We start from the raw sequence: 113342 nt of genomic DNA, 5'->3' as shown, positions 1-113342 counted from the left end.
GAACGACACATCGGCTGCTTGCGCCGATACCACTTGCCCCAAGGTAAAAGCGGCAGCCGCCGCCAAGCCCAGCAGTTTCTTCATGAGAAACATCCTTCTTCCTGATGCTGTTATTAGTCCGCCTCATGTCAGGCAAAGCGGTAGAAAGCGGCAGTGGAACGATAGTTCAGCTGTTTTTCACGTTTTTTTTCACAACGCAAAGCTTTGCACATCGCCGCACTTATGCCACAGCACAGGTAGGATTTTTCTTAGGATTTCTGGATCAGCGCTGGTCCAGAAGCGGGTATCGCCGGCCGGGCCTTCGGCCAGCAGATCATTTGCCCCCAGCAGCCGCTGCAGTTGGCGTGCTACGGCAGCGCCCGTATCGATGACAGCCACATCCGCCGGCACCATGCCGGCCAGCAACGGGCGAAGGAAAGGGTAATGGGTGCAGCCGAGGATCAGCGTATCGCAACCTGCAGCCAGCAGTGGCTGCACGTACCCCCACAGCATCTGGCGCAACACCGGGCTGGTCAGGTCACCGGTCTCGATCAATTCGACCAGCCCCGGGCAAGGCTGGGTAATCACCTGCACATCATTGGCGAAGCGGTCGAGCAAGGCTGCGAACTTGGCACTCTGCAAGGTACCAGTGGTTGCCAGTACACCGACCACGCCCGAACGGGTAGCAGCCGCAGCAGGCTTCACGGCCGGTTCCATGCCCACCAAAGGCCAGGTTGGGTACAACTCGCGCAGGTCTGCTACCGCCGCCACGGTGGCGGTATTGCAGGCCAGCACCATGGCCTTGGCGCCTTGCTCATGGAAGAACCCGGCAATGTGTCGGCAGCGCTGGCGGATATAATCCGGCGACTTCTCGCCGTAAGGCACATGGCCGCAATCGGCCACATACAGCAGCGTCTCGTTGGGCAGCAGGCGCTGGATCTCGGCGAGCACCGACAAGCCGCCGACCCCCGAGTCCATCACGCCGACCGGCGCCGAGCGCTCAGCCATCGCGCTTGCCACAGACAGCACAAGCCGGATCGCGCTTGACGCGCAGCTCGCGGATACGGGTGCCGAGTGCATCGATCAACAGCAGGCGGCCGACCAGCGGCTCGCCGAAGCCGGCCAGCAGCTTCATGGCCTCCAACGCCTGCAGGCTACCCACCAGCCCCACCAGCGGGCCGATGACACCGGCTTCGCTGCAGGTCAGTTCGGCTTCGCTGCCGTGCCCGTACAAGCAGTGGTAGCAAGGGCTGTAGTCACGGCGTGGGTCGAACACCGACAGTTGCCCTTCCAGGCGGATTGCCGCCCCGCTGACCAACGGCTTGCCGGCGGCGACACAGGCCGCATTGACCGCCTCACGGGTAGAGAAGTTGTCGGAGCAGTCCAGCACCAGGTCGACCGCCGCCACGGCGGCCGCAAGCGAATCCTCGTCCAGGGCCTGACGGTGAGCGACCAGGGCGATTTCCGGGTTGATCGCCTGCAGGCGCTGCAAGGCCGAATCGACCTTGGTCATGCCGACGCTGGCACTGTCATGGATCACCTGACGCTGCAGGTTGGTCAGGTCGACGGTGTCGAAGTCCGCCAGGTGCAGCTCCCCCACCCCCGCGGCGGCCAGGTACAGGGCAACCGGGGAGCCCAGGCCACCGAGCCCTACGATCAGCGCCTTGCTCTTCTTAAGCCGCAGCTGGCCGTCGATGTCGATCTGAGCCAGCAATACCTGGCGGCTATAACGCAGCAATTCCTGATCAGTCAGCATGGCAAGCGCCCCAAGGTAATGCGTTCATGGCCGCCCAGGTCCGTGCGGCTGGCCACCTCGACAAAGCCTTGTTCAGCCAGCAAGGCACGTACTGCAGCGGCCTGATCGTAGCCGTGCTCCAGCAGCAGCCAGCCTCCCGGCAAAAGGTGCGCGGGGGCTTGCGCGGCGATCACGCGCAGGTCGTCCAGGCCATCGGCACCGGCCACCAGCGCGCTGCTGGGCTCAAAGCGCACATCCCCGGCCACCAGGTGCGGGTCTTCGGCAGCGATGTAGGGCGGGTTGCTGACAATCAGGTCAAAACGCTCGCCGGCCAGACTGTCGAACCAATGGCTTATCCGCACCTGCGCGTTGTCCAGCCCCAGGCGCAGGCGGTTGCGCTCGGCCAGGGCTGCAGCCTCCTCCACCCGGTCCACCGCCGTGACCTGCCAGGCCGGGCGGTCGCTGGCCAGCGCCAGCGCGATGGCACCGGTACCGGTCCCCAGGTCCAGCACCTTGGCTGGCGCAGCGGGTTGCAGTTCAAGGGCCGTCTCGACCAGCAGCTCGGTATCGGGCCGCGGGATAAGGGTATGCGGCGCCACTTCCAGGTCGATCTTCCAGAAGCCCTGCTGCCCAAGGATATAGGCCACAGGCTCACCGCCACGACGGCGCTGCAGGTAGCCGGCATAGGTCTCGGCATCTTCACTGCTGACGATACGCTCAGGCCAGGTGTGCAGGTAACTGCGCGACTTGCCGATGGCAGCAGCCAGCAGCAGTTCGGCATCCAACCGCTCAGAAGGCGATTCGGGCAACTGCGCGTTGCGCAGCAGGCTGGCGATGATAGTCATCAGTCCCCCAGGGCGGCCAGTTGATCGGCCTGATATTCGGCCAGCAGCGGTTCGATCACCGCCTCTACGCCACCGCTGAGGATGTCGTCCAGGGAATACAAGGTCAGGTTGATGCGGTGATCGGTCACCCTGCCCTGTGGATAATTGTAGGTGCGGATGCGTTCGGAACGGTCACCGGAGCCCACCAGTAGCTTGCGCTCACTGGCAATAGCGTTCTGCGCGGCGCTGGTCTGCATGTCGTTCAGCTTGGCCGACAGCCAGGACATGGCGCGGGCGCGGTTCTTGTGCTGCGAGCGCTCTTCCTGGCACTCGACCACGATACCGGTGGGCAAGTGGGTAATACGGATCGCCGAGTCGGTCTTGTTGACGTGCTGGCCGCCAGCACCGGAGGCACGGTAAGTGTCCACGCGCAGGTCGGCCGGGTTGATTTCGATGGCTGCCTGCTCGTCCGGCTCGGGCAGCACCGCGACCGTGCACGCGGAGGTATGGACACGGCCTTGGGATTCAGTCTCGGGCACACGCTGGACGCGGTGTGCGCCGGACTCGAACTTGAGTTTGCCGTAGACGTTCTCACCCTCGACGCGGGCGATGATTTCCTTGTAGCCGCCGTGCTCGCCTTCGTTTTCGGACAAGATCTCCAGCCGCCAGCCGCGTTTCTCGGCGTAGCGCGAATACATGCGGAACAGGTCGCCGGAGAAGATTGCCGCCTCGTCGCCACCGGTACCGGCGCGGATTTCGAGGAACACGTTGCGGCCGTCGTTGGGGTCCTTGGGCAGCAGCATACGCTGCAGCTGCGACTCCAGCGTCAGCAGTTGTTCCTTGGCTTCACGCACTTCTTCCACGGCCATTTCACGCAGGTCCGGGTCACTGTCCTTGAGCAGCGCCTGGGCACCCTCAAGGTCGCCCTGGACTTTGCACCACTCTTTATAAGCAGCGTAGACCGGCTCGACTTCGGCGTATTCGCGGGAATACGCGCGAAAGCGCGTCTGGTCGGAAATGACCTCGGCATCACCGAGCAGTGCGGTGAGTTCTTCGAAGCGGTCCTGGAGAATATCCAGTTTGTTCAGCAGCGACGCTTTCATTGCGGGGATTTGTCCGTCGAGCCCTCGTTGAGGGCAAAGAGTTCCTGGGCCATGGCCAGCGCATCGACGCGCCCCTCGGCCGAGAGCTTTTTCAACTGCACGCTGGGGGCATGCAGGAGTTTGTTGGTCAGGCCCCGGGCCAATTGGGCCAGCACGTCTTCGGGGTTGCCGCCGTTGGCCAGCAGGCGCTGGGCCTTTTGCAGTTCTTCGTCGCGAAGGCGCTCGCTTTGCTGCCGGTAGGCCTTGAGTACATCCACCGCCGCCAGTTCACGCAGGCGCAGCATGAAGTCCTCTGCCCCAACGGTAACCAGCTCTTCGGCGGCCTGGGCTGCGCCCTGGCGGCTCTTGAGGTTTTCCGCCACCACGTCGTGCAGGTCGTCGACGGTGTACAGGTAGACATCGTCCAACTCGCCTACTTCGGTTTCGATGTCGCGTGGTACGGCGATGTCGACCATGAAGATGGGCTTGTGCCGGCGCTGTTTCAGTGCGCTTTCGACCGCGCCCTTGCCCAGGATCGGCAGCTGGCTGGCGGTGGAGCTGATGACGATGTCGCTGTTGGCCAGTTCCTGGGGGATGTCTGCCAGCAGCACCGCATGCGCGCCGAACTGTTCGGCCAGGATGCTGGCTCGCTCCAGGGTACGGTTGGCCACCACGATTCGGCGTACGCCCTGCTCGTGCAAGTGGCGGGCGACCAGGGTGATGGTTTCGCCGGCGCCGATCAGCAAGGCCTGGCTACGGCCCAGGTCGGCGAAGATCTGCTTGGCCAGGCTGACCGCGGCAAACGCCACCGACACCGGGTTTTCGCCGATGGCGGTGTCGGTACGCACCTGCTTGGCGGCACTGAAGGTGGCCTGGAACAGGCGACCGAGCAACGGCCCGACGGTACCGGCTTCGCGGGCCACGGCGTAGGCGGACTTCATCTGGCCGAGGATCTGTGGTTCGCCGAGTACCAGCGAGTCCAGCCCCGAGGCCACGCGCATCATGTGCTTCACGGCATCGTGCTCTTCGTGCACGTAGGCACTGGCACGCAGCTCGTCGAGGCTGAGGCGGTGATAGTCGGCCAGCCATTGCAGCACGGCGTCGGCGGACAGGTGGTCCTGCTCTATATAAAGCTCGCTGCGGTTGCAGGTCGACAGGATCGCCGCTTCGCGGCTGGATGTCAGTCGGCAGAGCTGCTGCAGGGCGTCTACCAGCTGCTCTGGGGTAAACGCCACGCGCTCGCGTACGTCTACCGAGGCAGTCTTATGGTTGATACCAAGTGCAAGAAAGGCCATGCAAGGTCGCTGGTTGTGACGGGAAGCCGATAATTGTCCTCTTTCGCAGGTTTTAGGACAACCACCGTTCGCTATTGTCGTGATAGCCCTGGCCGACCGGGCCCCAAGGCAGCTCTGTCCACAGCCCTCTCGGCAGAGCGCCGCAGCCGATGCAAGCACGAATCCTGTAGGAGCGGGCTTGCCCGCGAAGAGGCCAGGGCAGGCAAAGCGATTATCTCCGGTCCCCCCCCGCGCCGCGCTCCTCGACCTGCGCGCTGGTAATGTGACAAATTTCCTACAAAAAACACCTATTAATTAAACTTAGCGATACACCCTTGGCAAAGTTATCCACAACCTTGTAGTCCATTTCCTAAAGTCAGCCCCCCTCTATTGCCTTGCCCAATATCCGTGCCTAGCCTTGCCAATCACTGACCGGGTCAAGTTCCCCATCAGCATCACCCCTGAAAATGATTGCCAAGGAGAGATAAGCATGGCATTTGACGCTTATATAAAAATCGACGACATCGCGGGCGAAGCTCTGGATGAAAAGCACAGCAAATGGATTGAAGTCACCGGTTATGACTTCGGTGTAAGCCAAAGCACTTCCGCCACTGCCAGCTCGGCAGGGGGCGCCACTTCGGGGCGCGCCGAGGTGAGCCACTTCACTTTTACCAAGTTTCTCGACAGCGCCAGTTGCAAGCTCATGGAGGCCAGCTGCGCAGGGCAGCATCTCAAGGAGGTCAAACTCGCACTGTGCCGCGCGGGCGGCGACAAGCTCAAGTATTACGAGATTATTCTCGAAGAAGTGATCATTGCAGACTACACACAGAGTGCTGCCGATGGCGTGCCTGTCGAGGTAGTTCGCCTCGATTACGGAAGGATCAAGACCACCTACACCTTACAGAAGCGTATCGACGGTTCGGGCGGCGGCAATATTGCCGGCGGTTGGGACCGGATCGGCAACAAGAAATACGCGTGAGGAAATTGCCATGACCGAAGCTCGCGCGTTCATCAACCCCAAAATGCAGAACTACCACACACTCAAGGCTGGCCTTGCCCTGAGCGGGCATTCGGCCAGCAAGTTCGATGTACTGAACTCACACATTTACAACAGTGTGGTCAGAAGCGGCGAACTGGTCATTGTCGGTGACTGGTCCACGCCTTCATGTACTAGCCAGGAGGCGTATCTGATGGCAAAGGCTGCCGCTACGCACATGGGGCTAATGCGCAGCGGGCAAGGTGCCGACGAGTTCTTTCTTGAGAACTTCGAGTTGCTGAAGAGCCTGCTCGCCCATGCATCCATGGGTGCAGGCGTGGTCAGCGATGGGTGGAGCAGATACCTGAAGGCCACTCAAGACACGTTGCTGGAAATTGAGAAACTGTATCAGGAGCACATGAGTTCTGGGACGTTCAAAGCGCGCGATCAGTTCTATGCCAAGCGAGCGGCGCTATTTGGGAGGCTGGATGAGCAGTTGAGCAAAATGGCCGCGTTCGGTACGAGCCTGCGAAACCAAGGGTCGATTAAAAGAACCCTTGGCATCTCCACGAAAAGCTATTTGCATACAGGAGAAATTGCAGGGTATGCGGATAAGGTTGCCGGAGTGGGCAAGGCTGCCAACCTGATAAAAAAAGGTACCTATTTAGGCATATCGCTAGAGGTTGCGTCTATTGGATTAGATATTCAGAAGGCATGCACATTAGGGCGGCAAGACGCTTGCAGGAAAGCAGCATATATTGAAGGCGCTTCATTAGCCGGAAGTCTAGGAGGAGCCGCGGGTGGCGCGTATCTGGGTAGCTATGCTATTGAGCAACTTTGTATAGCGATTGGTGTTCCTACAAGAGGCCTCGGCACACTCGCGTGTGCAGTCATTGGGGGGGCGACTGGAGGCATGCTAGTAGGTGATGTCGGCAAAACACAGGGAGCAAGGCTCGGAGAACTTTTGTACGAGGTCTCAGGTGAATGACAAGCACTTTATGGATAATCATCTCTTTTCTTGTTCTGATCTCGCTGCTTTTCAGTGTTTCCGCACTGACCTATATCGCATATCGGCACGTTGAAAGCTTCGAGACGCTTTTGACAAATTGCAAATTCGTACAAGGAAACCGCTCAGCGTACTCTACGGCAGGCGTTTTCGGCAAAACGATGAGACTTTGCATGATAGCAGGAATGCTGTCGACCCCGAATTTTTACCTGCGCCGTAATCTGGCAGATATCTCTGACATAAAAAATTTCCCCCAGAGAACCAAGCGCCTGATCCTCTTTTTCTGGTACCACCTCATGCTCTCAGTGTCATCATTAATCATCTTCGAATGCGTCACAAGATACCTCGAACGAGGCTAGTTCAAAGTGCAAAAGAGGCGAACATCCCCATACCCTCTCGCGGAACAGGCATTCTGAGCCCGAGCCGCACTGCAACGAACCCATGCCTTAGCCTGTTGTCCCACACCTGCACCACCCAGGCTGTAAACCACGACCTTCGCAGGTGGGTTTGCCCCCGCGCTTGTGTCATCATGCTCCGACCGCCGGTGAGTCCTCCTATAAGCCTTTCTATGAACAAACCATACGCATTGCTGCTTGCCTTCGCCCTGCTCCAGGGCTGCCAGAGCCTGGCCCCGCAAAAAGCCGAGCCTCCCGTCGCCGAAGCCGGCAAGGGCGAGGCGGAAAAGCCCGTGGTGTATGGCTCGTTCAAGCAGGACACACTCTATAGCCTGTTGGTAGCCGAGCTGGCCGGCCAGCGCAACCGCTTCGACATCGCCCTGGCCAACTACACCGACCAGGCGGCAAAAACCCAGGACCCTGGGGTTTCCGAGCGCGCCTACCGCATTGCCGAATACCTCGGTGCTGACGAGCCGTCGCTGGACAATGCATTAGTCTGGGCCCGTAACGACCCGCAGAACCTCGACGCCCAACGTGCCGCCGCCATCCAACTGGCCCGCGCTGGCCGCTATGACGACTCCATGGCCTACATGGAAAAGGTTCTACAGGGCCAGGGCGACACCCACTTCGACTTCCTCGCCCTGTCTGCGGCCGAAACCGACCAGAGCACCCGCGACGGCCTGCTGCAAAGCTTCGAGCGCCTGCTGGTGAAATACCCTGACAACGGCCAACTGGTATTCGGCAAGGCCTTGTTGCTGAACCAGGACGGCAAGGCCGAAGAAGCCCTGGAGCTGCTCGAATCGCACCCGGCTCAAAACGGCGAAATTGCCCCGATCCTCCTGCGCGCTCGCCTGTTGCAGGCCCTGGACCGTGGTCCGGAGGCTCTGCCACTGCTGCGCGGCGCAATCCGCGACAACCCGGACGACAAACGCCTGCGCCTGACCTACGCCCGCACCCTGGTCGAACAGGACCGCATCGCCGATGCCAAGGGCGAGTTCCTCAGCCTGGTCCAGCAATACCCCGATGATGACGAACTGCGCTACTCGTTGGCCTTGGTGTGTCTGGAGAACAAAGACTGGGATGAAGCCGAAGGCTACCTGCAGGAATTGATCGAGCGTGAGAGCAACGTCGACGCCGCACACCTGAACCTGGGCCGCATCCGCGAGGAGCGCCACGACCCTGCTGGCGCCCTGCGTGAGTACGCCCTGGTCGGCCCTGGCCCCGACTACTTGCCGGCACAACTGCGCCAGGCCGACATCCTGATCGCCAACGGCCGCAGCAGCGAGGCCTCGCGCCTGCTTGCCGAAGCCCGCGAAGCCCAGCCAGACTACGCCATCCAGCTGTACCTGATCGAATCGGAAAGCTACAGCAACAACAACAAGGACGCCCAGGCCAGCCAGGTGCTGCAGCAAGCCATCCAGCGCTACCCGGACGACCTCAACCTGCTGTACACCCGCGCCATGCTGGCCGAAAAGCGCGACGACCTGGCGCAAATGGAGAAAGACCTGCGCGCCATCATCGCCCGCGAGCCAGAAAACGCCATGGCCCTGAACGCCCTGGGCTACACCCTGGCCGACCGCACCACTCGCTATACCGAAGCCAAGGCACTGATCGACAAAGCCCACCAGCTGACCCCGGACGACCCGGCAGTGCTCGATAGCCTGGGCTGGGTCAGCTACCGCCTGGGCAACCTCGACGCAGCGGAAACCTACCTGCGCCAGGCCTTTGCCAGCTTCCCCGACCACGAAGTGGCCGCTCACCTGGGCGAAGTGCTGTGGGCCAATGGCAAGCGCCGTGAAGCCCGCCAGGTCTGGGCGAAGGGCTTCGAAGCCCAGGCCGACAGCCCCATCCTGCGCAAGACCATTTTGCGCCTGACCGGATCCGAGACTCTTTAACGCCATGTTCCTGCGCCATTGCATCACCTTCACCCTTATCGCCCTGCTGGCCGGCTGTGCCGGCTTCGGTAGCCGAGAAGCCCTGCAGGGTCACGGCGACCCGCAGCAGTGGCGCGCCCATAAAGAACAGCTGAGCAGCCTCGATGGCTGGCAGATCAACGGCAAGGTCGGCATCCGCGCCCCGCGCGACTCCGGCAGCGGCACCCTGTTCTGGCTGCAACGCCAGGACTACTACGACATTCGCCTGGCCGGCCCGCTGGGCCGTGGCGCCGCACGCCTGACCGGGCGCCCAGGTGGCGTGGTGCTCGAAGTGGCCAACCAGGGCCGCTACGAGGCCACAAGCCCCGAAGCCCTGCTTGAAGAACAACTGGGCTGGCAGCTGCCAGTCTCGCACCTGGTCTGGTGGGTGCGCGGCCTGCCTGCCCCCGACAGCAAGAGCAAGCTGACCCTGGATGGTGACAGCCGCCTGGCCAGCCTCGATCAGGATGGCTGGCAGGTACAGTACCTGAGCTACACCGAACAAAACGGTTACTGGCTGCCCGAGCGCCTGAAACTGCACGGCAAGGACCTGGACGTGACCCTGGTGGTCAAGGACTGGCAACCGCGCCAGCTGGGGCACTGACCCTATGCACACGCTCACCCTGCCCGCCCCGGCCAAGCTCAACCTGTGGTTGCACATCATCGGCCGCCGCGCCGACGGTTACCACGAGCTGGAAACGGTGTTCCAGTTCCTCGACCACGGCGACGAACTGAGCTTCGCCCTGCGTGAAGACGGCGTGATCCGCCTGCACACCGAGATCGAGGCCGTCCCCCACGACAGCAACCTGATCGTGCGCGCCGCGCGCAAGCTGCAAGAACAATCAGGCACCGCACTCGGTGCCGATATCTGGCTGACCAAGGTGCTGCCCATGGGCGGCGGCATCGGCGGCGGCAGCTCGGATGCCGCCACCACCCTGCTGGCCCTCGCCCACCTGTGGCAACTGGATTGGGACGAAGACCGCCTGGCCGCACTGGGCCTGAGCCTGGGCGCCGACGTGCCGGTGTTCGTACGCGGCCATGCGGCGTTCGCCCAAGGTGTGGGCGAGCAACTGACACCGGTCGACCCGATCGAGCCCTGGTATGTCGTACTGGTGCCGCAAGTGTCTGTCAGCACAGTAGAAATTTTTTCACATCCACAGTTGACACGTGATTCACTCCCCCTTAAGATGCGCCCCGTTCCCGAGGGAAACAGTCGAAATGACTGCCAACCGGTGGTAGAGCAGAATTACCCAGAAGTTCGCAATGCGTTGAATTCACTGGGGAAATTCACTGAGGCTCGGCTAACCGGCACTGGAAGTTGTGTGTTTGGGGCCTTCCCAAGCAAAGCCGAAGCTGATAAAGTTCTGGCCCTTCTTTCAGCGACCCAAACAGGGTTTGTGGCGAAAGGAAGCAATATTTCGATGTTGCATCGCAAGCTGCAAAGTCTGGTCAAGAAGTCGAGCGCATAAGCGTTCGCAGCAACAGATACAGGGGCGTCGCCAAGCGGTAAGGCAGCAGGTTTTGATCCTGCCATGCGTTGGTTCGAATCCAGCCGCCCCTGCCATTTTCCTTATACTCATCCAGGTATACCCTCAGCCTTCAGGTACTGCGCGTGTCCAAGATGATGGTCTTTACGGGGAACGCTAACCCCGATCTGGCTCGGCGTGTCGTACGTCAGCTGCATATCCCTCTCGGTGACGTCTCTGTCGGTAAATTCTCCGACGGCGAGATCAGCACTGAGATCAATGAAAATGTTCGCGGTAAAGACGTTTTCATTATTCAGCCGACCTGTGCCCCGACCAACGATAATCTGATGGAACTGGTAGTGATGGCCGACGCCTTCCGCCGCTCCTCAGCCTCCCGAATCACCGCCGTGATTCCTTACTTCGGATATGCCCGCCAGGACCGCCGTCCGCGTTCGGCACGTGTAGCCATCAGCGCCAAAGTCGTCGCTGACATGCTCACTGTCGTAGGTATCGACCGTGTACTCACCGTCGACCTGCACGCTGACCAGATCCAAGGCTTCTTCGATATCCCCGTCGACAACATCTACGGCTCGCCCGTACTGGTCGACGACATCGAAGACCAGCGTTTCGAGAACCTGATGATCGTCTCCCCGGACATCGGTGGTGTCGTGCGCGCACGCGCTGTCGCCAAGTCCCTGGGCGTCGACCTGGGTATCATCGACAAACGCCGCGAAAAGGCTAACCACTCCGAGGTTATGCACATCATCGGCGACGTCGAAGGGCGCACTTGCATCCTGGTAGACGACATGGTCGACACCGCCGGCACCCTGTGCCACGCGGCCAAAGCCCTGAAAGAGCACGGCGCTGCCAAGGTTTACGCCTACTGCACGCACCCTGTCCTGTCGGGCCGCGCGATCGAGAACATCGAGAAGTCGGTACTGGACGAGCTGGTGGTGACCAACACCGTACCGCTGTCCGCCGCTGCTCAAGCCTGTGACCGTATCCGCCAGCTGGATATCGCACCGGTTGTCGCTGAAGCGGTACGCCGCATCAGCAACGAAGAATCGATCAGCGCGATGTTCCGCTAAGCGGGACACGTGTTGATGTGAAGCGCCCCGCCCCAACCTGTGTTGGGGCGGGGCTTTTTTGCCATCCCCGTCTGGCGCTGGTCGCAAACGCCATACGGGAGGCTATTTTGGAGAAACAAAATGACTGACTTCATCCTGAACGCCCAAGCGCGTACTGACCTGGGGAAAGGTGCGAGCCGCCGCCTGCGTCACGCCGCCAGCATCCCTGCCGTTGTTTACGGTGGCGATAAAGAAGCCCAATCCCTGACCATCGTGGCCAAGGAAATCGCCAAACTGTTCGAAAACGAAGCTGCCTACAGCCACGTTATCGAACTGAACGTCGACGGCGCCAAGCAGAACGTCGTGGTCAAGGCCATGCAGCGCCACCCAGCCAAAGGCTTCATCATGCACGCCGACTTCGTTCGCGTCGTTGCTGGCCAGAAGCTGACTGCCAAGGTTCCGGTTCACTTCATCGGTGAAGAAGCCCCGGTCAAGAAAGGCGGCGAGATCTCGCACGTTGTTTCCGAGATCGAAGTTTCCTGCGAAGCCAAAGACCTGCCTGAGTTCATCGAAGTTGACCTGGCCAACGCCGAAGTCGGCACCATCATCCACCTGTCGGACCTGAAAGCTCCGAAAGGCGTAGAGTTCGTCGCTCTGGCCCACGGTGATGACAAAGCTGTTGCCAACGTTCACGCTCCACGCGTTGCTCCAGAAGCAGAAGGCGCTGCCGAGTAATCCACTCGCACGCCGGCGTTGATCGGGTTACAGTGCCGCGCGCACTGTAACCCACCAACTCCAAGGAAGAGCCCCTGACGTGACCGCCATCCAGTTGATCGTTGGCCTGGGTAACCCCGGCCCCGAATACGAACAGACCCGGCATAACGCAGGGGCTCTTTTCGTTGAACGCATTGCCAGCGCCCAGCGAGTTTCGCTGACTGCTGACAAAAAATATTTCGGCCTGACGGCTAAATTCAGCCATCAGGGCAACGACGTTCGTTTGTTGATCCCTACCACCTACATGAACCGCAGCGGTCAGTCCGTGGCGGCCTTGGCCAATTTCTTCCGCATCAAGCCGGAAGCGATCCTGGTGGCACACGACGAACTCGACCTGCCCCCAGGCGTTGCCAAGCTCAAGCGCGGCGGCGGCCATGGTGGGCATAACGGCCTGCGCGACATCATCGCGCAGCTCGGTAACCAGAACGACTTCCACCGCCTGCGGCTTGGCATCGGCCACCCGGGTGACGCCAAACTGGTATCCAACTTCGTCCTGGGCCGCGCGCCGCGCGCCGAGCAGGAGAAGCTCGACGCCAGCATCGATTTTGCCCTCGGCGTGCTGCCGGACGTGCTTGCCGGCGATTTCGCCAAGGCGATGCGCGAGCTGCACAGCCAGAAGGCCTGATTTCCTTTAGAGAGGGGAATACCCATGGGTTTCAATTGCGGCATCGTCGGCCTGCCCAACGTCGGCAAGTCCACCCTGTTCAACGCCCTGACCAAGTCTGGCATCGCGGCGGAGAACTTCCCTTTCTGCACCATCGAGCCAAACAGCGGCATCGTGCCTATGCCCGACGCTCGTTTGGCTGCGCTGGCTGAAATCGTCAAGCCAAACCGCATCCTGCCGACCACCATGGAATTCGTCGACATCGCCGGCCTGGTTGCCGGTGCGTCGAAAGGCGAAGGCCTGGGCAACAAGTTCCTCGCCAACATCCGCGAGACCGACGCCATTGCCCACGTGGTGCGCTGCTTCGAAGACGAGAACGTGATCCACGTTTCCAACAGCGTCGACCCCAAGCGTGACATCGAGATCATCGACCTCGAACTGATCTTCGCCGACCTCGACAGCTGCGAAAAGCAGCTGCAGAAAGTAGCCCGCAACGCCAAAGGCGGCGACAAGGAAGCCTTGGCGCAGAAGGCAATACTGGAAAAGCTGATCCCGCACTTCACCGAAGGCAAGCCTGCACGCAGCCTGATGAAGCACATGGCTGACGACGAAAAAGCTGTCATTCGTGGCTTCCACCTGCTGACCAGCAAGCCGGTGATGTACATCGCCAACGTGGCCGAAGACGGCTTCGACAACAACCCGCACCTGGACGTGGTCAAGGCCATCGCCGAGGAAGAAGGCGCGGTAGTGGTGCCGGTGTGCAACAAGATCGAGGCAGAAATCGCCGAGCTGGAAGACGGTGAAGAGAAGGACATGTTCCTCGAGGCCCTGGGCCTGGAAGAGCCTGGCCTGAACCGCGTGATCCGCGCCGGTTACGAGCTGCTGAACCTGCAGACCTACTTCACTGCCGGCGTGCAGGAAGTACGTGCCTGGACCGTACGCGTAGGTGCCACCGCACCACAAGCCGCAGGCGTGATCCACACCGACTTCGAAAAAGGCTTCATCCGCGCTGAAGTGGTGGCCTATGATGACTTCATCCAGTTCAAGGGTGAAAGCGGTGCCAAGGAAGCCGGTAAATGGCGCTTGGAAGGCAAGGACTACATCGTCAAAGACGGCGACGTGATGCACTTCCGCTTCAACGTCTAAGCGGTAGCCTGCTGCAACCACGAACCCCTTGAGGCCTACGCTTCAAGGGGTTTTGTTTTTCCAGCAGGTAGCAACGGCCAAGGAACGTGACTTGATCTCGCGCATGTGAACCGAGATCACAAATGATGTGCCCCTTCACCGGATATTCATCCCGCATCGTATCCCCCACAGTAGAGCCCGTTGACGCACACCTCACGCGTCTGCCGGGCAACAATCATAAATGCCAGCCCGGCCGCCTCCCCCGCCCCCACAAGAACCAGAACTCCGGCGAAGGCACCTTATCGTCTTGCGATTCTCGAATCCGGAGTACTGAACATGAGCAGATCCAGCACCGGGCTGCATCCCGGCATCCTCACCCTGGCGATCACCGCCTTCGCAATTGGCGTCGCCGAATTCATCATCGTCGGTATTCTGCCGTCGATCTCGACCGCCTTCGCGATCTCCCTCGCTAGCGCCGGCAGCCTGGTTGGGCTGTATGCCCTGGCCTTGGCCATCGGCACACCGTTCATCGTCATCGGCCTGGGCCGCTTCCCGAAAAAAACCGTGCTGATGATGCTGATCGGCGTGTTCCTGCTGGGGAACCTGGTCTCGGCCTTAGCGCCGAATTATCCGATCTTGTTGTTGGGGCGAATCATCACCGCGCTGGCGCACGGCAGCTTCTTCGCCATCGGCGCTACCGTAGCGGCTGGCTTGGCACGTGAAGGCCAGGCCAGCAAGGCGATCGCAGTGATGTTCGCCGGCCTGACCCTGGCGATGGTCATTGGTGTGCCGCTGGGCAGCTACCTTGGCAACGCCCTCGGTTGGCGCCTGCCGTTCTATGCGGTGGCGTTGCTGGCCCTGCTTGCGCTGCTGGCCACCGCAGTTTGGCTACCACGACAACCGGCCAGCAAGGCCGGCAATGCCCTGGGGCAGTTGGCTGCACTGCGCAGCCCGGCGATCTGGGCAATGATGTCGGTCACTGTCCTTGGCTTCGGTGCAAGCTTCTCGGCATTCACCTTCATCACGCCAATCCTGACAGACATCACCGGGTTCTCGGCCAGCAGCGCCAGCGTGCTGCTGCTGGTGTTCGGTGTGGCAACCATGATCGGCAACCTGCTGGGTGGCCGGCTGTCCGATAGCCTGGGCTGGGAACGTACCTTGCGGCTGCTGTTCGGCGTATTGGCGCTGACACTGGTGGCCCTGGCACTGTCGCTACCGTACAAAGTCTTGATGGTGATCACCGTGTTCGTCTGGGGCATCGTTGCCTTCGGCATGACTCCAGCGTTTCAGACCGGCATGTTGTCCACTGCCCGCTTGCATACGCCAAAGGCGGTGGACTTCGCTTCGGGATTGAACATCTCGGCATTCAACCTGGGCATCACCCTGGGCGAACGGGCAGGTAGCGTGCTAGTGGAAAACGGCCAACTGGCGCTCACCCCCTGGGCTGGTGTGGCTGCCGCCTTACTGGTGAACCTGCCGCTGGCCTGGTTGCTGTGGCGCCGGAAAGTGACCATGGCGGCTTGATAGTCGGCGATAACTGACGTCAAAGTATGCTGCGAATAGTTCCACCCTCCACCCGCATCGCCATCCCATTGAGAGCGGGCGATGCGGCCAGGTGCACCACACTGCGGGCCACCTCCTCCGGCTCGATCATGCGACGGATCAACGAGGTAGGCTCGGTCTGGTCGAAGTAATCAGCCACCACCTGCTGGGCGCTGATGCCTTTTTCCTCCGCGATCTCGGCATGGTAACGGCGCACCGCCTCAGTGCTGGTAGGCCCCGGCAGGATGCTGTTGACCCGCACCGCAGTTCCCTTGGTCAGTTCGGCCAAGGCACGGGATACGCCTAACAGGCAAGACTTCATGGCACCGTAGTGGACCATCCACGGCTGCGGCTTGACACCCGACTCACTGCTGATGAACACCACCGAGCCCTCGCCCGCGGCCAGCATCTCGGCCAGCACCAGGCGAGTCATGCGCACCGCCGTCATGACGTTCACGTCGAAATAGCGAAACCACTGCGCGTCGTCCGTCTCGAAGAAGTCGCGCACCTCGAAGATGCCGACACAGTTGATCAAGTAATCGATGGGGCCGTTGTGCCGCGCCTGCTCGACAAGGCGCTCGGCAATACCCGGTTGGGTCAGATCGCCGGCCAGACCGCTGCAGCGAGGGCCGAGGGCTTCGCAAGCTTCGGCAACCATTGCCTCAGTCAACCCACTGACTACCACATGAGCGCCCTCGTCCAGGAAGCACTGGGCAATGGCCTTGCCGATACCCGTGGCGCCGCCGGTGATCAGGACATTCTTGCCGACCAGTTGGTAATCCATGATGCCGTACCTTTTGTAGTTGTTCTTGCCAGGAATCTATTACGAATCGGCGTGACAGCCGTATTCACTTCCCGTGCAAACACCATTCAGCAAATGTTGATACGAATCGACGTCACAAGAGTTGTGCGTGGCTAGCGGCTGGTCGCGCCTTCGGCAAGTTCTTACCGTAGGCCTGCAACACAGATGCTTACCTCCACTCATCAATAAGAAAGGTCCACGATGAAAATCTTCATTACCGGCGCTTCAGGCTACATCGGTGGCTCGGTAGCCAAGTACCTGGCAGACGCCGGGCACGAGGTCACCGGCCTGATCCGTGATCCTGCCAAACGCGATGCCCTGCAAGCCTTGGGCATCACCCCAGTACTGGGCACCCTGGATGACACCTACATCCTCACCCAGCAAGCCCAGGCCGCCGACGCCGTGGTGCACACCGCCGATTCCGACCACCGGGCCAGCGTCGAGACCTTCATCAACGCCCTTCGTGGCAGCGGTAAACCGTTCATCCACACTTCTGGCTCCAGCGTGGTCGGCGACGACGCGCGCGGTGCCTACGAGCGGGAGGCAATCTTCACCGACGAGACGCCGTTCGAGCCGATGGACATCCGTCGTGACCGTGTGGCGATCAACCAACGCGTGCGCAATGCCGGCGTGGAGCTGGGCATCCGCGCCATTGTGTTCTGCCCGACCATGATCTACGGCGATGCACTGGGCCTACCGACCGCCAGCGACCAGTTGCCCAAGCTGCTGGCCAAGTCGCGCCAGTTCAGCGCTGGTGCTTACCTAGGCGAGGGCGTACACCGGTGGTCCAACGTACACATTGAGGACCTTGCCGAGTTGTATCGACTGGCCTTGGAAAAGGCACCTTCGGCGTCGTTGTTCTTTGCCGAGAACGGCGAGGCTTCGTTCATCGAGATCGCGACTTCCATCAGCCACGCACTAGGTTACGAAGGGCGTATCGAGAGCTGGCCGGCGGACGAGGCGATTGCCGAGCTAGGTGACTGGGCCCGCTTTGCGATTGGCTCAAACAGCCGCGTACGGGCGGTAAATGCGCGACAGTTGCTGGGCTGGCAGCCCAAGCGTGAGTCAATTCACCAGTGGCTGCGCACGACCAGCGTGCATTGGTAAGACAACCGGTTTAGTCAGCCCCCCACTTACAGGCAAACCGGATCGCGATCGGGCGAGTGCGGGCCCCCCCCCACACCCGCCCCACTACTGCCTCACTTCCACCAATACTCCACCTGCACCCCGAAGTTACTGCCATGCAGCGCATTGCCGAAAGCACCGCTTTCAGACAGCGCCGAGCCCGCCGCACTCTCATTGGCGGCGCGCTGAGCGGCATGGTTCCAGCGTGCATGGGTGTAGTAAAGGCGTACCTCCGGTCGCTGCCAGAAGCCCGGCCCTGCCGGTGACCACGTGGGCGCGACGGTGATCTTGGTCAGCTTGCGTGTGCCGCCGGGGGCATCGATCTGGTCGCGGCCAAGCTCCGTGATCAGCTTGAAATGGTCGCCGAATGCGTACACTGGGCGCACGCCCAGCGACAGCCAGTCCTGGTCATTTCCATCAGGGCGACGGTCCTTCTGGTAGACCACCTGGAACTGCCCACCGAAACGCGGCGTCAGTTGCCAGTCGAAGTACTCCACTGCACGCCAGCTCTGGTTGCCGTTGTCCAGGGTAGGGTCACCGGTGTATCCCAAGGCTGTGCCGGGGCCACGGCCGTATTGCAGGGCGAAGGTGTTCAACCCGCCGAAAATGCCCCGCTGCTTGTGCTGCGCCGCCACTGACCACCCGCTGTGAGCACCGCGGCTGTCGGGCCGTTGCAGATAACTCACGCCGAACTCCAGCTCTCCCCCCGAGTTGCTCTTGAAGCCACCGACATTGAAATCGTGGCGGTTGATGTAGGGCTCCTGAAACAGGTTGTCCTTGCGCGAGAACACATAGCTGTACCTAAGGTCGCCAATGGCCACTTCGTCAACGCCAAAGCCTGTGGCGCTCTGGTTCCAGTAGAAATAGTCGGAGATGTGAATGTCGTTACGTCGGTAGTAGCGCCGGCCGGCCCAGAACGCGCCACCATTGAGTACCGGCATGTCGCGCCACTGGGCGTACATCTGCACCATTCGAGAATAGCCGTGCTCGCCTGTAAACCGTGGAGTGTGGCCATAGCCTGCGAACAGCTGGGCCATACCCACCACACTCAAAGTCGAGCCGTCGCCAGGCTTGATCAGGTCTTGAGCCAATTGCAGTTCGGCGAGCTGTTCACACTCGTTGCCCAAGCGGTACTTCGAGGGTGAGCCGGGAAGCTGAAAGCAGCTCTGGCTGCCGCCGCTGGAGGCGCCGCCGGCAACGGTTCGGAGGTAGCCCGTGAACTCCAGGGCATAAGCCGGCAGTACGAGGGTAGCCAGGGACGCCCCGGCAAGGGTGGTGAGGAACTTCAGTTTCATGGTGGTGCTCCGCTTTGTTGTTTTTTTGTTGCGGGCGATCAGTTTTCTGCGGGCGACAGCCGTCCACGGCAAGGGCGTCAGACACGCGCTCACCCGCCGCGCGATCGCGGCGAAAAAAGGTTTATTGGGGTTCTGTTGAAGTTGTCAGTCGCAGGAAAGGCTCAGCAGGCCAACCCTGCCGAGTGTGCCCAACACACCCCTACAGACGTCGAGATGGTCGCCGTAGGAGCGTGCTGGCACTGCAGTGGGTGAACTGCAGCTGCAGGTTAGTCGATCAACTCTCTCGCCACGCTCTCGATGCCTTCGGCATCCAGCTTGTAGTGACGATAGAGGTGGGTAGGCGGCGCGATCAGGCTGTACTCGTCATAGATGCCATGACGGCGGATGCGCGTGCCAATGCCAGCCTCGGCGATCACCTCGCACACAGCGCCCCCCAGGCCACCGATGATGTTGTGCTCCTCGACGGTAAGGATCGCCCGGCTTTGGCGCGCCACGCGCAAAACAGCCTCCACATCCAGCGGTTTGACCGTGGTCATGTCCAGTACCCCCACCGAACGCCCCTGGGCATTGAGCGCCTTGGCCGCCTGCAGTGCCGGGTGCACAGTCGAGCCTGTGGCGATGATGGTCAGCTCGTCACCGGTAAGCAACGTGGTGGCCTTACCAAACTCGAACACAGGTTCTTCTTCGTACACCACCGGGTCACGCCCGCGCTGGATGCGGAAGTAGATCGGCTGCGGGTGATTGGCCGAGGCCTTGATCGCGGCCTTGAGCTGGTTGGCATCGGCCGGTGCGACGATGGTGATGTCAGCAATCGCGCGCATGATCGCCAGGTCTTCGGTGGCATGGTGCGAGGTTCCATAGAAGCCCAGGGATATCCCGGCGTGGTGGCCAATCAGGCGCACCGGTAGCGCCGAGTAAGCGACATCCATGCGGATCTGCTCGCAGCACAAAAGCGGCAAGAACGAAGCAAAGGTGGCCACGAACGGCTTCATGCCGACCGCAGCCATACCGGCGGCGCACGACACCATGTTCTGCTCGGAGATACCGAACTGCACGAAGCGCTCCGGATGAAACTGAGCGAATTTGGCCAGGCCGTTGGAGTATTGAAGGTCCGCAGTACCAGCGACCACCGGTTCGCCCTGCTCGACCAACGCCAGCAAAGCATCGGACAACGCATCCAGGCCAGGCGTTTGGGTATTGAGGGCACGGTACTGCCAGGAGTTGGGGGACAGGGGGGCAGTATTCATGATCAGATCACCTTGCTCTTGATTTCGTCGATGGCGCGTTGCGCGTCTTCAGGGTCCAGGTAGCCCAGGTGCCAGCCAGGTTCCGTCTCCATATACGAGACGCCTTTACCTTTGAGGGTCTGGGCAATGATGCACACTGGCTTCTCACGGCCCTTTTCAGCCTTGATGCGCCGCAACAGAGGGGTCAGCGCGGCCAGGTCGTGGCCATCGACGTCGTAGACCTCCCAGCCGAACGCACGCCATTTGTCAGCCAGTGGCTCGACACCAATCACATCGTCAACGCTGCCATCGAGCTGGAAACCGTTGCGATCGACGATCGCCACCAGGTTGCCTACCTTGTGATGCGAGGCGGCCATGGCCGCTTCCCACACCTGGCCCTCCTGCATTTCACCGTCGCCGACCATGACAAACGTAGTGAAGTCCTGGCCGAGCATGCGCCCGGCCATCGCCATGCCCAAACCGCCCGACAGCGCATGGCCGATGGAGCCTGAGGAGAAGTCCACGCCGGGCACCTTGCGCATGTCCGGGTGGTCACCCAGCGGGTTGCCCAGGCGGGTGTAGCCGTCGAGGATCTCCTTGTCGAAGAAGCCCCACTCCACCAGCACCGGGAACAGGCCCACGGCGGCGTGGCCCTTGCCCATCATGAATCGGTCGCGCAGCGGCCACTTGGGCTCGCCATGCCGCAGGGACATCACGTCGTAGTAAAGCGCGGCGAACAGCTCAGCCGCGGAAAACACCGAAGTGTAATGGCCAACCTTGGCAATCTCGATGAGGCGGATGGTTTCCAGGCGGATGAACTGCGCCTTTTCACGCAGGCGCGCCAGCTCGCTGGGCGTGAGCGCGTATTCGTCGGTGTTGCTCGGATCAACTGCTAGGGTCATGTTGCACCTTGGATCGGTAAACGTTCTGAAGGCATCAGTCAGGCGCTGACGGCCATGGCTGCATCGAGACGCGGCTGCATGTAACGGCTCAGTCGTGGCATCACTTCACGGGCGGTCAATTCCATCGAACGGCGCCACAAGGCCTCGTCATCCCATTCGTGGAAAGTGGTCATCAGGGTGCCGAACGGGCCGGTCCGCTCACTGAAGGCGACCAATTGCTCGACCACGCTGTCGGCATCCCCGTAAATCACCATCTCGCGGATGCAGTGATCGACCGTGACCTCGGCGTCAGTCATGTCAGGGCGGGTCTTGAAGATCTGCATGTAGTTGTTGCTGGCGAGGTTATCGATCATGTACTCGAAGTAACGCCGCAGGGTGCAGTTCGGATCAGCCAGGTAATCCTCGGCCTGGGCCTTGGAGTCTGCGACGAATACCGAGCGCGCCACGCGCCAGTTGCGCGGGTCGGCCTGGTGGCCGGCCTCCTCGGCACCCTTGAGGTAAGCCTGCCAGTGCGACGCTACCGTGGCGGTCGGGTTGAAGTTCGCGGACATCAGGTCCCAGTCCTTGCTGCCGGCCAGTTTCGCAGTGCTGGAGAACGGGCTCATGGCGGTCGTGGCAGGGCGCGGGAACGGATGCTGGAACGGCTTGGGCATGTAGCCGATCTCCAGCTCATGATTGACCGTATTCACCAGCGACACATCGAAGTACTCGCCAGAGAACTGGTAGGGTGCATTGCTGCTCCAGATCTTGCGGATCATCTCGTAGCACTCGACCATCATCCGGCCACGGTCCTTGCCGTTACTGCCATACACTTCAAAGTCGGAGGCCAACCCCCCTGGGCCGATACCCATGATGAAGCGGCCGCGGCTCATGTGGTCGAACATGGCAGCATCGGCGGCAATGCGCGCCGGGTGGTGGTGCGGCAAGTTGAGCACACCGGTGCACAGCTTGATGCGCTGAGTCAGCGGGATCAGTGCGGACATGAACTGCAGGGCGTTGGTAATCGGCTCGGTGCGCTGCGAGGTGTGCTCGCCGATCCACATTTCGTCGTAGCCGACCTGATCGGCGTGGACGACACAGGCTATGTCCTGGTCGTACATTTCATGGTAGTCCCAGCCCTTGTGGTGCAGAGGCTGCATGAACATCGCGAGTTTCATGATGGTTCTCCTTTATCAGGCGATAGCGTGCCCAGGCACCCACACAGGCGCCTTGGCGGTAGGGCGAGGGCGTCAGCTGCCGTGCAGCAGCCAGCCGCCGTCGACCGTGATGTCGGTGCCGGTGAGGTACGAGGCCAGGGGCGAAGCCAGGAACAACGCTACGTTGGCGATTTCGTATGGCTCCCCGGGGCGGCCCAGAGGGATGTTTTCCAGCACACGGTTGTGCTGGTGCTGGCGGAACAATTCAGGTTCCAGGTTGCCCGGTGTCGCGGTCAGCCCGGGCGAGATCGAGTTGACCCGGATGCAATGACGGCTCAGGTCCTTGGCCAAGCTGCGAGTCATGGCCAGGATCGCGCCCTTGCTGGTGTCGTAGGTCACATGGTTGGCCATTGGTCGATGACCGCACACCGACGACAGGTTGATGATGCTGCCGCCCTCCCCGTGTCGGCGGATCTGCGCCTGGGCGCACTGGGCGCCGAAAAATGCGGCGCGGGTGTTGATTGCCTGCATGCGATCCCAAAAGCCCTCGTCCACCTCGTCGATGGCCTTGAGTGGGTAGATGCCAGCGTTGTTCACCCAGATGCGCAGCCTGCCCTGCCCACTCGCTTCGGTCGCTAGCCGTTCGATCTGCGCACGGCAGCTGACATCGGTAGCGACGAAGTGCACGGCCAAGCCTTCGTCCATCAGCTCATCGGTGCGCTCGCGGGCCAGGCTGCCGATCACCACGCGCGCACCGGCCTGGGCCAGGCGCCGGGAAATGTCCAGGCCGATGCCAGAGCTGCCTCCGGTGACCACTGCCACTTGGCCGTCCAGGTCCAGCAGGCTCTCGAACGGCGTCTCGGGAAGGTGCTGGTATTCGATAGCGTCCATCGGCACTCCTCAGGCAGTCGCCAAGGCCATGATCTGCTGCGGTGCGACTTGCTCACCGTCGAGAATGCCCTGGCAAGTGCCACGGGCCATGACCATCACACGGTGGGAAAGGCCAATCACCTCGTCCAGGTCCGAGCTCACCACCACCACGGCCGCGCCACTGGCGGCGAGGTCGGCGATCAACTGGTAGATCGCGGCGCGGGCCCCCATGTCTATGCCACGGGTCGGCTCGTCGAGGATGATCACCTTGGGCTGCCGCGCGATCCATTTGGCGATCACCACCTTCTGCTGGTTGCCGCCGGAAAGCTTGTCCAGGGGCTTGTCCGGATCGCCCTTGACGCCGAGGGAGGCGATGCGCTCGCTGGCGAAAGCATCGATTCTGCCCCGCGTCAGCAACCCTCGAATGCCGAGGCGGTCAAGGTTGCAATACGCCAGGTTCTCGGCAATCGAATGGTCCAACACCACGCCTTCGGCCTTGCGGTCCTCGGGCACCAGCACGACGCCGGCATCGATCGAACCGCGCACACCGTCCAGACGCAGGACCTGGCCGTCGACTGTCACCTCGCCACTGGCTACCGGGTCGACCCCGGCAATGGCCCGGATAACCTCGCTACGCCCGGCGCCGACCATACCGGCGATACCGAACACTTCACCAGCACGCACCGAGAACGAGATGTTCTGGAAGCGCTTGCTGCGGCAAGTCAGGTGACGCACCGTCAACACCTCTCGGGCACGGGGCGCTGCGATCACTGGGAACAACCGCTCGATCGAACGCCCGACCATCTGTGCCACCAACAGGTCCACCTCGACATCCGCTTGAGCGTGATGGGCCACCAGGTGGCCGTCACGCATCACCACGATGCGGTCGGCAATGCGGCCGATTTCTTCCATTCGGTGGCTGATGTAGATGAACGACACACCTTCACGCTTGAGCACCTCGATCTGCTCGAAGAGCCGTTCAGTCTCCTCTGTGCCCAGCGCCGCGGTGGGCTCATCAAGGATCAGCAGCCGTGAGTTGAGGGTCAGGGCCTTGGCGATTTCCACCAACTGCTGAGCGGCAATGCTCAGCTCACGCACCAGTGTGTCCGGCGAAATGTCCAGGCCCAGGCGCTCAAGCTGCACCTGTGCCTCGCGGCGCATACGCTGGCGATCAACTACGCCACTGCGGGTCGGCAGATGGCCAAGGAAGATGTTCTCCGCCACGCTCAGCTCAGGCAGCAACTGAATTTCCTGGTGGATCATGATCACACCCAAGGCGATGGCATCCTTCGGGCAGGTCGGCGCATAGGGCTGTCCCTCGAGGGTCATGCGGCCACGGCTCGGGCACAGGGCGCCGGCGATGATCGACGACAGCGTGGACTTGCCAGCGCCGTTTTCGCCGAGTAGCGCCACCACTTCACCGCGGCCGATCTCCAGGCTGATACTCTCCAACACACCGACACCATTGAATGACATCCCCAACTGGTCGGCGCGGAAGAAGGGCGCGTGCGTGCTTGCCATTTTCATGCTCGGCGTCCTCTCATGGGTGGCGGGTGATGAACGTCTCGACGTTCTCGCGGGTGGTGACGAAGGCGGGCAGCGCCTGATTTTTCTCCACCGGCACGCCAGCCTTGAGGGCTAGCGCAGTGCGCAGGGCGACACGGCCCATCTCCACAGCTTGCTGAGTGATGGTCATGTCCATCTTGCCGTCACGCACCGCCTCCAGCGCAGGACGCAGGCCGTCGTAGCCGAAAATCCACACCTTGTGCTGTACGTTGGCCACGCGTAAGGCCTGGGCGGCGCCCAAGGCCGGGGCATCTGAGCGGCCAACGAAGACATCGATCTGCGGATGCTTCTGCAACATGTCCTGGGCCACCTTGAAGCCGCTGTCCTGCAGCCAGTCGGTGGGTTTGCGATCGACGATCACCATTCCCGGGGTCTTGGCCAGTTCGACGTCGAAACCATCGGCGCGGGTCTTCTCGGTGGTGTCGCCAAGGGTCCCTTGGAGCAGGCCGATCTGCGCCTTGCCACCGGTCAGTTTCACCACCTGACGCGCCAGCTCGGCGGCGGCGGCGATGTTGTCAGTGGAGATGTAGGCGTCACACTCGACGTTCTTCGGGAAGTTATCGACGCACACCACCGGTACTCCCTGCTGCTTGGCCAGGCGCACTGGCACAGCCGAGGCGGCGGACCCGGTGGCGGTGTACAGCAGCACGTCGATACCTTTACTCAGCAAGTCCTGAATCTGGCTGACCTGACGCGCGGCGTCGGCCTGCGCGTCAACGACCAAGACCTCCTCGATGCCATCCTTCGCGGCCTGCTCCAGCACGCCGTCACGCACCATCAGGTAGAACTCCCATTGCAGGCTTGGGATCGACATACCCACTTTCAGCGGTTTGCCTTCAGCACTGGCCAGGGCAGGCAGCAGCATCAAGGCAAGAAAAACGCGCACACGTGAAGAGAAAACGTTCATTTACACGCCTCCAGAATTGTTCTGATTGTCAAAGGCTGATGTGGGAATTACGCGGGCTTTCGCTTCATGGCATCGAGCATCACGGCAGCGGCGATGACCGCGCCAATGATCACTTGCTGGACGAAGGGCGAGATGCCGGCCAGGTTCAAACCGTTGCGCAGTACGCCGATGATCAGGACACCCACCAAGGTGCCGACCACGCTGCCAGCGCCGCCCTTGAGGCTGCCGCCGCCGATCACCACAGCAGCGATCACATCCAGTTCGTAGCCGACCCCGGCGCCAGCACCGGCGGTGTCAAGGCGCGAAGTGAGGATGACCCCACCCAGCGCGGCGGTGATGCCGCAGATCACGTAAACGATGGCGGTATGGGTCTTGACCCGGATGCCCGACAGCTTGGCGACCTTGGCGCTACCGCCGATGGCATAGAGGCTGCGCCCGGCCACGGTGAAGCGCAGCACGAACCAGAACAGCAGGGCCAGAACCACGAAACAGGCCACAGTCAGCGACACCACACCGGCGTATCGGATGATGGAAAGGTTGCCGAACCATTCTGGAAAGCCGCTGATCTGCGTTCCGTCCGTAACCATGTAGGCCAGGCCACGGGCAACGGACATCATGGCCAGAGTGGCGATGAATGAAGGCAATCCGGCACGCACCACCAGTACTGCCGTGACACCACCGCAGGCCGCGCCAGTAAGCAATGCCGCGCCGATCGCCAAGCCCATGGGCAGGCCGATGACGTGCTCGGCCCAGCTCATGACCATGATCGACACGGCCAGCACCGCCCCGACTGACAGGTCGATTCCACCAATCAGGATAACCAGTGTCATGCCCAAGGCCATGATGCCCAGCACGGTCACTTGATCGAGGATATTGAGGAGGTTGCTCAAGGTGAGAAATGCGTCGGTGGTCAGGCTGAGCACCACGCACAGAAGGACCAGACCGAGCAACGGGCCGGTGATGCCCGACGCCTGCGCGTTGAGCTTGAATGAAGGCGGAATCAGGCGCACCTTGGAACTGAAGCCATACATACGAACACCACTTCTTGTATTTATTTGAGGGGTACGAGCACTAATTGCAGTCAGGCTGCCAGTTCCCTGAAGCGCCCACCCATGTACACGAGTGGCGACTCCAGCGACTGGGTCATGACGTTCACGACATTGCCAATGAAGATGGTGTGGGAGCCGTATTCCACCGCCTGGACGACTTCGCAGAAGATCGAAGCCTGGGCGTCGGCCAGGTAGCGCAGGCCATTGACGCCCACAGCCCAGTCGCCATCGACGAAGCGCCGGTCTCGCAACTCAGGCTTGCTGAAGATGGCACACAGGGCCTCATGCTCTTTCTGCAGCATGTTCACGCAGAACAGGCCGGACCGTTTGATGATGGGTGACGCACTGGAATTACGGTTGACGCAGACCAGCGCGGATGCGGGGTCCATCGAAACCGAGGAGAACGCGGTGGCGGCCAGGCCGTGCGGGCAGCAGTGCTCGTCGACCGTGGTGACCAAGGTGACCGATGAGGCGAAACGCCCCATGGCGCTGCGAAACAGATCGGCGACATCCTGATTGCCGTGGGTGGTTTGATTCGATGCAACAGACATCATTCAACTCCTCTTAGCGTTGAGCCTGTTGCCATGTTAAGGAGCGTTTCTACCCGACAAGTATTCGATTTTCCCGGAATGACTTTTCAGCGCATTCGAAAGGCCACCCCCTGTATTAGCCGCCTTCAAGCCATTACATTGCCTAGCTTTAAGCAAACGTGAAAAATGATGCCCTGGCACGCAATGACGACAACGAGGTGACACCATGGCAGACAGGCTCCAGGACCTACGGCTGTTCAGGCTGGTGGTACAAAGCGGTTCATTGTCGATGGCTGGGCGTCAGCTTGGCCTTTCGCCAGCAGCCATGAGCGGTCGCCTTAAGGCAATGGAGGAGTTCTATGGTCTGCGCCTGCTAAAGCGCAATACACGTGGGTTGAGCCCCACCGCCGAAGGGTTGTACCTGTTCGAAGCGGCGCAGAAAATCCTGGAGGACGTGGAGGCTCTCGACGGCGTCATCCGTGGCGGTAGCGCACAACTGCGCGGTACGATCGGCGTCACCTGCCCCACCGATCTGGGCCGCCAGTGGGTCAGCCAATTGGTCGATGCGTTCGTCGAGGAGCACCCCCACGTCACCGTGCGGTTGTTCTTCACCGACCGCTTGCTGGACTTCGTCGAATCCGGCTCGGACATCGCGATCCGCTATGGCAATCTGCCTGACAGCACCCTGGTGGCGCGTTCGCTGGGAGGTGACCGCCGCATTGTCTGCTGCTCACCAGATTACCTGGCGCGCCACGGTACGCCGCTGTGCCCGGAACAGTTGCTGGAGCACAACTGCCTGATTCATCTACAAGCGGATTTCCCCCAGGACAAGTGGCGTTTCACGCGTGACGGGGAAACGTTTTCGGTGCAAGTCCGGGGTAATCGCCTGGTCAACGATGGTTTCACCCTGCGCCAATGGGCGCTGCAAGGGCTGGGGATCGCCTGGAAGTCTGTCTGGGAGGTTGCCGAAGATATTCACGAACAGCGGCTGGTGCCGTTGCTGGAGGATTTCAGCTGCCCAGCGACCGGCTTCCACCTGCTGACCGAGGGCGGTAAGAAACTGCCCCAGCGGGTACGGGCATTCGTCGATTTCGCAGTGCGTTACTTCAACGAACTGGAAACACCTGCGCGCCACCTGCTCAGGCCCGCGGGACATTGAAGGCTCAAGAGGTCTGCAACCGCGAGGAGGCCAGCAGCGACCAGCCTACATCCATGGCAACCTCGCCATGTCTCGGAACACCGGCCCGAGCGCTTCCAGCATCCTGCCGTAAACCTGCCGTCGCTGCTGGTACAACCCGTGCTTCGATTGGCCCGGCAGCGTGACCCCATTCACCGCCTCCGTCACCCGCCCAGCAGCCTGCTTCAGGTCGGTGAAAACCCCAGCTCCGTGGCCGGCCAACAGCGCCGCCCCTCGGGCCGCGGCCTCGAATACCCCGTGACGACGATAGGCCAACCCTAGCACGTCGGCCTTGACCTGGTTGAACACCTCGCTCGAGGCCCCTCCGCCTACCACCAGCACACCGCCTTCGACGGGCCTCAAGCCGGTGCCCCGTATGGCCTCCAGAAAAACGGCGTACTCAAAGGCGGTAGCCTCGACCATCGCCCGCTGCATGTCGGCCAGACCGTGCTGCCAGGTCAGGCCAACAAAGGCACCGCGCATATCCGCAAACAACGGTAAATGACGGCCGCCCATATGCGGTACGAACAACAGCGGTGGCACCTGTGCGCGTTCTCGCAATGCCGCGCTGACATCCTGAGGCGGGCGGGCTTCAGCCCGCAGCGACTCCAACCAGTCACAGCACAACCCGCCACCACCAACGTAGCCAGCGCTGTAATAGAGGCCCGGTATGCAGTGGCGCAGGGTCAGCAATGTGTGGTGCTGGTCGTCCACGCTGAAGTCGTCACGTACCGCGCAAAACACAGAGCCGGTACCCGCAATGTCCACGAGCTGCCCTGGCACTGACACGCCAGCACCCAGCAAGGTCGCGGCGACATCGCCGCACCCGGCGAACACCGGCGTACCCTGAAGAAGACCAAGCGCCTGTGCTATGTCGCGGGTCAAACCACCGACGCGCTCCCAGGGTTCGATGACGCGCGGCAGGTGCGCAGGGTCGAGCGCCAACGCCCGGACCAAATCAAGGTTCCAGCCACCGGAGGCAACATCGGCAAAACAGTTGAACCCCAGGCAAGTGGTATCCATGAACGCCGCTTGCCCAGGCAGCCCACACAGCCGTCCAGCCACCACAGCAGAAGGCACCGTCAACTTGCACAAGCGCTGGTAGAGATCTGGCTGTTGCTGGCGGATCTGCAGCCACCTGGCTCCATGGCTGGCGATCAGTTGGCTGCCCGAACGCGCCACGATCTCCCGCTCATGCGACCGCAACAAGGCCACGCTTGAGGCACAGGACAGGTCGAGCCAGGCATCGCAGGAAGTCGCGGGGTCACCCATGGCATCCACCGCACAGAGTCCAGCCATCTGCCCACACAATGCGATCCCGGATACCTGCGCCGGGCTCGCCCGGGCGTCGTCAAGTGCTTGCCGGATGGCCGCCAGCGGTGCATCGAGAAACCCCTCCCGCGCCATGCCTTGCCCGGGCCTCTGCGCCATCGGCACATCGCCCACGCGTGCGACACCACGCAAAGTGCCCTGGGCATCGAGGGCCACGGCTCGGGTGCTGGAGGTACCCAGATCGACACCCATGAGAATCGCCTGGCTGCTCACATTGCGTACCTCGACCAACGTGACCGGCGCGCGGCCACGGTCATTGAACGTGTACGTGCTCGACGAGAAAATCCAGCACCGCGCGAACCCGCAGCGGTACATAGCCGTCCTGGCCGACGAACACTGCATGAACTTCTTCCAGGTCGCCTGGGTTGTACGCCTCCATCACCGGCACCAGACGCCCCTCGGCGATGTCCTCACGCACCCGGAACGCCGCCAACCTCGCCAACCCTGTGCCACTGAGCGCCAAGCGGCGCAAGGCTTCGCCATCACTGGCCTGAACGTTGCCTGCCGTAACCACTTTGATCACCTGCCCCCCGTCCTGCAAAGGCCAGCCATTGAAGGCTCGCGCATAGTTGGCCGTCAGCAGGTTGTGGCACTGCAGCGCTGCGGGACAGTCTGGAACACCATGAAGCTGAAGATAGCCGGGCGCGCCCACGATCACCATGCGCGTTTGGCCAAGCTTGCGAGCGACCAGGTTGGAGCTTTTCATGGGGCCTGCTCGTACAGCGATATCGGTGCGCTGGCCGACTACGTCGATCACCTCGTCGGTCAGCACCAGATCGAGCTTCACTTCTGGCAAGTGCTTGATGAGCAGTGGGACCAGCGGCAACAGGTAGTGATAACCGAAGGCCATGTTGGCATTGATGCGCACCCGTCCTCGTGGCGCATCCTGGGAGGCAACGTTGCGCTCCAATTCGTCCAGATCGGCCAGTAGCCCCACGCCACGCTCGTAGTAAGCGCGACCTTCATGGGTCAGGCTCAGCTGGCGGGTCGAGCGGTTGAACAGTCGTGACCCCAGCCGCCCTTCCAGGCGTGCGACAAGCTTGCTCACCGCCGAGGGCGTTATCCGCAGGTCTCGCGCCGCTGCCGAGAAGCTTCCAGCCTGGACGACACGCACGAACACCTCCAGTTCACCGGAGCGGTTGATGTCAAGTCGGGCCATTGCTGATCCTTGGGCACAAATAGGAAAGATTAGCGTGCGGTATGGGGGCTGGGCAGACGGCAACGGGTAAAAACTGTTTTTAGAATCACTGACAAGTGAGGCTGCTCCCCTCACAAGGAGCCCAGCGACATTCACGACCTCAATTCACAATTGATTTGAATTATCCGGGTCTACTGCACAAGCTGGAGCTGCCATAGGCTGGCCGCCATTTCTTGTCTTGCGAACCCCAGCCATGAATTCTACTTTGCAGAAACTTACTACTGGAGGCCTGAGCATTGGCCTCGAACTGCCGTTGGACAACGATTGGAACAGCGTGCGCGAGCAGTCTCGGCAGCGGGCAGGGACACCGTTCGGGATACCGGATCTCGCCCACCACGCACGCTTGGCTACCCTCGCTGACCGCCTGGGATTCCGCGCACTTTGGGTACGCGACGTGCCCTTGTACGATCCAAAGTTCGGCGATGCCGCACAGGTATTCGAGGTATTCACCTACCTAGGTTTCCTGGCCGGTGTGACCCGCAACATCCTGCTCGGCACCGCCGCAGTGGTATTACCGATCCGCGAACCGTTGCTGACCATGAAGGCGGCTGCCAGCGCCGACCTGCTAAGTGGCGGACGCTTGCTACTGGGAGTGGCCAGTGGTGATCGACCCGTGGAGTACCCGCTGTTCGGCCGCGACTTCGATAACCGTGGCGAGGTGTTTCGAAAGCAAATCACCCAGTTGCGCGAGTGGCGCAGTGCCGATCTACCGGCTGGCGTCGAAGTACTCCCAAGGCCGCACCAGCCTATACCGCTCCTCGTGGCGGGCCTGGCACAACAGAGCCCGGCCTGGGTCGGCGAGCACTTGGACGGCTGGCTGGCCTACCCTGGCACCCCCACCGAACACGTACATCGCGCAGGCGTGTGGCGTGAGGTGGCGGGAGACAAGCCATACGTGTCATTCATTCACCTGGACCTGGATGAAAGCCCCGAAGCGCCGCTGGAGCGTCACCGCTTCGGCTGCAAGGTGGGGCGCAAGGGGTTGATTGCCGAACTCGAAGCCATGCGCGCGGCGGGCGTGGCGCATATTGGTCTCCATTTGCGGCACAACCGGCGCCCCTTGGACGAGACACTGGAGGAGTTGGGAACATTCGTGCTACCGCATTTCCATGGGTAGCCACTTGTTCAATCTGGAGCCAAGCCCGCTCGTCAAGCCTGTGCTGACGTACCCATTCTCTTGTGATCGCCTGCAGAATGCACGATCGACCACCAAATCAGTATTGCGCCTATCAAAGCCATTGGAAGGCTAAGGTACTGACCTGTGCTGAACAGTTGGTGGGCTTCGTAGGCGGCCTGCGGCTCCTTGAAAAACTCGAGGATCAAGCGTGCCGAAAACACCAGGGTCAAAAACACGCCAAACAGCAGGCCATGGGGAGTGCGGTGCTTGAATTTTTGGTAACAACCCAGCAAAGCCAAGAACGTCAGCAGATAGGCTAGCGCTTCGTAGAGTTGAACGGGATGGCGTGGCACGGCATCAACGGACTGAAATACGACGCCCCAATCTGAATAAGTAGGCTTGCCCAGAATCTCAGAATTCAGAAAATTGCCGATTCGTACAAGCGCTGCTCCCAATGCTGCGGGAAGGCTTGCCCGGTCGATCAGCCAGAGGAAGGGCATGTCCGATTTCACTGATCGAGATCCAAGCCACAGTCCAATCAGTACACCGATCATTCCACCGTGGCTAGCTAGGCCTCCTTCCCAAACACGAAGGATCGCCCACGGATTGGCGAGATAGTAATCAGGGTCGTAAAACAAGCAATGGACAAGTCGTGCACCCACGATGGCACCGACCAGCGCGCAGTAAAACAACCGCTCTGCGTAATCTGGGTTGATGCCCTCAGCATTGAAGATGCCTCTGAGTATTCTTTGTGCCCCCAGGAATGCGCCGACGAAAAGTACCCCGTACCAGCGGATAGAGAAGGGCCCCAAAGTCACCAGGACAGGGTCAAAGCTCCAGTGGATCAACATGTGTGTAGCCTCCAACCGTGTTGGTCGTTTTCTTCATCTGTGCGGGCATGGAACTGGGTAGGCCTGTCACTTGGCGCGCCCAGGGGGCTTAAAATTTTGGCAAGGCTGAGGCGTTTGGATTAAGAGCAGGTTATGGGCTCACCTAGGCCGCCAAGGCTGCCGCTTGCCTTGGCTCTCAGGGTGGGCAAGGTCGCTGCCGAGATGGCACTTCGCACGATCAGCGCCCTGGCTCTGTTGTCAAAGACCGCTGCGACCGATAGATGCGCCACCGTCAACGTAAATTGTCTGCCCAGTAATGAAGGCACTGCTCTCCCCAAGCAGGAAGGCCACTGCCGAAGCGACTTCTTGTGGCTGCCCGAGCCGCCCCATCGGCACCGCGGCGATATAGGCAGCTTCGCCTGCGCTGCCCAGCGGATTGCCGCCGCGGAACAGTTCGGTCTCGATCGGCCCTGGAGCGACCGCATTGACCGTAATTCCGGTCTGCGCCAGTTCCAGCGCCCAACTGCGAGTGAAGCTGACCAACGCTGCCTTGGCAGCCGCGTAGGAAGTGCGCTGGCGAATACCGAGCACGGTCAGGCTGGAGATATTCACTACGCGCCCCCAACCGCGCTTGCGCATCCCTGGCAGCAACGCTTGGGTCGCCTGCAACGCAGGGTGCAAGTTAACCCGCATAACTTCATCGAAGCTTGCCAAGTCAATTTCGCCCAGCATCTGCGGACGGACCAAACCGACGTTGTTCACTACGCCGTCGAACGCGTAGTGCTTGGTCAGCTCCGCCAGCATCGCAAACAAACGCATTGAGTCGCTCAGGTCCGCGGCGATCAGTTCGCCGGGGAAGCTGGTATCCCCTGCTTGGCGAGCAATACCAACGATCTGATGGCCCTGTTCCACCAGTTGTTCGGAAATTGCCCGGCCGATGCCCTTGCTGGCTCCGGTAATCAAAAAGGTACGTTGCGTCATGGCATGCCCCTGTTGATCAGTGTTTCTGCAGACGATGCAAAACAGCCTGGGCCACCTGCGTCGCTGATGCCGGGTTCTGCCCGGTTATCAATTCACGGTCGATGACAACATTAGGCGTCCAGGGCGACTGGTTGCTCTGATACTGCCCGCCCGCGCGCTCCAGGGCGGTCTGCGGATAGAACTTCATCTGCCCCCCGCCGAGCAGGCCCTTGGCCTGTTCTTCCTCCTGGTTGCTGATGACCGTCATGCGGTAGCCAGAATAGATCCAGTCGTCGGGCATCGCTGTCCGGCTCCCGCTCTCCAGTGCCTGGATCAACTTGCGCGGCTGGTCCAGCGCGGAGAGCAGAGCAATGGGACCGTGGCAGAGCAACGCGGTGGTTTTGCCCTCGGCGTGAAATGCACGAAGCAGACGACCTAGGGCCGGGTCGGCGAGTAGGTCTTGCATCGGGGCATGGCCGCCAGGCACGTAGACTGCATCGAACGTCCCATAGCCAATCTGCTCCACACGGGCCAGGCTTATCACCGGCGAATGCTCCGCAGAAGTGAGCTGCAACTGGTCCAGCAGCGCCTGGTATTGCTCCAATTGCTTCGGATCGTTACCGAAGTACTGGGCGCTGGCCGAGCTGCGGTCCAGAGTAGGCGCACGGCCGAGGGGAGTGGCGAAGGTCACTTGGTGGCCTGCGTCGAGCAGCATTTTGGTCGGCTCCAGCAGCTCGTTGAGGTAGAAGCCGGTGGCGAAGGCCTTACCATCGCGCAGGCCTAGGTGGCTCTCGTCGGACAGCACCACCAGCACGTTAGCCGCGTGGGCGCCCAAGCTCACGCTGCCAATGACAGCAGCCAGGATCAGTCGTCGGTAAGTCCCCATCGCATTTTCTCCCATTCATGCACAAGCCGGATGCCGTGCCCTGATGGACACTTTATTGATGATCAACCAGGCGATAAATTGGGGGCGTGGGAAAGCAGTTTTGCTCTGGAGAACAAGATGGCGCGACGGTTTGGTCACCTAGGGGATGTCGAGGCGCTGCTGGAGGTAGTAGAGCGTGGCTCGCTCAGCGCGGCAGCGGTGGCCCTCGCCACCACACCCTCCGTGGTTAGTCGGGCGATTTCACGGCTTGAGGCACACCTAGGGGTGCAGTTGCTACGCCGCACCACGCGTCGATTGAGCGTCACTGACAGTGGCCTGGAATACATCGAGCAGGCCCGCACTGCGTTTCAACAGATCGCCAGCGCGGAGCGAGCACTGAGCGGCCAAGGCGAGGTGCAGGGCCGTGTGCGCCTGAGCGCGCCGACCACCTATGGGCATCACCGGTTGCCGGCCATGCTGGCAACCTTCGCGCTGCGTTATCCGAAAGTACAGGTCGAGTTGAGCATCACCAATCGTAATGTCGACTTGGTGGCCGAAGGGTATGACCTGGCCATTCGTCTTGGCGTCTTGCCGGATAGCGCCCTGGTGGCGCGTCGGTTGGAGGAAGCTCGGCTTTGCCTGGTGGCGGCGCCGGCCTACATCTCGCGTGCCGGCAGGCCGCAATCCATAGCAGATTTGGCCGGACACAACTGCCTGCCTTTCGTAATGCCCAGCAACGGCCGGCCAGGCGTTTGGCAGTTCCGCCAAGGTGAGGAGGAAATATGCTTCATACCGCAGGGAAATCCGGTGGTGGCGGACGATGTGCTGGGTTGCATCTCACTGGCCGATCAGGGTGTCGGGATCTGTCAGACTTACGAGTTCATCGTCGCCGAACGCTTGCAGCAGGGCCGGCTGGAGCGTTTGTTGGAGGACTACGAAGGTGCCCGACGGCCTTTCTCGATCATTTATCCGCCGCATCGCCAACTGTCGGCGGCCAGCCGGGCATTAATCGATTTTCTGATAGCGACGGCTGTGGATGAAGGCGCAACCTGAGGTTGGATTTGTGTCCAACATCAGGCGCGCAATTCAGGGGGGTGTTTGCGGCGAGCTTCAGAAATCCCCACGCAAGGTCAGCATGTAGCTACGCGGCGCGCCGTAAGTAGTGCCGCGGGTCCAGTAACCGGTCGAGTCGAAATACTTGCGGTCCAGCAGGTTCTCCACGTCCACGCCCACCGTCCAGTGCTGGTCGAGCTTGTACGCCGCCCGTGCATCGAACACCGCCCGGCCGCTGTTGCTCACGCCATTGTAAGCGTCGTAGTAATGGGACTGGGCCGACACACCACCGCCGACACTGAGGCGGTTCCACTCACCCGGCAGGGTGTAGTTGGTGTTCACCCGCAGCAGATGCTTGGGCGTTTGTGCCGAGATCGGCCCGCCAGTCTCCGACTGCGTGGTGTTGAAGGTATAACCCGCCGCCACCTGCAAGCCCGGCAGCAACTCACCGCTGGCCTCTGCCTCGAAGCCCTTGCTGCGGCTGATGCCATCGCTGTTCACGTAACAACGGCCTGCAACGTCTGTGGGACAGTTGCCATCATTGGCATAGTCGCGAGCGGCGACGTCCTCCTGTTCGATATAGAACAGCGCAAAGGACAGGTTCAGACGCTTGTCGAACAACTCGCCCTTGATGCCGGTTTCGTAGTTGGAACCGATAGCGGGGTCAAGCATCTTGCCACCCGCACTGCGGTAACTGGCCTGGGGCATGAAGATATCGGCATAGCTGGCGTACAGAGACCAGTTGTTGTTCAGGTCGTAGATGGCACCAACGAAAGGCGTGAACTCGTGCTTCTGTTCATTGGTGCTTTTCAGCCCGCCACTCCAGGCCTCGGTCTTGTACCAACTCAGGCGCCCGCCCAGCACCAGGCTGAGGTCCTCGGTCATGTGCAGGCGGGCATTGAGGTAGGTGCCGTAACGGGTATCGAAGGTGTCTTCCTTGTAGTCCCATCCCTGTCGCGAAGGTTCTGGGACAATGCTGTGGTCCGGGTCGAACACATTGAGCGGGATGGGGCTGTCGAGCTTTACAGTGGCGTCCTTGTCATTCATCTTGCGCCGGGACCAGTTGGCCCCCAGCGACAGCTGATGGCTCAGGCCAAACGCTTCGAACTCGCCGTCCAGGTGGCCGTCCACCGCGTTGGCGGTGACATCGAACTTGTGAAAGCTGGTGTCGTTGATTATCGGCCCAGTGGGGCTGCCGTACTCCAGCGTGTCCTCTGCGCTCCATTCGATGGCGCTGCGGTTGTAACTGCTTTCGGAGTGCGACAGCGCCAGCTTGCCGCTCCAGTTGTCGGTGAAACGGTGATTGAGGTCGGCGAACACTTCGTCGGTGCGGGTCTGCAGCGTGGCCCAGTCCTGGCCCAGGAAGGTGGAACGCTTGAGGTGCGGGTTGCTGCCATCCGGGTTGTTCGGCAAGCCCAGCACGCTGTAGCCGTCAATGCGCGAAGTCTGCCGGCGCAAACCCAAAGCAATGGTAGTGGCGTCGCTCAGGTCGCCTTCGACTATGCCGTACAGCAACGGCCGCTTGGACTTGCTGACATCGGTGAAGTAACCACGGTCCTCGTAGGACGCCACCACGCGGCCGCGCAGAGAACCTTGCGGGTTCAGCCTGCCACTGGCGTCCAGGTCCAGCCGGTAATTGTCCCAGGAGCCGGCACGGGTGGTCACGGAGAAACGTGGCTCCGACGTCGGGCGCTTACGCACCAGGTTGACCGCACCGCCTGGGTTGCCCGCCCCTACCAACAGGCCCGAGGCGCCTCGCAGTACCTCGACACGGTCGAACACCGCCATGTCGGGGATCATCCAGCCGGTGTAGGCGTAGGCCTGCCCGGCCACGCCGTCGACCATGTAACTGTCGTCGGTGATGTCGAAACCCCGGGAGCTGAAGTGATGGTTGCCGTAGCCACGGTTGGCGCGGGTAATGCCTGTGGTCTGGGCCATCACCTGGTCCAGTGAGACCAGGTTCTTGTCGTCCATCAGTTTGCGCGTAACCACGGTCACCGACTGCGGTGTACGGCGCAGCGACTGAGGGGTCTTGCCGATCGTCACGGCGCCGGTGGTGTACGAGCCAGAACCCTCGGTGGTTTCGCCCAGCCCCACGCTGTTGATGTTGGTAGCACCCAGTTCCAGCGCGCCCTTGGCGTCCACCGTCGGCACCACACTGAAGGTGCCGCTGCCAGTGACGATCAGTTGCAGGCCGCTGCCCACCAGCGCCTGCTGCACGGCTTGCAAGGCACTCATCTCACCCTGGATCGCGGGGGCCTGCTTGCCGACGACCAGAGCCGGGTCCAGCGACATCACCTGCCCACCTTGGCGGGCGATGGTGTTGAGGGTTTGCGCCAGGCTGGCGGCCGGCAGGTCGAAACGCTGCAGCTGTTGCTGCGCAGATCCTTGCGCCTGGACGACGGCCGTTGGTGCGGTTGCCAGCACGATGGCAAGGGCGAGGGGCCAAGGTTTGAACACGTGGATACTCCTGAATTTTTGCTGTTGTCAGGAGAGAGGTGGGACGAGCAAGAAAAACCGGACACGAATGATAAAAATTTTCATTCGAAAGCAGCCCGCTCAGCGCGCTTCGATCAAGGTCAGCCAGGCACCGTAGCGTTTCACGCTGATCGGCATCGTCTCTTCAAGGGCAGCCAAGGTGCGCTCGCTGTCATCCAGCGGGAACACCCCCTGTACCCGCAGGTTGCGCACCTGCGGGCTGACACGGACGAACCCCGGGCGATACGGGCGCAAGGCATCGATAACCAACGCCAGGGGCTCGTCCAGCACACTGAGGTGACCTTGCACCCAGTCGGCGCGGTAGGCCTGCCCCGCCGTCAGTGGCTCGATGCGCTGCGCATGCAACAACGCTGCCTGACCCTCTGCCAAGTCCAGCTCGGTGCCATTGGGCAACGAAGCGCGCACGGCGTGCTCCAGCACCACCACGCGGGTGGCGTCGGCCAGTTGCTCGACCAGAAAACGCGTACCCAGTGCGCGCACATCACCTTGCTCGCTACGCACGATGAACGGACGGCTCGGGTCTGCAGCCACCTGCACCACCAGCCCTCCCCTGCGCAAGCGCACCAGCCGACGGCTGCCGGAGAAGGCGAGGTCGACCGCACTGTCGGCATTCAATGTCAGCCGGCTGCCATCAGCCAACGTCAGGCTGCGACGTTCGCCGGTGCCTGTACGCAAATCGGCCGTCAATGCCTGGCCGGTATCGCTGCTGGCGGCGAACCACAAACTGCCACCCAGCACAGAAAGCCCGGCCATTGCCCGCAACACATCGCGCCGACCGACTTCCGGCTGCAGCAAGGTATCGCGCAAAGCGCCAGGAGCTCGGCGCACAACCTCGAAGTGCTCGCCCAAGCCACGTTGCAATTGCTCCCAGGCATGGACGTTGGCCGGGTCATCACCCAGCCACTGCTGAAAAAGCGCCTGTTGCCGGGCATCGTCTCGCCCGGAGCGCAGGCGCACCATCCACGCGACTGCCTGTTCGGCGGCAGGGTTCAATACGCGCCGGCTCATGCTTGCGCCCCGCTCAGGTAACACTGGCGCAAGGCCTGGGTCATGTAGCGGCCAACCGTACGTTCGGATACGCCCAGGCGCCGACCAATTTCCGCATAGGCCAGGCCATCGAGCTGGCTCATGAGAAACGCCTTCTTCACCACCAGCGGCAGCCCTGCCAGGCTGCGGTCGATGGCGTGCAGGGCTTCCAGCAGCAGGTGGGTTTCTTCCGGCGAGGGCGCCAGCGTTTCAGGCAGCAGCATCAGCCGCTCCAGGTAGGCCTGCTCCAGGCGTCGGCGGCGATGGCGGTCGGAAATCAGTCGCCTGGCAATGGTCGAGAGGTAGGCGCGCGGCTGCTCGATGGCCGCTGGGTCGACCCGTGCGGCAAGCAGCTGGCAGAAGGTTTCGGCAGCCGTGTCCTCGGCGTCTGGGCGGTTGCTCAGTTGCCGTTGCACATGCCGCAGCAACCAGCGGTGGTGATCGCTGAAAAACAAACCCAGCTTGCTGGTGTGGGATGCGGACACGGGCAGGACCAAAAGCTAATGAGAATTTATCGCATTTTATAGGCGAGACGCGGGAAGCGCTACCCGGCGCCAACACCTATTCTGTGATTGAGCCCCCCTCCTTCTCCAGAGCCCGCACCATGCCCGACACCACACGCTTCGACTGGCAACGCTGGATGCCCGGCCTGGTCACCCTGCTCCACTACAAAGCGGCCTGGTTACCCAAGGACATCGCCGCCGGCCTGGTGCTCACCACCATGCTGGTACCCGTGGGCATCGCCTACGCCGAAGCGTCCGGCGTCCCCGGTATCTATGGGCTGTACGCCACCATCATCCCGCTGCTGGCCTATGCCCTGTTCGGCCCCAGCCGCATCCTGGTGCTGGGGCCGGACTCGGCGCTGGCCGCGCCGATCCTGGCAGTGGTGGTGCAGTACGCTGCCAGCGACCCGCAGCGGGCGATCGCAATCGCCAGCATGATGGCGCTGGTCGCCGGGGCGTTCTGTGTGGTTGCCGGGTTGCTGCGCCTGGGCTTTATCACCGAGCTGCTGTCCAAGCCGATCCGCTACGGCTACATGAACGGCATCGCCCTCACCGTATTGATCAGCCAGTTGCCCAAGCTGTTCGGCCTCAAAGTCGACAGTGAGGGGCCCTTGCGCGACCTTTGGCACTTGGGCCAGGCGCTGTTCGCCGGCCAGGGGCACTGGCCAAGCTTCGTCGTGGGCGCCGGTAGCCTGGCGCTGATCCTGCTGCTCAAACCGTTCAAGCGCCTGCCAGGCATCTTGATCGCCGTGGTGTTGGCGACGCTGGCAGTAAGCCTGTTCAATCTCGACCAAATGGGCGTCAAGGTACTCGGGCAATTGCCCCAGGGCCTGCCCAGCTTCGTCTTCCCCTGGGTAACCGACATCGACCTGGTCGAAGTGATACTGGGCGGGGTTGCCGTGGCGCTGGTGTCGTTCGCCGACACCAGCGTACTGTCACGCTCTTATGCCGCACGCCTGAAAATGCCGGTAAACCCCAACCAGGAGATGTTCGGCCTGGGCGTGGCCAACCTGGCTTCGGGGCTGTTCCAAGGCATCCCGATCAGCAGCAGTTCGTCACGCACACCGGTGGCCGAAGCCGCCGGCTCGCAGACCCAGCTCACCGGCATCATCGGCGCGCTGGCAGTAACCCTGTTGCTGCTGGTAGCGCCCAATCTGATGCAGCACCTGCCCAACAGCGCGCTGGCTGCGGTGGTCATTGCCGCTGCGCTGGGGCTGTTCGAGTTCGCCGACCTCAAGCGTATTTTCCGCATGCAGCAGTGGGAATTCTGGCTGTCGATCACCTGCTTTGTCGGTGTGGCGGTGTTCGGCGCCATTCCCGGTATCTGCATTGCCGTGGCGGTGTCGGTGATCGAGTTCCTGTGGGACGGCTGGCGGCCGCACCACGCGGTGCTCGGGCGTGCCGATGGGCTGCGTGGTTACCATGACGTGCAGCGTTATCCACAGGCCCGGCGTATTCCGGGGCTGGTGCTGCTGCGCTGGGACGCGCCGCTGTTCTTTGCCAATGCCGAGCAGTTCCAGAGCACAGTGATGGCGGCGGTGGACGCGTCGCCGACGCCGGTGCAGCGGCTGATAATTGCGGCGGAACCGGTGACCAGTATCGACATCACCTCGGCGGACATGCTGGCCGAGCTGGACCGAGCGCTGGAGGCACGGGGGGTGGAGTTGCAGTTTGCCGAAATGAAGGACCCGGTGAAGGACAAGATGCGGCGATTCGGGTTGTTCGAGCATATGGGAGAGAGGGCTTTTCACCCTACAGTGGGCGCGGCAGTGGATGCCTATCTGGAAGAGAGTGGGGTCGATTGGCAGCCCTGACAGAGGAACTAAACAGCCCGTACCCGAAGCCGAAACCGGTCAATCCAGATAAGCATGGCACTGGCATACACCGACACCGCCAGAAACAGTGCCATGCGCACGGCAAAGGCGCGGTAAACGTCCTGCCCGCCGGCACTGTCCTGCACCGACTGCCCTAACAGGATCAGCATTGTCGTCAGGCAGCTCACCCAATAAGCCGGGCTCTGCCGGTTCGACACGGCCTGGTACAGCCGTCGCGCCTGCCAGAGCGCGAACAGCAGTACCCACAGGAAGAACATCCACAGGTGCACGTACAGGCTCAACGCCCCCCACAACACTATCGCCAACACCCCAGCAAGCAAGGTTGAACCGATCAGCTCTCGGCTGGCGTGCCGCGCACGGGTTTCGCCGGCCTGCTGCCCAACGCTCACGGCTTTCATGATCAGTGGCATGTACTGGTCCGGCGCGATCAACGCCAGGAGAAAGGCCGGCATCACGATCAGTGTGGCCCGCAGCGCCACCCAGCTGACATGCTCGCTGGCCAGCAGCGCCGCCGCCGGTTGTGCCGGCGCATCGGCTGGCTCGGGAAACAGCACATGCGCCACTGTCGTGCCCAGCACCGCCAGCAGCATGCCCTTGGCCAGCGCTTCGACTACCGAAAGCGCCAATGTGAAATCGCTGGTGCCGGCAGCAGCAATCATGGTCAGGCCGACCACCAGCAGGTTGGCCAGCAGGCCGTTGCCCCCCTTCAACGCATAGCGCAATGTCAGGAAAACCCCCACCCCCACCAGCAACACGCCAGCCGTTGGGGCATGGCGCAACAGCGGAATAAGCAGCAGACCGCTGCCGCAACTTAGCAGCACCAGCAGCGCCAGGGCCGGCGCCGCACGCAGGGGCAGTGGCTGACTGCGCATGGCGAGCAGCAATACTGCAAACACAGGTGCCAGGATCGGCACCGGCAAGCCGATACCAAAGCTCACTGCCAGGCACAGTGCCACGCCCCAGGCCAGGCGCAGGGCGCGCAGGCGGCGCAGCTCAATAGGCATATGACAGCCAGCTCATCAGCCACATGAACAACCGGCCCAGCAGGTTCAGGGGGTTGCCTTCGCCGGGCAAGGCCATGACCTCGGCCTGGCCACCGACCCGCAGCACGGTCTTGTCCTGAAGCTGGTCGCGCTCCAGCTCGACGATCACCGGGAAGCGCTGCGCCGAACGCAGCCACTCGCGGCTGTTCTGCACGGTCGGCAGCGTACCCGGCGCTGCAGGCTGGCCCACGCTCACACCGTAGCCAATGCTGCGTATACGCCCCTTCAACACAGTGCCGGGCAGCGCGTCGAGCACCACCAGCACCGGCGTGTCGGGGCGCAGCCGACCGAGGTTGTTCTCGGTCATGTCGGCACTTATCCACACGTCATGAATACTGATCAGGGTCATCATCGGGCTGCCCGCCCCGACATAGTGGCCAACGTCGGTGCGCAAGTCGGTGATCAACCCGTTCGCATCAGCGCGTACCACGGTACGGGCAAGGTCCAGGCGGGCCTTTTCCACGTTGGCCGCTGCACTGCGCAGCTGGGCATTGTCCTCCTGTGCACCGCCCTGCTGTTCACGGGCGCGCACCACTTCAGCACGGGCCGCCGCCACTTGGCTTATGGCCTGGTCACGGGTGGCCTGTGCGCCTTCCAGGCGGCGCACCGATACCGTGCCGGGGTCTTCGTCAATCAGCCGCTTGAGGCGTTCTGCGTCCTGCCGCGCCTTGCGCTCATTGGCCTGGGCCGCCACGAGCGCAGCCTGAGCGGAGTCGATGCCAGCGGTACTGGCGCCGATCTGCCGGCGCACGGTATCGAGATCGGCTTCGGCGCGGGCCAAGGCAATGCGGTACTGTTCTTGGTCGAGTTCGAACAGCACATCGCCCTGGCGCACTTCCTGGTTGTTGCCGACGGCCACACGCTTGATCTGCCCGGCCACTTCGGCGGCCACCGGCACCACGTAGGCCTGCAGGCGTGCCTGCTGGGTGTATGGCGTGAAGCGGTCCGCCAGCAGGTACCAAAGCAGGCTCACGGCAATTAGCAACAGCACCCAGCGCATACCGCGATCAGGGGCTGACGGGGGCGGCGCTGGCCTGGTGTCGCTCATTCGGTTTCACCTTGTGCATGTGCGCTGGAGGCTGGCACGTCGAGCAGCTCGCCCCAGTCGGTGCGTTGCTGCATGTGCTGGCGGGTGGCCGGGTCGATCGGCGCGCGGCGGGTGTCCCAGCCTCCGCCCAGGGCCTTGTACAACGTCACCAGGCTGCTGACCGCGTTGCCACGGCTGACCAGGTAACCATCCTGTTGCTGCAACAGCAGTTGCTGGGCATCGAGCACCCGCTGGAAGTCGGCGAAGCCTTCGCGGTACTGCGAGCTGGCCAGGGTCAGCGAGCGTTGCGCCGCCTGGGAAGCCTGGTCGCGAATGGTTGCACTTTGCAGCGAGCGCACCAGACCGCTGGCAGCGTCGTCGGCTTCACGGGCGGCTTCGCGCACACCCTGTTGGTACAGCTCGATCAGTTGCTGCAAGCGGGCATCTTCCACCCGCACGGCATTTTTGCGCCGGCCGTAGTCGAACGGGTTCCAGATCAGGCTCGGCCCTGCCGCCAGGTCGAAAGTGTTGGGCAGGTGACTGGCCGAAAGAAAGGTCCAGCCGATACTGCCAAGCAGGCTCAGTTGTGGATAAAGATCGGCCTCGGCCACCCCGACCAGCGCCGACTGCGCCGCCACTGCCTGCTCGGCGGCGCGAATGTCTGGCCGGCGCTGCAGCAGGTTGGCAGGCACGTCCTGCAATATTGCGCGCTCTGGCAGCGGCAGCTGGCCATGACCGGCCTGCAACTGCGGCAGCGGCCCGGGCGGGCGGCCCAGCAATGAGCACAACACATTGCGCAGGGCGTTGAGCTGATTCTCGAATTCAGGGATGGTGGCCAGGGTCGCCAGGTATTGAGTACGCGCCTGCTGCCAGTCGAGTTCGTCATGTTCGCCGTGGCGGAAAAGCCGCTCGGTGATCTCCAGGCTACGCGCCTGGCGCTTGGCGTTCTCTTGCGCGATATCCAGCCGCGCCTCGGCGGTACGCAGGGCAAAGTAAGTGTCGGCCACTTGCGCACGCAGCAGCAACATGGCGTCGGCGTAGTTGGCCTGGGAGGCGAAGTAGAGGGCATCTGCGCTTTCGATGGCGCGACTGAAGCGGCCCCAGAAGTCGATCTCCCAGCCAATGTCGAAGCCGACGCTGGATTGCCAGAACACCGAATCACGGGCGGTGGCAGTACCGGACTGGTTCTGCTTCAGGTACAGGCTCTGCGCGCTCAGTTGCTGCAGCTGTGGATAACGCCCGGTCTGCACGATGGCCAATTGCGCACGAGCTTCAGCGATACGCAGGCCAGCCACGCGCAGGTTGGTGTTGTTGGCGTCGGCCTCGGCAATCAGCGCGTCCAGCATCGGGTCGGCAAACACCGCCCACCACTGGCGCAGGTCAGGGGTGGTGGCGCTACGCCCTGCCTGTTCCAGCATGGGTGTGCTCCAGCCGTCCAGCCACGGGGCCTGGGGCTTTTCGAAATCGGGGCCGACCTGGGTGCAACCAGCCAGCAGCATCAGCAACCCCAGGCCATAGCAGCAGTTGGGCATGGCTCAGGCGGCGGGGGGTGCCGGTTGCTCCGGCACCTGCAGCGCAACCCATTGCCAGAACAACACGTAGGTCACGCCTAGGATTACCGGGCCAATGAACAACCCGATGATGCCTTTGACCACCATGCCGCCCAGTGCCCCAATCAGCACCACCGGCATCGGCACATCGACCCCGCGCCCCAGCAGCATCGGTTTGAGCACGTTATCGGCAAGGCCGGCGACGAAGGTGTAGACGGCAAAAACGATGGCCGCCACCGTGAAGCCTTCGGTGTTGAATACATAAATGATTACCGGCACCGTGACCAACGTGGCCGGGGCTTGGGCAATCCCAAGCATGAGGATGACGATGGCCAGCATCCCTGCCCCTGGTACGCCTTTGATGACGAAACCGACACCGATCAACAGCATTTGGATGAACGCAATGCCGATCACGCCTTGCGCCACCGCGCGAATGGTAGCGGTGCACAGCGTGGCCAAGGGCTTACCGCGCTCTTCGCCCGAAACCCGCATGGCAATACGCTGCGCTGCGACTTCACCGCGTTCACCGAAGGCCATGATGACCCCGGAAATGATGATCGCGCCGATGAACAGCAGGAAGGCCCCACCGGCACTGGCCGCAGCGCCCAGTACCGTAAGCCCGGCACCCTTGATCTGGGGCATCCACTGATTCAGTACACTGGCCATGTTTTCGGAGGCCGCCAACCACAGCGCATGCACCTTCGGCCCGATCAGTGGCCAATTCGCCACGGAGTCAGGTGGGACCGGCACGCTCCAGGCACCGCTCTTGAGCAAGGTCACCAGGCTGTCCACCGATTCACCAATGGACATCACGACCAGGTAGATCGGCACCAACAGCACCACCAGTACCAGCAGCACCACCAGCGTCGCCGCATAGCCTTGCTTGAGCCCAGTGCGGCGCTGGATACGGCAATGCAACGGGTACAACGTGACCGCCAGGATCACCGCCCACAGCATCAATTCCAGGAACGGTTGGAATACCTGGAAGGAGAAGATCACCAAGGCTGCCACCAGGCCGGCCTTGATGAGTACATCGAGCAAGCCCCGCGACAGGGCGCTGTCCAGCTTGAAACTCGACTGCATGATCCACCTCCCGACATTCAATGCACCAGCCAGGCGCAATTCACTGGCCCGTTTCAGGGGATACCTGCACGGGGCTGTCGTCGCGTAGCTGCCGCGCCAAGGCCATCATTACCAAGGGCACCACGGCCATCGACAAGGTGATGGCCAGTACCAGCAGGTCGTGCACCTGCTGGGTGAGGACCTGATGGTCCAGCGCCAGCTTGAACACCACGAAGGCGAACTCGCCCCCCGAGGCCAGCACTACGCCCAGGCAGAGCGCCTGTGCCTTGTTGAGCCCACCGAGCGTGCGCCCCAGGCCATACAACAAGGGCAGCTTGATGGCGACCAGCAGCAAGGTGAGCCCCAACACCATCAGCGGCATGCCGAACAGCAGGCGCAGGTCGGCACTCATGCCCACGCCAACGAAGAACAGCCCCAGCAGCAGGCCTTTGATTGGCTCGATCTGGGTTTCCAGTTCGTGGCGAAAGGGCGACTCGGCCATCAGCACGCCGGCCAGAAAGGCCCCCAGCGCCATCGAAACACCCACGTGCTCCATCAACCAGGCGGTGCCCAGCACCACCAGCAAAGCCGTGGCGGTCGACAGCTCAGGCAGACCCGACCCCACCGTCCACTTGAATACCGGGGTCAACAGATAACGGCCAAAAACAATCAGCACACCAATGCCAACAGCCACGGCCAGCAACGGCCAGGCACCTTCGTCGGCGGTGCTGACATCACCACCGAGCAACGGCACCACAGCAATCAGGGGAATGGCGGCAATGTCCTGGAACAGCAGAATGGCCACGGCCAGACGGCCGTGAGGCTTGCCCAGGTCCTTGCGTTCGGCCAGTACCTGCAAGCCAAAGGCGGTGGACGACAGCGCCAGGCCCAGGCCCAGCACGATCGCAGCGGCCCTGGATTGGTCGAACACCCCATACGCCAGCAGCCCAAGCAGCACGGCGGTAAGCCCCACCTGCAAGCTGCCGACGCCAAACAGCGCCCGGCGCATGGTCCACAGACGCCGTGGGGACAGCTCCAGGCCAATCACGAACAGCAACATGACCACGCCCATTTCCGACAGCCGCGCCACGTTGTCCGGGTTGCCGAGCAGCCCAAGCACCGACGGGCCAATCAGGATACCCGCCAACAGATAACCCGGTACCGCCCCCATTTTCAGACGTTGCGCCAGCGGTACCAGAAGCACCACGGCCAACAGGAACACCACCGTCGCCTGCAGCAGGCTGCCGTCATGAGGCATGAGCTCGTACCTTCGCAGCTTCCCGTAGGAAGGGGTTCAGAAGCGTTCTTCGACGACCTTGAACGGGTAGGCCACAGCCTTGTACTTGCCGATCTTGCCGCGTTTGGGCAGCTTCACCAGCTGCTCGCGGGTGATGTCTTTGTAGGGAATACGGCTGAGCAGATGGCTGATGATGTTCAGCCGAGCGCGACGTTTGTCGTTGGAGTGCGCCATGAACCACGGCGCCCAAGCGGTATCCGAGGCCTGGAACATGTCGTCACGCGCCTGGGTATAGTCATCCCAGCGGGTGTACGACTTGAGGTCCATCGGCGACAGCTTCCACAGTTTGCGGCCGTCGGTGATGCGATCCTGCAAGCGCCGGGTTTGCTCTTCGGCGCTGACTTCAAGCCAGTACTTGATGAGGATGATCCCCGACTCGACCATGACCTTTTCAAACACCGGCACACCGGACAGGAACTTATCCACTTGCTCATCGGAGCAGAAGCCCATTACCCGCTCCACCCCTGCGCGGTTGTACCAACTGCGATCGAAGATCACCACTTCGCCTGCCGCAGGCAAGTGGCCCAGGTAGCGCTGCAGGTACATCTGGGATTTTTCCCGTTCGGTCGGCGCCGGCAGCGCCACCACACGAAACACCCGCGGGCTGACGCGCTCGGTAATGGCCTTGATGGTGCCGCCCTTGCCGGCGCCATCGCGGCCTTCGAAGACAATGCATACCTTCAAGCCCTTGGCCACCACCCACTCCTGCAGCTTCACCAGCTCTACATGCAGGTTCCTGAGCGCTTTTTCGTAGGCCTTGCCGCCCAGTTTTTCTGGCTGTTCCTGGGTGGGTTTCTTCCTGGACGGCTTCGACATGACACTCTCCTGAAGGCGAATGAAGAGTCAGTATGGTCGATTCATGACGGTTTGCCGCTTCGCTTGCAGATTGATGCGGGGGCTGCCGTGCAGCCCCGCCGGGTGGCGCTATTTGGCCAGCTTGTTGTAACTGGTCATCAAGTTGCGGTAGTCGGGGATATGGTTGGAGAACAGGGTACCCAGCCCCTCGATGTCATTGCGCCAGTCACGGTGCAGCTCGCAGGCCACGCCGAACCAGGTCATCAGCTGCGCCCCCGCAGCCTCCATGCGCCGCCAGGCCGAATCTCGGGTCAGTTCGTTGAAGGTGCCTGATGCATCGGTGACAACGAATACTTCGAAGCCCTCCTCCAGTGCCGACAAGGCCGGGAAGGCCACACACACTTCAGTGACGACACCGGCGATCAGCAACTGCTTCTTGCCGGTGGCTTTGACTGCTTTGACGAAGTCTTCGTTGTCCCAGGCGTTGATGTTGCCGGGGCGTGCAATGTAGGGGGCGTTGGGGAACTGCTCTTTCAGTTCCGGCACCAGCGGGCCGTTGGGGCCGGTCTCGAAGCTGGTGGTAAGGATGGTCGGCAGCTTGAAGTACTTGGCCAGGTCCGAGAGGGCCAGCACATTGTTCTTGAAGCGGTCGGGGTCGATGTCCCTTACCAGCGAGAGCAGGCCGGTCTGGTGGTCGACCAGCAGCACGGCGGCGTTGTTCTTGTCCAGACGCTTGTATTGGAAGCTCACGGTGGATCTCCTTGCTTCAGCGGGTTGGGAGTATCAGCGTAGGCAAGGATGAAGGGTGGGAGCGACCGTCAGTCGGTTCGCTTGTTCTGTGCCTGCCCAGTTTTAGTATTCCCGGCGCTTGCGAAACGCCCAGCGCCCAACCAGCACGGTGAAGGTCGCCACCAGGGCAACCAGCACCCAGAAGCCATGGGGGTTTTCCGCCAGCGGCACGCCACCCACGTTCATGCCGAAGAAGCCCGCGATGATGTTGATCGGCAGCGCCAGCACCGTTACCACGGTCAGGGTGAACAAAGTGCGGTTGGTCTGTTCGTTGACCTTGGCGGCGATTTCTTCCTGCAGCAGCTTGATCCGCTCGCCCAGGGCGGTGAGGTCGCTGATCACCAGGGTGAACTCTTCAGTGGCGGCACGCAGTTGGCGTATGTCCTGTTCCTTCAGCCACTCCGGCGGGCGGTTGAGCAAGCGCAACAGCGCCCCCGGCTCCAGCGCCAGCAGGCGCTGCAAGCGCACCAGAACCCGGCGCATGCTGCCCAGCTCGGCACGGTTGTCGCTTAGGCGCTGGGACAGCAACTGGTCTTCGATGCGATCGACGCTGGTGGTGGTTTCACGCACGATCTGGGTCAGCACATCGCCCTGGTCACGCAGCAGGTGGACCAACAGTTCGATGGACGAATGAAAACGCTCACCCTGCTTGACCGACGAACGCAGCTTGTCCACCGAGTGCAACGGCTGCAGTCGCGCACTCACCAGCAACTGGCTGCTGGCACAGGCCCACAGCGTGGAAATGTCCGACGACACCAGGCCGAAGTTGAACACCACATCGTTGACCACTGCCAGCAGTGCTGAGTCGGCGTGCTCGATGCGGGTCGAGCGGGAACCTTCGCGCAGCGTTTCGAAGAAAGCGTCGGGCAACTGCAGGTGGGTGCGCAGCCAGCGCTCGCAGGCTGCGTGGGCCAGGTTCAGGTGCACCCAGAGAAACTCACCGGGCTCCAGCGGCTGGCCGAGCGTGTGCAACAACTGCGTCGAATCGATTTCGCGCCCTGGCTGGCCGGGGCGGAAAGCGAAGGCGTAGAGCAAGCCGAACAGGTCGTGGTCCTGTGGCAGGTGCAGCGCGGGATGGCCCATTCGAACTCGCAATGAGGCACGGGGAGATGGCAGAAATGTTGCTGAATATTCGTTGCAGCCAGATGACAGCAACCTTCAGCGGCACTGCCCGCTCCCACAGGGTCGGTGTCTACCAGCGATAGGTGGCCGTGCCCAGCACTGTGCGACCATTGCCGTAGATACAGCGGGTAGCGTCATAGCATCCCGCCACATACTCTTTGTCGGCCAGGTTGCTGGCGTTTACCGCAAACCGCCACGGCCCGGTTTCGTAATGCACGGCGGCATCGAGCAAGGTATAGGCCGGCACGTTCAGCGAGTTGTCCGGTGCCCCCGGATTGCGACCGGTGTAGCGCACCCCTGCGCCGAAACCCAGGCCCTTGAGCAAGCCATCGTGCAAGGTGTAGTCAGCCCATACCGAGGCCAGGTTGCGCGGTGTCGGGATGCTGATGGGCGTCTTGCCATCGGTCTCATCGTTGGCCTTGGTCACCTTCACGTCCTGGTAGGTATAGGTGGCGATCAAGTTGAGCTCATTGCTCAGGCTGGCCACCCCTTCCAACTCGATGCCACGCGAGCGCACCTGCCCCGTCTGTACTTTGTCATTGGGGTTGCCTGGCGCAGTGGTCAGCACGTTGTCCTGGGTAATCTCGAAGACAGCGGCAGTCAGCGAGCTGTTCGAGCCCGGTGGCTGGTACTTGATACCCGCTTCGTATTGCTTGGCTTCGGTGGGCTCGAATGGCTGATTGTTGGCATCGGTGCCAGGGTTTGGCGTGAAACCTTCGCTGTAGCTCAGGTAGGGTGCCAGGCCGTTGTCGGCCAGATACACCAGGCCAACCCGGCCACTGAACGCCTCGTCACGGGTATGTATTTCGGGATCGGAACCGGCATCGGTCCAGTTTCGGGTTTGCGATGTGGCCCAGTCATAGCGACCACCCAGGGTCAGTACCCAATGGTCGTCGAAGTGCAATTGGTCTTGCAGGTACAACCCGGTTTGTCGGCTGGTCTGATGGCTGTAGCTCCAGGTGTCCGGAGTGAACTGGCTTGGGTCGACCGGGCCATAGTCCGTGCCGCCATACAGGTCGACAGGGGTGGTCAGGACGTAGGCCTGCGGGTCAGAGGTTTGCTGACGCTGCCAATCCACACCGATCAGCAGGGTATGGCGGATGTCGCCAGTACTGAAGTCGGCCTGGGCCTGGTTATCCACAGCCCAGCGGCTGTACTTGGGGTTCTCGATGCCGGCGTAGCGTAACAGTGTGCGCTCGTCACCACCTTCCATGCCGTAGTAGGCGGTAGTGCCAACACCAAAGACCATGTTGTCATTCAGGTCCAGATGCGAATAACGCAGGTTCTGGCGCAGCTGCCAGACGTCGTTCAGGCGCGTTTCGAATTCGTAGCCGAGGCTGTACTGGGTCTTCTCGTACTTTGAGAAGTGCTTGTCGCCGGTGAAGGTATCGCGACCGATCTTGCCGTAGGGCGAGTGGGACAAAGTACCAACTGCCGGCAGGAAGTTGTCCTGGGCGTTGGAATCGTCCGCCAGGTAATTGCCCATTACGGTCAGCCGGGTCTCTTCCGACGGCTGCCAGGTCAGGGCGGCGGAGAGTGCCTGGCGCTTGTCCTCCCAAGGGGTGTCGCGAATGTTGGCTTCATGGCCGATGGCCGTTATGCGGTAGCTCCAAACGCCCTCGTCATCCAACGCGCCGGTGCTGTCGAAGCCCAGCTGTCGGCGCGCGTCAGTGCCGTACTGGGCCTGGATTTCGTGGCTGCTGACCGTGCTCGGGCGCTTGGATACCTGGTTGATCACCCCACCGGGGTCGCCCTGCCCATACAAGACGCCTGCCGGACCACGCAGCACTTCGACACGTTCGAGCATGTAGGGGTCGACCATCCAGCTGGCCAGGTTGATGGTGGTCGGCAGTTGCAGGCCGTCTAGATAGGTCGTCGGCGAGAAGCCGCGTACGACCGTGTACCAGTCGGAGCGGTTGTTGGCGCCGTAGGAAGACACGCCCGGGGTGTAACGCAGGGCCTCATTGACCGACTGCACGCCTTGAGCCTCCATGCGTTCACGGGTTACCACCGAAATTGACTGCGGGGTCTCATGGATAGGCGTGTCGGTCTTGGTTGCAGTGACACTGCGCTTGGCCACGTAGCTGCCCACCGGCCCCAGCGGGTTCTCTTCGCCCAGGGCGGAAATGGTCTGTGCCTGCAAGGTGACCGCCCCTTGGCTCGTCGCACATACCAGGCGCCAGCTGCCATCGCTGCTGGCTTCGGCGGCCAAGTCAGTGTTGCCGAGCAGGGAAGCGAAGCCTACGTCGATCGGGTAATCACCTGACAGGCCGCGGCTGCTCAGGCCACGTGTGAGTGCCGGGTCGAAACTCAGCAGCACGCCGGCCTGGCGGGCATAGGCGTTGAGGGCACCTTCCAGGCTACCGGCCGGGACCTCGACGTGGTGGCTTGGCGCAGCCTGCGCCAGGCTGCCGATGGGCAGGCTGACACTCAGGCCCAGCAGGGCGATACGCAGAGCGCGGGCAAGCGGGGTGTGCGGGGACGACGCCATGGGGTTTCCTTGTGGTCATGAGCGGAATTGCAAGGAGGCCGAGCCACGGCGAAAAAACTGCAAAAAAAAGAAAATAGTTTCTGTGAGATGTGCATGAACGTTTTCGCGGGCATGCCCGCGAAGGGGCTCACGCGCTTTGTCAGGCCGGCTCCAGGGTCACCCACCAGCGGGTCAAGTACCGCGTTCGCACAGGCAAAGTACGGCCCAATGCCGCCAGCGCCCGGTCCGGCTCGTCCAGCGGAAACACCCCGGAAATCAGCAAGTCCGCTACCGCAGGGTCACAGCGCAACACCCCGTTGCGATAACGCCCGAGCTCGGCACACAGGCGGGCCAAAGGCCACTGCCGAACGACCAGATACCCGTCGCGCCAAGCCAGTGCGTCACGGTCCAATGGCTGGGTCGCAAATACCCTTTGCCGGTTGAAACGCACCTGCTCCCCCGCGCGTATAACGGCTGCAGATTGCAGCAAGGTACCCGGCCGCACCGCAACGGCCCCCTCCTCCACGGCCAGCAACGCACTCTCGTCATTCAGCCGCACCGAGAAACCGGTCCCGAGTGCCTGCAAGGTCCCCAAGGGGGTTTCAACCCAGAATGGCCGTTCGGCCCCTTGCTTGCCGGTCTGGATCATCACCTCGCCAGCCAGCAGATTTATACGCCGCTGCTGGCTGTCGAATGCCAGGTCCAACGCGCTACCACTGTTCATCTGCAGCCAGCCGCCATCCGGCAGTTGCAGGCGCCTGCGCTCACCCATGGCAGTGCGCTGCCCTGCCAGCCAGGGCGAGCCGCGCATCCCCAGGCTGGCACTACCGACCACGGCTGAGCCGCCCAATAGCAACGCCAGCCCTTTGAGTACCGTGCGTCGATCGCGGTAACGCAGGGCCTGGCTTGCCTGGGGTGGCGGCATCGCCCCCAGGCGCCCGTCGAACACCGCCAGCCGTTGCCAGGCCTGCTCATGGCTTGGGTGCAAACCGCGCCAACGCTGGCAGGCTTCCAGTTCTTCGACCTGGGCCAGCCCCGAGGCCAGGCGCACGCGCCAGCCGATGGCCTGCGCCACCACTTGCTCAGTCGGTTCCGATGCGCTCACGAATACAGCACCCGGTAGCAATGGCCGAACGCCTGGGTCATGTACTGCTGCACCGAACTGAGCGAGAGGCCCAGCTGTTCGGCAATTTGTGGATAAGTCAGCCCGTCCAGCTGCGACAGCAGGAACGCGCTACGCACCTTGGGCTTCAGCCCATCGAGCATTCGGTCGATTTCCACCAGAGTTTCCAGCACCAGCACCCGCGCTTCGGCTGGCGGAGCTTCCGGCTCAGGCAGCGCCGCGAGGCTGTCGAGCCAGGCCCGTTCCAGGCTCAGCCGGCGGTAATGGTCCACCACCAGCCCCTTGGCGACGGTGGCCAGAAATGCACGTGGCTCGCGCAGGCCATTCAAGGTGTCACGCCCCAGCAGGCGAAGGAACGTGTCCTGGGCCAGGTCGGCAGCCTGGTGCTGGCACTCCAGGCGCTTGAACAGCCAACCACGCAGCCAGGAGTGATGGCCACGGTAAAGCTCGCCGACTTGAGCGTTGTGGGGCAGCGACGACACGGGAGTACCTCGAGGCAGGGTTACGCGAGGGTGTTAATGGGAAGCAGTATTATTTACAAGTGCGCGCATTTCAAGAGACTTGCCCATGGCCATCACTTCACAAATTCCTGAACTGATTATTTGCCGTCAGCGATTTGTCCCCTCGCCAACCACCACCAGAATCGCTTCACCATAATCACAAAAACCGTGAGGCCACTCCCGTGGACCAGACACTCCAGGTGCGCCAAGCCGCCGCCGACCTCGTCGCCGCGTTCGCCAGCAACGACACCGCCCGCTATTTCGCCTGTTTCAGCGAAGACGCCACATTCCTGTTCCACACCTTGCCGCAGCCGCTGCTGTCGCGCCGCGCCTACGAAGACCTTTGGGCCCAGTGGCAGGCCGAAGGCTTTGCCGTGCTCGCCTGCGAGTCGAGCAACGCCCAGGTAAGCCTGCAAGGTGACGTGGCGATCTTCATGCACGATGTGGCCACGCATATCCGTATCGCCGGTGAAGACCACCGCTTGAGCGAACGCGAGACAATTGTCTTTCGCCGCCAGGCCGACCAGTGGTTGGCCTGTCACGAGCACCTGTCGGTCGTAACGCCGGCCTGATCACCTTTACGCGGCACTGCCGCCCTGCCATCGCACCCACAAGAAGGCCCGCGCACTGCGCAGGCTACAACAACCGCGCTGGAGCACCACCATGAGCCACTCGACCGGTATCGAGACCAACGGCGTCGAACAGATCCCCGCCGATCAACGCGACGCCTCCCCACTGGACCTGTTCCGCCTGATCTTCGGCGGTGCCAATACCTTCGCTACCGCCGTGCTGGGCAGTTTCCCGGTGCTGTTCGGGCTGTCGTTCCAGGCGGGTGTGTGGGCCATTCTGCTTGGCGTTGGCGTCGGTGCACTGATCCTCGCACCGATGGGGTTGTTCGGCGCGCTCAACGGCACCAACAACGCCGTTTCGTCAGGCGCGCACTTTGGCGTGCACGGGCGTATCGTCGGCTCGTTCCTGTCACTGCTCACGGCGGTGGCGTTCTTCTCGCTGTCGGTTTGGAGCTCGGGGGATGCCCTGGTCGGCGGAGCCAAGCGCCTGGCCGGCCTGCCGGAAACCGACCTGACCCTGGGCCTGGCCTACGGCTTGTTCGCGGTGCTGGTACTGGTGGTATGCATCTTCGGCTTCCGCTTCATGTTGTGGGTCAACAAGATTGCCGTGTGGGCTTCAAGCCTGCTGTTCCTGTTGGGCATCGTCGCCTTTGCCGGCCCGTTCGATGCGGGTTATGCAGGCAGTGTCAACCTTGGCCAGGCAGGCTTCTGGGCGGCGTTCGTCGGCGCAGCGATCCTGGCCATGAGCAACCCGGTGTCGTTCGGCGCCTTCCTGGGCGACTGGTCGCGCTACATCCCGCGTGAGACGCCCAAGGCGCGCATCATGCTGGCAGTGATCGCGGCACAGGGCGCAACGCTGATTCCGTTCCTGTTCGGCCTGTGTACTGCCACCCTGGTTGCCACCCAGGCACCGGACTACATCGCCGCCAACAACTATGTGGGCGGCCTGCTGGCGGTAGCGCCAAGTTGGTTCTTCCTGCCGGTGTGCCTGATTGCGGTGATCGGCGGCATGTCCACCGGCACCACCGCGCTGTATGGCACGGGCCTGGACATGTCCAGCGTGTTCCCCCGCTTGCTCAGCCGTGCCGGCGCCACGCTGCTGATCGGCGTGCTGGCAATCGGCTTCATCTTCGTTGGCCGCTTCACCTTCAACCTGGTGCAGAGCGTGTCGACCTTTGCCGTGCTGATCATTACCTGCACAAGCCCGTGGATGGTGATCATGATCCTTGGCCTGATTACTCGCCGCGGCTTCTACCACGCCGATGACCTGCAGGTGTTCACCCGCGGCCAGCGTGGTGGCCACTACTGGTTCCTGCACGGCTGGAACTGGCGCGGCATGGGGGCGTGGATCCCCAGCGCGGCGGTCGGCCTGTGCTTCGTCAACCTGCCGGGGCAGTTCGTCGGCCCGCTGGGCGACCTGGCCGGTGGCATCGACCTGAGCCTGCCGGTCACCCTGGGGCTGGCTGGCGTGCTGTACCTGCTGCTGCTCAACCTGTTCCCTGAACCTGCTGGCGTGTATGGCCCCCAGGGCCCGCGTTGGGTGCGCTGCAAAAGCACCGCGCGCACGCCTGTGACCACTGCCGAAATGGCCTGACTGGAAACCGACCATGACCACTTCCCACTATATCGCCGGCCGTTGGGTCGAAGGCCAGGGCAGCGACTGCATCAGCGTCAACGACCCTGCGCTGGGGCAACCGTTCGCCGAACTGATGGCCGCCAGCGTGGCCCAGGTCGATCAGGCCGTAGCCGCTGCCCGCAGCGCTCTGCCCGCCTGGAAAAACACCAGCGCCAGCGAACGCGCAACCTTCCTGCGTGGCTTTGCCGAACAGCTCGGGCAGCGCCGTGAAGCGCTGATCACCTTGCAGATGCGCAACAACGGCAAACCCCGTCACGAGGCCGAAATCGACCTGGATGACGCCATCGCCACCTTCGGCTACTACGCCGAACTGGCCGAGCAACTGCCGTCGAAAAACCGTGACGTGCCGCTGGCCGCACCCGGTTTTACCGCCCGTACCCGCCTGGAGCCGGTGGGCGTGGTCGGCCTGATCGTGCCGTGGAACTTCCCGCTGGTCACCAGTGCCTGGAAGCTCGCCCCGGCCCTGGCTGCCGGCTGCACCGTGGTGCTCAAACCGTCGGAGGTCACCCCGCTGATCGAGCAGGCCTACGGCCAGCTCGCCGACGCCCTGGGCCTGCCGGCCGGCGTGCTGAACATTGTCAACGGCAAGGCCGAGACTGGCGCCGCGCTCAGCAACCATAACGGCCTGGACAAGCTGTCGTTCACCGGCAGCAACAGCGTCGGCAGCCAGGTAATGCGTAGCGCGTCGGCGCAGTGCCGGCCGGTGACACTGGAGCTGGGCGGCAAGTCAGCCATCGTGGTGTTCGACGATTGCGACATCGACCAGGCAGTGGAGTGGATTGTTGCCGGCATCAGCTGGAACGCCGGGCAGATGTGTTCGGCCACTTCACGGCTGCTGGTCCAGGACGGCATTGCCGATGCGCTGTTGCCGCGCTTGCAGGCGGCACTGGAAAACCTTCGGGTGGGCAACCCATTGACCGAAGAGGTCGACATGGGCCCGCTGACCAGCCAGGCGCAGTGGCTGAAGGTGGCCAGCTACTTTGCCACGGCGCGGGAAGAAGGTTTGCAGTGCCTGGCCGGCGGCAAGGCTTTGGACCGTGATGGCTGGTTCGTCAGCCCCACGCTGTATGCCGACGTGCCGAAAGACAGCCGCCTGTGGACCGAGGAAATATTTGGCCCAGTGCTGTGCGCACGGCGCTTTGCGACAGAAGAACAGGCGATTGCCGAAGCCAACGACAGCCGCTTCGGGCTGGTAGCCACCGTCTGCTCCGCTAACCTGGAGCGTGCCGAGCGCGTGGCCGATGCGCTGGAGGTTGGCCACGTATGGATCAACTCTGTGCAGGCAGTGTTCGTCGAAACCTCGTGGGGCGGTACCAAGGGCAGCGGGATCGGCCGCGAGCTGGGGCCTTGGGGGTTGTCGGCGTACCAATCGGTCAAGCATGTGACGCGCTGCCTCGGCTAACATCGCAAGGCGCCGCTCCCCCAGCAAGTGTGCAGCCCTTCAGCATGCGCGGTACCTGTGGGAGCGGCCTTGTGCCGCGATAGGGCTGCAGAGCAGCCCCCGGCATTCACACCGATTCGTCAGCGGGGCGCACACCCTCTTGCACCAGTACCATGCTCTGTGGCGAAGACAGGGGAATACCTTCGTCACGCAGGCGCCCAAGAATGGTGAACAGCAGGTCGCTGCGGGTGCCTGACACCTGCCGCGGCCCGGCCACGTAGCCGCTGACGCCAATCACCATGCCACTGGTCGTCAGGTCCTTGAACGACACCGAAGAAGCCGGCGCATCCAGAATCGCCTCATGCTCGTGGTAGGCCGCCAGCAGCAGCTCACGCACCTGGTTGGCATCGGTCTCCAGCGGCAGTGTCAAGGTAATGCTGACCACACCCAGCGCATTGCCCATGGTCACGTTGCGCACGTTCTGCGAGATGAACTGCGAGTTGGGCACGATCACCGTTGAACGGTCTGACATCTGGATTTCGGTGGCGCGCACGTTGATGCGGCGGATATCGCCCTCGACACCCGCCAGGCTCACCCAATCACCCACCTTCACCGGGCGCTCGGTCAACAGGATCAGGCCGGAGATAAAGTTCTGCACAATCTGCTGCAGGCCGAAACCGATACCGACCGACAGCGCACTGACCACCCAGGTCAGGCTGGTGAGATTGATGCGCAAGGTCGACATCACCAGCATGGCCAGGAACAGGAAACCCAGGTAACCCACCAGGGTCACCAGCGAGGCCCGCATGCCGGCGTCCATGTCGGTTTCCGGCAGCAGGCGATCGCTCAGCCAGCGCTTGACCACACGGATGGCGAACAGGCCACCCAAGAAAATCGCCAGGGCCAGCAGGATGTCCTGCGGCACGATATTCAGGTTGCCGAGCAGCTTGCCGCCGGTGCCGTCCCAATCGCCCAGGCTCAGCAGCAGTTCGCTGGGGCTGGTGCCCGATGGCATCAACACCAGCAACAGCGCCAGGAACAGCACGATGGTGCGGCCGATGCCAGCCAGGATGGTGCTGGCTTGCGCCTGGTGACGAGGTGCCAGGCCCAGGGTCGAGGCCAGCGCCAGGCCTCCGGGCTGGCGTGGCGACAGCAGGGTTTCGCACAGGTCGCCGAAGAAGGTGGTCAGCAAGTAGGCACAAGTGACCACCAGGCTGACCCACAGCAACTTGGCAGTGAGGAAATAGGCAAGCGTCAGGTAGCCGGTGAGCAGTGCCAGCAGGATCAACGCCAGCCAGATGACCATCACGAACGGGATCAGCCCAGCCAGGCCCGTCGGGCGCTCCAGTTCATGCTTGCGCAGGGTGTGGCGATAACGCAGCAACGCGCCGGCAAAGATGAACGCCACTACCAGTGCGGTCAGCCCGTTGACGGCCACCGTCAGCGCCAGGCTGGCGCCGATCACACTGTTCATGCGCTCCATGGTCATCATGACCATCAGGGCCAATGCCAGTACCTTCGGGAACCAGCCCAGCGCGCTGGCAACTTCGTCATGGATCGGCGGCAGCCGCCAGGACGGCCGCTGCAGCATCAGCATGGCGCGGCCCAGGCCGGTAATGAAGGCACTGAACACGACCAGGGCGAGAATGTGGTTGGTCAGGCTGGCGATATCCGAACCCAACTCTGCACTGCTTTCCAGCCCCCAGCGCAGCAACGAAACAGAACCGGCGATGGTACCCAAGGTTGCCAGGCTGACACCAAGGGCCAAAGCGCTGCGGCGCAGGCGCCCTTCGGGCAGCCAGCCGACCATGGCACTGGCCAGCAAGCGCTCGAGCACGCGGCGCACCAAGGTCCATACCAGAATCGCCGCCACCAGGCTGGTAATGAACAGCCAGCGGTGATCGGCGCTGAAGGCGCTGTTGATGGCATCGGCTGCCTCGCCGCGCAGGTCGCGCAGGCGCGCCACGTCGTCCTGGGTGGGGCGGATGATGCTCTGCCAGAACGCCGGGCTCAGTGGCGAAGCGGCACGGCTGGTGATCTGCGAGTTGAACTGGCTGCGGCGCAGGTTGACGATTTGCGTGGACAGGTCGCGGGCCGACTGGGTCAGCTTGATGGCCTGGTCCTGCTGGGCTACCAGCGCCTTTTTCTCAGCCTCCAGCGCTTTGCGCTGCTGGGTCAGAGTGAGTGCCTCGTCCGGCTGGGCCGGGCCGATGACCTTCAGCTTGTCGTCGAGTTTTCCCACATCGGCAGTGCGCTGTGCACTCAATGCATCGGCCTGACGCTGAACCTGCATGGCTGCAAGACGCAGTTGCGACAGCAGGTCGTCGTTGGCCTCGCTGGTGACGCCCTGACGGATCTGGTCCAGGCGGTCGTTCAGCTGTTCAAGGCTGGCGTTTTCGTCCAGTGCTGGCGCTTCGGCAGCCGCCAAATTGGACAATGGCGTGGCCGGGGCCGACCACGCCGGGCTGGCGAGCACCAGCATAAAGGCCAGCAGGGCCATCAGGCCTGGGCAACTACGGGCAAGGCTGACACGCCTCATCGAATATTCCTCTTTACAATTCGATTTGGCGGGGGATTCTACGCGGCTTCTGGCAATCAGGAGAGTGCCGTCTCTCGCTTCAGCAATTGCTCTTTGCGCTCCACGCCCCAGCGGTAGCCGCTGATGTCGCCATCCCGGCGCACCACGCGGTGGCAGGGGATGGCCACGGCAATGGGGTTGGCCGCGCAGGCCATGGCCACTGCACGCACGGCCTTGGGCGCGCCAATGCGCTCGGCAATGTCGGTGTAGCTGACCCGGCTGCCGGCCGGCACCTCGCGCAGGGCCTGCCACACTCGCTCCTGAAACGCGGTGCCTTGCACATCCAGCGGCAGGGCCAGGCCCAGCGCCGGGGCCTCGACGAAACCGATCACTTCGGCGACCAGCCGTTCGTAGGCGCTGTCACCGCCTATCAGGTGAGCCTTGGGGAACTGGTCCTGCAAGGCGTTCAACAAGGCTTCGGGGTCGTCACCCAGCAGGATCGCGCATATGCCCTTGTCGCTCTGGGCCACCAGAATCGCGCCCAGCGAGCACTGCCCCAAGGCAAAATGGAGGGTAGCCCCGGCACCGCCGGCGCGGTACTGCCGTGGGCGCATGCCCAGGCGCTGGTCGGCGCTTTCGTAGAAGCGGCTGTTGGAGTTGTAGCCGGCGTCGTAGATGGCATCGGTGACCGAGCGCTGGCCGTCTTCCAGGTGCGCGCGCAAGCGACGGGCGCGGAAGGCCGTGGCGTAGGCTTTGGGGGTAACGCCGGTTTCGGCCTTGAACAGCCGGTGCAGGTGGAAGGGGCTGACGGCCAGTTGCGCACTGAGCTGGTCGAGGCTGGGCGCGGGGTCGCTGGTTTCGATCAGCCGGCAGGCGCGGGTGACCAGCTGGCGATGGCGGGCGGTGCTGGCCTTGCCGATACAGCGTTTGCAGGCGCGATAGCCCGCGGCTTCGGCAGCAGCGGGGGTGTCGTAGAAATCGACGTTCGTGCGTTTGGCCAGGCGTGATTTACAGCCAGGGTGGCAGTACACACCAGTGGTGCGTACGGCGTACACGAAGTGGCCTGTGGCGGTGGCGTCGCGGGACTCGACAGCTTGCCAGCGTTGGTCGGGGGTGGTGTAGAGGGTCATGGTTCAGCATCCAGATAAGTTGTCGCCTGTACTGGCCCGCGAAAGGGCCGCAACGGGCAATGCAATAGCCTCAGGCACGCCACAGATACCAGGCCGCCACCGTACGAAACGGCCGCCAAGCGCCCCCCAGCGAGCGCATCTGCGCCGGTGTCGGCGCCTTCTCCAGCCCCTTGAGCCGCCGGTACCCTTCACGCACACCAAAATCGTCCACTGGCAAAATGTCCGATCGCTCAAGGCTATAGATCAGCAGCATCTCGACCGTCCATCGCCCTACCCCACGCAGCGCCACCAGGCGTTCGATCAAGGCCTCGTCGGCCATGGCCAACGCCTGCTCCCGCGTCGGCACCAAGCCCTCCAGACTGGCTTGAGCGATACCCTGGATCGTCGCCAACTTGCTCGCCGAGAAGCCGCAGGCCCGCAAGGTTTGCGGGGTAACCGCCAGCAACTGCTCTGGCTGCGGGAAGGCATTCGCCGGAAACAGAGCCAGCAACCGCCCCAGGATCGCTTCCGCCGCACGCGCGTGCAGCTGCTGATAGGCAATCGCCCGCACCAACGCTTCGTAAGGCTCACGTCCCGAGGTGGCCTGGTGCAGACAAGGCCCGGTCGCCGCAATGTGCCGCGACCAGTCCGGGTCAAGTGACGCCAGGTGTGCGGTGGCCTCGCGGTAGGCCTCGGGGGAAAGGTCGGCCAGAATCATGGCAACTCCGTCAAGTCGATTGCAGGTCCAGCTTAGCGCAGCCGCTCATCGGGCAAACGCCGGTTCTTGCGCGGCTAATTCCTGGCATACCATTGCTCCGCGCCATTCTCCCCGCATAGAATTGAGAACTATTCACAATCGCACACATCACGGGACCGGGCCTTCGCTACGATGCAGTTCAACGACACGCTCAAACCGACCGAGGTCGCTCTGCTCTACCAGTCCCACCATGCCTGGCTGCGCAGCTGGTTGCGCAGCCGGGTCGGCTGTAGCGAACACGCCGCAGACCTGGCGCAGGATACCTTCGTGCGCGTGTTGCGCGCCCGCCAGGTGTCGCCGCTGAAGGAGCCGCGCGCCTACCTCAGCAGCATCGCCCGTGGCTTGATGATCGACCAGTTCCGCCGCCGCGCGCTGGAACGGGCTTACCAGGAAAGCCTGGCTAACCTGCCCGAAGCAGAGGTGCCCAGCGAAGAGGACAGGCTGGTCATCCTCGATAGCCTGGAACGCCTCGACCGCGCCTTGCACCAGTTGAAGCCGCGCGTGCGCCAGGCGTTCCTGCTGGCACAGCTCGACGGTTTGAGCATCGTGCAGGTCGCCCAACGCCTGGAGGTGTCCAGGGCCACCGTCGAGCGCGATCTGGCCAAGGCCCTGGGTGTCTGCTATCGGTTGCGCTATGCCGATGCCTGATGATACGCCGGCACAGGTGCAGGTCGATCAGGCCATCGACTGGTTGGTGAAACTGCGCTTCGACAGCCCCAGCGCGCGTACCGAGCAGCAGTTTCAGCAGTGGCTGGGCAGCCACCCGCACAACCCCTTGGCCTGGCAGCGGGTCAGTCATCTGGGCGACGAGCTGGCCGGGCTGCCCAAGGACCTGAGCCGGCGCACCCTGGAGGGTAGCCAGCGCCAACGCGTCAGCCGCCGGGACCACCTGAAGTTGCTGGGGCTGTTGGCCGTAGGCGGCAGCCTGGGCTGGGCCGCACGCGAACCGCTGGGCCTGCCACAACTGCTGGCCGACAGCAGCACCGCCACGGGTGAACGGCGCCAGTGGCAAAGTACTGACGGTAGCCGTATCCAGCTCAACACTGCCAGCGCCATCGACCTGCACTTCAGCGCGCAGCAACGCCAGCTGGAGCTGATACGGGGCGAAATCAGCCTGGACAGCAACCCGAATGACAACCGCCCGTTCCACATCGACACCCGTATCGGTCCGCTGACCACCGTCGATGGCCAACTGTTGCTGCGTGAAAACAGCCAGGGCCTGCTGCTGTCGGTGCGTCGAGGTGAAGTCACGCTGTTCCCTGCCTCGGCCTCACCGAGGCAGGTGCTGCCAGGTGAAACCTTGCAAGTCGGGACCAACGGCAGCATCCAGGCGTTGGCGCTGCACAGCGACCCTTGGGGCTGGACTGACGGGGTACTCAGCGTGCAACAAATGCCACTTGCCGAATTTGTCAGCGAACTCGGCCGCTACCGCCCGGGCCTGTTGCGCTGCGCTCCAGAGGTGGCGGGCCTGAAGGTCTCAGGCACCTATCAGTTGGCCGACACCGAGCAAATCCTGCAGTTGCTCAGCCGCAGCCTGCCGGTGCGGGTCGACTACAGGACCCGCTACTGGGTAAGCATCGGCGCGGCGTGAGGGGCATTATTCCGCCACAGCCCGCATCCGCCCTGCACGCCGATACGACTGCCTGGCAAAGCACACGAACAGCCCGGCCATCAGTGCCAGCGCCATGGGCAGGCCATGCGGCGCGACGTTCATGGCTGCCCCACTGACCAACGGCCCCACCAGGCTGCCCACGCCCCACAACAAGCCCACGCTGGCATTGGCTGTCACCAGGTCCTGGCCCTTGAAGCGCTGCCCGATCAGCACCAGCGCCAGGGTATAGATGCCCCCTGCCACCGCGCCCAGCACCACCAGCAGCGGCCACAGCAGCCAGGTCAGGTTCAGCAGCCAAGGCAAGCCGATGCCGATCGCCATCGCCACCAGCCCGCACGCGAGGTGCAGCCCGGTGCGCTCGACCCGGTCGGCCAACCAGCCCAACGGCAGCTGGAACAGCATGTCGCCGGCAAACACCACTGTCACCATCAACGCCGCCACGCCAACGGCAAAACCATGACTGGTGGCGTAAACCGGTAGCAGCGACAGCACCACGGCATCGAAGAACGAGAAGAATAGCACGGCCATGCACAACGCCGGCGCCACACGGAAAAACCCGGCTAGGCCGAAGCTCTTTTCGCCCTCTTCGTGTTCGACATGGTCGTTGGGCACGGTCAGCACGATGCACAGCAACGCCAGCCCATAGCAGACCGTGACGACACCCGTTATCCAGGGGCTGTTTGCGCCCAGCACTGCCAGCATGGCTGGGCCAAGCACCTGAAAACCGGTGAAGCTGGTGGCGTACAGGGCCATGATCTTGCCGCGGTTGTGCTCTGGGCACAGTTCGTTGACCCACGACTCGCCGAGGATGATGGCGATCCCCATGCCAAGCCCCAGCCCCAGGCGTAGCAGCGCCAGCAGCCACAGCGAGCCGAACGCCGATTCAAGCAAGGCAATGCTGACCGTGCACAGGCTGAAACACAGCAGATAGATGGTGCGCCGGGTGAGATGACGGCAACAGGCGTCGACCAGAAACGCCGAGAGCATCATGCCTGCGGCAGGGATGGCCGAGATGATGCCGATTTCCAGGGTGCTTGCCCCCGCCTCATGCAGGCGCAACGACACCAGCGGCAAGCTGGCCCCCAGGCTGAAACCCACAACCGAAACGGCGAACAACAGGCCCGCCAGTAAACGCATGTTCATGTACCACTCCTTGCAAACCGAAAAGACGTGCAGACACAGGCGCGCACGCCGGGGCGGCGAGCGACGCAAAAGCGCAGATCAGTTCAGGCGAGGTGTGGCGAAAAGGTGAAGGCAAACAGCACGCTGCGGCGGCGCTTGAGTACCGTGTCGCTCGGCCATGCACGACGCAGGGCCTGGAAGGCAGGCTGGCGGGCGCTGGGCAGGGATTGGGTACGGCACATTGCTTTGGCTACTACGCAGGTGGTTGGAAAAAAGAGGCGGCACTCTAGGCCAAGGGTGCCCAATCGTCAATCGTCGGGGCTGCTTTGCAGCCCCGCTTGCATCAGCGCTTACCGGTGCTCGGCAACAACACCGCCAGTAGCCCGAACAATGGCAGGAACGAGCACAGCCCGTACACATACTCGATACCGCGCAGGTCTGCCACATACCCCAACAGCGCCGCGCCAATGCCGCCAAAGCCGAACATCAAGCCGAAGAAGATCCCGGCAATCATGCCCACACTGCCCGGTACCAGTTCCTGCGCATACACCACGATGGCCGAGAACGCCGACGCCAGGATAAAACCGATCACCACGCTCAGTACCGTGGTCCAGAACAGGTCGGCATACGGCAGCGCCAAGGTGAACGGCGCCACGCCCAGGATCGAGAACCAGATCACCGCCTTGCGCCCGATACGGTCACCGATCGGCCCGCCAAAGAAGGTGCCCGCTGCTACCGCGCCGAGGAACAGGAACAGGTGCAGCTGCGAGCTGGCCACCGATACACCGAACTTCTCGATCAGGTAGAAGGTGAAGTAGCTCGTGAAGCTGGCCATGTAGAAGTACTTGGAGAACACCAACAGGCCCAGCACGATCAGCGCCGCGATCACCCGATTGCGCGAAATGCCGTGGGTGGCTTGCACCGCCTTGCGCGCCTTGGCCTGGTTGAGGTGCTCCTTGTACCAGCCGCGCAGCATCAGGGTGACACCGAGGAAGAATAGCCCCGCCAGGCCGAACCAGGCCACGTGGGTCTGACCGAACGGAATGACGATGGCCGCCGCCAGCAGCGGGCCCAGTGCTGAACCGGTGTTGCCGCCCACTTGGAAAGTCGACTGGGCCAGGCCGAAACGCCCACCCGAAGCCAACCGCGCGATACGCGAGGTTTCCGGGTGGAAGGTCGACGAGCCGATGCCCACCAGCGCCGACGCCAGCAAGATCATCGGGAAACTGCCGACGAAGGCCAGCATCACGATGCCCACCAGTGTGCACAGGGTGCCTAGGGGCAGCAGGTTGGGCGTCGGTCGGCGGTCGGTGAAGAAGCCGACCCAGGGCTGCAACAGCGAGGCGGTGATCTGGAATGTCAGGGTGATCATGCCAATCTGGGCGAAGCTCAGGTCGTAGTTGGCCTTGAGCATGGGGTAGATCGCCGGCAGTACCGACTGGATCAGGTCGTTAATCAAGTGCGCCAAGGCACAGAAACCGATGATGCGCATCACCAGCGGTGTGGCCTGGTTGGCCGTTGCAGCGGTGGATGCGGTGGAGGCACTACTGGTGGCCATTTGCCTAAATCTCCGTCCTCAGGTTTGGGATCCGATTATCGGGAAACAAATAGATACATAGCTACCTTTTTTATCCCTCTGTCGCAACGTACTTGAAAATGGTTCTCAATATAATTAGCATCCTTGGCTCATTATCCCTGTCATCGTTGGGCGAAACGGCCCCTATCGTGAGCAGACCGAACCCATGAGCCCGATGCCCGCCAAGCAACTGCAGCCCGACCCACAGCAGGAAGCGCTGGAGTGGTTTTCGTTGCTGCGCCAGCCCGGTTGCGACGACACCCAGCGCCAGGCATTCGCGGCCTGGTGCCAAGCCCCTGAGAACGCACACGCCTATGCCGAGCTGGAAACGTTCTGGCAACAACTGCAACCACCCCCCGCTCGCCCTCGCCCACGGCAAGTCGCTGTGCAGCGCAGCCACCTGGGCAAATGGTTGGCGGTTGTATTCCTGCTTGGTTTGGGCGCCGCAGCCTACCTGTACTGGCCGCTGATGCAACGCCTGGCCAGTGAGCTGCACACCGATGTGGGCGAGCGCCGCAGCACGCGCCTGGCAGATGGCACGACATTGAACCTGGACAGCGCCAGCGCGATGAACGTCGACCTGCGCGGGCGCACCCGCCTGCTGCACCTGGTGCAGGGCCAGGTGTTCATGGAAGTGATGCTCGACGGGCGAGCCATGGAGGTAGAAGTCGGCAACGCCCGCATCCAGGTGTACGGCACCCGCCTGCAGGTAGCCCGCCATGCCGGGCGTGACGAACTCGTGGTACTCAGTGGCAAGGCCATGGTCACCCAGGGCGGTGAGCAGCGCATGGTCTCGGCGGGTGAGCGGGTGACCTTCGATGGCATGCGCATCGACCCGGTGCAGAAGGCCGACCTGAAGACCGCCGACAGCTGGCGCAGCGGTCGCCTGAAAGCCACCGACATGCCTTTGGGGCAAGTGCTGGAACGCCTTGCCGGTTACCAAGGGCAGCGTCTGTGGATGATGGATGAACAAGTGGCGCATCGACGCGTGAGCGGCGATTTCAATCTCGACCGGCCTGGCGAAAGCCTGCAATCCCTGGCTGACGCCCAGCATCTGCAACTGCAGGGCGTGCTGGGACACTGGCTTGTGGTGCGCTGAAACAGGGGCTGGCTGCTAAGTTTTTGAAAGCGTGCAAATTTTTTTTGAAATGAGTGTTGACAGGGGGGCCGTTCAAGAGAATAATGCGCGCCATCGGCTACATAGCTCAGTTGGTTAGAGCATAGCATTCATAATGCTGGGGTCCGGGGTTCAAGTCCCTGTGTAGCCACCAAACAAGACGAAGGGCTTACCGCAAGGTAAGCCCTTTTTCTTTGCCTACGAAAAAGTTGTCGCCTGGCGATAGGCTGGCCCCTGCTGCAGCTACAGCGCCAATGACAGCGCCAATACCACGGCCACGATCAAGGCCAGTGCCTTCAGCCCCCGGCTCGAAAGGCGCTGCTGATTGCAGCTCAGTTGCGCGCTGCATGCAGGCGCCTGCTTGAGCACTTGCATGGGGCCCAGAGTTTCATGCATGCGCTGGAATGCTTCCAGATGCTCACTGTCCTGCGCTAACCAGGCACGGAACGCCTCACGGTCGCGCCCACTCGGCTGGCCCTCCAGACGCACCAGCCATTCGGCAGCTTCGTGAAGGATTTCCGGGCTCACAGACAGGCCTCAGCGGCGGCAGATGGGGTTGGTATCATCGCGAAGCTTCGCAAATGGGAATGATTCTATTCTAAATGGCCATCACCCCAACATGCAATCATCCCCGCTCAACGGATACCGGCCACCGCCACTGCCAGGCCAAGCCCGATCAACGCCAGCCCAATGACGCGGTCCACCAGCACCTGACGGTCGATCATTGCCTTGCGCAATGCTGTGCTGGAGAAAAACACTGCGACCAGGCTGAACCAAAGCCAATGGGCAAAGGACATGAATGCGCCGTAGGCGAATGCCTGCTTCAATGGGCTACCAGGTTGCACCACCTGGGTGAAGGCGCTGATGACGAATAACATGGTCTTGGGGTTGAGGGCGTTGGTCAGAAAGCCGGTGCGCAGCGCTTGCACCATGCTGGCGGCCGATTGACCGCCCCCCTCAAGGCTGATGCGTTGAGTATTGGTAAGCGATTTGTAGCCCAGGTAAACCAGATAGCCCGCGCCCAGTACTTTCATGCCCAGGAACAGCGCCGGGCTCTGGCTGATAACCACGGCAATGCCCAAGACCGTATACAGCACGTGCACTTGTACCCCCAGGGCGATACCCATTGCGGCGGCCAGCCCGGCCTTGCGGCCCTGTGCATAACTGCTGCGAGTGACCATGGCGAAGTCGGCGCCAGGACTGATGACGGCGAGCAGGGTAAACAAGGCGACGGCAATTAGTTCGGTCATGCTGAGGGGCTCTCGATAGGCGATGAAAATGCGCAGACCGCGTTATTATCGAGTGCTTATAGAAGAGTAAAAATCGATTTAAAGTGCTGTAAATCTGATAGTTTTCCTCACAGACAAGCAAAACGTTAACCTGTGCAAACGCTTGCACAGGCCAGCAGGAAGACCATGAAACTGCCGCCATTAAATGCCTTGCGTTACTTCGACATCGCCGCCCAAACCGAGAACTTCGTGCGCGCCGCCGAACACTTGCACGTCACTCACGGCGCGGTCAGCCGCCAGGTACGCCTGCTTGAAGAAAGCCTTGGCGTCGAGCTGTTCGAGCGCCGTAACCGGGCCATTTTCCTCACCCCCGCCGGCCGAGCCCTGCAAGGCACTACCCAGGCAATATTCGAACAACTCGAAGGCGCCGTGCAGCGCTTGCAACAACAGGCCCGCGACAATGTGCTGGTGCTGTCCTGCGAGCCGACCATCGCCATGCGTTGGCTGATCCCACGCCTGCCCCGCTTCCATGCTGCACACCCCGACCTGCAGTTGCACCTGGTGGCCGCAGGCGGGCCGCTGGACTTCGCCCGCAGCGGTGTCGACCTGGCAATCCGCCGCGACGACTTCCACTGGGGCAACCAGCTGTACAACCAGAAAATCTGTGACGAATGGATCGGCCCGGTGCGCCACCCCGGCGCCCCCATTCAACTGGACGGCCAGCGCTTGCTGCACAGCACCACCCGCCCCGCTGCATGGCCCACCTGGCTGCGCCTGAGCGGCCAGCAGGCACTGCACAACGAACGCAGCGACTACGAGCACTTCTACCTGTCTATCCAGGCCGCCAGCGCCGGCCTGGGCCTGGCCATGGCCTCAGCCCTGATGGTGGGCGACGAACTCGACAGCGGGCAGTTGCAGGCCCCCTACGGTTTTGTGCGCGACGGCTCGGCCTATCACCTGCTTAGCCCACTGCCCCTGGACGACAACAGCAAACGCCAGCGCTTCGCCGAGTGGGTAATGGACGAATGCCGGCGCTCTCTGGCTCATTTGGGCTTGTTGCAGAACGACGACCCCGCACTGCCATCGCCACCCCAGGTGCGATAACCGGCGGTATCCACGTGAATGCGGCCTGAAGGATAGCGCCCCAGGCCCATGTTCCAGGCCTGCCCGTGCTGCTGCCAGAAACGGCACAGCGGGTAGGGGTCGGCCCAGGCTGGCAGCAAGATATCGACGGCGAAAGCGCGCATATGCGCACTGTTCGCTGCCCCGCCGGCGCAGGCGTTCAGTCGCGGCTCACGGTAAGCCGAAACCACCTCGAACTGGCGCAGGATGCCTTGGTCATCGAGTGTCTTGATCAACGCAAGGGTGGTGCGCACAGCCGGCCAATTGCCGGCGGGTGGCACGGCGAAAGGCGACGCTCGGCACAGCTTCCAGTCCGAGGCCGACCGCAGCAACTGATGGATAGGCACTACCCCATATAGACGGGCATCGACCAGCATTTCACGAAAGGGCCGAGTTTGATGGTCACCAGCCCACTGGGCGAACATCCACACGTCGCGCTCATCGGCGTGAGCAGCCCCGGCAATCAACAGGCCTGCTACAAGAAGCAGTTTTTTCATCCTTAAGCCATCCGTGCTTGGAGAACAAAGAAAACCACGCTGTGGCTGCTATCGATTAAGCCAGGTCAATCCTCAAGCAGCGTGCAGGCCATCACCAGGGCATCTTCACGGCCACCAGCAATCGGATAATAGTCACGGCGTCGGCCGATTTCGTTGAAACCGTAACGTTCGTATAGACGATAAGCCGACTGGTTGCTGGCGCGTACTTCCAGGAAACATTCGCGACCATTGAGCTGGTAGGCCCGGGCCATCAGGTGCTCGAGCAGGCGCAGGCCCATGCCGCAACCCTGGTTTTCCGGCTTTACGGTGATATTGAGCAGGTGGGCTTCGTCGATGATCACGTTGATTACGCCATGGCCCACTTGCTGCTGGCCGTCGAACATCAGCCAGACCTCGTACGACTTGAGCGCATCCTGAAAGATTCCGCGGGTCCAGGGATGACTGAACGCGGCATATTCGATCTTAAGCACGGCATCCAGATCCGCCTCGGTCATCGGGCGGAAACTGATCGAGTCACTCATTCAACGCTCTTCCAGCGCGCCATCAGCTGGCGCATGGCTTTCCAGACGTCCGCCTTGCGTTGCGGCTCGTCCATCAACAGTTCAAGGCCCGGCAGCGCCCAGGCGTCGCCCAGGCCGTCCAGCTTAAGGGGTTGGTAATAGGCCTCGGCATCGGCATTGGCGGCAAAGCGCAGTGCCGGCAAGCCAATCAGCCACAGACAGGTGCTCGGGGCGTCTTCTAGGCGGGCCTGGACAAAACCCTGGACGAAATCGCGCGCGGCCTCCGGGCCCTGGTCCATGTTGCCGCGCACCAGCAGCGGCCAGCGCACAGGCTCGCCGATGATCTGCGGGGCGTCGGGCAGGCCGGCGGCACGCAGCATGTCCTTGAGCAGCAGGTAGGACGGGTCGCGGCTCTGGAACGGCTGGCCTGTGGCCAACTCCACCAGCAATAGGCAACTGCCGGTGCGCAGCAACTGCAACGAGAAGCGTGGAGGTGGCACGGGCGCCGGGCGGGGTGCCGCCGGCTGCTCTTCGGCCTCGACCGGCTTGGCGGCGGGTTTGGGCGCGCTGTTCGGGCGCGGGATCTCGATTTTCGGCCGTTCGCCGGAACGGGCCTGGGGTGTGGCGGGAGCGTCATTTGCAGCCGGTGCCGGCCTGATTTCGAAATCGACATCCTCGACCGTCGCCACCGGCAACAACAGCTCCGGCCGCGACGGTGCGGCGAACGGCAGTTCGGCGCGCGGCAACCAGTGCACCACTTGCATGGCGGAAAGGTAGGCGCGGCGACGGGGTTCGGTGAGCAAGGGATGGGTATCCGAGGGGTGAAGACAATTGGGCATTCTAACGTGTACGCCTTGGTTTTTGCAGCGCCTATCAGACCGAGCGCCGCCCGTGCGGCGCTCGCGCTCAAAAACGCCCCAAAAACAACGCCATACACCTACTAGCCATAAGGTTATCCCTCATTACAGACCAAGGGGTGAAAACCTCCCCCCGGGATGCAGTACAATCGCCCCCTTTTTCTTGGCAACGAGTCGAAGCCAATGATCGAACCCAAGCGCGTCCTGCGCGCCCTAGCCGAACACTGGGCCCTGATCGAGCCGCTGTGCGAGCGTTTCGACCAGGGCACCCTGAGCCTGGTCGAGTTGCGCCAGCATGTGGCCCGCCAGCAGCTCGAAAGCACCCCGCAGGACATCACCCAGCTACTCGACGTGTGGATCCGCCTGGATATCCTGGTCCCGGTCGCCAAGAGCCCGAACCGCTTCGAGCTCAACGCGCAGATCCACGACTTCCTCGCCTACCTGCGCCGCGAACACCGGCTGGGTCTGTGCCTGGAAATCGAAGCCTACTTGCGCCACCTGGAACGCCTGGCCGGGCACATCCAGGATGCCTTCGACAATCGCGACAGCGACGACCTGGCGCGCCAGCTGCGCCTGCTCGACATGCGCGTGCGCGATGTGCTGAAAAAGCTCGACAACGACGAGCAGGCGCTGGTGGCCGTGGCCGAACGGGCCAAGACCAGCAACCGCCAGATTCCGCTGCGCCAGCGGTATGCCGAAGTACTCGCCACCTGGGACGAATACGTCGAGCCGATGATCCAGCTGGTCAACGCCGACGGCGCCTTCGAGCAGGGCGTGCGCAAGGTCGAGACCGTGCTGTTGAAGCTGCTGGGCGAACAGGCGCGCCTGGGCCACCTGGTCGATGACGACATGCTGCTGCGCACCCATGCGCGCATCCTCGAAATGCAGACCAGCGCCCAGCTGACCCTGCGCCACGCCCGCGAGCTGCTACTGCCACTGCGCGAAGAAGCACGCCGGCACAATGCCGTGACCCGTGGCGCCGCACTGGCCCTGTCGGTGATCCGGCGCAAGGGCATCGATGCCGTGCCGCAAGCGGCCATGCCGATGTTCACCCGCCCGCAAAGCACCTTCCTTGGCAGTGCCAGCCAGGTCGAGGCCTACGTCTACGCCCTGGCCCGCTTCGAACCCAAGCCAGCGCGCTTCCCCAAGGCCCACAAGACCCAGTCCGGTGCCCTGCCCCGCGCCCCGCGCACGGTGAAAGAAATGGCCGAACGCTGCGAACAAGCCCTGCCGCTGCCTGACCTGATGGTCTGGCTGCTTGAGCAGGAGCCCGAGGGTGCTACGGACGAGTTGCTGTACTGGTTCTCGCGCCTGTCGCGGGAAAAACGCTTCAAGCGCGAACGCCTCGACCGCCGCGAGTACACCACCCAGGAACACCTGGTCAGCCTGCGCTCGTTCGCCCTGACCTCCAGCCGCGAAGACGCCGCCAGCGCGCCTACCGAATCCAACGCGAGCCCAGCCCATGCATCTTGATCTTTCCGAACTGTCCCAGCTCGCGCCGATCTTCCGCGAGCTGTTCAAAGGCTTCCACGTCAGCCGCCGCGACCCCGAGTTGTATGCGCAGCTGTCGAATTTCCAGGACCAGTACCGCACCCTGTTCAAGGCCCTGGGCTTCGAACTGGTGTGCGACACCCGTGGCTTCTACTACTTCGTCCCGGACATGACCGCCGCCCAGGTCAACAAGACCGCGCAGCGCCTGTCGCTGTTCACCTTCATCCTGGTCGAACACCTTGCCGACCAGGGCCGTGACCCGATGGCCGTACTCGACGGCGGCAGCATTGGCCGCGACGAACTGCCCTCGCTGCTGGACAAGTACCGCGACCTGTTCCTGCAAGCCGAAGTGCAGACAGTGGACGAGCTGGAAGAAAAGATCCTGCGGCGCATGACCCAGCTCGGCTTCGCCCACGAGGAAGGTGGTATCTACCGCTTCCTGCCGCCCATGCACCGCTTCCTCGATGTGTGCCTTTCGGTGCAGCAAGACCGCGACCTAGCCGCCACCCTGCACAGCGACCTGCCGCTGCCGCCCCCGGTACTGGTCGAGGAAGAAAGCGCCGAAGAACTCAACCGTACCGACGACCCGCTCGACCTCACGCCCTTCGAGGGCGAGGAAAGCGAAGAGGACGCGCTGGCCCGGGCCATCCGCGAAGAGCAACAGGAGATTGACGCATGAGCCAGGAACGCTACGGCATCCGCCGCTTCGCATTGCTCAACACCGCCGGCTACAGCCTTGGCCTGTTCCCGCTGGAGCACCCGCTGTCGGTGTACGGCGCCAACAACCTGGGTAAATCGGCGTCGATCAACGCCCTGCAATTCCCTATCCTGGCGCGCATGTCGGACATGAGCTTCGGCAAGTACAGCCTCGAGCAGTCGCGCCGCTTCTACTTTGCCAGCGACACCTCGTACATTCTCTGCGAACTGAGCCTGCCCCACGGCCCGCACGTGATCGGCGTGGTCGGGCGCGGCCCGGGTGGCGGTTTCGGCCACCAGTTCTTCGCCTACAAAGGCGAACTGGACCTGGCCCACTACCAGAAAAACGACACCTGCCTACGCCAGAAAGAGCTGTTCACCAACCTCGAGCGCCTTGGCATCAAGGCTTATGAAGTGAAGCCGGACGAACTGCGCCGGTTGCTGGTTGGCGGCCACACCTCGGTGCCGCTGGACCTGACCATGATCCCGCTGCGCTCCACCAGCGAGCAAAGCCTGAAAACCTTCCGCGCGCTGTTCATCAACCTGCTGCACATGCGCGAAATCACCGCGGCCAAGCTCAAGCAGCTGTTCCTCGACGCGTTCGAGCACAGCCTGCGTTCAGGCAGCGTCGACTACATCGCGGCGTGCGAAGAGGCCTTCCGCGACGTACGCCGCATGGAGCAGGACTACAACGCCCTGGTTGCTGCCGGCCCACTGGTCGAGGCCCTGGCTGGTGGTGTTGCCCAGCGCGACATCCTGCGCGGCAAGCTGCACCGCATTTCGCCTGTGCTCGACACCCTGCTGGGCACCTGGCAAGAATACGCCATGGCGCGCAAGGAAGAGCTGGTCATCCAGTCCGAGCACTACCGTGGCGAGCAGGACCGCCTGCAGAACGATCAGCGCGGCGGTACCCAGGAACTGATGCGCCTGGAACGTGAAATCACCGGTATCCAGCGCTGGCTGGGCGAGCTGTCGGTGCTCAAGCACCGCTTCGCCCTGGTCGATGACGTCAAGGTGCTGGAGCAGCAGTTGCTGGCGGCCAAGGACGCCCACGACGAACTGGCCGGCGCCCTGGCCCAGTCGCGGCAGTTCAGTGCCGAAGACCTGGACGAGCGCGTACGCGACCTGGAAAAACGCCTGAAGCAGGTCAAGCAGCAGCTGGACCACGCCGACAACAACAGCTACGCCCGCCTGCGCGAAGAGTTCTCGCAGCAGGACGTCGACCGCCTGATGCGCCTGTTCAACGGCGCACTGTTCAGCCTGCCGCTGGGCGACCGTGGCATCGAGCTGGACGACAGCGACCTGTGGGTGAAAACGCTGGAAGCGGTGCTGGATGGCTTCAAGGGCGAACGTTTCGAAGCCCCGGGCCTGGCCATCGACTTGACCCACATCGACCCGCCGGCACTGCAAGCCCTGGCGGACCGCGCCGCCCTGCGCGACCAGAAAGAGCGCCTGGAAAAAGAGCTGAAGCAGCTCAAGACCCAGCAAGCCGTGGCCGCCGACCGCTCCGCCTCCAAAGCGCAGACCGAAACCCTGTACCAGGAAGTGCTGGATGCGCAGAAAGCGCTGGAGGACTTCCGCCGCAGCCAAACCCTGGCCGCCGAAGAGCCCGAGAAGCTGGAACAGCTGTCGCAACTGGAAGCCGCCCAGGACGAACTCAAGCGCTCCAGCGATGCCTTCACCGAGCGTGTCCAGCAGCTGTCGGCCAAGCTGCAGCTGGTCGGTAGGCAGCTTGGTGACCTGGAGTCCAAGCAGCGCACCCTGGAAGACGCCCTGCGTCGTCGCCAACTGCTACCGGCCGACCTGCCCTATGGCACGCCGTTCATGGAAGCCATCGACGACTCGATGGACAACCTGCTGCCGCTGCTCAACGACTACCAGGACAGCTGGCAAGGCCTGCAACGTGTGGATAACCAGATCGAGGCGCTGTACGCCCAGGTGCGTCTGAAAGGCGTGGCCAAGTTCGACAGCGAAGACGACATGGAACGCCGCCTGCAGTTGCTGGTGAACGCTTATGCGCACCGAACCGACGAGGCCCTGACCCTGGCCAAGGCCCGCCGCGCTGCAGTCACCGACATCGCCCGTACCCTGCGCAACATCCGCAGCGACTACGACAGCCTCGAGCACCAGCTGGCCTTGTTCAACCGCGAGATCAACAAGCGCCAGGTGTCCAACCTGGAAAGCTTCCGCGTGGTACTGGCGCCGAACAAGGAAGCGCTCAAGCACATCGACCAGATCATCCACAGTGCCGGCCAGTACGAAGAAGGCGAAACCCTGTCGGTGTTCGACCTGACCCAAAGTGCCGATCAGGACAACAAGAACGAAGAGGCCAAGGAATACCTGGCACGCCTGGTGGCAGCCAACCACAACCAGTTGGGCCTCAAGGACCTGTTCGAGCTGGCGTTCGAGATCACCAAGGTCAACGGCCAGCCGATCATCCACGCCGACATCGACGGCGCAGCGTCCAACGGCACCACCATGACCATCAAGGCGCTGACCAACATGTACCTGTTGCTGCACCTGATGGACCGCGACCTGGCCGGTCGCATTCGCCTGCCGTACTACCTGGACGAAGCGGCGGACATCGACGAACGCAACCAGGCGGCACTGCTGGAAACCAGCCTGCAGCTGGGCTTCGTGCCGATTCTGGCGAGCGTGAAGCCGCAGGTATCGGCACGCGTGGCGATCGACCTGGAAGGTGGCAGCGGGCCAAACGGCATCTACATCGACGAGGCGGACTGGAAGTTCATCAGCCGGCTGGATGAAGTGAAGGCGGTTGTGCGTGAGGATCAGGCCGAGGAATTGGCCTGATATCGGTGTGATGGGGCCGCTCCTACAGGGATATGTGCTCCCCTGTAGGAGCGGCCTTGTGTCGCGAAAGGAGGCCGAAGGCCTCCCGGCAATCTACCAGGCTATCAATGAGCCCAAGGCAAGATCGGTATCGCGGTCACCGCATTCTGCGGGCTGCCTTCGATCATGCGGTCGCTGTACACCAGGTACACCAGCGTATTGCGCTTCTTGTCCAAAAAGCGCACCACCTGCATGGTCTTGAACACCAGCGAGGTGCGTTCCTTGAACACTTCCTCGCCATCCTTCAACTCACCCTTGAAGTTGATCGGCCCGACCTGACGGCAGGCAATCGACGCCTCCGCACGGTCTTCCGCCAGCCCCAAGCCACCCTTCATGCCGCCAGTCTTGGCCCGTGACAGGTAGCAGGTCACGCCCTCGACCTTGGGATCGTCAAACGCTTCGACCACAATGCGGTCGTTCGGCCCAAGGAACTTGAAGACCGTGGACACCTGGCCGACTTCCTCGGCCCCGGCCAGCATTGGCAGTGCCAGCGCTGCCACGGCAATCACCCGCTTGAACAGGCTCATACCAGCACCAGATTGTCGCGGTGTACCAGCTCAGGCTCGGCGCTGTAGCCAAGAATCGACTCGATCGCGTCCGAGGGCTGGCCAATGATCTTCTGCGCCTCCAGGGCGCTGTAGTTGGCAAGGCCGCGGGCCACCTCGATACCGTCCGGGCCAACACACACCACCATCTCGCCACGGCGGAAGCTGCCCTGCACGGTCTTCACGCCGACCGGCAACAGGCTCTTGTTGGCCTGGCGCAGTGCCTGCACGGCACCGGCATCCAGCACCAGGGTGCCACGGGTCTGCAGGTGGCCTGCCAGCCATTGTTTGCGCGCAGCGAGCATGCCGCGCTCGGGCGACAGCAAGGTACCCAGGCGCTCGCCCGCCTTGAGGCGATCCAGCACGCGCTCGATGCGGCCACCGATGATGATGGTGTGGGCACCGGAACGGGCAGCCAGGCGCGCTGCGCGCAGCTTGGTCTGCATGCCGCCACGACCCAGGGCACCACCGGTACCACCGGCCACGGCATCCAACGACGGGTCGTCGGCACGGGCTTCGTAAATCAGTTGGGCTTGCGGGTTGTTACGCGGGTCGGCGTCGAACATACCATCGCGGTCGGTGAGGATCACCAGCAGGTCGGCCTCGACCAAGTTGGCTACCAGCGCCGCCAGGGTGTCGTTGTCACCGAAGCGGATTTCGTCGGTGACCACGGTGTCGTTTTCGTTGATTACCGGCACCACACCCAGGTCGACCAAAGTGCGCAAGGTGCTGCGGGCGTTCAGGTAACGCTTGCGGTCGGACAGGTCGTCATGGGTCAAGAGGATCTGCGCGGTGTGCTTGCCGTGTTCGCCAAAGCTCGACTCCCAGGCCTGCACCAGGCGCATCTGGCCGAGCGAGGCCGCCGCCTGCAGCTCGTTCATCGCGCTCGGTCGCGTAGTCCAGCCCAGCTGGCTCATGCCGGCAGCAACGGCCCCGGAGGAGACCAGTACCAACTCCACGCCTGCCTCACGCAGCGCGACCATCTGCTCGACCCAAACGGCCATGGCGCCGCGGTCGAGGCCCTTGCCATCGGCGGTCAGCAGAGCACTGCCAATCTTCACGACCCAGCGCTTGGCGCCCGTCACCTTGCTTCGCATCTTCTTCCAACCTATGTCGAATCTGTAGATACCGTGGATACAAAAACGCCGCTCCAGAGAGCGGCGTTTAGTGTACTGCAACCGATCAGTCGCGCACGTAAATGATTTCCGGGCCGTCTTCGTCGTCCTCGAAATCATCGTCCCAACCGTCATCGTCGCCGATGTCGTGCACGCTCTTGACGCCGGTGCGACGCAGGGTACGGGCGTCGTCCAGGGCCTGCAGCTGGGCACGGGCTTCGTCTTCGATGCGCTGGTCGAGGTCGGCCAGCTCTTCGGCGTAGGCCGGGTCGTTGGCCAGGCGATCGGCGCGGTCTTCGAGGTAGCGCATCAGGTCATGGCTGAGCTTGTCGGTACCCTGCTTGGAGATAGCCGAGATCACGTAGACCGGGCCTTCCCACTCGAGGCGATCAATCACTTCCTGAACACGTTCATCACGCTCGTCGTCCATGACCATGTCCGACTTGTTCAGTACCAGCCAACGCTCACGCTCGGCCAGCGACGGGCTGAAGCGGGTCAGCTCGTTGACGATGACTTCGGCGGCATCGGCCGGGCTGCTTTCATCCAGCGGCGCGATATCCACCAGGTGCAGCAGTACGCGAGTACGCGCCAGGTGCTTGAGGAAGCGGATACCCAGGCCGGCACCCTCGGAAGCGCCTTCGATCAGGCCGGGGATGTCGGCGATGACGAAGCTCTTCCAGCGGTCGACGCTGACCACGCCCAGGTTTGGCACCAGGGTGGTGAACGGGTAGTCGGCCACTTTCGGCTTGGCGGCCGAGACCGAGCGAATGAAGGTACTCTTGCCGGCGTTCGGCAGGCCCAGCAGGCCGACGTCGGCCAACACCTTCATTTCCATCTTCAAGTCACGCTGGTCACCCGGTTTGCCTGGGGTGGTCTGGCGCGGCGCACGGTTGGTGCTGGACTTGAAGCGGGTGTTGCCCAGGCCGTGCCAGCCGCCTTGTGCAACCATCAGCTTCTGGCCAGGGGTCACCAGGTCACCGATCACTTCCTGGGTCGAGGCGTCAATCACGGTGGTGCCGACCGGCACGCGCAGGAACAGGTCTTCACCCTTCTTGCCGGTGCAGTCGGTGCTGCCGCCGTTGGAGCCGCGCTGGGCTTCGTGGTGACGGGTGTAGCGGTAGTCGACCAGGGTGTTCAGGTTTTCGTCGGCAACCATGTACACCGAGCCACCATCACCGCCGTCACCGCCGTTGGGGCCACCGTTCTCGATGAATTTCTCGCGACGGAAGCTCATGCAACCGTTGCCGCCGTCACCGGCTTTGACCCGAATCGATACTTCGTCAACAAACTTCATTAAAACCGCCTCTCGTCGGCAGACGAGCTGAATGACTCAAAACATGAGGCTCTTGCAAAAATGAGCGCGGCGGCCCCGTACGACCGTAGAAACCAACGCCGGCAACCCAGACAAACAGCTTTGCAAGAGGCTCACCACAAACGAAAAAGCCCCGTCGCATGACGGGGCTTCTGGAGCGACGTCGCGATTAAGCGGCGACGATGCTCACGTAACGGCGCATGAACTCGCCTTTCTTCTCGAACTTGATCACGCCTTCGATCTTGGCGAACAAGGTGTGGTCCTTGCCCATGCCAACGCCGTAGCCAGCGTGGAATTCGGTGCCGCGCTGACGGACGATGATGTTGCCTGGCTTGATAACCTGGCCGCCATACATCTTCACGCCAAGGCGTTTAGATTCTGAGTCGCGACCGTTACGAGTACTACCACCAGCCTTCTTGTGAGCCATGGTTCAATTCTCCAAATAAATTCAGGGGATCTAGGGGATTAAGCCTGGATGCCGGTGATTTTGATCTCGGTGAACCACTGGCGGTGGCCCATACGCTTCATGTGGTGCTTACGACGACGGAACTTGATGATGCGAACCTTGTCGTGGCGGCCTTGCGAAACGACTTCGGCCACTACTTTAGCGCCAGCAACAACTGGAGCACCGATGGTGACTTCTTCACCGTTGGCGACCAGCAGAACGCGATCGAAGGTCACGGATTCGCCAGTGGCGACTTCCAGTTTTTCGATCTTGAGGAATTCACCTTCAGCGACTTTGTACTGCTTGCCGCCGGTAACGATTACTGCGTAAGACATGGTATTTCTCCGATAATCCTGCTCACCCAGCGCTTTATATGATGAGTATTGGCTGGCATGGCTGCACAGGGCTGGAACGGCCCGGCGCAATTGCGTAAGGCAGGTGCTGCCCAGGAAGTTAGGGTGCGCGATTGTACGCAACCGCGGTTTTGCTTGCAAGTACCGCCCCCGGCCAGCTGGCACCGCGCCTTGACACACCGGGACCCGCGACCTAGCATGCCGCGCAACCTCACTGGAGCAGCCGATGCAACCCCAAACCTTCTACCGCGCGGTGGCTGATGATTTCAGCGCCGTCGACGAGATCATCAAGAAGCAGCTGACCTCGCGCGTGCCGCTGGTATCGAAGATCGGCGACTATATCACGTCGGCCGGTGGCAAGCGCCTGCGTCCCCTGCTGGTACTGCTGTGTGGCAAGGCCCTGGGCCGTGAAGGCGACGACCTGCGTCTGCTGGCCGCCACCATTGAATTCCTGCACACCGCCACCCTGCTGCACGACGACGTGGTCGACATGTCCGGCATGCGCCGTGGCCGCTCCACCGCCAATGCCCTGTGGGGCAATGCGCCGAGCGTATTGGTGGGTGACTTCCTTTATTCGCGCTCGTTCGAAATGATGGTCGAACTGGGCTCGATGCCGGTCATGCAGATCCTCTCCAAGGCCACCCGGGTGATTGCCGAGGGTGAAGTGCTGCAGCTGTCGCGGGTACGCGACGCCAGCACCACCGAGGAGGTCTACATGGAGGTGATTCGCGGCAAGACCGCGATGCTGTTCGAAGCCTCGACCCACAGCGCCGCAGCGCTGGCCGAAGCCACTGATGAGCAGCGCGAAGCCCTGCGCACCTTCGGCGACCACCTGGGCGTGGCCTTCCAACTGGTCGACGACCTGCTGGACTACAAGGGTGACTCGCAAACCCTGGGCAAGAACGTCGGTGACGACCTGGCCGAAGGCAAGCCTACCCTGCCGCTGATCTACACCATGCGCGAAGGCACTGCCGAGCAGGCCGCACTGGTTCGCCAGGCGATCCAGAAGGGTGGCCTGGAGGATCTGGAGCAGATTCGCGTGGCGGTCGAAGAGTCCGGCGCACTGAAGTACACCGCAGAGCTGGCGCGTGATTATGTGAAGCGTGCCATTGCATGCCTCGAAGTACTACCAGCCAGCGAATACCGGGATGCGCTGGTTGAGCTGAGCGAGTTTGCGGTCGCGCGTACTCACTGACAGACAGAGTCGTCTTCATTCGCGGGCAAGCCCGCTCCTACAAGGACTGCGCCGCCTGTAGGAGCGTGCTTGCCCGCGATGCTTTTGTCCGGACATAACCACTTCTGGAAAAATACCTTTTACAATGTGGGCTTTTAACCGCCCGTCTGTTTGTTTGAGGATCCGAAGTGAGCACTCTGCCACCCTGCCCAAAATGCAACTCCGAATACACCTATGAGGATGGCACTCAGCTGATCTGCCCTGAATGCGCCCACGAGTGGTCGGCCAGCGGCGATGCCGAGGCCATCGACGAGGTGGTGAAAAAGGACTCGGTCGGCAACATCCTGCAGGACGGCGACACCGTCACCGTGATCAAGGACCTCAAGGTCAAAGGTTCGTCCCTGGTGGTCAAGGTTGGCACCAAGGTCAAAAACATCCGCCTGTGTGACGGCGACCACGATATCGACTGCAAAATCGACGGTATCGGCGCCATGAAGCTGAAGTCCGAATTCGTGCGCAAAGTCTGATTACACAAAAATCCGCCAATTGGCGCTTGCTATTTTGATAATAAGAATTATTCTCATTGGAACCGCTTTCCAAGGAGAATAGCCATGACTTATCTGATCGACGCCTGGCTGGACCGCCCTCACCCCTACCTGCGCATTCTTCATCGGGAAACCGGCGAAGTGTGTGCGGTGCTTGAACAAGATGCACTTGACGAATTGCGTGACCAGGGCGACCTGGACATGAGCGGGTTGAATTCGAGTGAACCTGGGGTACTGAAGGAATTGGTGCGGAACTTGTTTCTGTTCTGCTATGCGCGGGCATTGCGCCCGATGGGGACAGATTGGAATTGAGGCCAGCAGGGCTGGCCTCTTCGCGAGCAAGCCCGCTCCCACAGCGACCGCGCAAGGTTTGAGTTCTGCGCAATACCTGGAGGAGCGGGCTTGCCCGCGAATGGGCCGCAATGCGGCCCCGAGGGGCATTACAGAACGTCGAGCAACTCGACGTCGAACACCAGTACGCTGTGCGGCGGGATGCTGCCAACGCCTTGGGCACCGTAAGCCAGCTCGCTCGGCACGTACAGGCGCCATTTGCTGCCAGCGTTCATCAGCTGCAGGGCTTCGGTCCAGCCAGCGATCACACCACCAACCGGGAATTCAGCCGGCTGGCCGCGCTCGTAGGAGCTGTCGAACACGGTGCCGTCGATCAGGGTGCCGTGGTAGTGCGTACGCACGTTGCTTTCGCGGGTCGGCTTGGCGCCTTCACCTGCGGTCAGTACTTCGAACTGCAGGCCCGAAGCCAGGGTGGTGATGCCATCACGCTTGGCGTTTTCGGCCAGGAATTCCTTGCCAGCGCCAGCAGCGGCTTCAGCCTTGGCGGCCGCTTCGGCTTGCATGATGTCACGGATCACTTTGAAGCTGGCCGACAGGTCGGCTTCGCTGACGCGGCTGTCGGCGCCGTTGAAGGCGTCGGTCAGGCCGGCCAGGATGGCTTCCAGGCTGACGCCTGGTGGCGGGTTGTCGCGCAGCTGGCCGCCCAGCTGACGGCCGATACCGTAGCTGACGCGCGTTTCGTCGGTGGACAGATTGAGTTCGGACATTGTCGTGCTCCACTGCAGGGCGCAGTGCAGCCGCGCCCTTGATGAAAAGGGCGAGCAGCCTAGCACACTGGGGCGCGGCGAGCAGCTACCAGGCCGAGCGCTGGGAGATCGGCACCTTCAGGTCTTCTTCCGGGTGCGTACCCATGCCGCACATTTCGTCCTGCACCGACCAATGCACCAGGTTCATCGAGACCATGGGGATGGTTTGCAGCAACTTGCGCGCATCTTCCACCGAGTGCACGCGCAAGCGTTCACCACGGGTATCGGACAGAGGGTGAGCGTGGCCTTTGACCCGGGCCTCGAGCAGGTAGTCACCGCCTTCGATGGCGATCAGGTTCAGTTCGTCGACATGGCCAGCCCTGGCCTCGGTGTTGAGCTGATGCAGGTTCATGAGAGCACCTCGCGATGAGAACCACGCATGAGTGCTCATTTTTTCTACAGGCCAGCCGAAAGCACAAGCCAGAAACAACACCGCCCGTCCGTTTTGCAACGGACGGGCGGTGAATGCAGCAACCTGGCTTAGTGCTTGGTCAGCTTGTCCAGGTAGCCCATGCAAAACGCCGAGATCACGAAGGTCATGTGGATGATCACGTACCACATCAGGTAATCGGTGGAGATGTTCTGCGCATCCATGAACACCCGCAGCAGGTGAATCGACGAAATCGCCACGATCGATGCGGCAACTTTCATCTTCAGCGACGAAGAGTCCATCTTGCCGAGCCAGTTGAGCTTTTCCTTGCTTTCGTCGATGTCCAGTTGCGAAACGAAGTTCTCGTACCCGGAGATCATCACCATGACCAGCAGGCCACCCACCAGCGACATGTCGATCAGCGACAAGATCACCAGGATCAGGTCGGCTTCGCTCAGGGCGAAGACGTTGGGCAGGACATGGACCACTTCCTGGAAGAATTTCAGTGCCAGGGCCAGCAAGCCAAGGGACAGGCCGAAGTAGATCGGGGCGAGCAGCCAGCGCGAGGCATACATCGCGTTTTCGAGGATACGTTCCATGAAGTTCAGGACTCATCAGGTGACTAAAAATCGACGGCGAGTATAGCCAGCCACCTGTTACAGCAAAAGCCCGGTGAACGGGGGGCTGTTTTACAGCCCCGGCAATCGTTCAGGTCTCTGGATGAAACTGGTAATCCCCAAGATTACGGCACCGCTCGCCATTGATCCGCCGTAACTGCGCCTGCAAATGCAAACACCAGATCTGCGGGTCTTCGGCCACCTGGTACCCATGCAAGGTCAGGCTGTCGACGATGGCATTGAGCACTGATTCGGCCACCAGCGGCCCATGAAACGGCCCCTGCGCCTTGATCGCGGAAGGTTGTTCACCGGCCATGCCGGCGGCGAACAGCAACGTCCACATGCCGTTGTCCCCGGCCAGTGGGCGGATGCTGCATTCGATGCGGGTCACCAGGCCCAGGCACTGGCGTGTGAGGCTGAGGTTGCGCATGGCCGCGTCCCCTCCAAAAAGCCTTGTTCAGCCTGAACCTCAGGCTGTTTCCATCCTGAACCTGATACCGTCCTTAAGTTCCAGCATAGAAGAACAGTACAGAAAGATGGAAAACCGGCGCTGAACGGTAGCACATCGCCGCCAGCGCCAGTTTATTGACTCAAGCCGGTTTGGCCTTGGCAATCACCTCTTCCAGGTGTTCCTTTTCTGCCTTCTCGATTTCTTCTTCGCTGATCATCTCGGCAATTTCACGCAGGCGCTCCACCACCCGAGCATTGACGCTGCCCTCGGTGAACAGCCCCTTGTCGTCGAGCACCCCGGCCTCCTCGCCCACCAGCAGGCTCAGCGCCTCATCAGCCTGGCTGACCGCATAGACGTGGAACATGCCGTTCTCCACGGCCTGCAGCACGCGCTCATCAAGCATCAGGGTGGCAACGTTGGCACGCGGAATGATCACCCCCTGCTCGCCCGTCAGGCCTCGCGCCTCGCAGAGGCGGAAGAAGCCCTCGATCTTCTCGTTGACCCCGCCCACTGCCTGCACTTCACCAAACTGGTTGATGGAACCAGTGATAGCGAAACACTGCTTGAGCGGCGTGCGCGACAAGGCTGAAATCAGCGTGCAGGCTTCGCCCAGCGAGGCGCTGTCACCGTCCACGTAGCCGTAGGACTGTTCCAGGGCGATGCTCGCGGAAATCGCCAGCGGGAATTCCTGGGCATAGCGGCTGCCCAGATAACCGGTAAGGATCATCACGCCTTTGGAGTGGATCGGCTGGCCAAGGTTGACCTCACGCTCGATGTCGACAATGCCGCTGCCGCCTGGGTACACAGTGGCCGAAATACGTGCCGGCATACCGAACGCCGAGTCGCCCACCTCCAGCACCGTGAGGCCGTTGCACTTGCCGATTGCAGCACCTTCGGTATCGATGAGGATGATGCCGGCGAGCATGTCGTCCAGCACCCGCTGCGACACACGCCCGGTGCGGGTGGCCTTGGCCTTGAGCGCACGCTCGATGTGGCCGGCGTCGGTCATTTCGTCACTGGCCAGCTGGCGAATGAAATCAGCCTCGCTCACCAACTGGAACAGGTCGCCGATACGCGCCGACAGGCGCGACTGGTTTTCAGCCAGGCGAGCGCTGTAGGTGGCCAGGCGCGCCACGGCGTCGCTGGTCAGCGGCGCCATGCCCTCTTCGTTGGTGCGGGTGCGCAACAGCTGGGCGAACTGCTCCAGGTTCTCGTCGACCATCGGCATGTCTTCGTCGAAGTCCACCAGCACGCGGAACATCTCCTGGAAGTCCGGGTCGTGGTCCTGCAGCGCGTAGTACAGCTGGCGCGAGCCGATGATCACCAGTTTGACGTTGAGCGGAATCATCTGCGGCTGCAGGCTGACCGTGGCGACACGGCCCAGTTCACCGATCGGCGACTCCATCTTCAGCTTGCGCGACTGCAGTGCACGCTTGAGCGCATCCCAAACGAACGGCTCGCCCAGCATCTTCTCGGCTTCAAGAATCAAGAAGCCACCGTTGGCACGGTGCAGCGCGCCTGGGCGCAGTTGGCGATAGGAGGTGTACAGCGCGCCTTGGTCGGTGCTGTATTCGATACGGCCGAACAGGTTGTCATAGGTCGGATGCGGCTCGAACACCACCGGCGCGCCGCCGGCTGCGTGATGGCCCACCACCAGGCTGGGCGCGTACTGCTCTTCGAGCAGCTTGCGGGCCACGGCGTCGGTCTTGCTGTCATCCACCAGTTGCTCGACCACGGTACGCAGCAGGTTCAACTGCACCGATTGCAGGTATGCGCAGACCGCCGCGTTCTCGGCGTACTTTTCCGACAGCGGCGCCAACAGCGGCTGCAGCGCCAGGGTGATGGTTTCTTCGTTCAGATGGCGCAGTTGGTTGTTCGACTCGCGCTTCCACTGCGGCAAGCTGGCCAGCTCTTCGTTCAGCTGTTCCTCGAGCAAGGCAATGTCTTCGTGGAACTGCTCGCGTACCGCTTCCGGCAACTGGGCGAACTCGGCTTCATCCAGCGCCTTGCCATCGGCCATCGGCGTGAAGGCGACGTTGCTGGCATCGCGATACAAGGCCACGTCTTTTTCCAGCGATGCGCGCTCTATCACGTCCAGGGCGCGGTCATAGCGCTGGTTGAAGGCACGGTCGATAGCACCCTTCTTCTGCTGATAGGACGGGTGTTCGAAAACGGCAGGGAACGTGGACAGCAGGTTGTCGATCAACCCGCCCATGTCGCTGATGAACTCGGCGGCGCTCCCGGACGGCAGCTCCAGTGCCCGTGGCTCACGGGTGTCGTCGAAGTGGTTGACGTAGACCCAGTCGGCCGGGGTCTGCTGGCGCTTGCCCTCGGCCTTGAGGTAGCGCTTTACGAACGAGAAGCGCCCGGTACCGGGCTCACCCATTACATACACGTTGTAACCAGGGCGCGGCATGGCCACGCCAAACTGCAGGGCCTCGACAGCACGCTCCTGGCCCAGGACTCCGCGAAACGGCTCCAGATCGTCGGTATTGGTAAAGGCAAACTGCTCGGGGGAGAAACGCCGGGTCAGGGCTTCAGGCGCGAGACGCAGGCGCGCAGCGACAGGATCGGGCATTGGGTTTCCTTACTTCGGCGGGCAGATGACCAGCATTCTGGCGCTGCCCCAGCGCGCCTTGCAAGGCTCTACGGGACTTTAATATCGCGGCAGGTCTTAGCCCGTGCAGGTCATGTAACAGCAAATTTTTCGCAATCAACAACGCAACCTTTAGATCGTGCCTAAACTCCAAGCTGCGCGGGTGGGTGAAAAGCTTTCCCGACCTGGCAACCGAGTTGCCAGAAACCCTGACCCTTGGTTAAGACAAAGAGAACAAATGCTATGAAACGGATTCTTCTGGGTACTCTGTTCACCGTGGTCTCGCTGAACGCCATGGCCGAAGCGCCTGGCGGCCCGAACTGCGGCTGGGGCAACATGCTGTTCGAAGGCCAGCGCGGCACGCCGGCACACTTCCTGGCTTCCACCACCAACGGCACCTCCGGTAACGCCACCTTCGGCATGACCTCCGGCACCAACGGCTGCTCGACCAAGGCTTCGCTGACCTACGGCGGCAAGTCCTGGTTCGCCATGAACGGCATGATGAACGAGCTGTCCGAAGACATGGCCATGGGCCAGGGCGAAGCACTGACCACCTATGCCGTCGTCCTTGGTGTGGCCCCGGAAGACCGCGGCTACTTCAACTCGGTCACCCACCAGCACTTCAACCAAATCTTCAGCAGCGCCGACGTCACTGCCGAAACGGTTCACAGCAACACCCTGGCCGTTCTGAAAAGCGACCCACGCCTGGCCAAATACGCCACCGAGGCCTAAGCACAGCTGCTCCCGCCCCACCCGGGGCGGGTTTCGCCTTTTTCGGCATCGTTTAGAAGTAGTTGCCCGATATGCTCAAACGCCTCGCTGCCCTGGCGCTGTGTGCCTGCGCCCCCGTACAAGCCGCGCCCGTGCTGGATCAAGGCCGTCTCCAGCAACTGGCCAATACCCCTTACTGGCTCGCCATTGGTCACTACGAAACCGCCAAGCTCGGCGGCTGGCGCAGTTATGTGGACGATGATGCGTTCTTCCTCGCCGAGGACGGTGCGCATCACCCCGACCAGGAGCTGAAGGCCACGGTCGACGCGCTGTATGCCCCGGCCAGCCTCGGCGACAAGCACGCCCAATGCGTATTCCCGGCGCGTACCCGCTGGCTGCGCGAACAACTCGACCTGCAAGGCTTGCCGCAACCGGACTGCCAGGAATTCAAGACCTGGTACCAGTCGATCGACCCGCACAGCGCCGCGCTGATCTTCCCGGCAGCTTACCTGAACAGCCCGTCGTCGATGTTCGGCCACACGCTGCTGCGCATCGACCAGTCCACCACCCGCAGCGACGACACCACCCTGCTGAGCTACGCGATCAATTTCGGTGCCTACATCGAAGGCAGCGACAACAGCATCCTGTACGCCTGGAAAGGCCTGATGGGGGGCTACCCAGGGCTGTTCGCGCTGATGCCCTACCAGGAAAAACTCTCCGAATACCGCAGCCTGGAAAACCGCGACCTGTGGGAGTACCAGCTGGACCTGACACCCGAGGAAACCGGGCGCATGGTCGAGCACGTGTGGGAGCTGAAGCAGATCCAGTTCGACTACTTCTTCTTCGATGAAAACTGCTCGTATCGCCTACTGGAGCTGCTGCAAGTGGCCCGGCCGAGCCTGGACCTGACATCACAGTTTCCGCTAACCGCCATTCCCACCGACACCGTGAAAGCCGTGAAGCAGTCCGGCCTGGTCGCCAGTGAGACTTACCGCCCCTCTCGCGAGCGCGAGTTGCTGGCCCGTGCCGAGCCGCTTGACCACAACGAAAAACGCCAGGTACTGGCGGCAAGCGCCGACACCGCGCAGCTGCAAAGCGCCGAATTCAAAGCCCTGCCCCGCGAACGCCAGGCGCTGGTGCAAGATGCGGCGTATCGCCTGGAGCGGTACCGGGCCAATGGCCAGGAACGCGACCCCGGCCAGGCAAAACGCAGCTTCGAGCTGCTGCGTGCAATCAACGGCAACCCACCGCCGCCCCTGCAAATCGAACGCCCCGGCCTGCCCGAGGATGGTCATGACTCGCGCACCTGGCAGTTGGGCGTGGGCACCCGTGAAGACCGTGCCTACGCCGAATACGGCCTGCGCATGGCCTACCACGACCTGAATGACAACGCCTATGGCTTCCCGCTGGGCGCGCAGATCGAAATTTTGCAACTGAAGGTGCGCCAGTACGAAGGCAACGATTGGCAGGTACAACGGCTGGACCTGGCCACCATTCGCTCACTGACGCCACGCAACGAGCTGCTCAAGCCCTGGTCATGGCAGGTGGCTGGTGGGCTGGAGCGGGTGCCGGGCAAGCACGATGACGAGGTGCTGGTGAGCCATGTGAATGGCGGCGCCGGTGGCACCTGGCAGCTGGCCGACGGTTTGTTGGGCTTTGCCCTGGGCACGGTGCGGGTCGAGCATCACAATGACTTCGCCCAGTTCATCGCCCCAGCGGCGGGGTTCAATGGCGGGCTGCTGTGGCGCAACGGCTTGGGCAACATGACGCTCGAGGCCAAGGGCGACTACTTCACCAATGGCGAAGTGCGGCGCAGCGTGAGCCTGAACCAGCAATGGGAAATCAGCCAGAACCTTGGGCTGCGGTTGAGTGCTTCGCGCGAATTCAGCCATTTGGCTACCGCGCAGAACGAGGTGATGCTGGAACTGAAGTGGTATCACTACTAGCGGGTCGGGCCTGCGCGCTTTTTGTAGGAGCGGCCTTGTGTCGCGATCGGGCCGCAGAGCGGCCCCAGCAATATTTGCATCATCGCTGAAATCCCGGGGCCGCTTTGCGGCCCGATCGCGACACAAGGCCGCTCCTACAGACAGCGCGTCAGGCTGAAAGCTGAGTATCCCAACCAACTCTTTGACACTGTTTTGACACCTCCCCGACAAATCGCCACCTAGACTTTCCACCATCAACGGGAGGGTCTGGTGGTTATGTCGCGGTACTGGTTCGGCGTGTGCATTGCGTTGTTGCTGTCAGGTTGCGAAACCACCCACGAGCAGATGGTCAACCATGGTTATCCCCCGGCCTATGCCGATGGCTTTCAGGACGGCTGCAGCAGCGGTCGCCAGGCGGCCGGGCTGATGGTGGGCGGGTTCAACAAAAACGTGCCGCGCTACCTGCACGAGCGCCAGTACGAAACCGGCTGGGACGACGGCTTCCGCCAGTGCCACGCCATGCAGAACAGTGAAGAACAGCGCGAGTACCACGAGCGCTTCTGGGACCAGCGCGACCGCGAGTGGGAGCAGGAAAAGGACCGTGGTGCCGCCAAGGCCTATCGCCACGACTGAGTCGCAAACGGACATCCCTTGAAACCGGCAGCCTGCCATGATGGTCTCCTGCACAAGGAGCCCCCGCATGAGCCGAGCATTCGTCAACGAAGACCAGGCCGCCGCCCAGGCCGACCAGCCGGTCGAGCGACGCATCAGCGAACAGCCCAACTACGTCACTGCCAGCGGACTGCAGCAGTTACAGGCGCGCGTGGCCGAGCTGAATGCCTTGCGCAGTGAACTGCTGGCACAAGGTGAGCGTGGCGACAAGCAGCGGCTGGCCGATACCGAGCGCGACCTGCGCTATTTCAGCGCGCGGGTACAGAGTGCCCAAGTGGTGCCGGCGGCGGCTTCTCGCAGCAAGGTGCAGATTGGTAGCCGGGTGCGGTTCGTGGATGCGCAGGACCAGGAGCATGTGATGCGACTGGTAGGCGAGGATGAAGCGGATGCTGGGCGTGGATTGATTAACTGGGGGTCGCCGTTGGGGCGGGCTTTGCTGGGTGCGGGGCCTGGGGATGAAGTGGTTTGGCGGCGGCCGGTGGGGGATCAGGTGATCGAGATACTTGAAATTGAGGGTGAAAGCTGAGGGCCCTGGGGGCTGCTTTGCAGCCCTTTCGCGACACAAGGCCGCTCCTACAAGATTGCGCGATCATTCAGGTTGTCGCGGTCCCCTGTAGGAGCGGCCTTGTGTCGCGAAAGGGCCGCAAAGCGGCCCCCAGCAGCCTCAGATCAGACGACGCCCTGAGCCAGCATCGCATCGGCCACTTTCACAAAGCCTGCGATGTTCGCACCTTTGACGTAGTTGATACGGCCATCGGCTTCTTCACCGTAGTGCACGCATGCATGGTGAATCGACTGCATGATGTTGTGCAGCTTGCTGTCCACTTCACCGGCAGTCCACAGCAGGCGCATGGCGTTCTGCGACATTTCCAGGCCCGATACGGCCACGCCACCGGCGTTGGAGGCCTTGCCCGGGGCGTACAGGATGCCGGCGTCCAGGAAGATATCCACAGCTTCCAGGGTGGTCGGCATGTTGGCGCCTTCAGCCACGCAGATGCAGCCGTTACGCAGCAGCGTGCGGGCGTCCTCGGCGCCCAGTTCGTTCTGCGTGGCGCACGGCAGGGCGATGTCGCACGGCAGGCTCCATGGGGTCTGGCCTTTGCGGAACTCCAGGCCGAACTGCCCGGCCAGCTCGCTGATGCGGCCGCGCTTGACGTTCTTCAGCTCCATCAAGGCGTCCCACTGGGCATCGGTCAAGCCGGCTTCAGCGTACAAGGTGCCTTCGGAGTCAGACAGCGAAATCACCTTGCCGCCCAGGTCCATGACCTTGCGCGCGGCATACTGGGCAACGTTGCCCGAACCGGACACCGCCACGCGGCGACCGTCGATACGCTTGTCCTGGCGTTTGAGCATTTCTTCGGCGAAGTACACGCAGCCATAGCCGGTGGCTTCCGGACGGATCAGGCTGCCGCCGTAGGTCATGCCTTTGCCGGTCAACACCGAGGTGAACTGGTTGGCCAGGCGTTTGTACTGGCCGAACATGAAGCCGATTTCGCGGGCCCCCACACCGATGTCACCGGCCGGTACGTCGCAGTCGGCGCCGATGTGGCGGTACAGCTCGCTCATGAAGGCCTGGCAGAAGCGCATCACTTCAGCGTCGCTCTTGCCTTTAGGGTCGAAGTCCGAGCCGCCCTTGCCGCCGCCCATGGGCAGCGAGGTCAGGGAGTTCTTGAACACTTGCTCGAAGGCCAGGAACTTCAGCACGCTGAGGTTAACCGACGGGTGGAAACGCAGCCCGCCCTTGTACGGGCCAATGGCGCTGCTCATCTGGATGCGGTAACCGCGATTGACCTGCACCTTGCCCTGGTCATCGACCCAGGACACGCGAAACAGTACAGCGCGCTCGGGCTCGACCATGCGCTCGAGGATGCCGGATTGCAGGTAGTGAGGGTTGGCCTCAAGGAATGGCCACAGGGTGCGCAGCACCTCTTCCACCGCCTGGTGGAATTCCGGTTGGCCAGGGTCACGCTGTTGCAGGCGTGCAAGGAAATTGTCGACAGATTCGATCATGGTAGACATCTCACCGAAGGTTTTGGACTTATTGGTTTTTTCAGGAATGTACCAAGAAGCAATCGCACCGGAATAGGGCGAGATGTCGTTTTTTTGAAATTATTTGGTGCGTTTTATATAAATGTATACAAAATAACCGCCCAGCACCCTGCTTCTGCCTGTGCGGCGGGCACAAAAATGGGGCCACCATGGGCCCCATTCCTGTGCATCAAAAAACCGGCTTACTGAGCCAGCTTCTTGTGCCGTACACGGTGCGGCTGGGCAGCGGCATCGCCCAGGCGCTTCTTGCGGTCAGCTTCGTACTCGGTGTAGTTACCTTCGAAGAACACCACGTTCGAGTCGTCTTCGTACGCCAGGATGTGGGTAGCCACACGGTCCAGGAACCAACGGTCGTGGGAAATCACGATCGCGGCGCCCGGGAAGTCCAGCAGGGCCTCTTCCAGCGAACGCAGGGTTTCGACGTCGAGGTCGTTGGACGGTTCGTCGAGCAGCAGGACGTTACCGCCCTCCTTCAGGGTCAGCGCCAGGTGCAGGCGGCCACGCTCACCACCGGACAGGTCCTTGACGAATTTTTGCTGGTCGCCACCTTTGAAGTTGAAGCGGCCAACGTAGGTACGCGAAGGGATCTCGTAGTTGCCGATGCGGATCTGGTCGGAGCCGTCGGAGATCTGCTGGAACACGGTCTTGGCGCCGTCCAGGTCCTCGCGGCTCTGGTCCACACAGGCCAGTTGCACGGTTTCACCGATCTCGATGCTGCCCGAGTCTGGCTGCTCCTTGCCCATCAGCATGCGGAACAGCGTCGACTTACCGGCACCGTTACCACCGATCACGCCGACGATGGCACCCTTGGGCATGGCGAACGACAGGTTGTCGATCAGCACGCGGTCACCGTAGCCCTTGGTGACGTTCTTGAACTCGATGACCTTGTCACCCAGGCGCGGACCGGCCGGGATGTAGATCTCGTTGGTTTCGCTGCGTTTCTGGAATTCCTGCGACTGCATTTCTTCGAAGCGCTGCAGACGGGCCTTGGACTTGGACTGGCGGGCCTTGGCGCCTTTGCGCACCCACTCCAGTTCCTCTTTCATGGCCTTCTCGTGGGCGCTCTGCTGCTTGGATTCCTGCGCCAGACGGTCCGACTTGGCTTCCAGCCAGCCCGAGTAGTTGCCTTCGTACGGGATACCGGCGCCGCGGTCCAGTTCCAGGATCCAGCCGGCGACGTTGTCGAGGAAATAACGGTCGTGGGTAATGGCTACCACGGTGCCAGGGAAGTCGTGCAGGAAGCGCTCAAGCCAGGCCACCGAGTCGGCGTCCAGGTGGTTGGTTGGTTCGTCGAGCAGCAGCATGTCGGGGGCCGACAGCAGCAGGCGGCACAGGGCCACACGGCGCTTCTCACCACCAGACAGGTGTTCGATGCGCGCATCCCAGGCCGGCAGGCGCAGGGCATCGGCGGCGACGTCCAGTTGGCGCTCCAGGTTGTGACCGTCGGCGGCCTGCAGGATGGCTTCCAGCTTGGCCTGCTCGGCGGCCAGCTTGTCGAAGTCGGCATCCGGGTCGGCGTAGGCGGCGTAGACCTCGTCCAGGCGCGCCTGGGCGTCCTTGATCACGCTGACCGCTTCCTCGACCACTTCACGCACGGTCTTGGTCGGGTCCAGTTGCGGTTCCTGGGGCAGGTAACCCACGTTGATGTCGGGCATCGGACGGGCTTCGCCGTCGAATTCCTTGTCGACGCCCGCCATGATCCGCAGCAGGGTCGATTTACCGGCGCCGTTCAGGCCGAGCACGCCAATCTTGGCGCCCGGGAAGAACGACAGGGAAATGTTCTTGAGAATTTCCCGCTTCGGCGGCACGACCTTGCTCAGCCGATGCATGGTGTAGACGTATTGAGCCAAAACCAAGCCCTCTAATCAGATAGGTAAAGACATCGACGATCGCCCCGGCAGCATGGCCTGGGGGATGTGTTGGGTGTCATTGAACAAAGTCGACCATTCTACGCCAACGCGCAGCGTTGCATAGGAGGGACCGCCAGTGGGGGGTGGGATCGGTGTGATCCTTGGGGGGGTCTATTGCCTGTTCCGGCCTCTTCGCGGCTAAAGCCGCTCCCACAGGAATATCACTGCCTTCAAGGGCAATACAGCACCTGTGGGAGCGGCTTTAGCCGCGAAAGGGCCGCCGCAGTGGCCGAAGAGGGCTCAGACGTGACGCTGCTTGGCCTTGCCACGCGGCAAACGGCAACGGTCGCTCTGCTCAGCCAGGCGAGAGGCCCAGGCGGACTTCACGCTGAAGCCTGCGCTGAGGGTAGGCTGCTGCTCGGCGCCCTTGGCCACATTAGCCGGCTTGGCGGCCGCAGGCGCCGTACTGACAAGCTTGGCAGCAGGCTTGGCCGCAGCCACGGCAACGGCCGGCGCAGCTGCCACCTTGGCGGTCTTGCGCAGTTCAGCCAGCGATGGGGCCTTGCTCTTGGCGGTGGCAGCCGCGTCTGGTTTGACCAGCGAACGCTGGCACGATTTGCAGGATACGTCCTCGGTCACGGCAGTGCTGACAAGGGTCTGACTGCTGCGCCCACAGGCGGAATCGAGGCCATTGGAGGAAAAGTGAGTAACCAAAACCGAACATCTCCGATGCGTTGTCATGTGAAGCGGGCGCTATTCTCGCACAGGTTGCAGGGGCTTGCCGAACCACCGGGCAGGCACCATCGGTCAACATGGCTGGCACTTTGCCATAATCCTAGGCATGCTAGCCGGTTTCGGGTGTCCGGCCTTATAGTGCGCCACCGCGTCGCAACAACCAGGCACCGGCATACACCGTGCATGATCCTTCCCTGCCATCGCCAGCCCAATCGCAGGATCAACGCTTGACCAACCTTACTCATCCGTCGTCATTGCGTACCGCGCAACAAGCGCCCGCCGTTACCCTGCGCGGGTCGATCAAGGGTGCGCTGGCACTGTTGGCCCTGATTCTGCTGGGCCTGCTGCTGTGGCAACTATTCGCCCAGTTCAACCATACCCAGGCCGACCTGCGCAAACAGAGCCTGGACGCCACCGCGGAACTGGCCGATCACCTGAGCTTGAACATGGCGTTCAAGGCGCAGCAGGCAGTGAATGTGGTGCAGCCCTATGTCAATGCACCGACACCCGCTGCCCTGCCGAGCCTGGTGGACACCCTGCGCGAGCGCCTGCCTGCCTTGCAAAGCGTGGCCTGGCTGGACAGTGCCGGGCAACTGCGCGTCGACAGCCTGGCCGGCAGCCCGGACCGCCAGTTGCTTGACGAACTGCTGACACTGAACCAGGGGCGCCCGTACTTCTTCACCAATTCGGCCGACAACCGCACCCTGTATCTGTTGCTGCGCCAGGCCGCCGAACAGGACCGTGGCTACTGGTTGCTGCGCCTTTCACCGGACTACTACCGCGAGCTCACCCTCCACCTCGATGGTGGCGGCCACCCGCTGTGGCTGCTGGAGAACAGCCGCAGTGGCGAGGTGCTGCAGCGCCACGCCCCAACCGATACCAGCAACGCGCCGCTGCAAAGCGTGATGCTGGCCTTCATCGACAACAGTACCTGGCAGTTGCGCGGCCTGTTCGACGCCGAGCTGGCCCAGCAAAAGTTATTGCCGGCGCTGATCGGCAAATGCCTGCTGGTGCTGTTTTGCGCCCTGCTGCCGGTGCTGGCGCTGATCAACATGCGCCGCCGCCAGCGCGCGCTGCAGGAAGACCGCCGGCGCTATCAGGAAATTTTCGAAGGCACCGGCGTGGCCCTGTGCGTGCTCGATTTGTCCAGCCTGCCCAGCCAGCTCGACCGCTACCACCTGCGCAACCGCGCTGCGCTCAAGCACAGCCTGGCGCTGGACCCGAACCTGCGCCGCTCGCTACTGCTGGAGCTGAAGATCACCGAGGTCAACCAGGTGGCGCGCCAACTGCTGAACATCGAGTGCCACGAAGGCGCATGGCAGCGGCTGATCGACGGCACCGGCGATGGCCGCGACAGCGTCGGCATGCAGCTGATCGACGCACTGATCGAGCAACGCCAGCTGCTTGAGCTGGAAGTGCGCCTGCCGGCACCGCTGGGCGGCGAACTGCACCTGTGGTTGATGGCGCGCCTGCCGCAGCAGCGCCGCGACTACCAGGCAGTGATCCTCAGCATCAGCGACATCACCAGCCGCAAACAGGTCGAGCTGTCGCTGCTGGAGCGCGAAGGCTTCTGGTCGGACGTGGTGCGCACCGTACCCGACCAGTTGTACGTGCAGGATGTGCTGAGCCAGCGGATGATCTTCAGCAACCGTCACCTCGGCCAGACCCTGGGCTACGACCGTACCGAGCTGGCACAGATGGGCGACCGCTTCTGGGAACTGCTGCTGCACCCCGAGGATGCCGCGCACTACCAGGCCCTGCGCCAGCAACAGCGCGACAGCGGCCATGACCAACCGCTGCACTGCCAGTTGCGCTTCCGCCACCGCGACGGCGGCTGGCGCTGCTACGACATTCGCGAGCAGGTGCTGACCCGCGATGCCGAAGGCCTGGTGACGCGCATCATCGGCGTGGGCAAGGATGTGACCGTGCAGATCGAGGCCAGCCAGTCGCTACGTGACAGCGAGCAGCGCTACCGCATGCTCGCCGAAAGCATCAGCGACGTGATCTTCTCCACCGACAGCCTGCTCAAGCTCAACTATGTCAGCCCCTCGGTACAGAGCGTGCTGGGCTACCAGGCCGACTGGATATTCGCCAACGGCTGGCAGTCGATCATCGCCAACCCGGCCCAGCTCACCGGTATCTACAGCCTGATGGAGCGCGTCAGCAAAGCCATGGGCGACCCATCGCAACTGGCGCAACTGCGCAGCCAGCTACCGACCCAGCTGTTCCTGTTCGACTGCCTGCGTGCCGATGGCCGCAAGATCCCCATCGAGCTGCGTCTGGTGCTGGTGTGGGACGATGACCAGCGCTTTGAGGGCGTGCTTGGGGTGGGCCGCGACATCAGCCAGCAACGCCGTGCCGAAAAAGACCTGCGCATGGCCGCAACGGTATTCGAACACTCCACGTCGGCGATCCTCATCACCGACCCGGCCGGCTACATCGTCCAGGCCAACGAGGCGTTCAGCCGCGTCAGTGGGTACGCCGTCAGTGAAGTGCTCGACCAGTTGCCGGGCATGCTCACCGTCGACGAACAGCAGGAGGGCCACCTGCGCTATGTGGTCAAGCAACTGCACCAGCGCGGCAGTTGGGAAGGCGAGGTGTGGCTCAAGCGCCGTGACGGCGACCACTACCCGGCCTGGGTGGGCATCACGGCGGTACTGGACGACGAAGGCGACCTGGCCAGCTACGTGTGCTTCTTCACCGACATCAGCGAGCGCAAAGCCAGCGAACAGCGCATCCACCGCCTGGCCTACTACGACGCCCTCACCCACCTGCCCAACCGCACGCTGTTCCAGGACCGTTTGTACAACGCCCTGCAACAGGCCGAGCGGCAGAAGGCCTGGGTGGTGCTGATGTTCCTCGACCTCGACCGCTTCAAGCCGATCAACGACTCCCTCGGCCATGCCGCCGGCGACCGCATGCTCAAGGACATGGCCCTGCGCCTGCTGGCCTGCGTGGATGACGACGACACCGTGGCACGCATGGGCGGCGACGAGTTCACCCTGCTGCTGCAACCGCGCCCCACCCGCGAGATGGCCCTGAACCGCGCCATCCATGTGGCCGAGAGCATTCTCGGCAGCCTGGTGCGGCCGTTTGTGCTGGAAAACCGTGAATTCTTCGTCACGGCCAGTATCGGCATCGCCCTCAGCCCGCAGGATGGCAGCGAGCTGAGCCAGTTGATGAAAAACGCCGACACCGCCATGTACCACGCCAAGGAACGCGGCAAGAACAACTTCCAGTTCTACCAGGCCGAAATGAACGCCAGCGCACTGGAGCGCCTGGAGCTGGAAAGCGACTTGCGCCATGCCATGGAGCAGAACGAGTTCATCCTGTACTACCAGCCGCAGTTCAGCGGCGACGGCAAGCGCCTGACGGGCGCCGAGGCCCTGCTGCGCTGGCGCCACCCCACCCGTGGTCTGGTGCCACCGGGCGACTTTATCCCGGTGATCGAAGAACTGGGCCTGGTGGTGGACGTGGGTGACTGGGTGCTGCGCGAGGCCAGCCGCCAGCTCAAGGCCTGGCACAAGGCCAAGGTGCGGGTACCCAAGGTGTCGGTGAACATATCGGCGCGGCAGTTCTCGGACGGGCAACTGGGCACGCGGATTGCCAATATCCTCGAAGAAAGCGGCCTGCCACCGGCATGCCTGGAGCTGGAGCTGACCGAAAGTATCCTGATGCGCGAAGTGAACGAGGCGCTGCAGATTCTTGCCAGCCTGAAAAACCTCGGCCTGAGCATTGCGGTGGACGACTTCGGCACGGGTTACTCGTCGCTCAACTACCTCAAGCAGTTCCCCATCGACGTACTGAAGATCGACCGCACCTTCGTCGACGGCCTGCCCGAAGGCGAGCAGGACGCGCAGATCGCCCGGGCGATCATCGCCATGGCCCACAGCCTCAACCTGGCGGTAATCGCCGAGGGCGTGGAAACCCACGAACAGCTGGAGTTCCTGCGCGAGCATGGCTGCGACGAGGTGCAAGGCTACCTGTTTGGGCGGCCGATGCCGGCGCATCAGTTCGAGGCGCAGTTCTCCAACGAGACCCTGTTCATGTTCCATTGATGTGCCAGCGATGGGGCGCGCGGCGCCCCTGAAAATGGACCTTAGAGTCAACTCATGGATCTACGCAGCCCAGACACGGCGCGGGATGCAACATGAGCCCCATTGGTCCGCGACTTGATGCCACTTCATATGCCAGCCGCGAATCAATCGGTTAGAATGCCCACCCAAATTACCCCGATCCTTGAGGACCGCCATGTTCAGCCGTGATTTGACCATTGCCAAGTACGACGCCGAGCTCTTCGAAGCCATGCAGCAAGAAGCCCTGCGCCAGGAAGAGCATATCGAGCTGATCGCTTCGGAAAACTACACCAGCCCGGCCGTCATGGAAGCTCAGGGCTCGGTCCTGACCAACAAGTACGCCGAAGGCTACCCAGGCAAGCGCTACTACGGTGGTTGCGAGTACGTCGACATCGTCGAGCAACTGGCCATCGACCGTGCCAAGGAGCTGTTCGGCGCCGACTACGCCAACGTCCAGCCGCACGCTGGCTCCCAGGCCAACGCTGCCGTCTACCTGGCCCTGCTGTCGGCCGGTGACACCATCCTGGGCATGAGCCTGGCCCACGGTGGTCACCTGACCCACGGTGCTTCGGTAAGCTCGTCGGGCAAGCTGTACAACGCCATCCAGTACGGCATCGACGGCAACGGCCTGATCGACTACGACGAAGTCGAGCGCCTGGCTGTCGAGCACAAGCCAAAGATGATCGTTGCCGGCTTCTCGGCCTACTCGCAGGTTCTGGACTTCGCCCGCTTCCGCGCCATCGCCGACAAGGTCGGTGCCTACCTGTTCGTCGACATGGCCCACGTTGCCGGCCTGGTTGCCGCTGGCGTGTACCCGAACCCGGTGCCGTTCGCCGACGTGGTCACCACCACCACCCACAAGACCCTGCGCGGCCCACGCGGCGGCCTGATCCTGGCCCGTGCCAACGCCGACATCGAGAAGAAGCTGAACTCGGCTGTGTTCCCGGGCGCCCAAGGCGGCCCGCTGGAGCACGTCATCGCCGCCAAGGCCATCTGCTTCAAAGAAGCCCTGCAACCTGAGTTCAAGGCTTACCAGCAGCAAGTCGTGAAGAACGCCCAGGCCATGGCCAGCGTGTTCATCGAGCGTGGTTTCGACGTGGTTTCCGGTGGCACCCAGAACCACCTGTTCCTGCTGTCGCTGATCAAGCAGGAAATTTCCGGTAAGGACGCTGACGCTGCCCTGGGCAAAGCCTTCATCACCGTGAACAAGAACTCGGTCCCGAACGACCCACGTTCGCCGTTCGTCACCTCGGGCCTGCGTTTCGGCACCCCAGCCGTTACCACCCGTGGTTTCAAGGAAGCCGAGTGCAAGGAACTGGCTGGCTGGATCTGCGACATCCTGGCTGACCTGAACAACGAAGCGGTGATCGACGCCGTACGTGAGAAGGTCAAGGCCATCTGCAAGAAGCTGCCGGTTTACGGCAACTGATTGGCGCCAGCCTGAAGTGAAAAAGCCCGGCCCAGTGCCGGGCTTTTTTGTTTTTCATGAACCAGGTTCGCTGACCTGTCGCGGTCCCTGTGGGAGCGGGTTTACCCGCGAAGAAGGCAACGAGGTGAATGGCACCGGCTACGCCGGTGTTCGCGGGTAAACCCGCTCCCACAGGTAATATGCTTGCCTTCAGTACTTGGGCCCAGTCCAAGCTGATTCCCCATTACCAACCACAGGCCACACCTTGACCAGAGAACAACTCGAGACCCACCAGATCCCGATCTACTTCGCTGCCGTGCTCGCCGCCGTTGCCTTCGGCTTGGTGGCCACTGACAGCGCGCGGTATCTGGAAGCCGTGGTCACCCCGGCCATTGCCGTGCTGATGTACGCGATGTTTCTGCAAATCCCTTTCCTCGACCTGCGCCAAGGCCTGGGTAATCGCCGTTTCATGGGCGCCCTGCTGCTCGCCAACTTCATTCTTGTGCCGCTGTTGGTCTGGGCGATCACTCGCGGGTTGGTCGAGCACCCGGCGATTCTCGTCGGTGCCTTGCTGGTGCTGCTCACGCCCTGCATCGACTATGTGGTGGTGTTCACCCACATCGGCAAAGGCGACTCGCGCCTGACCCTGGCCGCCACCCCGGTGCTGTTGCTGGTGCAGCTGGCACTGCTGCCGATCTACCTGGCCCTGATGCTGGGGGCCAACAACAACGTGGTGATTTCCATCACCCCGTTCGTGGAAGCCTTCGTGCTGCTGATCGTGCTGCCCATGCTGCTGGCCGTGCTCACCAGCCTAGGTGCCCGCCGTTCGCGCACCGTCGCAACCTGGAACGACGCCTGGGCGTGGTTGCCCGTTCCGGCGATGGCCTTGGTGCTGGTGGTAGTGATCGCGTCGCAGATAGCCGTGGTGCTGCGTGATTTCGACCGTTTGCTGCCGGTGATTCCGGTGTACGTCGGCTTCATGCTGCTGGCGCCTGTGCTCGGGTTCGTCTGCGCGCGGCTGCTGCGCCTGCCGGCCACCGAAGCACGCTCGGTAACCTTCAGCGCCGCCACACGCAATTCGTTGGTCGTATTGCCGCTAGCGTTGGCGCTGCCGGAAGACATACGCGGGTTGGCGGCAGCGGCGGTGATCACCCAAACGCTGGTGGAGCTGGTGAGTGAGCTGGTTTATGTGCGAATGGTGCCTCGGTTGGTGCGTTGACACCGGCACCCGCAATACCAGCGATGGGCCGCAAAGCGGCCCCTTGGGTAATCACCAGTTATACGTCACCGTCCCGTAAACCGTGCGCTGCTGCCCATACTGGCAGCCCATATCGCTGAAACAGCCGGCCACATACTCCTTGTCGAACAGGTTGCTGGCATTGAGCGCCAGCTCCACGCCTTTGAGCGAAGCGTCCAGCTTGCCCAACTCGTAGCTGACCATCGCATCCACCAGCACGTAGCTGTCGACCTTGAAGCTGTTCTGCGCATCGCCGAAGGTGCTACCCACATAACGGGTGCCAGCGCCCAGCCGCAGCCCGTTCAGCGATCCACCTTGCAACTGGTAGTCCGCCCACAGCGAGGCCATGTGCTCCGGCGTACGGAACGGCGTATTGCCCTGGGTGCCGCGCTCGGACTGGGTAACTTCGACATCGTTCCAGGTGTAGCTGCCAATCAGGTTGAAGCCCGGCGCCAGCTCGGTTCTGGCCTCCAGCTCTACACCGCGTGAGCGTAATTCGCCTTCCTGGCGGCTGAAGCCGTTGATGGTCTCGGTGACGTTCTGCTTGGTCAGCTCGAACACCGCGAGGGTGTACAGGCTGTTGCTGCCCGGTGGCTCGTATTTCAGGCCCAGCTCGTACTGTTTGCCGGTTTCCGGGTCGAGCTGGGTGCCATCGGCGGTAGTGCCCATCACCGGCAGGAACGACTCGCTGTAGCTGACGTACGGCGCCAGGCCATTGTCGAACAGGTAGACCAACCCGGCACGGCCGCTGAATTTCTCGTCCTTCTGAGTTTGCGGGGCGCGATCGTCCTTCTGGTTGACCGCCCAGTCGTAGCGCCCGCCCAGCAGCAACACCCAGTTGTCGATACGCAGCTGGTCCTGCAGGTACACGCCGGTCTGGGACAGCTTCTGCTCATAGCTGGCAAAGCTGAACGGCACTGTGCTCAGCGGCTGACCGTACACCGGCTGGAACGGGTCGAAGCTTTGCAGGATGAAGTCCAGTGACTGCTGCTGGTCGAACTTGCCGTTGTTGTAGTCCACCCCACTCAGCAAAGTGTGCTCCACCGGCCCGGTCGCGAAGTCGGCCTGAACATGGGTGTCCACCGTAAACAAACGGCCATCGCCCTTGCGCTGGTCGCTGTAACGCGAATACTGCCCACCGCCGACTGGGCCGAACAAGGCGATTTCGCTGCTGGCCTGGCGGTAGTTGCTGTAGCGCACATTCTGGCGCAGGGTCCAGGTTTCATCGAAGTGATGTTCGAACACATAGCCCAACGAGGTCTTTTCGTTGGTCATGAAGTCGTAGGCGCTGTCGCCCACGTAGGTGTCACGGTCCAGCCGGCCACGCGCATCGCGGAACACGGTGCCGCTGGCGGGAAGCGAGTTGGCGAAGTTACCAGTCTGACGCTGATACTCACCCAGCAGGGTGAACTCGGTATTGGCACTGGGCCGATAGCTGAGCGCCGGGGCGATGTACTGCCGGCGGTTGGTGATGTGATCGGTCTGGGCATCGGTTTCGCGGAACAGGCCGGTCAGGCGATAACTCCAGATGCCTTCGTCATCCAGCGCATCACCCAGGTCGAAGGCGCCTTGCTGATAGTTCAGGTTGCCGGCCTGCAACTGCACTTCGTGCAAGGGCTGCTGGGTGGGGCGCTTGCTCACCAGGTTGATCTGCCCGCCTGGGTCCGAGGCGCCGTACAACACCGAGCTGGCACCACGCAGTACCTCGATGCGCTCCAGGCCATACGGTTCTGGCGCGTCCCAGCCGAGAAACTCCGGCAGGAAGGTACGGGTGCCATCGCGCAGCATGCGCCCGGTGCCCTGCTGGAAACCGCGGATGGACAATTGATCGACGACGAACTGCGGGCCAGCCAGTTCGGTGTTGACGCCTGGGGTGTAGCGCAGCGCCTGGGCCACGGTCTTGGGTTGCTGCGCCTCGATCTGCTCGCGGGTAATGACCGAGACCGAGGCTGGGGTCTCGATCAACGGGGTGTCGGTCTTGCTGCCGACCGAAGAGCGCTTGGCCACGTAGCCATCGTCCGGGCTGACGGAGCTGTAGGCCTGGCCAACGATCGACGTGGCCCCAAGCTCCAGCGCGCCAGACGATTGCGCAGCGGGCTCCAAGGTGACGCTGGTGCTGCCGGTGGCGCGCCAGGTCAGGCCACTGCCCTGCAGTAGCTCGGACAGCGCCGCTTCCGGTTCATGCCGCCCAGTGACGCCTCGGCTGCTCTTGCCCTGCACCAAATTGCCATCGAAGATCACCTGCAGTCCGCCCTGCGCGGCCAGACGGTTGAGCGCACTGGCCAGGGGTTGCGGGGCGATGTCGAACTCACGCGGCTCGGCCAGGGCCAGCCCTGGCAGCAGCGCGCACAGCAAAGAAAACGACGTCATCGACGCCCTGCGAAATTGCCCTCGGTCCATCACACTCCCCTTTCAAATACGAAGCATTCGTTTTTGAGAAGGGATGACGGATGACTGTGACAGACCCGTAAAAATAATTGTCGATGCAGGCTAACCCGTGCTCAGTCACGCGCCTCAAACACCAGCAGAAAATCCGAGTACCGATGAATGCTCAGGGGGAACGCCTGCTCAAGGGTCGCCAAGCCTTCATCCAGCCGGTCCAGCTGGAAGGTGCCACTGACCTTGAGCCCACGCAATTGCTCATCGCCAATCAGCAACCACCCCGGCCGATACCGTTCCAGAGCCTTCAGCACCTGCGCCAGCGGCGCCTGCTCGAACACCAGCCGCCCCTGCTGCCAGGCCAGTGCACTGTCCACATCCAGCCCGTGCTTGCCGCCCAACCGCCCAGCCTCTCGCCCCACCGCTTCACCGGCAGAAAGCTCGACTCGGTCGGCGGTATCACTGACCGCCACCCGCCCACGCTTGACCACCACCCCCACCGACGCGCCCTCACGGCTCACTGCATACACAGTACCCAACGCCGTAGCCTGCACCGCCCCTGCCTGCACGGTGAACGGCCGTGCCGGGTCATGCGCCACCTCGAACACCGCCTCGCCCTTGCGCAAGGTGATACGCCGCGCCCGGTCATTCATCTCAACGTCCACAGCCGACTCGGCATCCAGGCTGATACGCGAGCCATCGCTCAACGCGACAACCCGGCGCTCCCCTACCCCGGTCCGATAATCCGCGCCCCATTGCCCATGCCAGGCCAACGCCACGCCGACGCCCAGCACCAGCACCGCCGCACTGGCCAACGCCCATTGCCGGGCCGGCGCACGCCGCCGCGCAGGGGCCTGAAGCTGCCCGCTCAACGCCCATAGCCGTCTTGCCTCGACAAACGCCTGCTGATGCTCCGGCGCCTGCGCGCACCAGGCCCGCGCCGCCTCCACGTCGCCAGGCCGCACATCCCCCGAAGTCAGACGCACTACCCAGGCCTGGGCAGCCCGGCGTACGTCAGGTGAGGGGTCGAGGGGAGCGGAAGGCTTGTGCATAACGGTCAACGTTGCAAACTCTGGCCCAGAAAGTCCAGCGCAATGGCCAACTGCTTCTCCACCGTGCTCACGGAAACGCCCAACTGCTCGGCCACCGCTTTGTGCGCCATACCCTCCAGGCGGCACAGCAGAAAAATCTCCTGGCAACGTGGCGGCAGGCGCTGCAACGCCTCGGCCATCAGCGCCAGCTCGCGCCGGGCGGCGACTTCGGCAAATGGCTCGGGGCTTTCGCCGGTGACTTCGTACAGGTACGCCATACCTTCGTCATGCTGCCCCCGCGTGCCACGGCTGCGGGTGTGGTCGATGACCAGGTTGCGGGCAATGCGAAACAGCAGGCTGCGCAGGTTCAGCACCGGGGCCCGGGGTGGTTGGCGCAGCATGCGCAGGTAGGTTTCCTGCACCAGGTCGGCGGCGGTGTCGGTGTTGCGCAACTGGCGGTACAGGAACGCGCGCAACTCTCCGGCATGGGCCTTGAAAGCCAGTTCCAGCTCTTCGGTCTTCATGCGTGGGGCGACCCGGGCGGGGGAAGAAGGCGCTGACTTTAACGATAAGGGTTTTCATTTACAACGGGCGCCTTGCACGCCGCATCCTGGGCATTGCCGAGCTTGCGCTGCAGCCACTGGCGGATCCAGCCGTGATGGAAACGGTAGAGTGCCGCCAGTTCGAGGCCTGGGGCTGTAGCACTGGGAACGGGCAATTGGAGCGCGGAACGTCGGCGGCGTTGGTCATGGGTGGCGCTTGGTCTAGAAACCGAGCGCCACCTGCGCGGCGCGTGATCTGCCCCTCGCTTACAAAGCCTTCATCTCATCAATATCCCGCGCCACCTGATCCGCAGACTGGTCGAACATCGCCTGCTCCTGCGCATCCAGCGGCAACTCGATCACCCGCGCAAGCCCCTCGTCTGCGAGTACACAGGGCACGCCCATGGCAATATCCTTGCGCCCATATTCACCCTGCAGAATCGCCACAGCCGGCAAAATGCGGTTTCGCCCATTGGCGATGGCATCCACCATCTGTGCAATCGCCACGCCCGGTGCATCGCAGGCGCTGCCCATCTTCTTCAAGCCCAGAATCTCGCCGCCGCCTTTGCGAGTTCGCTCGACAATCTGCTCGATCTGCTCGCTGGAGAGAAAATGCGACAGCGGCACCGAGCCGATCTGGCAGTAGCGCATCAGCGGCACCATGCTGTCGCCATGCCCCCCCAGCACCAGCGCCGTGATGTCCTTGGCAGAAAAGCCGGTTTGCTCGGCGATGAAACACTTCATGCGTGCGGTATCCAGCACGCCCGCCTGCCCAAACACCTTGTCGCGCCCCAGCCCGCTGACGCTCCAGGCGCGATAGGTCAGCACGTCGACCGGGTTGGACACCACCAATACCGTCGCTGCCGGGGCATGGTGTTTGATGTCCGTCATGATGCCATCCAGTATCGGCAGGTTGATGCTCAGCACATCCTGACGTGACTGGCCGGGCTTGCGCGGTACGCCCGCCGTAATCACCACCAGGTCGGAACCGTCCAGCATTTCGGCCTTGGCCCCGCCGTAGACTCGGGTATCCGAGCCAGACTCCACGGCGGCCTGCCACACGTCCAGCGCTTTGCCCTGCGCCAGCTCGCCCTGCACATCCATCAACACCAGCTCACGGCACAACTCATCCCGGGCAATGATCTGCGCCGCGGCCTCGCCGACCAGGCCGGCACCTACGATTGTCAATTTGTTCACCAGACACCTCCCAGCGGCGCGCGCCACCAGGAACACGCCTGCGTATAGAAAGAAGTATTGCCCGCTGGGGCCAAAAGGCCACCCGAAGGCGATACCTGGCCATCAGAGCCAACCCGCATCGGCACGCCCGCCAAGACCCGACTGCCTGCTCTTGACAGTCTCCCGCCGCAACGCGAATACTTTGAGAGGATTCATATAGATGACCAAATAACAAGGTGAATCACCCCATGAATGCTCTGCCCTGCAATGCTTTTTCGCCCGGTGCTGCCCCTGCGTGCACCCGCCTCGGATTCACCCCTTCAGCTAAAGCGCCCGCCCAACCGAGACTGCCTGAATGACCCCCTTGGATATACAGCTGTTACTGACCGCGCTGGTCAGTGTCCTGGTGCTGGTGGCACTCATCGTGTCGCGCCTGAAGATGCACCCGCTGCTGGCCTTGCTGGTGGTGTCCATTGGGGTGGGCTTCGCTACCCGCATGGAGCCAGGCAGCATCGTCTCCCACTTGCTTACCGGCGCCGGAAAAACCCTGGGGGCCGTCGGGGTGGTGATTGCCCTGGGCGCGATGCTCGGCAAAATTCTGGCTGACGCTGGCGTCACCGAGCAGGTCGCTGATGTCATCCTCAAGCGCACCTCGGACCGCATGATTCCGTGGGCCATGATGTTGGTTGCCTTCGTCATTGGCATCCCCATGTTTTTCGAAGTGGGCCTGGTGATCATGCTGCCGCTGATTTTCAGCGTGGCGCGCAAGCTGGAAAGCAAGGCCCGCTTCAAGGGCTCTGCATACGTGTATGTAGGCGTGCCGGTGATTTCGGCGCTGGCTGCCATGCACGGCATGGTACCGCCGCACCCTGGCCCCCTGACCGCCATCGCGGTGCTCAAGACCTCGGTTGGGCCCACCATGCTTTACGGCTTCCTGGCGGCTATCCCGGCAATGATCCTGGGCGGCCCGCTGTATGGCATGTTCATTTCGCCGCGCATGAGCACTCGGCCTGATCAGGCTTTGCTGGACCAGTTCACCCTGGCTGAAAAAGCCGACGATCAACCCCGCCCCGGCGTAGCGATCGGCATGCTGGCCGCGTTGCTGCCGGCGATTCTGATGCTGGTGCATGCCGTCGCCGAGATGCTGCTACCCAAGGGCAACCCGTTGCTGGAGCTGGCCAGTTTCCTCGGCAACCCGCTGATCGCCATGTTGCTGGGCGTGCTGTTCGCCGGCGCCAGCCTGGTACTGGCGCGCGGCGGTGACGCCGAACACCTGCGCGATGCACTGGGCAAAAGCCTCAAGCCTATCGCCTCGATCATCATGATCATCGCCGGCGGCGGGGCTTTTCAGGAGATGCTGACCAGCGCCAAGGTGGGTGATGCCATTGTGCACCTGACTCAGCAATCGGCCTTCCCGCCCTTGATGCTGGGGTGGTTGATCGCGATGTTGCTTTCGGTGTCTACCGGCTCCGCCACGGTAGGTATCGTTGGGGCTGCCGGCTTGCTGGCACCGCTGGCAGGTGCTGACCCCAGCCTCAACCTGCCGTTGCTGGCCTTGTCCATCGGCTGTGGCTCGCTGTTCTTCAACTATGCGAACCATGCAGGGTTCTGGATGGTGAAAGAGTCCTTTGGGATGACCATGGGCGAAGCCACCAAGACCATCTCGGTGGTGCAGTCCATCGTGGCGGTGGTCGGGTTGATTGTGGTGCTGGTCTTGAATGCGGCAATTACTGTGAATTGATCCCGGGGCATTGCTCAAGCTGCACGACCCATCGCCAGAAGGTCGTGCAGCCGATTCCGGCAAAGGCAGTTTCCAAATTTCCTCTTCCCCCCTACAATTGCAACTGATTCTTATCTGCGGCCAATTGACGGGAAGAGGAACGTGCCCACTGATGCCCCGTTGCAACCCCTCGACAGCCTTTATCGCGACCACCACGGCTGGCTGCAAGGTTGGCTACGTCTGCGCCTTGGTGATCGAGAACGGGCTGCGGATATTGCCCAGGACACTTTCCTGCGCCTGCTGGTAACGCGACGCCTGCCAGAGCAGAACGACGGCCGCCGTTTCCTGGCCCAGATCGCCCGCAACCTGGTCATAGACCAATGGCGTCGCCAACGGATCAAGCACGCTTACCTGGAGAGCCTGGCCGCCCTCCCCGAACCAGAAAGCCCGTCGCTGGAAACCCGCGCCATCGTGATCGAAACCCTGATGCAGATCGACGCCATGCTCGACAGCATGCCGGCGAAGGTGCGCGAGGCGTTCCTGCTGTCGCAGTTTGAAGGGCTGACCTATAGCCAAATCGCCGAACGCCTCGAAGTCAGTGTCAGCTCGGTACAAAAGTACATGCTGCGCGCCATCACCGCCTGCTATCAGGTGCTGTACGCCGAATGAAAACTTCCAACGAAACGCCCATCGCCGCAACCATCGTCGAACAGGCCAGCCATTGGTTAATGCTGCAATGGAGCGGCGAGCTGGACAAAGCACAACAGCGTCGCTTTGCTGAGTGGCGAAATGCGGACCCGGAACATGCCCGTGCGTGGCAGCGCCTGGAGCACCTGCAACATACCCTGAGCGGTGTGTCAGCGGATACCGCGCTGGCCGTGCTACGGGAGCAGCCTGACGCGCGCCGTCGACAGACGCTAAAACTGCTCAGCGCCCTGCTTTTGGCTGGCGGCAGCGGTTACATCGTCCAATCGCAATTGCCTTGGCGCGAGGCCATGGCAGATCTGCGCAGCGGCACGGGTGAGCGCCTGCAGCGCACGTTGGCCGATGGCAGCCGGCTTGGCTTGAACAGCGGTAGCGCGGTTGATATCCAGTTCAGCGCAAGCGAGCGCCGCATTCGCCTGCTCGCTGGGGAGTTGCTGCTCGACAGCGGCCATGACCCCGCGCAACGCCCACTGATCGTGGACACCATAGCCGGGGATGTCCTGGCACTCGGCACGCGCTTTTCCGTGTACCAACATGACGATAAATGCCAGGTCGACCTGTTTGAGGGCGAACTGGAACTGCGCCCGCGTCAGGCTCGCGCCATACGCCTGCAAGCCGGACAAGGTTGCTGGTTTTCCACCACCCAGATCGGTGACATCGCACCCGCGAATCTCAACGCCATCGCCTGGCACGAAGGTCGGCTGATCGCCGAGCGCATGCCCCTCGGGCAGTTCACCGCAGAACTGTCTCGCCATCGGGCCGGTGTGCTGCGCTGCGACCCTGCCGTCGCCGCCCTGCCGCTAACAGGCGTTTTTCCGCTGGCAGACACCGATCGCGTACTTACAGCGCTAGAGCAATCCCTACCGGTAAAAGTACACCGCCTGACACGTTTTTGGACCACCATCAGTCCCGCATGACCAGCGTTACCCAAGTGCTGCAACGGCAATGAATGAAAAAAACGCTGCTGCCCGTTGTCGGTTTTGCCGACTCGTCCGGGATACCTCTTGAATTTAACCAAGAAGCATTCTCAAGAGGAACAGTCAGAATGCCGTATCTGCCCACAACACCCCGTTCTCGATTGAGCCTTGCGGTTCGTCACACCCTGTTTGCCGGCTTGCTTTGCAGCAGCCCCCTTCTAGTGGCGCTGCCCGCAACATCGGCTGGCGCCAGCGAGCAATCACGCAGTTACGCCATCCCCGCCGGCGGCCTGGATCAGGCGTTGAACCGCTTCGCGAGCGAGGCCGGCATCCTGCTTTCTGCCGACGCCCAGCTGACCGCCGGCAAGCGCAGCGCTGGGCTCAATGGCAGCTATGACATTGACGAGGGCCTGGCCCAGCTGCTGGCGGGTACTGGCCTTCGGGCACTCAATAGCGGTGGCAACTATACGGTGGAGGTCGTTGCCGACAGTGGTGGCGCCCTGGAGTTGAGTGCAACCAACATCATCAGCAACCAGCTGGGCACCGTCACCGAAGGCACGGGGTCCTACACGCCCGGCACCATCGCCACGGCCACCCGCCTGGTGCTGAAACCCAGGGAAACCCCGCAGTCGATCAGCGTGGTCACTCGTCAGCACATGGATGACTTTGCCCTCAACACTGTCGACGCAGTCATGCGCCACACCCCAGGTATTACCGTGTCGGCTTACGACACTGATCGCACCAACTACTATTCGCGCGGTTTCTCGATCAACAACTTCCAGTACGACGGCATCCCCTCCGCCGTGCGCAACGTCGCCTACTCGGCAGGCAACACCCTGAGCGACATGGCGATCTACGACCGTATCGAAGTGCTCAAGGGCGCATCCGGCCTACTCAGCGGCGCAGGCTCGCTGGGCGGCACCATCAACCTGGTACGCAAAAAGCCCACCGCCGACTTCCAGGGCCACGCCACCCTGGGTGCAGGCTCGTGGGACAACTACCGCAGCGAACTGGATGTCAGCGGCCCGCTGACCGAAACCGGCAACGTTCGCGGCCGGGCCGTGGCCGCCTATCAGGACAAGCATTCGTTCATCGACCGCTACTCGAGCCAGAACTCGGTGTTCTACGGCATCCTCGAGTTCGACCTGTCACCTGACACGCTGCTGACGGTAGGCGCCGACTACCAGGACAACGACCCCAAGGGTTCCACCTGGTCTGGCAGCTTCCCGCTGCTCAATTCCAAGGGCGAGCGCAACGACGCCAAGCGCTCGTTCAGCAACTCGACCGACTGGAGCAGCTGGCAGCAATACACCCGCACGGTGTTCGCCACCCTGGAACACGACCTGGGTGACGGCTGGGTGACCAAGCTGCAACTGGACCACAAGTACAACGGCTACGATGCGCAAATGGGCGCCATCCAATTCGACCAGCCGCAGCCCGACGGCAGCGCTGAAATCAACGCACAACGCTACAAGGGCGACACCACAAGCGACTCGGCTGACCTTTACGTGAGCGGCCCGTTCAGCATGCTCGGCCGCGAGCATGACCTGGTACTGGGCGGCTCGATCAGCAAGGCCCACTGGAGCGGCAAGGGTTACTGGGACGAAACCTTCTCGGTGCCGAACCGGGTGGACTACAACAACTGGCACGGCAACCTGCCCAAGCCCGACTGGGGTCCGGTGTCGCAGCGCACCGACGATGTCATCCGCCAGACCGGCGTGTACCTCACCACCCGCCTGAACGTGACCGACGACCTGAAAGTGCTGCTGGGTGGCCGCGTGGTCAACTACAGCCTGACCGGCCTGACCCCGACCTACACCGAGTCCGGGCGCTTCATTCCCTATGCCGGCGCCATCTACGACCTGAACGAAAATTTCTCGGTCTACGCCAGCTACACCGACGTGTTCATGCCCCAGGAAAACTACAACCGCGACCGCGACAACAAACTGATCGAGCCGGATGAAGGCGAAAACTACGAAATCGGCATCAAGAGCGAGTTTTTCGACGGCCGCCTGAACGCCAGCCTGGCCTACTTCGAGGTCAAGGAAAGCAACCGCTCGGTGCCGGATGACGCCTACAACAACCAGACCCCTACCCCGCCCAACTACGCGTTCAAGGGCAGCAAGGCGACCACCAAAGGCTACGAGCTGGAAGTGTCCGGCGAGCTGGCCCCGGGCTGGCAGGTGCAGGGCGGCTACACCCACAAGGTGGTGCGCGACAGCAACGACGTGAAGCTCTCCACCTTCGAGCCCGAAGACCAGCTAAGCCTCTACACCACCTACAAACTCACCGGTGACCTGGACAAGATCACCCTTGGCGGTGGTGCGCGTTGGCAGAACAAGGCCTGGCAGCAGATCTGGAACAGCCCCAAGGGCATGAACGAGGACGTTACGCAAGAATCCTACTGGGTGGTGGACCTGATGACCCGCTACCAGATCACCCCGAACCTGTCGGCGACCGTCAACCTCAACAACATCTTCGACAAGTATTACTACACCAACGTCGGCTTCTATAACTCGGCCATTTACGGCGAACCGCGCAACGTCATGGTCACTACTCGCTGGGACTTCTGAGGCCAGCGCGGGCCAGGGGCCTGGCCATCACCCA

The 113342-nt window shown here is 62.4% G+C and carries 103 protein-coding genes and 2 tRNA genes (1 of these 105 only partly in view); 42 read left to right on the top strand and 63 right to left on the bottom strand.

The annotated features are described in order from the left end of the window. From ACNQP3_RS04000 to hemA, 6 genes are all read right to left on the bottom strand, one after another. Positions 1–84, bottom strand: the 5' end (the start) of a protein-coding gene (locus ACNQP3_RS04000; protein WP_041166373.1) for an acyloxyacyl hydrolase. Its footprint begins 435 nt before the window's first position; the window shows 84 of its 519 coding nt (coding positions 1–84); its start codon is at positions 82–84; the stop codon falls past the left edge of the window. A gap of 105 nt (positions 85–189) precedes the next feature. Next, positions 190–987, bottom strand: a complete 798-nt coding sequence (gene murI, locus ACNQP3_RS03995) for a glutamate racemase (protein ID WP_264316826.1) — start codon at positions 985–987, stop codon at positions 190–192. Then, entirely contained in the window at positions 980–1735 is a 756-nt protein-coding gene (locus tag ACNQP3_RS03990; protein WP_012270487.1) for a molybdopterin-synthase adenylyltransferase MoeB, read from the bottom strand. The genes murI and ACNQP3_RS03990 overlap by 8 nt, the downstream gene beginning before the upstream one ends. After that, positions 1729–2559 carry a peptide chain release factor N(5)-glutamine methyltransferase gene (prmC, locus tag ACNQP3_RS03985; RefSeq protein ID WP_264316825.1) on the bottom strand — a complete coding sequence of 277 codons (831 nt, stop codon included), beginning with the start codon at positions 2557–2559 and terminating at the stop codon, positions 1729–1731. Before prmC ends, ACNQP3_RS03990 begins: the two co-directional genes overlap by 7 nt. Beyond that, positions 2559–3641, bottom strand: coding sequence for a peptide chain release factor 1 (prfA, locus tag ACNQP3_RS03980; RefSeq protein WP_012270485.1), 1083 nt, complete (start codon positions 3639–3641; stop codon positions 2559–2561). Before prfA ends, prmC begins: the two co-directional genes overlap by 1 nt. After that, complete coding sequence (hemA, locus tag ACNQP3_RS03975) at positions 3638–4915, bottom strand: glutamyl-tRNA reductase (RefSeq protein ID WP_012270484.1); 1278 nt, start codon at positions 4913–4915, stop codon at positions 3638–3640. The genes prfA and hemA overlap by 4 nt, the downstream gene beginning before the upstream one ends. 469 nt (positions 4916–5384) lie before the next feature. On the opposite strand from hemA, the gene ACNQP3_RS03970 reads away from it, so the two are divergent. From ACNQP3_RS03970 to ACNQP3_RS03920, 11 genes are all read left to right on the top strand, one after another. Then, positions 5385–5873: an Hcp family type VI secretion system effector gene (locus ACNQP3_RS03970; RefSeq protein WP_012270483.1), complete on the top strand. Its 489-nt coding sequence runs from the start codon at positions 5385–5387 to the stop codon at positions 5871–5873. A gap of 10 nt (positions 5874–5883) precedes the next feature. After that, positions 5884–6858, top strand: a complete 975-nt coding sequence (locus ACNQP3_RS03965) for a hypothetical protein (RefSeq protein WP_060492846.1) — start codon at positions 5884–5886, stop codon at positions 6856–6858. A 586-nt stretch (positions 6859–7444) separates the two neighbouring features. After that, entirely contained in the window at positions 7445–9166 is a 1722-nt protein-coding gene (locus ACNQP3_RS03960; RefSeq protein ID WP_060492847.1) for a tetratricopeptide repeat protein, read from the top strand. A 4-nt stretch (positions 9167–9170) separates the two neighbouring features. Beyond that, a complete protein-coding gene (gene lolB / locus ACNQP3_RS03955) occupies positions 9171–9788 on the top strand; it encodes a lipoprotein insertase outer membrane protein LolB (protein ID WP_012270479.1) in 618 nt (205 codons plus the stop codon). A gap of 4 nt (positions 9789–9792) precedes the next feature. Further along, positions 9793–10653 carry a 4-(cytidine 5'-diphospho)-2-C-methyl-D-erythritol kinase gene (gene ispE / locus ACNQP3_RS03950; protein WP_012270478.1) on the top strand — a complete coding sequence of 287 codons (861 nt, stop codon included), beginning with the start codon at positions 9793–9795 and terminating at the stop codon, positions 10651–10653. A 20-nt stretch (positions 10654–10673) separates the two neighbouring features. Continuing rightward, positions 10674–10748, top strand: a tRNA-Gln gene (locus ACNQP3_RS03945). A 48-nt stretch (positions 10749–10796) separates the two neighbouring features. After that, positions 10797–11738: a ribose-phosphate pyrophosphokinase gene (locus tag ACNQP3_RS03940; protein ID WP_003247410.1), complete on the top strand. Its 942-nt coding sequence runs from the start codon at positions 10797–10799 to the stop codon at positions 11736–11738. Positions 11739–11858: 120 nt separating this feature from the next. Next, the gene (locus tag ACNQP3_RS03935) at positions 11859–12452 is read left to right on the top strand and encodes a 50S ribosomal protein L25/general stress protein Ctc (protein WP_012270477.1); all 594 of its coding nucleotides are present in this window, start codon (positions 11859–11861) and stop codon (positions 12450–12452) included. A gap of 79 nt (positions 12453–12531) precedes the next feature. Continuing rightward, positions 12532–13116, top strand: coding sequence for an aminoacyl-tRNA hydrolase (pth, locus tag ACNQP3_RS03930; RefSeq protein WP_012270476.1), 585 nt, complete (start codon positions 12532–12534; stop codon positions 13114–13116). A gap of 24 nt (positions 13117–13140) precedes the next feature. Then, positions 13141–14241: a redox-regulated ATPase YchF gene (gene ychF, locus ACNQP3_RS03925; RefSeq protein WP_012270475.1), complete on the top strand. Its 1101-nt coding sequence runs from the start codon at positions 13141–13143 to the stop codon at positions 14239–14241. 315 nt (positions 14242–14556) lie between these two features. After that, entirely contained in the window at positions 14557–15744 is a 1188-nt protein-coding gene (locus ACNQP3_RS03920) for an MFS transporter (RefSeq protein ID WP_060492848.1), read from the top strand. A 19-nt stretch (positions 15745–15763) separates the two neighbouring features. Here ACNQP3_RS03920 and ACNQP3_RS03915 read toward each other — a convergent pair whose 3' ends face one another. Continuing rightward, entirely contained in the window at positions 15764–16546 is a 783-nt protein-coding gene (locus ACNQP3_RS03915; protein ID WP_060492849.1) for an SDR family NAD(P)-dependent oxidoreductase, read from the bottom strand. 219 nt (positions 16547–16765) lie between these two features. Between ACNQP3_RS03915 and ACNQP3_RS03910 the strand changes: the two genes are divergently transcribed. Next, the gene (locus ACNQP3_RS03910; RefSeq protein ID WP_060492850.1) at positions 16766–17671 is read left to right on the top strand and encodes an NAD-dependent epimerase/dehydratase family protein; all 906 of its coding nucleotides are present in this window, start codon (positions 16766–16768) and stop codon (positions 17669–17671) included. A 92-nt stretch (positions 17672–17763) separates the two neighbouring features. On the opposite strand, the gene ACNQP3_RS03905 is transcribed toward ACNQP3_RS03910, so the two are convergent. Beyond that, a complete protein-coding gene (locus ACNQP3_RS03905; RefSeq protein ID WP_264316823.1) occupies positions 17764–18984 on the bottom strand; it encodes a maltoporin in 1221 nt (406 codons plus the stop codon). On the opposite strand from ACNQP3_RS03905, the gene ACNQP3_RS03900 reads away from it, so the two are divergent. Beyond that, the gene (locus ACNQP3_RS03900) at positions 18983–19123 is read left to right on the top strand and encodes a hypothetical protein (RefSeq protein WP_264316822.1); all 141 of its coding nucleotides are present in this window, start codon (positions 18983–18985) and stop codon (positions 19121–19123) included. The two genes, ACNQP3_RS03905 and ACNQP3_RS03900, sit on opposite strands and share 2 nt — an antisense overlap. Positions 19124–19250: 127 nt before the next feature. On the opposite strand, the gene ACNQP3_RS03895 is transcribed toward ACNQP3_RS03900, so the two are convergent. From ACNQP3_RS03895 to ACNQP3_RS03860, 8 genes are all read right to left on the bottom strand, one after another. Continuing rightward, positions 19251–20231, bottom strand: coding sequence for a transketolase family protein (locus ACNQP3_RS03895; RefSeq protein ID WP_060492853.1), 981 nt, complete (start codon positions 20229–20231; stop codon positions 19251–19253). 2 nt (positions 20232–20233) lie between these two features. Beyond that, positions 20234–21112 (bottom strand): transketolase, encoded by an 879-nt coding sequence (locus ACNQP3_RS03890; RefSeq protein WP_060492854.1) that lies wholly within the window; start codon positions 21110–21112, stop codon positions 20234–20236. A gap of 38 nt (positions 21113–21150) precedes the next feature. Further along, positions 21151–22269, bottom strand: a complete 1119-nt coding sequence (locus ACNQP3_RS03885; RefSeq protein ID WP_060492855.1) for an LLM class flavin-dependent oxidoreductase — start codon at positions 22267–22269, stop codon at positions 21151–21153. 72 nt (positions 22270–22341) lie between these two features. Next, complete coding sequence (locus ACNQP3_RS03880) at positions 22342–23139, bottom strand: SDR family NAD(P)-dependent oxidoreductase (RefSeq protein ID WP_060492856.1); 798 nt, start codon at positions 23137–23139, stop codon at positions 22342–22344. Between the two features lie 9 nt (positions 23140–23148). Continuing rightward, entirely contained in the window at positions 23149–24645 is a 1497-nt protein-coding gene (locus ACNQP3_RS03875) for a sugar ABC transporter ATP-binding protein (protein ID WP_060492857.1), read from the bottom strand. 13 nt (positions 24646–24658) lie between these two features. Further along, a complete protein-coding gene (locus tag ACNQP3_RS03870) occupies positions 24659–25591 on the bottom strand; it encodes a sugar ABC transporter substrate-binding protein (protein ID WP_264316821.1) in 933 nt (310 codons plus the stop codon). 47 nt (positions 25592–25638) lie between these two features. Then, complete coding sequence (locus ACNQP3_RS03865; RefSeq protein WP_082421378.1) at positions 25639–26622, bottom strand: ABC transporter permease; 984 nt, start codon at positions 26620–26622, stop codon at positions 25639–25641. Between the two features lie 50 nt (positions 26623–26672). Further along, a complete protein-coding gene (locus ACNQP3_RS03860; protein WP_264316820.1) occupies positions 26673–27191 on the bottom strand; it encodes a flavin reductase family protein in 519 nt (172 codons plus the stop codon). Between the two features lie 205 nt (positions 27192–27396). Here ACNQP3_RS03860 and ACNQP3_RS03855 point away from each other — a divergent pair, with 205 nt between their 5' ends. Beyond that, the gene (locus ACNQP3_RS03855) at positions 27397–28329 is read left to right on the top strand and encodes a LysR family transcriptional regulator (protein ID WP_177336841.1); all 933 of its coding nucleotides are present in this window, start codon (positions 27397–27399) and stop codon (positions 28327–28329) included. Between the two features lie 45 nt (positions 28330–28374). Here ACNQP3_RS03855 and ACNQP3_RS03850 read toward each other — a convergent pair whose 3' ends face one another. Together ACNQP3_RS03850 and ACNQP3_RS03845 are read right to left on the bottom strand one after the other, a co-directional pair. After that, entirely contained in the window at positions 28375–30021 is a 1647-nt protein-coding gene (locus tag ACNQP3_RS03850) for a xylulokinase (protein WP_082421379.1), read from the bottom strand. Then, positions 29933–30838: a LysR family transcriptional regulator gene (locus ACNQP3_RS03845; protein ID WP_060492861.1), complete on the bottom strand. Its 906-nt coding sequence runs from the start codon at positions 30836–30838 to the stop codon at positions 29933–29935. Before ACNQP3_RS03845 ends, ACNQP3_RS03850 begins: the two co-directional genes overlap by 89 nt. A 232-nt stretch (positions 30839–31070) precedes the next feature. Between ACNQP3_RS03845 and ACNQP3_RS03840 the strand changes: the two genes are divergently transcribed. Further along, on the top strand, positions 31071–31994 hold the full coding sequence (locus ACNQP3_RS03840; protein WP_060492862.1) for a TIGR03571 family LLM class oxidoreductase: 924 nt from the start codon (positions 31071–31073) through the stop codon (positions 31992–31994). 32 nt (positions 31995–32026) lie between these two features. Here ACNQP3_RS03840 and lgt read toward each other — a convergent pair whose 3' ends face one another. From lgt to ACNQP3_RS03825, 3 genes are all read right to left on the bottom strand, one after another. After that, positions 32027–32845, bottom strand: a complete 819-nt coding sequence (lgt, locus tag ACNQP3_RS03835) for a prolipoprotein diacylglyceryl transferase (RefSeq protein ID WP_060492863.1) — start codon at positions 32843–32845, stop codon at positions 32027–32029. A gap of 237 nt (positions 32846–33082) precedes the next feature. Next, on the bottom strand, positions 33083–33805 hold the full coding sequence (locus ACNQP3_RS03830; protein WP_060492864.1) for an SDR family oxidoreductase: 723 nt from the start codon (positions 33803–33805) through the stop codon (positions 33083–33085). Positions 33806–33821: 16 nt separating this feature from the next. Further along, positions 33822–34670 (bottom strand): type 1 glutamine amidotransferase domain-containing protein, encoded by an 849-nt coding sequence (locus ACNQP3_RS03825; protein ID WP_060492865.1) that lies wholly within the window; start codon positions 34668–34670, stop codon positions 33822–33824. Positions 34671–34787: 117 nt separating this feature from the next. Here ACNQP3_RS03825 and ACNQP3_RS03820 point away from each other — a divergent pair, with 117 nt between their 5' ends. Continuing rightward, the gene (locus ACNQP3_RS03820; protein ID WP_060492866.1) at positions 34788–35702 is read left to right on the top strand and encodes a LysR family transcriptional regulator; all 915 of its coding nucleotides are present in this window, start codon (positions 34788–34790) and stop codon (positions 35700–35702) included. Between the two features lie 57 nt (positions 35703–35759). Here ACNQP3_RS03820 and ACNQP3_RS03815 read toward each other — a convergent pair whose 3' ends face one another. The 3 genes from ACNQP3_RS03815 to ACNQP3_RS03805 form a co-directional block, all read right to left on the bottom strand. Next, positions 35760–38162 carry a TonB-dependent siderophore receptor gene (locus ACNQP3_RS03815; RefSeq protein WP_264316818.1) on the bottom strand — a complete coding sequence of 801 codons (2403 nt, stop codon included), beginning with the start codon at positions 38160–38162 and terminating at the stop codon, positions 35760–35762. Between the two features lie 99 nt (positions 38163–38261). Beyond that, positions 38262–39209: a FecR domain-containing protein gene (locus ACNQP3_RS03810; RefSeq protein WP_264316817.1), complete on the bottom strand. Its 948-nt coding sequence runs from the start codon at positions 39207–39209 to the stop codon at positions 38262–38264. Further along, positions 39206–39712, bottom strand: a complete 507-nt coding sequence (locus tag ACNQP3_RS03805; protein WP_060514813.1) for a sigma-70 family RNA polymerase sigma factor — start codon at positions 39710–39712, stop codon at positions 39206–39208. Before ACNQP3_RS03805 ends, ACNQP3_RS03810 begins: the two co-directional genes overlap by 4 nt. Positions 39713–39831: 119 nt before the next feature. Here ACNQP3_RS03805 and ACNQP3_RS03800 point away from each other — a divergent pair, with 119 nt between their 5' ends. Further along, on the top strand, positions 39832–41544 hold the full coding sequence (locus tag ACNQP3_RS03800; RefSeq protein WP_264316816.1) for a SulP family inorganic anion transporter: 1713 nt from the start codon (positions 39832–39834) through the stop codon (positions 41542–41544). Positions 41545–41552: 8 nt separating this feature from the next. Here ACNQP3_RS03800 and ACNQP3_RS03795 read toward each other — a convergent pair whose 3' ends face one another. The 11 genes from ACNQP3_RS03795 to ACNQP3_RS03745 form a co-directional block, all read right to left on the bottom strand. Further along, positions 41553–42569, bottom strand: coding sequence for a DUF2955 domain-containing protein (locus ACNQP3_RS03795; protein WP_012270467.1), 1017 nt, complete (start codon positions 42567–42569; stop codon positions 41553–41555). Beyond that, on the bottom strand, positions 42559–43656 hold the full coding sequence (locus ACNQP3_RS03790; RefSeq protein WP_012270466.1) for an HlyD family secretion protein: 1098 nt from the start codon (positions 43654–43656) through the stop codon (positions 42559–42561). Before ACNQP3_RS03790 ends, ACNQP3_RS03795 begins: the two co-directional genes overlap by 11 nt. Beyond that, the gene (locus tag ACNQP3_RS03785) at positions 43653–45167 is read right to left on the bottom strand and encodes an efflux transporter outer membrane subunit (RefSeq protein WP_012270465.1); all 1515 of its coding nucleotides are present in this window, start codon (positions 45165–45167) and stop codon (positions 43653–43655) included. The genes ACNQP3_RS03790 and ACNQP3_RS03785 overlap by 4 nt, the downstream gene beginning before the upstream one ends. A gap of 3 nt (positions 45168–45170) precedes the next feature. After that, positions 45171–46268 carry an AI-2E family transporter gene (locus ACNQP3_RS03780; RefSeq protein WP_060492871.1) on the bottom strand — a complete coding sequence of 366 codons (1098 nt, stop codon included), beginning with the start codon at positions 46266–46268 and terminating at the stop codon, positions 45171–45173. Positions 46269–46308: 40 nt separating this feature from the next. Beyond that, the gene (locus ACNQP3_RS03775) at positions 46309–47505 is read right to left on the bottom strand and encodes a monovalent cation:proton antiporter-2 (CPA2) family protein (RefSeq protein WP_012270463.1); all 1197 of its coding nucleotides are present in this window, start codon (positions 47503–47505) and stop codon (positions 46309–46311) included. Between the two features lie 36 nt (positions 47506–47541). After that, positions 47542–48360, bottom strand: coding sequence for a polyphosphate kinase 2 (gene ppk2 / locus ACNQP3_RS03770; protein WP_264316815.1), 819 nt, complete (start codon positions 48358–48360; stop codon positions 47542–47544). A 108-nt stretch (positions 48361–48468) separates the two neighbouring features. Continuing rightward, positions 48469–49089, bottom strand: a complete 621-nt coding sequence (gene ycaC, locus ACNQP3_RS03765; protein WP_012270461.1) for an isochorismate family cysteine hydrolase YcaC — start codon at positions 49087–49089, stop codon at positions 48469–48471. A gap of 102 nt (positions 49090–49191) precedes the next feature. Then, entirely contained in the window at positions 49192–50211 is a 1020-nt protein-coding gene (locus ACNQP3_RS03760; RefSeq protein ID WP_012270460.1) for a transporter, read from the bottom strand. Between the two features lie 109 nt (positions 50212–50320). Continuing rightward, positions 50321–52741, bottom strand: a complete 2421-nt coding sequence (locus ACNQP3_RS03755; RefSeq protein ID WP_264316814.1) for a TonB-dependent siderophore receptor — start codon at positions 52739–52741, stop codon at positions 50321–50323. Between the two features lie 139 nt (positions 52742–52880). Beyond that, entirely contained in the window at positions 52881–53825 is a 945-nt protein-coding gene (locus ACNQP3_RS03750) for a FecR domain-containing protein (protein WP_012270458.1), read from the bottom strand. Next, positions 53822–54325, bottom strand: coding sequence for a sigma-70 family RNA polymerase sigma factor (locus ACNQP3_RS03745; RefSeq protein WP_264316813.1), 504 nt, complete (start codon positions 54323–54325; stop codon positions 53822–53824). Before ACNQP3_RS03745 ends, ACNQP3_RS03750 begins: the two co-directional genes overlap by 4 nt. A 200-nt stretch (positions 54326–54525) precedes the next feature. Between ACNQP3_RS03745 and ACNQP3_RS03740 the strand changes: the two genes are divergently transcribed. From ACNQP3_RS03740 to ACNQP3_RS03730, 3 genes are all read left to right on the top strand, one after another. Then, a complete protein-coding gene (locus ACNQP3_RS03740) occupies positions 54526–54915 on the top strand; it encodes a YybH family protein (RefSeq protein WP_060492872.1) in 390 nt (129 codons plus the stop codon). Positions 54916–55006: 91 nt separating this feature from the next. Then, positions 55007–56506 (top strand): purine-cytosine permease family protein, encoded by a 1500-nt coding sequence (locus ACNQP3_RS03735; RefSeq protein WP_060514801.1) that lies wholly within the window; start codon positions 55007–55009, stop codon positions 56504–56506. A gap of 13 nt (positions 56507–56519) precedes the next feature. Next, positions 56520–57950 carry an aldehyde dehydrogenase family protein gene (locus ACNQP3_RS03730; protein ID WP_264316812.1) on the top strand — a complete coding sequence of 477 codons (1431 nt, stop codon included), beginning with the start codon at positions 56520–56522 and terminating at the stop codon, positions 57948–57950. Positions 57951–58056: 106 nt separating this feature from the next. Here the strand turns inward: ACNQP3_RS03730 and ACNQP3_RS03725 are convergent, their stop codons facing one another. The 3 genes from ACNQP3_RS03725 to ACNQP3_RS03715 form a co-directional block, all read right to left on the bottom strand. Continuing rightward, positions 58057–60468, bottom strand: coding sequence for a DUF3772 domain-containing protein (locus ACNQP3_RS03725; protein ID WP_012270453.1), 2412 nt, complete (start codon positions 60466–60468; stop codon positions 58057–58059). A gap of 56 nt (positions 60469–60524) precedes the next feature. Then, a complete protein-coding gene (gene ada / locus ACNQP3_RS03720) occupies positions 60525–61577 on the bottom strand; it encodes a bifunctional DNA-binding transcriptional regulator/O6-methylguanine-DNA methyltransferase Ada (RefSeq protein ID WP_012270452.1) in 1053 nt (350 codons plus the stop codon). Positions 61578–61647: 70 nt separating this feature from the next. Continuing rightward, a complete protein-coding gene (locus ACNQP3_RS03715; protein ID WP_012270451.1) occupies positions 61648–62274 on the bottom strand; it encodes a DNA-3-methyladenine glycosylase family protein in 627 nt (208 codons plus the stop codon). Between the two features lie 171 nt (positions 62275–62445). On the opposite strand from ACNQP3_RS03715, the gene ACNQP3_RS03710 reads away from it, so the two are divergent. Both ACNQP3_RS03710 and ACNQP3_RS03705 read left to right on the top strand, forming a co-directional pair. Beyond that, a complete protein-coding gene (locus ACNQP3_RS03710) occupies positions 62446–62961 on the top strand; it encodes a sigma-70 family RNA polymerase sigma factor (RefSeq protein ID WP_012270450.1) in 516 nt (171 codons plus the stop codon). Beyond that, a complete protein-coding gene (locus tag ACNQP3_RS03705) occupies positions 62948–63904 on the top strand; it encodes a FecR domain-containing protein (protein WP_264316811.1) in 957 nt (318 codons plus the stop codon). Before ACNQP3_RS03710 ends, ACNQP3_RS03705 begins: the two co-directional genes overlap by 14 nt. 6 nt (positions 63905–63910) lie before the next feature. Here the strand turns inward: ACNQP3_RS03705 and ACNQP3_RS03700 are convergent, their stop codons facing one another. The 3 genes from ACNQP3_RS03700 to ACNQP3_RS03690 all read right to left on the bottom strand — a co-directional run bounded on the left by ACNQP3_RS03700 (position 63911) and on the right by ACNQP3_RS03690 (position 66605). Continuing rightward, positions 63911–65068: an MFS transporter gene (locus ACNQP3_RS03700; RefSeq protein WP_012270448.1), complete on the bottom strand. Its 1158-nt coding sequence runs from the start codon at positions 65066–65068 to the stop codon at positions 63911–63913. An 83-nt stretch (positions 65069–65151) separates the two neighbouring features. Beyond that, the gene (locus ACNQP3_RS03695; RefSeq protein WP_171577253.1) at positions 65152–65289 is read right to left on the bottom strand and encodes a hypothetical protein; all 138 of its coding nucleotides are present in this window, start codon (positions 65287–65289) and stop codon (positions 65152–65154) included. Between the two features lie 101 nt (positions 65290–65390). Further along, positions 65391–66605 carry an MFS transporter gene (locus ACNQP3_RS03690; protein ID WP_012270447.1) on the bottom strand — a complete coding sequence of 405 codons (1215 nt, stop codon included), beginning with the start codon at positions 66603–66605 and terminating at the stop codon, positions 65391–65393. A 184-nt stretch (positions 66606–66789) separates the two neighbouring features. Here ACNQP3_RS03690 and ACNQP3_RS03685 point away from each other — a divergent pair, with 184 nt between their 5' ends. After that, positions 66790–67722, top strand: a complete 933-nt coding sequence (locus ACNQP3_RS03685) for a FecR family protein (protein WP_012270446.1) — start codon at positions 66790–66792, stop codon at positions 67720–67722. A 95-nt stretch (positions 67723–67817) separates the two neighbouring features. Continuing rightward, positions 67818–67894 (top strand) — tRNA-Met (locus tag ACNQP3_RS03680). 89 nt (positions 67895–67983) lie between these two features. Here the strand turns inward: ACNQP3_RS03680 and ACNQP3_RS03675 are convergent. Further along, a complete protein-coding gene (locus ACNQP3_RS03675) occupies positions 67984–68268 on the bottom strand; it encodes a DUF4880 domain-containing protein (protein WP_012270445.1) in 285 nt (94 codons plus the stop codon). Between the two features lie 107 nt (positions 68269–68375). Further along, positions 68376–68990 carry a LysE family translocator gene (locus tag ACNQP3_RS03670; protein ID WP_012270444.1) on the bottom strand — a complete coding sequence of 205 codons (615 nt, stop codon included), beginning with the start codon at positions 68988–68990 and terminating at the stop codon, positions 68376–68378. Positions 68991–69155: 165 nt separating this feature from the next. On the opposite strand from ACNQP3_RS03670, the gene ACNQP3_RS03665 reads away from it, so the two are divergent. After that, a complete protein-coding gene (locus ACNQP3_RS03665; RefSeq protein WP_012270443.1) occupies positions 69156–70073 on the top strand; it encodes a LysR substrate-binding domain-containing protein in 918 nt (305 codons plus the stop codon). Here ACNQP3_RS03665 and ACNQP3_RS03660 read toward each other — a convergent pair. The 3 genes from ACNQP3_RS03660 to ACNQP3_RS03650 form a co-directional block, all read right to left on the bottom strand. Next, positions 70013–70588, bottom strand: a complete 576-nt coding sequence (locus tag ACNQP3_RS03660; protein WP_264316810.1) for a DUF882 domain-containing protein — start codon at positions 70586–70588, stop codon at positions 70013–70015. The genes ACNQP3_RS03665 and ACNQP3_RS03660 overlap by 61 nt on opposite strands. Before the next feature lie 65 nt (positions 70589–70653). Continuing rightward, a complete protein-coding gene (gene rimI / locus ACNQP3_RS03655) occupies positions 70654–71109 on the bottom strand; it encodes a ribosomal protein S18-alanine N-acetyltransferase (RefSeq protein WP_012270441.1) in 456 nt (151 codons plus the stop codon). Further along, positions 71106–71891: an energy transducer TonB gene (locus ACNQP3_RS03650; RefSeq protein ID WP_264316809.1), complete on the bottom strand. Its 786-nt coding sequence runs from the start codon at positions 71889–71891 to the stop codon at positions 71106–71108. The genes rimI and ACNQP3_RS03650 overlap by 4 nt, the downstream gene beginning before the upstream one ends. Before the next feature lie 237 nt (positions 71892–72128). On the opposite strand from ACNQP3_RS03650, the gene mksB reads away from it, so the two are divergent. The 3 genes from mksB to mksF are packed head-to-tail and all read left to right on the top strand — an operon-like array spanning position 72129 to position 76943. Then, positions 72129–73418: an Mks condensin complex protein MksB gene (gene mksB, locus ACNQP3_RS03645; RefSeq protein ID WP_012270439.1), complete on the top strand. Its 1290-nt coding sequence runs from the start codon at positions 72129–72131 to the stop codon at positions 73416–73418. Continuing rightward, positions 73408–74115 (top strand): Mks condensin complex protein MksE, encoded by a 708-nt coding sequence (gene mksE, locus ACNQP3_RS03640; protein WP_179027494.1) that lies wholly within the window; start codon positions 73408–73410, stop codon positions 74113–74115. The genes mksB and mksE overlap by 11 nt, the downstream gene beginning before the upstream one ends. After that, a complete protein-coding gene (gene mksF, locus ACNQP3_RS03635) occupies positions 74112–76943 on the top strand; it encodes an Mks condensin complex protein MksF (RefSeq protein WP_012270437.1) in 2832 nt (943 codons plus the stop codon). Before mksE ends, mksF begins: the two co-directional genes overlap by 4 nt. 104 nt (positions 76944–77047) lie before the next feature. On the opposite strand, the gene ACNQP3_RS03630 is transcribed toward mksF, so the two are convergent. The 5 genes from ACNQP3_RS03630 to rplU form a co-directional block, all read right to left on the bottom strand. Further along, on the bottom strand, positions 77048–77509 hold the full coding sequence (locus ACNQP3_RS03630; protein ID WP_012270436.1) for a CreA family protein: 462 nt from the start codon (positions 77507–77509) through the stop codon (positions 77048–77050). After that, positions 77506–78624, bottom strand: coding sequence for a glutamate 5-kinase (gene proB / locus ACNQP3_RS03625; RefSeq protein WP_179027495.1), 1119 nt, complete (start codon positions 78622–78624; stop codon positions 77506–77508). Before proB ends, ACNQP3_RS03630 begins: the two co-directional genes overlap by 4 nt. An 85-nt stretch (positions 78625–78709) precedes the next feature. Further along, a complete protein-coding gene (cgtA, locus tag ACNQP3_RS03620) occupies positions 78710–79936 on the bottom strand; it encodes an Obg family GTPase CgtA (protein ID WP_012270434.1) in 1227 nt (408 codons plus the stop codon). 187 nt (positions 79937–80123) lie between these two features. Further along, positions 80124–80381 (bottom strand): 50S ribosomal protein L27, encoded by a 258-nt coding sequence (gene rpmA, locus ACNQP3_RS03615; RefSeq protein WP_003247464.1) that lies wholly within the window; start codon positions 80379–80381, stop codon positions 80124–80126. Between the two features lie 38 nt (positions 80382–80419). Continuing rightward, the gene (rplU, locus tag ACNQP3_RS03610) at positions 80420–80734 is read right to left on the bottom strand and encodes a 50S ribosomal protein L21 (RefSeq protein ID WP_003247466.1); all 315 of its coding nucleotides are present in this window, start codon (positions 80732–80734) and stop codon (positions 80420–80422) included. 244 nt (positions 80735–80978) lie between these two features. Here rplU and ACNQP3_RS03605 point away from each other — a divergent pair, with 244 nt between their 5' ends. From ACNQP3_RS03605 to ACNQP3_RS03595, 3 genes are all read left to right on the top strand, one after another. Further along, positions 80979–81947, top strand: coding sequence for a polyprenyl synthetase family protein (locus ACNQP3_RS03605; protein WP_012270433.1), 969 nt, complete (start codon positions 80979–80981; stop codon positions 81945–81947). Positions 81948–82114: 167 nt separating this feature from the next. Next, positions 82115–82453, top strand: a complete 339-nt coding sequence (locus ACNQP3_RS03600) for a zinc ribbon domain-containing protein YjdM (RefSeq protein ID WP_069943228.1) — start codon at positions 82115–82117, stop codon at positions 82451–82453. A gap of 84 nt (positions 82454–82537) precedes the next feature. Continuing rightward, positions 82538–82783, top strand: coding sequence for a hypothetical protein (locus ACNQP3_RS03595; RefSeq protein ID WP_012270431.1), 246 nt, complete (start codon positions 82538–82540; stop codon positions 82781–82783). 128 nt (positions 82784–82911) lie between these two features. Here ACNQP3_RS03595 and ACNQP3_RS03590 read toward each other — a convergent pair whose 3' ends face one another. From ACNQP3_RS03590 to ACNQP3_RS03570, 5 genes are all read right to left on the bottom strand, one after another. Further along, the gene (locus ACNQP3_RS03590; RefSeq protein ID WP_012270430.1) at positions 82912–83529 is read right to left on the bottom strand and encodes an FKBP-type peptidyl-prolyl cis-trans isomerase; all 618 of its coding nucleotides are present in this window, start codon (positions 83527–83529) and stop codon (positions 82912–82914) included. Positions 83530–83614: 85 nt separating this feature from the next. After that, positions 83615–83920, bottom strand: coding sequence for a DUF6482 family protein (locus tag ACNQP3_RS03585; RefSeq protein WP_012270429.1), 306 nt, complete (start codon positions 83918–83920; stop codon positions 83615–83617). A gap of 128 nt (positions 83921–84048) precedes the next feature. Then, positions 84049–84537 carry a TIGR00645 family protein gene (locus ACNQP3_RS03580; protein ID WP_012270428.1) on the bottom strand — a complete coding sequence of 163 codons (489 nt, stop codon included), beginning with the start codon at positions 84535–84537 and terminating at the stop codon, positions 84049–84051. Positions 84538–84646: 109 nt separating this feature from the next. Beyond that, on the bottom strand, positions 84647–84985 hold the full coding sequence (locus tag ACNQP3_RS03575; protein WP_003247487.1) for a hypothetical protein: 339 nt from the start codon (positions 84983–84985) through the stop codon (positions 84647–84649). 160 nt (positions 84986–85145) lie between these two features. Then, positions 85146–87584: a Lon protease family protein gene (locus ACNQP3_RS03570; RefSeq protein ID WP_060492883.1), complete on the bottom strand. Its 2439-nt coding sequence runs from the start codon at positions 87582–87584 to the stop codon at positions 85146–85148. 261 nt (positions 87585–87845) lie between these two features. Here ACNQP3_RS03570 and ACNQP3_RS03565 point away from each other — a divergent pair, with 261 nt between their 5' ends. The 4 genes from ACNQP3_RS03565 (at position 87846) to ACNQP3_RS03550 (ending at position 91436) form a co-directional block, all read left to right on the top strand. Next, positions 87846–88334: a DUF3015 domain-containing protein gene (locus ACNQP3_RS03565; RefSeq protein WP_012270426.1), complete on the top strand. Its 489-nt coding sequence runs from the start codon at positions 87846–87848 to the stop codon at positions 88332–88334. A gap of 71 nt (positions 88335–88405) precedes the next feature. Continuing rightward, the gene (locus ACNQP3_RS03560; RefSeq protein ID WP_060492884.1) at positions 88406–90259 is read left to right on the top strand and encodes a DUF4105 domain-containing protein; all 1854 of its coding nucleotides are present in this window, start codon (positions 88406–88408) and stop codon (positions 90257–90259) included. Between the two features lie 255 nt (positions 90260–90514). Then, positions 90515–90871, top strand: coding sequence for a hypothetical protein (locus tag ACNQP3_RS03555; protein WP_060514794.1), 357 nt, complete (start codon positions 90515–90517; stop codon positions 90869–90871). A 67-nt stretch (positions 90872–90938) separates the two neighbouring features. After that, positions 90939–91436, top strand: coding sequence for a GreA/GreB family elongation factor (locus ACNQP3_RS03550; RefSeq protein ID WP_264316808.1), 498 nt, complete (start codon positions 90939–90941; stop codon positions 91434–91436). A gap of 143 nt (positions 91437–91579) precedes the next feature. Here the strand turns inward: ACNQP3_RS03550 and gdhA are convergent, their stop codons facing one another. The 3 genes from gdhA to ACNQP3_RS03535 all read right to left on the bottom strand — a co-directional run bounded on the left by gdhA (position 91580) and on the right by ACNQP3_RS03535 (position 95523). Further along, entirely contained in the window at positions 91580–92920 is a 1341-nt protein-coding gene (gdhA, locus tag ACNQP3_RS03545) for an NADP-specific glutamate dehydrogenase (protein WP_012270422.1), read from the bottom strand. Between the two features lie 221 nt (positions 92921–93141). Beyond that, positions 93142–94809 carry an energy-dependent translational throttle protein EttA gene (gene ettA, locus ACNQP3_RS03540; protein WP_060494663.1) on the bottom strand — a complete coding sequence of 556 codons (1668 nt, stop codon included), beginning with the start codon at positions 94807–94809 and terminating at the stop codon, positions 93142–93144. A 300-nt stretch (positions 94810–95109) separates the two neighbouring features. Further along, complete coding sequence (locus tag ACNQP3_RS03535) at positions 95110–95523, bottom strand: hypothetical protein (RefSeq protein ID WP_060494664.1); 414 nt, start codon at positions 95521–95523, stop codon at positions 95110–95112. 248 nt (positions 95524–95771) lie between these two features. On the opposite strand from ACNQP3_RS03535, the gene ACNQP3_RS03530 reads away from it, so the two are divergent. From ACNQP3_RS03530 to ACNQP3_RS03520, 3 genes are all read left to right on the top strand, one after another. Then, positions 95772–99602, top strand: a complete 3831-nt coding sequence (locus tag ACNQP3_RS03530) for an EAL and GGDEF domain-containing protein (RefSeq protein WP_060494665.1) — start codon at positions 95772–95774, stop codon at positions 99600–99602. A 193-nt stretch (positions 99603–99795) separates the two neighbouring features. Continuing rightward, positions 99796–101049, top strand: coding sequence for a serine hydroxymethyltransferase (gene glyA / locus ACNQP3_RS03525; protein WP_012270418.1), 1254 nt, complete (start codon positions 99796–99798; stop codon positions 101047–101049). A 244-nt stretch (positions 101050–101293) separates the two neighbouring features. Further along, positions 101294–102247, top strand: coding sequence for an arsenic resistance protein (locus ACNQP3_RS03520; RefSeq protein WP_069943225.1), 954 nt, complete (start codon positions 101294–101296; stop codon positions 102245–102247). 51 nt (positions 102248–102298) lie between these two features. Here ACNQP3_RS03520 and ACNQP3_RS03515 read toward each other — a convergent pair whose 3' ends face one another. The 4 genes from ACNQP3_RS03515 to ACNQP3_RS03500 form a co-directional block, all read right to left on the bottom strand. After that, the gene (locus ACNQP3_RS03515; protein WP_264316807.1) at positions 102299–104635 is read right to left on the bottom strand and encodes a TonB-dependent siderophore receptor; all 2337 of its coding nucleotides are present in this window, start codon (positions 104633–104635) and stop codon (positions 102299–102301) included. Between the two features lie 131 nt (positions 104636–104766). Beyond that, positions 104767–105696, bottom strand: coding sequence for a FecR family protein (locus ACNQP3_RS03510; protein ID WP_060494420.1), 930 nt, complete (start codon positions 105694–105696; stop codon positions 104767–104769). A 5-nt stretch (positions 105697–105701) separates the two neighbouring features. Continuing rightward, positions 105702–106199, bottom strand: a complete 498-nt coding sequence (locus tag ACNQP3_RS03505) for an RNA polymerase sigma factor (RefSeq protein WP_012270414.1) — start codon at positions 106197–106199, stop codon at positions 105702–105704. Between the two features lie 285 nt (positions 106200–106484). After that, positions 106485–107414: a malate dehydrogenase gene (locus tag ACNQP3_RS03500; protein WP_012270412.1), complete on the bottom strand. Its 930-nt coding sequence runs from the start codon at positions 107412–107414 to the stop codon at positions 106485–106487. A 334-nt stretch (positions 107415–107748) separates the two neighbouring features. Here ACNQP3_RS03500 and ACNQP3_RS03495 point away from each other — a divergent pair, with 334 nt between their 5' ends. The 4 genes from ACNQP3_RS03495 (at position 107749) to ACNQP3_RS03480 (ending at position 113308) form a co-directional block, all read left to right on the top strand. Continuing rightward, positions 107749–109134 carry a GntP family permease gene (locus ACNQP3_RS03495; protein ID WP_060494421.1) on the top strand — a complete coding sequence of 462 codons (1386 nt, stop codon included), beginning with the start codon at positions 107749–107751 and terminating at the stop codon, positions 109132–109134. Positions 109135–109275: 141 nt separating this feature from the next. Continuing rightward, positions 109276–109782: a sigma-70 family RNA polymerase sigma factor gene (locus ACNQP3_RS03490; protein WP_012270410.1), complete on the top strand. Its 507-nt coding sequence runs from the start codon at positions 109276–109278 to the stop codon at positions 109780–109782. After that, positions 109779–110735: a FecR domain-containing protein gene (locus ACNQP3_RS03485; protein ID WP_264316806.1), complete on the top strand. Its 957-nt coding sequence runs from the start codon at positions 109779–109781 to the stop codon at positions 110733–110735. The genes ACNQP3_RS03490 and ACNQP3_RS03485 overlap by 4 nt, the downstream gene beginning before the upstream one ends. Positions 110736–110863: 128 nt before the next feature. Beyond that, entirely contained in the window at positions 110864–113308 is a 2445-nt protein-coding gene (locus ACNQP3_RS03480) for a TonB-dependent siderophore receptor (protein WP_264316805.1), read from the top strand. Positions 113309–113342: the final 34 nt, after the last annotated feature.

Source organism: Pseudomonas sp. LFS074, assembly GCF_047978165.1.
Lineage (GTDB): Bacteria > Pseudomonadota > Gammaproteobacteria > Pseudomonadales > Pseudomonadaceae > Aquipseudomonas > Aquipseudomonas putida_P.
Note: the sequence above shows the minus strand (reverse complement) of the source record. Positions and strands in the feature narration are given on the sequence as shown.

Bases quoted from the DNA above. Each gene is read 5' to 3' on its own strand.
- murI (WP_264316826.1), bottom strand. From the start codon at position 987: ATGGCTGAGCGCTCGGCGCCGGTCGGCGTGATGGACTCGGGGGTCGGC.
- ACNQP3_RS03990 (WP_012270487.1), bottom strand. From the start codon at position 1,735: ATGCTGACTGATCAGGAATTGCTGCGTTATAGCCGCCAGGTATTGCTG.
- prmC (WP_264316825.1), bottom strand. From the start codon at position 2,559: ATGACTATCATCGCCAGCCTGCTGCGCAACGCGCAGTTGCCCGAATCG.
- prfA (WP_012270485.1), bottom strand. From the start codon at position 3,641: ATGAAAGCGTCGCTGCTGAACAAACTGGATATTCTCCAGGACCGCTTC.
- hemA (WP_012270484.1), bottom strand. From the start codon at position 4,915: ATGGCCTTTCTTGCACTTGGTATCAACCATAAGACTGCCTCGGTAGAC.
- ACNQP3_RS03970 (WP_012270483.1), top strand. From the start codon at position 5,385: ATGGCATTTGACGCTTATATAAAAATCGACGACATCGCGGGCGAAGCT.
- ACNQP3_RS03965 (WP_060492846.1), top strand. From the start codon at position 5,884: ATGACCGAAGCTCGCGCGTTCATCAACCCCAAAATGCAGAACTACCAC.
- ACNQP3_RS03960 (WP_060492847.1), top strand. From the start codon at position 7,445: ATGAACAAACCATACGCATTGCTGCTTGCCTTCGCCCTGCTCCAGGGC.
- lolB (WP_012270479.1), top strand. From the start codon at position 9,171: ATGTTCCTGCGCCATTGCATCACCTTCACCCTTATCGCCCTGCTGGCC.
- ispE (WP_012270478.1), top strand. From the start codon at position 9,793: ATGCACACGCTCACCCTGCCCGCCCCGGCCAAGCTCAACCTGTGGTTG.
- ACNQP3_RS03935 (WP_012270477.1), top strand. From the start codon at position 11,859: ATGACTGACTTCATCCTGAACGCCCAAGCGCGTACTGACCTGGGGAAA.
- ychF (WP_012270475.1), top strand. From the start codon at position 13,141: ATGGGTTTCAATTGCGGCATCGTCGGCCTGCCCAACGTCGGCAAGTCC.
- ACNQP3_RS03920 (WP_060492848.1), top strand. From the start codon at position 14,557: ATGAGCAGATCCAGCACCGGGCTGCATCCCGGCATCCTCACCCTGGCG.
- ACNQP3_RS03915 (WP_060492849.1), bottom strand. From the start codon at position 16,546: ATGGATTACCAACTGGTCGGCAAGAATGTCCTGATCACCGGCGGCGCC.
- ACNQP3_RS03910 (WP_060492850.1), top strand. From the start codon at position 16,766: ATGAAAATCTTCATTACCGGCGCTTCAGGCTACATCGGTGGCTCGGTA.
- ACNQP3_RS03900 (WP_264316822.1), top strand. From the start codon at position 18,983: ATGGTGGTGCTCCGCTTTGTTGTTTTTTTGTTGCGGGCGATCAGTTTT.
- ACNQP3_RS03905 (WP_264316823.1), bottom strand. From the start codon at position 18,984: ATGAAACTGAAGTTCCTCACCACCCTTGCCGGGGCGTCCCTGGCTACC.
- ACNQP3_RS03895 (WP_060492853.1), bottom strand. From the start codon at position 20,231: ATGAATACTGCCCCCCTGTCCCCCAACTCCTGGCAGTACCGTGCCCTC.
- ACNQP3_RS03890 (WP_060492854.1), bottom strand. From the start codon at position 21,112: ATGACCCTAGCAGTTGATCCGAGCAACACCGACGAATACGCGCTCACG.
- ACNQP3_RS03885 (WP_060492855.1), bottom strand. From the start codon at position 22,269: ATGAAACTCGCGATGTTCATGCAGCCTCTGCACCACAAGGGCTGGGAC.
- ACNQP3_RS03880 (WP_060492856.1), bottom strand. From the start codon at position 23,139: ATGGACGCTATCGAATACCAGCACCTTCCCGAGACGCCGTTCGAGAGC.
- ACNQP3_RS03875 (WP_060492857.1), bottom strand. From the start codon at position 24,645: ATGAAAATGGCAAGCACGCACGCGCCCTTCTTCCGCGCCGACCAGTTG.
- ACNQP3_RS03870 (WP_264316821.1), bottom strand. From the start codon at position 25,591: ATGAACGTTTTCTCTTCACGTGTGCGCGTTTTTCTTGCCTTGATGCTG.
- ACNQP3_RS03865 (WP_082421378.1), bottom strand. From the start codon at position 26,622: ATGTATGGCTTCAGTTCCAAGGTGCGCCTGATTCCGCCTTCATTCAAG.
- ACNQP3_RS03860 (WP_264316820.1), bottom strand. From the start codon at position 27,191: ATGTCTGTTGCATCGAATCAAACCACCCACGGCAATCAGGATGTCGCC.
- ACNQP3_RS03855 (WP_177336841.1), top strand. From the start codon at position 27,397: ATGGCAGACAGGCTCCAGGACCTACGGCTGTTCAGGCTGGTGGTACAA.
- ACNQP3_RS03850 (WP_082421379.1), bottom strand. From the start codon at position 30,021: ATGCAGTGTTCGTCGGCCAGGACGGCTATGTACCGCTGCGGGTTCGCG.
- ACNQP3_RS03845 (WP_060492861.1), bottom strand. From the start codon at position 30,838: ATGGCCCGACTTGACATCAACCGCTCCGGTGAACTGGAGGTGTTCGTG.
- ACNQP3_RS03840 (WP_060492862.1), top strand. From the start codon at position 31,071: ATGAATTCTACTTTGCAGAAACTTACTACTGGAGGCCTGAGCATTGGC.
- lgt (WP_060492863.1), bottom strand. From the start codon at position 32,845: ATGTTGATCCACTGGAGCTTTGACCCTGTCCTGGTGACTTTGGGGCCC.
- ACNQP3_RS03830 (WP_060492864.1), bottom strand. From the start codon at position 33,805: ATGACGCAACGTACCTTTTTGATTACCGGAGCCAGCAAGGGCATCGGC.
- ACNQP3_RS03825 (WP_060492865.1), bottom strand. From the start codon at position 34,670: ATGGGGACTTACCGACGACTGATCCTGGCTGCTGTCATTGGCAGCGTG.
- ACNQP3_RS03820 (WP_060492866.1), top strand. From the start codon at position 34,788: ATGGCGCGACGGTTTGGTCACCTAGGGGATGTCGAGGCGCTGCTGGAG.
- ACNQP3_RS03810 (WP_264316817.1), bottom strand. From the start codon at position 39,209: ATGAGCCGGCGCGTATTGAACCCTGCCGCCGAACAGGCAGTCGCGTGG.
- ACNQP3_RS03800 (WP_264316816.1), top strand. From the start codon at position 39,832: ATGCCCGACACCACACGCTTCGACTGGCAACGCTGGATGCCCGGCCTG.
- ACNQP3_RS03795 (WP_012270467.1), bottom strand. From the start codon at position 42,569: ATGCCTATTGAGCTGCGCCGCCTGCGCGCCCTGCGCCTGGCCTGGGGC.
- ACNQP3_RS03790 (WP_012270466.1), bottom strand. From the start codon at position 43,656: ATGAGCGACACCAGGCCAGCGCCGCCCCCGTCAGCCCCTGATCGCGGT.
- ACNQP3_RS03785 (WP_012270465.1), bottom strand. From the start codon at position 45,167: ATGCCCAACTGCTGCTATGGCCTGGGGTTGCTGATGCTGCTGGCTGGT.
- ACNQP3_RS03780 (WP_060492871.1), bottom strand. From the start codon at position 46,268: ATGCAGTCGAGTTTCAAGCTGGACAGCGCCCTGTCGCGGGGCTTGCTC.
- ACNQP3_RS03775 (WP_012270463.1), bottom strand. From the start codon at position 47,505: ATGCCTCATGACGGCAGCCTGCTGCAGGCGACGGTGGTGTTCCTGTTG.
- ppk2 (WP_264316815.1), bottom strand. From the start codon at position 48,360: ATGTCGAAGCCGTCCAGGAAGAAACCCACCCAGGAACAGCCAGAAAAA.
- ACNQP3_RS03760 (WP_012270460.1), bottom strand. From the start codon at position 50,211: ATGGGCCATCCCGCGCTGCACCTGCCACAGGACCACGACCTGTTCGGC.
- ACNQP3_RS03755 (WP_264316814.1), bottom strand. From the start codon at position 52,741: ATGGCGTCGTCCCCGCACACCCCGCTTGCCCGCGCTCTGCGTATCGCC.
- ACNQP3_RS03735 (WP_060514801.1), top strand. From the start codon at position 55,007: ATGAGCCACTCGACCGGTATCGAGACCAACGGCGTCGAACAGATCCCC.
- ACNQP3_RS03730 (WP_264316812.1), top strand. From the start codon at position 56,520: ATGACCACTTCCCACTATATCGCCGGCCGTTGGGTCGAAGGCCAGGGC.
- ACNQP3_RS03725 (WP_012270453.1), bottom strand. From the start codon at position 60,468: ATGAGGCGTGTCAGCCTTGCCCGTAGTTGCCCAGGCCTGATGGCCCTG.
- ada (WP_012270452.1), bottom strand. From the start codon at position 61,577: ATGACCCTCTACACCACCCCCGACCAACGCTGGCAAGCTGTCGAGTCC.
- ACNQP3_RS03715 (WP_012270451.1), bottom strand. From the start codon at position 62,274: ATGATTCTGGCCGACCTTTCCCCCGAGGCCTACCGCGAGGCCACCGCA.
- ACNQP3_RS03710 (WP_012270450.1), top strand. From the start codon at position 62,446: ATGCAGTTCAACGACACGCTCAAACCGACCGAGGTCGCTCTGCTCTAC.
- ACNQP3_RS03705 (WP_264316811.1), top strand. From the start codon at position 62,948: ATGCCGATGCCTGATGATACGCCGGCACAGGTGCAGGTCGATCAGGCC.
- ACNQP3_RS03700 (WP_012270448.1), bottom strand. From the start codon at position 65,068: ATGAACATGCGTTTACTGGCGGGCCTGTTGTTCGCCGTTTCGGTTGTG.
- ACNQP3_RS03695 (WP_171577253.1), bottom strand. From the start codon at position 65,289: ATGTGCCGTACCCAATCCCTGCCCAGCGCCCGCCAGCCTGCCTTCCAG.
- ACNQP3_RS03690 (WP_012270447.1), bottom strand. From the start codon at position 66,605: ATGGCCACCAGTAGTGCCTCCACCGCATCCACCGCTGCAACGGCCAAC.
- ACNQP3_RS03685 (WP_012270446.1), top strand. From the start codon at position 66,790: ATGAGCCCGATGCCCGCCAAGCAACTGCAGCCCGACCCACAGCAGGAA.
- ACNQP3_RS03670 (WP_012270444.1), bottom strand. From the start codon at position 68,990: ATGACCGAACTAATTGCCGTCGCCTTGTTTACCCTGCTCGCCGTCATC.
- ACNQP3_RS03665 (WP_012270443.1), top strand. From the start codon at position 69,156: ATGAAACTGCCGCCATTAAATGCCTTGCGTTACTTCGACATCGCCGCC.
- ACNQP3_RS03660 (WP_264316810.1), bottom strand. From the start codon at position 70,588: ATGAAAAAACTGCTTCTTGTAGCAGGCCTGTTGATTGCCGGGGCTGCT.
- rimI (WP_012270441.1), bottom strand. From the start codon at position 71,109: ATGAGTGACTCGATCAGTTTCCGCCCGATGACCGAGGCGGATCTGGAT.
- mksB (WP_012270439.1), top strand. From the start codon at position 72,129: ATGATCGAACCCAAGCGCGTCCTGCGCGCCCTAGCCGAACACTGGGCC.
- mksE (WP_179027494.1), top strand. From the start codon at position 73,408: ATGCATCTTGATCTTTCCGAACTGTCCCAGCTCGCGCCGATCTTCCGC.
- mksF (WP_012270437.1), top strand. From the start codon at position 74,112: ATGAGCCAGGAACGCTACGGCATCCGCCGCTTCGCATTGCTCAACACC.
- ACNQP3_RS03630 (WP_012270436.1), bottom strand. From the start codon at position 77,509: ATGAGCCTGTTCAAGCGGGTGATTGCCGTGGCAGCGCTGGCACTGCCA.
- proB (WP_179027495.1), bottom strand. From the start codon at position 78,624: ATGCGAAGCAAGGTGACGGGCGCCAAGCGCTGGGTCGTGAAGATTGGC.
- cgtA (WP_012270434.1), bottom strand. From the start codon at position 79,936: ATGAAGTTTGTTGACGAAGTATCGATTCGGGTCAAAGCCGGTGACGGC.
- rpmA (WP_003247464.1), bottom strand. From the start codon at position 80,381: ATGGCTCACAAGAAGGCTGGTGGTAGTACTCGTAACGGTCGCGACTCA.
- rplU (WP_003247466.1), bottom strand. From the start codon at position 80,734: ATGTCTTACGCAGTAATCGTTACCGGCGGCAAGCAGTACAAAGTCGCT.
- ACNQP3_RS03605 (WP_012270433.1), top strand. From the start codon at position 80,979: ATGCAACCCCAAACCTTCTACCGCGCGGTGGCTGATGATTTCAGCGCC.
- ACNQP3_RS03595 (WP_012270431.1), top strand. From the start codon at position 82,538: ATGACTTATCTGATCGACGCCTGGCTGGACCGCCCTCACCCCTACCTG.
- ACNQP3_RS03590 (WP_012270430.1), bottom strand. From the start codon at position 83,529: ATGTCCGAACTCAATCTGTCCACCGACGAAACGCGCGTCAGCTACGGT.
- ACNQP3_RS03585 (WP_012270429.1), bottom strand. From the start codon at position 83,920: ATGAACCTGCATCAGCTCAACACCGAGGCCAGGGCTGGCCATGTCGAC.
- ACNQP3_RS03580 (WP_012270428.1), bottom strand. From the start codon at position 84,537: ATGGAACGTATCCTCGAAAACGCGATGTATGCCTCGCGCTGGCTGCTC.
- ACNQP3_RS03575 (WP_003247487.1), bottom strand. From the start codon at position 84,985: ATGCGCAACCTCAGCCTCACACGCCAGTGCCTGGGCCTGGTGACCCGC.
- ACNQP3_RS03570 (WP_060492883.1), bottom strand. From the start codon at position 87,584: ATGCCCGATCCTGTCGCTGCGCGCCTGCGTCTCGCGCCTGAAGCCCTG.
- ACNQP3_RS03565 (WP_012270426.1), top strand. From the start codon at position 87,846: ATGAAACGGATTCTTCTGGGTACTCTGTTCACCGTGGTCTCGCTGAAC.
- ACNQP3_RS03560 (WP_060492884.1), top strand. From the start codon at position 88,406: ATGCTCAAACGCCTCGCTGCCCTGGCGCTGTGTGCCTGCGCCCCCGTA.
- ACNQP3_RS03555 (WP_060514794.1), top strand. From the start codon at position 90,515: ATGTCGCGGTACTGGTTCGGCGTGTGCATTGCGTTGTTGCTGTCAGGT.
- ACNQP3_RS03550 (WP_264316808.1), top strand. From the start codon at position 90,939: ATGAGCCGAGCATTCGTCAACGAAGACCAGGCCGCCGCCCAGGCCGAC.
- gdhA (WP_012270422.1), bottom strand. From the start codon at position 92,920: ATGATCGAATCTGTCGACAATTTCCTTGCACGCCTGCAACAGCGTGAC.
- glyA (WP_012270418.1), top strand. From the start codon at position 99,796: ATGTTCAGCCGTGATTTGACCATTGCCAAGTACGACGCCGAGCTCTTC.
- ACNQP3_RS03515 (WP_264316807.1), bottom strand. From the start codon at position 104,635: ATGACGTCGTTTTCTTTGCTGTGCGCGCTGCTGCCAGGGCTGGCCCTG.
- ACNQP3_RS03510 (WP_060494420.1), bottom strand. From the start codon at position 105,696: ATGCACAAGCCTTCCGCTCCCCTCGACCCCTCACCTGACGTACGCCGG.
- ACNQP3_RS03505 (WP_012270414.1), bottom strand. From the start codon at position 106,199: ATGAAGACCGAAGAGCTGGAACTGGCTTTCAAGGCCCATGCCGGAGAG.
- ACNQP3_RS03495 (WP_060494421.1), top strand. From the start codon at position 107,749: ATGACCCCCTTGGATATACAGCTGTTACTGACCGCGCTGGTCAGTGTC.
- ACNQP3_RS03485 (WP_264316806.1), top strand. From the start codon at position 109,779: ATGAAAACTTCCAACGAAACGCCCATCGCCGCAACCATCGTCGAACAG.
- ACNQP3_RS03480 (WP_264316805.1), top strand. From the start codon at position 110,864: ATGCCGTATCTGCCCACAACACCCCGTTCTCGATTGAGCCTTGCGGTT.